The organism is Paenibacillus sp. NPDC101420, from assembly GCF_050277435.1.
Taxonomy (GTDB): Bacteria; Bacillota; Bacilli; order Paenibacillales; family Paenibacillaceae; genus Paenibacillus_AQ.
The window spans coordinates 180971-293905 of sequence record NZ_JBNNSE010000005.1 but is presented as its reverse complement, the minus strand read 5'-3'; the positions used below and the strand labels follow the sequence as shown (position 1 = coordinate 293905).

Genomic DNA, 112935 nt, shown 5'->3' with positions numbered 1-112935 from the left:
CGCTTCTGGCAAAGGCTACCCTTATTCTCCTTTAGATGATGCGGTTCTTTGCGCACTACAAAAATTAACAGCTCAAGTCACAATTACGGATGTGCGTCAAAATCTAGTAGAGCTGGCTGCAGCGCAAAGACCGGATCTGGTATTGGTGCTAGACGGTATGGATTTACCTCTTGAGCAGATCGATGCTCTACGCACTAGTGGCATTCGGACAGCTATTTGGCTTACTGATGATCCTTATTACACTGACTTTACGGTCAAGATTGTGGCTCACTACGATTTTGTATTCACACTTGAACGTAATTGTATTGATTTCTATCGGGGACTTGGTTGCCCTGAGGTCCATTATCTTCCTTTTGCTGCTCACCTGGAGCATTACCGTCCTACTACAACACGTTCGTCAGTGAATCGGGAAGTTAGCTTTATTGGCTCCGCCTATTGGAACCGGGTGAACTTCTTCCGTGAGATTCTTCCTGATTTAATGAACTATAACACAGTGATTAACGGAATCTGGTGGGATCGTCTGCCTGAGGCCCCGCTCTACGGTGACCGTATTGAAATTGGCAAATGGATGTCCCCACAAGAGACGTCAGTAGCTTACAGCGGCTCCAAAATCGTCATTAACCTCCACCGCTCGCACATTGATGAAGTGGTTAATAACAATACGCTTTCGATTCCTGCCGTTTCTCCTAATCCGCGTACCTTTGAAATTGCAGCAACGGGCACGTTGCAATTAGTAGATGCTAGAGATGATATGGGATCTTTCTACAAACCGGATGAAGAAATTGTGACCTTTGCGAGTCCTCAGGAAATGATGGATAAGATCCGTTATTACTTAACCCATGAGGAGGAACGCCGGGCAATCGCGCTGCGCGCTTTTGAACGGACGCTCAAGGATCACACTTACGCAAAACGTATTCACCAGATGCTAACAGTAATCTACGGCTAGACTTTGGCCCAAACTGGATATGGAAATGTGCGCTTAGCAGGGGACAGGTGTCGTGCCGGCATCTGTTTTTCCTCGATATACTGTAGAACCGGACCTCAGCGTATGCCTGTAACCTGATGAAAAGAAGCTGATGGAGCGGCTTGGATAGCTGAGCGGAGGCGAAGGTGGGTTATGGGCTGAGAGGGCGAGGCTCAGGCTAAGCGAATGCTTCCGAAGCGAGTTTTACTACGGAGTAAGAAACTTGAGCAACGCTTCGTAAAACTAAGCGGATGCTTTCGAAGCGAGTTTTACTGCGAAGTAAGAAACTTGAGCAACGCTTAGTAAAACTTTAAGGGAGGTGAATGGCTGCTCCAGGCCCTCGTTAGGGAGCGCCGAAACGCCATGGCTGATAAAGCTACAATCGTCCTCTTTTCACATGTATCTAATACACGCAGTATTACCGGAGCGGAGAAGCTGTTGTTGTTTTTCGCTCAGGAGCTTTCTCCGTACTTTAATTGTATTCTCGTTGCACCACAGGACGGCAAGCTGACTGCTCAGGCTCGAAGCTTCGGAATAAGTGTACAGTTGCTCTCGATTCCTCTTTTATATGGAATGTACACTCCTTATGCAGGGCTCGAGGCAGATGCTCGTAAATTCCAGGAAAGCAGGGAGTATCACGAGTTAACAGACTGGCTGACCTCACTGCGCCCGGCGTTTATTATTACAAGTACCTGTGTGCATGCTTTGCCAGCAATGGCTGCCAAGTCACTGGGCATTCCGGTGGTATGGAAAATATCAGAGACGATAACAGACAATGAATATACACCCATTAGTGTAGAACTGATTCATCGGAATAGTGATGAGATTCTGGCTATTTCACAAACGGCAGCAGCTTGCTTTCCAGAGGAAGTAAGAGCGGAGAAAGTGATTCAGCTTCCCCCTTCTTGGAATGACAAAGAGATGATGATTGAGGCTTGGAGCAAGCTTCGGGGCGAACGACGGCGAGAGCTAAAGATTAAACCGCAGGAGCAGCTGGTCGGTTATATTTCTTCCTTTATTAATAAGGAAAAAGGATTGGAACATTTTGTGAAAATGGCTGTGCTAGTGTACGCGGTCCATCCTAGTGCGAAATTTGTTGTCATAGGTTCAGCTGGTGACAAAAGCTACTATGATCGCTGTGTCCGCAAGGTAAAGCTCGAGGGTCTGTATACCCGATTTAAATTTGTTGGTTATGCTGAATGCCTTCCATCTGCTTATTGCGCTATGGATGTGCTGGTTGTTCCCAGCCTGATCCGCGAAGGCTTTGGAATGACCGCTTTGGAAGGAATGGCTTTTGGAAAGCCTGTGGTCGCTTACGACTCCGGGGGCTTGCGGGAAATCCTGCACTCAGCAGGCTGCGGCGAAAATCTCGTGCCCGCGTCGGACATTTCCGCGCTGGCCGAAAGAGTCAACGTTATGCTGGCGCAGCCGGGACTGGCGATAACCATAGGCGCCCAAGCGCGGGAGCGAGTCGACGCCGTTTATGGTCCGGCGGCTTATCGGAGCCGCCTGCAGGGTCTTGCGGAGATGTGGAGCCTCCGCTATTGCAGCGCACCGCCGGTGCGCGAGGCTGACAGCGTGGTGGAACCACCCGCTGTCCTGCCTGAATTGCCCGCTGCGTCGCCGGCTTTGCCGCGAAGCAAGGGCCTGCCGAGCCGCGTCGCCCGCAAGCGACGCGGCAAAGCCCGGGCGCGCCGGCGAAGCGGACGCCCGTTGGTTTTGCGCCGCGCAGCTCGCAAGCGGCGTAAGGGTTCTGCCCGGCGGCGGAGCACCGCCGGGGGCAAGCGCCGCCGAGCCCGCCGGGGTGGGCGGCGGCGCGCTGCGTAAGTGCCTCGCTTGCCGCGAAGGTGGCAAGCTGAGCGAAAAGAAGGGTATAAATGCCCCAGATTGCCGCGAATTCGGCTAAAAGAGCGAAAAGAAGGGTATAAATGCCCCAAATTGTCGCGAATCCGGTTAAACGTGCAAAAAGAGGGGTATAAATGCCCCAGATTATCGCGAATCCGGCTAAAAGAGCGAAAAGAAGGGTATAAATGCCCCAGATTGCCGCGAATTCGGCTAAAAGAGCGAAAAGAGCGGTATAAATCCCGCAGATTGCCGCGATTCGAGCCGGAACCGCCAAATAAGCGGTATAAATCCCGCAAATTGTCGCGATTCGAGCCGGAACCACCAAATGAACGGTATAAATCCCGTAAATTGCCGCGATTCGAGCCGGACCCGCCAAATGAGCGGTATAAATCCCGCAGATTGTCGCGATTCGTGCCGGAACCGCCAAATGAGCGGTATAAATCCCGCAAATTGCTGCGATTCCAGCTGAAACCGCCAAATGTGCGGTATAAATCCCGCAAAGTGCCGCGATTCAAGCCGGACCCGCCAAATGAGCGGTATAAATCCCGCAGATTGTCTCAATCTGCTATTCTACCAATCCTGCTAAAAGCCCAACCCGCGCTTTTAGCAGTCTCAGTCCACCCGACTGAGTCAAGTCAGACCATCATCAAACAGGCAGGGGAGTGAACTCATGAAGATCATGACGATTTTAGGCACGAGGCCTGAAATCATCCGCCTCAGTGTTATCATTCCGCTTCTCGACGAACATGCTGAGCGGCATATCCTAGTGCATACCGGCCAGAACTTCACCGCCAGTCTCAGCGGCATTTTCTTTGCAGAGCTGGGACTGCGGGCGCCGGATTATGTGCTGCAGGATAAGCAAGCAGGACTCGGCGGCCAGCTTGCCGCCATGTTCGGAGGGCTAGAGAGCATTTTACAAAAAGAACAACCAGACCGTGTCTTACTTCTGGGGGATACGAATAGCGCGTTATGCGCGATTTTGGCCGAACGAATGGGTATTCCGGTGGTGCATATGGAGGCAGGCAACCGTTGCTATGACCTAAAAGTGCCCGAAGAGAAAAACCGCCGTGTCATAGATGCCGTTTCGACCATTAATATGCCATATACACAGCAGAGTAAAAGACATCTAATCAGCGAAGGCTTCCCAAGCAGACGTATTGTGTTAACAGGAAATCCGATTCATGAGGTCATGACTCATTATGAATCGAAAATCCAGGCTAGCAGCATTCTGGAGCAGCTGAATCTTATCTCAGGGCAGTATTTCCTTGTAACAGCACATCGTGCAGAGAATGTAGATGATCCAGAGTCCCTTGTACAAATTATGTCAGGTCTTAACGCAGTGGCTGAGCATTTTAGAATTCGTTTAATATGCAGCATTCATCCTCGCACTCGCTCCAAACTAACTGAGCAATTTTCTCTTCCAATGAACCCTCTCGTTGAATTTCATGAGCCCTTCGGATTTTTTGATTTTGTTTTTTTGGAACAGCACGCCTTGTGTGCCATCACCGATAGTGGGACCGTACAGGAGGAATGCTGCTTGATGAAAGTACCAACCGTTACGATTCGCAGAACAACGGAGCGTCCCGAAACGGTAGATTGCGGAAGTAACGTGGTGTCAGGTGTTGACCAGAAAAGTATTCTACGTAGCGTCAAGCTGATGGCGGCGCTCCGTCGGGATTGGGAGGCTCCGGAAGGTTACTTGACTCCGGATGTTTCGGTAAAGGTAGTTAAATTTTTGCTTGGAGGGAACCTGCATGTTCAATAATAAACGGATTGTGGTCACAGGCGGCACCGGTTCCTGGGGGCATGAGCTGATTAGGCAACTTCTGCCGCAAAATCCTAAGGAAATCATCGTATTCTCCCGCAGTGAGTCCGCTCAGGTGGCGATGAGCCGGGAGTTCGAGGATCAACGTCTCAGCTTTATCATTGGTGATATCCGCGACAAGGATGCGCTGATCGCCGCGTGCCGTGGCGTTGATTATATCTTCCATTTGGCGGCGCTCAAACATGTTCCGGTCTGTGAGGATCAGCCGTATGAAGCGCTCAAAACCAATGTTGTAGGCACTCAGAATGTAATCGAAGCAGCCATTGTGAATGGCGTTGAGAAAGCCATTTACATTTCTACGGATAAGGCTGCAAACCCGTCGAACTTCTATGGAATGACCAAAGCGATTGGGGAAAAATTGTTCGTCTATGCCAATCTAATTGGCTCAAACACCCGTTTTGTAACCGTACGTGGAGGTAATGTGCTCGGAACGAACGGCAGCGTAGTACATTTGTTCATGAAGCAGATCAAGGACAAGGGACAGGTACGTATTACCGATATGAAAATGACCCGCTTCTTTTTCACACTACGCGATGCGATTACGTTGTTGTTTAAAGCTTCTGAGGTTAGCTTAGGTGGAGAAATCTTTGTCATGACGATGCCTACTTGCCGGATTATCGACCTGGCTGAGGTGTTAATCGAGGCCTCTGGAGAGCCGAATGTAAGTATTATCGAGACCGGAATTCGTCCGGGGGAGAAAATACACGAGATTCTAATGAGCGATTTCGAAAGCTTAACAACCGTTGTCTACGATGAACAGTATCTAGTGATTCTCCCTACGCTGAACATGCCAGAGTTAAAGGCACATTATAGCGCTTATCCTCATGTCTCTTTTAATAGTTTCAGCTCCGAGACGAATCTAATGGATCAGGAAGAGATCAAAAGCATCTTGATTCGAGGAGGTTTCCTGCAATGAAGCTGCTTATCCTTGGTGGAAACGGTATGGCGGGGCATATGCTGGCGGATTATTTTCGCCGCCAGGGCAAGCATCACGTCTTCCATACAACCCGGGATAAGAGCGATCTTGGCGGGCTGTATGTAGATGCGAACGATATAGCCGGAGTAGAAAAGCTGGTCGATATCGTCTCCCCTCATTGCATCATTAATGCGATGGGGGTACTCAATCAATTCGCAGAACGTGACAAAATAGGGGCTTACCATGTGAATGGCTTTCTTCCTCACCACTTGTGGCGGATGGCGGAAGCTGTTCATGCAAGACTTATTCATATCAGTACCGACTGCGTGTTTGAAGGAACACGCGGGGGGTACACAGAAGAGGATGTTCCTGATGGAACCTCTGTCTATGCGATTTCGAAAAGTCTTGGCGAGGTGCGGCAACCTGGGCATCTTACGATCCGGACTTCGATTATTGGTCCGGAAATCCGCCCAGACGGCATTGGTTTGATGGATTGGTTTCTGGCACAGCGTGGTCAAGTGTCAGGATACCGCCGGGTAATGTGGAACGGAGTCACTACACTCCAATTAGCTAAGGCAATGGATACGCTGCTGGATTCCACGGTATCGGGGCTGATCCATTTAGCGCATCCGAAGCCGGTAAGTAAGTATGAGCTGCTTCAGCATATTCAGGCTGCTTTTCATAAAGAGGATGTGGAAATCATCCCTGAGGATGAACATGTTCAAGATCGAACATTAGTGAATACAAGAACGGATGTTAATTTGCCGTTGCCTTCGTACCCATTGATGCTGCAAGAACTGGCTGACTGGATGAAACAGTCAGAGATGTCCCCATGAAAGGTCAAAAACTACTGATTACCGGGGCTGCCGGATTCACCGGTCGACATGCCGTTCATTTGTTCTTGGCAGGAGGCGCTGAGGTTACTGCTGTGGTGCGTCCGCCATCCACAGCGGGTGCCCTGGCTTCCGCTTTATTTCCAGAAGGAGTGAAGGTTTATTACTGTGATTTAAGCAATCGGAAGGCCGTAGCTGAGATGATCAAGGAAACTACACCGGAGGCTGTCCTTCATTTGGCAGGAAACAACTCGGTGCCCGAGTCTTGGCGTAACCCTTTGCTCTTTATGGAGACGAATGTGATGGCAACGTTATATTTGTTAGAAGCTATGCGAAGTCTACCTACCAGTCGAATTCTTGTAGCAGGCTCGCGACTTAAATTCAAACCGGGTGTGGTGGCAGGACCCCCACACCCATATAGCCTCAGCAAAACAATAGAAGAGCTGGTGTCTCTGGCTTGGGGGACGCTGTTTAAACAGCCCGTTCTGCTGGCTGAGCCCTGCAACCTAATCGGTCCCGGTCCTTCTACTGGTTTCTGCTCTTTATTGGCACAGCATATTGTTCGTAGTGAAGTACATGCAGGCGAAGAAATCCCTCCCTTTAAACTATCATCTCGCTATGCATTACGTGATTTTTTGGATGTACGCGATGCTGTAAGAGCTTATGACTTTATATTGCGCGAAGGTACTAATGGAACCATTTATCAAATCGACTCAGGGACACAACGGCAACTTGGGGATATTGCGGAGCAACTGATAAGCCGCTCCAGTGCTTCAATTCCGATGGACTGGGGACCAGCACAAGCTGCTCTCTCTATTCCGGTTAACGGAGTGGCGGGGGATAAACTAATAACTTCAGATGCCTCTGCAACACCTGAAGACAATGTATCTTCACTGGGCTGGAAGCCGGGAATTGAGTTTAGTCAGTCCTTAACAGATATTTTGGACTATTGCCGCGTGAACTGGGAAGGACGGATGTTATGAGACCGAAAGTATCGGTAGTGATTCCTTTTTATAACTGTCCTTATATAGAGCATGCCTTGCAAAGTGTGCTTTCACAGTCTTGGGAGCCATACGAGATCATCGTCGTCGATGACGGCTCGACTGTTCATACAGATTTGATTAGACCGTATTTTCCGCGAATTCATTATTTGGGAAAAAGTAACGGAGGGACTGCCTCCGCACTGAATCACGGCATCTTGCATGCAAGCGGAGACTATGTGGCCTGGCTCAGCTCAGATGACTTATTCTACCGAGACAAAATCAATAATCAGGTGCTGTTCATGGAGCAGAACAACCTTTTCATCTCTTATACCAACTTCAATTTTATTAACGCTCAATCTCAACTAGTTCAGATGAACGCATCGTTATTGTTTCCTAGTCACCTCGATTATTTACGTTGTTTTTTACAGGGGAACCCTATTAATGGCTGCACGGTGATGTTCAAACGAGAGGTATTTGGAGCGATTGGGCTTTTTGATGAATCACTTCCCTATACACATGACTATGATTTATGGTACCGCGCAATTCTGAACGGGTATGCACCTGTGATGCTGAATCAGTCACTCACCGCTTACCGTAATCATGAAGGGATGGGGACGCTTAAGTATTACGATGTCATTATGGCAGAGGCAGCTGCAACCAACGCTCGCTACAAGGGTCCGCTCCAACACTTGATCTCTTCGATGGGGGGGTAAGAAGGTTATGTACCGGGAAATTAAAGTGAATGACTTTCTACCAATCTTATTGGAGCAGTTGAAATTCTGTGAAAGTATACTGGATATCGGCAGTGGCACCGGTACCCTGCTTGAACGGTATGAAGCCGCAGTTGTCCTGGGACTAGAAATTCACAGACCTTACCTACTGCATCGTGAATATAAATCACCTCACATTATTCCAGTGCATGGTGATGCTAGTCATATGGATAAATTATTTCTTCCTAAGACGTTCTCGGCAGTCACTTTTATCGATTCCATAGAACACTTTGAAAGGAAGGAAGGACAGAGATTACTCGGGATGGCCGAGAGAATCGCCTATAATCGTGTAGTCGTGTTTACACCTCGGGGTTTTTTTCCGCAGGAGGGAACGGACCATTATCACTTGCAAGGAGAACATTATCAAAAGCATCGGAGCGGATGGGAGCCCGAGGACTTTATGGAGCTGGGATATGCTGTAACTGTACTTAAAGGCTTTCATCATGCTCAAAATCCATCGTTTCGTGAGGCGTATGGTGAAGGCCATGCTCCGGTAGATGCCTTATTGGCTTGCAAAACAGTATAAAGAGCGAGCTTCAGGTGAAGGAGGTGAGCGCATGAGTGAAGAACCTAAAGTGTCGGTGATCATTCCTTTTTATAACTGTCCATATGTGGATCTCGCCATCCAAAGCGTCTTGGAACAAAGTTATTCGAACATAGAGATCATTGTAATCGATGATGGATCTACTCTTTGGATGGAGAAGCTTGAGCCCTTCAAGGATAAGATTATTTATATACGAAAAAGCAATGGAGGAACCGCCTCCGCGCTAAACAAAGGTATAGGAGTGGCTACCGGAACTTATTTTGCCTGGCTAAGTGCTGACGATTTATTTCATCCGAATAAAATCAATCGCCAGATGCAAATGCTCAAGAGCACAGATACTTTGTTTAATTATACAGCCTATTATTATGTAAACGAGCAGGGTGGGCGGATTTCAGAGACGATAAGTATGATTTTTGACAGCAGGGCACAGTTTATTGAGATCATGATGTTAGGCTGCCCGGTGAATGGAAGTACGGTTCTTCTCCATATGGATATCTTCCGCACAGTAGGGAAATTTAATGAGAAATTGTTGTATACACAAGATTATGATCTATGGCTGCGTATTTTGCCGTATTATACATGGTCTTATATAGAGGAACCGCTGCTTGATTACCGAGTTCATAACGAAATGGGCTCAGTGATTCACAAAGAGGAGCAGAAAAAGGAGATTGAGCAGGTACAAGCAAGACATCGCCGGGTTCTATCACGCTTGTTGCAAAAGGAGAGAGGGAAATGAAATTAATATTTCCTGTTCTAACTCTAACTAGGGGCGGGGCGCAGCGTATGCTCACGGAGCTGGCTAATCGTCTGACAGAAATGGGTCATGAAGTGACGATCCTCTTACCCAGTGATGGTGTCGTAGAATACGAGATGAAATGTAAACTGATCTATGCACAAGAAGGAGAACTGGCAGCAAGCGATTTTCCTGCAGGAGATGTGATTATCTCCAACTTCTATACCACAGTCGAAGTATCACAGCGGGCAAGTGAAGAGGGGAAAGGCATTCATGTTCGATTGGCGCTTTGTTATGAGCCTACCTTTTTACCTGACAATAGCCGTTCTTTTTCATCGTATAATATTGCACCTAACCTACTGGTTCTATCACACTGGCAACAAGGAATTGTCCAGATGAACCATGGGATTAAAGGGAGAATCATACCGATCGGGGTAGGTCCTGTTTTTAAAAATACGAAAATCCGTGATCGTAATAAAAGGCTGGTAATTTCCGCGATTATGCGCAAACCAGAGGGCGGATTCTCAGCTCACCGTGAGCAGGATTATTTACTTCAGCAATTAAACAAGGTTAAAGCCCACCATCCAGAGGTTGAAATATATTTAATTTCTCCTCCCGGAGAACAAGCGGAATCTGCAACGCTACAAGCCCTAGTGAACGACGAACGTTACCAAGTAAGAACTCCAGCGAATGATACAGAACTTTGTTTCCACTATAGTGAGAGCGACATTTTTGTAAGTTCGAGTACGTATGATACAGGTTCGTTACCAGGGATTGAGGCTATGCGTTGTGGTGCAGCGCTCGTTACGGTTTACGCCGGTGGGAATAAGGAATATTGTACACATGGTCATAACTGTTTAATGTCCTACCGGTTTGAGAATCGGCTTGCAGATGACATTATAACCTTAATCAGAGACCCGTCTTTACGCCGTCGATTGGCTCGTAAGGGTGAAGAGGTTTCACAGGATTTCACTTGGGAAAAAAGTACTCGAATATTTCAAAATATGTTATTTGAGATTGTATCAAGAAATCCATCTTAGTATGTCCCAAAATTATAAAAGAACCTTCAAATCCACAAAAAAAGTGGTTTGAAGGTTCTTTTGCAGTTAGAAGATGGCAAAGGAGTTCATCATTTCACGAAAAGACTGCGCATATTTTTCCGTACCGTAACGTGAAACCATATAATTTCTTCCTTGCTGGCGGAGTGCATTTCGCATTGGCATATTGTTCATTAGCTCTAGCCCTTCATTGACGGCCGTTTGGATGTTGCCAAGAGGATAAAATTTACCTGAAATATTATGCACAATAAAAGATCTAACGCCGTCGGAATCCGTGCTAAGTACGGGACAAGTGCAGCAAATGGCTTCCGCAACGGCATATCCAAATCCCTCTGTAACCGAGGTGGATAACAGAAACCCACCAGAATTGGCTATCGAGGAATAATAAATCGGCATCACATGATTTGGAATATTGGTAAAGGTACTCAGACGGTCATTTAGACCTAAGGTTTGCAATTCTTCTTGGAAGAGCTGCTTTTGATCCTCTGTGGCTAGTTCAGGATCATGAAACATCCATAAATGAAGGTTTGGTTTGTGAAGGCGAATTTGATGGGCAATTCTCAAATATTCGCGCCAATTTTTGTTGCTTTCCAGACGCCCGACCCAAGCGATGACCGGATCAGCGGGAGGCTCAGCAGGGATGTGCTGGAAGGACTGAACATCAACAATGTTGGGAATGACATACCGATGTAGCCATGGACAGATTTCAATAAACAGCTCCAGCAAATGATCCGTTGGTGGGATTAAGACAGCATTACAGTAGGAGCGGAAATAAGGAATAGCGTCTTTAATTAGATCTTCCGCATGACTCCGTTTTCCAAGTCCTTGAGATTCGTATATCAAAATACCGCCATAACCGAGCTCACGCAGACGCTTAAGCAATAAATAATCGGATGTAACAATAATGGCATCATAGTTATGTGTCTCAAGTACTTCTTTAATCTCCTCATCTATAGAGGAAATGAAGACCGGAAAGTTAGCCTTATTCTGGCTTCCTGAACCAGGCATTAGATATAAAACATGACATTCGATCCCATTACGCTGGAGACTCTCGCACCGCAGTTTATTTAAAGTCTCCACCCCGCCACTCGGTATATAAAACGTGAATAAAACTTTCATGCACGTGCCTCCTGACTTTTGCGGAGCAATACCGACTCGTTGAAATACGGCTTACTGTTTATAAGATACGCCGATGTGCATTCGCAGGTGACGGTAAACAGACATAGTTCCAAATCCTTTCAGGATAGCTTGTTCTTCGGAAGGTCATGCTAACGACTGTTACGCTGCACACATACAACAATAGAGATGGAGGATGAATTCATGATGCGATCCAAGATCAGCATGTCAGTCTCAGCCGCATTACTTCTAGGCTTGGTGAGTATTACAGGGTGTGGGACGAACACGGCAGGAAAGACTAATGTGCAAACTAATAGTGTCCGGGGGGTAAATGACGGACGTATCGGTGTAAACTCCGTGCGCGGAGGAACAATGGGTACGCATAATATTACAAAAATGGAGGTCAGTCAGGAGCTTGCTGATCGTATTGCTGCTATGCCTGAAGTTCGCACTGCGAACGTAATGCTGGCAGGTAAAAATGCGTATGTCGCTGTAACGTTACATGATACAACTACTGGTCTTCGAGCCAAAGGTACTACATCTTATCGAGCCAAATCGTCTACAGTTCCTCACAATTATGGACCGACTGGAGTAATGTCGGGTACAGGAAGAGTGAAAATAGGACGCGATGGAATGAATGATACAGGGGCCGTAACGAATGGAACGAACGGAACCTTAAGAGGCACTGTGAATACAGTTCCTGGTACAACAAGCACTGGACCTGCAACACTTGGCATGGGTACTCACAGAAATGGAACAACCGGAATGGGAAGTTTGGGAACAGGTACTGGAACGACTGGGACAAGAACCCATACTTATAATAATGGACCTCTGCTGAATAGCAACGGTTCGAAACGTGATGTCAATATGGGGATGGGTATTGGTAACGGAATGGGCCTGGGAACCAGAAATGCAACCGGAACCGGGACAGGAATGACAGATGGTTTAGGGACTGGAATGGGTATTCGCAGTACCACTCCAAACTACACCAATAGTACGCATGGTACGAATTACAGAAGTAATTCGACTCACATGAACAGTACTCATTCGACTCACATGAACAATACAAATAACACTATGAATATGAAAGAAACAGATACAGTAACTAAAGAAATTAAAGCGAAAATCGCTGCTGAAGTTAAAAAACATGATGCAACGATTAAGGATGTATATGTATCAGCAAACCCAGACTTTGTTGAGCGTGTTAACGTTTATGCAGAAGAGGCCCGTGCGGGTCATCCAATCAAGGGTTTTGTGGATGAATTCCGAACGATGGTTGAACGAATTTTCCCAACACGTAATTATTAATCAATAGTTCGATTTTATAAACCAAAAAAAAGCAACAGTCCTCACCTTTGTGGCGAGAATTGTTGCTTTTTTATTATATAACCACCTTATTAAATGGTAATTGGGCGACCGCCAATCCATACGCCTTGCAAATTCAATTCAGCGTCAAGACGCAGGATATCACCACGTTTTCCGGCTTCCAAGGTACCGATGGAACGCTCCATTCCAATGGATATCGCCGGAGTAAGGCTTGCAGCACGTGAGGCTTCTTCTAAGGTGAGCCCTACTTCTTGTACGAGATAACGGAAGCCACGAATCATGGTAAGTGTACTACCCGCCAAAGCGGCAGGGTTATCTTTAAGTGTGGCGATGCCATCTTGAACCAGCACAGGTAAATCACCGATTGTATATTCGCCATCACTAAGACCAGTTGCAGACATGGCATCTGTAATTAATAACAAATTGTTATCTTTTTTTAGATTAGCCACTAGAGAAATCGCTGCAGGATGAACATGTATGCCATCGGCGATGATCTCCGCACGTATGCGTTTATCGAATAGTACAGCACCAGCAGTTCCAGGCTTGCGGTGATGTAGCGGTGTCATTGCATTAAACATATGCACGGCTTGATTTAACCCGGCATCTGCCGCGGCAATAACCTCTTCAAAGGAAGCATCGGTGTGACCGAGAGCAGCGGTAATACCATGCTTACGTAGCCAGAGGATAGCTTCTAGTGCACCTTCGCGTTCCGGAGCCAATGTGACTTGCCGGATCATGCCCGGATAAGCATTCTCCCATTGTTCCAGCCACTCAATATTGGCAAGAACAATATGCTCAGGATTCTGAGCGCCGGACCATTTCGGGCTGATGAACGGTCCTTCCAAATGCATGCCCGCGATTTGTGTGTATGGCATCTCAGTGGCGCGATATGCGTTTATTTCAGCAAATACTTGGTCAATGGCTGGCTTAGAGGCAGTCATAGTCGTAGCCAGCATGGTAGTTGTGCCTTGGGAGCTGTGAAATTTAGTGATGGTATTTAAAGATTCAGCATCACTATACATAAAGTCGTGGCCAGCTCCACCATGTACATGCACATCTACAAATCCAGGGATGAGCAGGTCTTCCGAAGCTTGACCATCAGCTGGCCAGTGCGCGTAAGCCTCTGGAAGCCATGCTGCCTCGCCGGCATAATGAATTTGCTCACCTGATACGGCAATCACGCCATGCTCAATTAATCCTTGGGGAGTCAGAACCTTACCAAACAGTAATTTTCCTGGTTCTTTATTTATTTCAGCCATTTTCCTGCTCCTTCATCTACAAGGACGATTACATTCGGATGGCTCTGCAGTAAAGATGCAGGGCATTGGGTAGTAATCGGACCTTCAACGGCATTCCGGATGGCTTCAGCTTTGCCAGCACCGCGTACTAACAATAGAATCTGGCGAGCTTTGAGAATGCCTCCGATGCCCATGGTTATTGCTTGCCGAGGTACATCGTCCAAAGAGTCGAAGAATCTGGCATTTGCTTCCCGTGTGTCTTCAAGCAAATCAACGACATGGGTTTTGCTGCTCAGATTGGTATCTGGTTCATTGAAACCGATATGACCGTTGCTTCCAATCCCGAGGATCTGCAAGTCAACCGGTCCGTTCTCTTCCAGCATTTTGTCGTATGCGAGGCACTCCGCTTCCATATCTGCTGCATTGCCGTTAGGGATATGTGTCTGTCCTGGATCAATATCAATATGATTGAATAATTGCTCGTTCATGAAACTGCGATAGCTCTGCGGGTGATCAACAGGCAATCCGATATACTCATCCAAATTGAAGGAAGTGGCTTTCGAGAAGCTTACAAGTCCTTTTTGGTGCATTTCAACCAATTTGGCATAAACACCAACTGGGGAACTTCCGGTCGCTAGACCGAGCACCGCTTTTGGATTGCTTTGAAGCAGGCTGGCGATAAGATTCGCACCCGTTTGTACAAAATCTTCATCACTATTGAACTTAAGAATATTCATTAAGATTGACCTCCTCGTTTGTTTCGGTAATGTTGGACATTCAAATAAGATTGCTCCAGTCTAGGAATAAAATCCCCAAAACGGGTGCTGACCATTCCAGTAAACAAAATATCAATGATGTGTAGCTGGGCAATACGTGAAGCCATATCTCCTCGGCGCATTCCTTTTTCCAGAGAAGAGGAGAAGAGTGGAATATCAGCCAGAGTTGCCAAGGTGCTGCTGCCGTAAGAGGTTAGAGCGATGGTGCTTGCTCCGCTGGCTTTGGCACAAGTTAAAGCATCAATGGTCTCTGGGGTTTCTCCGGAATACGATACTGCGAATACGACATCGCCTTCAGATAGCGAAGAGGCAGATGTAATCTGCATATGGGAATCAGCGAAAGCGGTGCAATTCACGCCAATGCGGATCAGCTTCTGATAGAAATCTTGTGCGACAATGGAGGAAGTCGCCATCCCGTAAAGATCCACTCGCCGTGCTTGGCACAATAAATTAACGGCTGCTTGTAATCGTTCCAGATCTAGGAGTGAAGTAGTATCCCGGATGGATGTCAGGTGGTTCGTTTGCATCGCTTCCACAATTACGGAAAGCGGGTTACCTGCAACGATATCCTGATAAGAAGAACCGCCATCCTGAGGCGCTGCATCGCTATGAGCAATTTCAGCCGCCAGCTTTACTTTGAAATCTGGGAAGCCTTTAAAATGTAGAACCTTACAAAAACGTGTGATAGTAGCAGGACTAATACCGCATTGCTCCGCGAGTTCTGTGATGCCCATATGAACGATTTCACCTGGTGATGACAGGATCCGTTCCGCCAGCTTGCGCTCCATTTGAGACAGCTTGGACTTTTCATGCTCAAGTGCATATAAAATTGGGGACATCAATCCACCTCGACTTCTAATGTAACTTTTTAAAATTATTTTTAAAATTACTTCTTCAAATAAGAAAATTATTTTCATACTCAGAATAAAACAAAATCTATTCGGATGCAAGGGGTAAAAATGAATACAAGAAGGATAATATGCGAGAATTATTAGTCTCTCTTCTATATTAAATAAAAACGGCCCACTCACAGAAGACTGCGAGGTGGACCGTTTTTGAACAATACCTGAAACGTGCTATACCGTAGAACGTTCAATAATGCGATACTCAAGCTTACGGTGTACAGGATGACTATCATTATTTTGGATCTGATCATAGATGATCCGAAAAGCTGTAACGCCCATTTCGGGTAACTGGTTATCTATGGTGGTTAGACCTAAAAGTCGTCCGATCGGCTGGTCGTCAAATCCGATGACGGCCAGATCCTCAGGAATACGGATACCGTTCTTCCACGCTTCGATGATTAGACCGGCTGCCACATGATCGCCTGAAATAATTAGGGCATTAGGCCGGTTCTTCATTTTCAGCAGTTGGTGCAGTACACGTCCACCGTCCTCTTCATTCATACAGTTATACATCATCCATTCTTCCTGAAAAGGCTGGCCTGTAGCGCCTAGAAAGTCACTAAAGGCAATTTGCCGGATAGAACTACTGCTGCCATGTTGTCTGCCTTCACAGTAACCTATCTGTTCATACCCCTTATCATGCAAGTACTGCAGGCCGGAGCGAAAAGCGGAATAATGTTCGATATACACAGAAGAGAAGCGGCGTTCACCTCTATCTTGGCAGATGACTATCGGGCCATATGCTGTATATTCATCAATGACTTCTGAGCTCATTCTCGTAGATACAATTACCACGCCGTCAATTTCTTTGTTGCGCAGCATCTCCAGTACCTTGAGTTCTTCTTCATGGCGGTAATCGGTCTGGCACAGAATCAAGCGGTATTGCGCTAGCAACGCTTCTTGGGCTAAGCCTTCAATAATTACAGAAAAATAAAAAATGTTGATATTAGGGATAATAACGGCAATGGCGTGGGTACGGCCGGTAATTAGATGCACGGCATTCATATTACGCGTGTAGTTTAACTTTTCAATCGTATTTAAAACAGCGGTTCGTTTGGTTTCACTTACATAAGGATGATTATTGAGTACTCGCGAGACCGTTGTCACGGAAACACCAGCCATACGGGCGATTTCTTTTATATTAGCCATTCGAGAACAACAGCCTCCCTTTGGTGTTTGTGTGTAGTGTCTAGTCTTTTTATTCTATCATATCGTCCGTAAATTACTTTGCAAATAAAAAGCTTGCTATGGAATCCATTTCATAAATTAGACTGTAGTTGCAAGGGATTACCGGACTAAACCGGCGTAACCTAACGGGCGTGACGGACCGGTACATCTAGTTTCATTTCTAATGTAAAGGTCCGAGGATCGGCTTCATTTAAAATCTACAAAAAACGGCTGTCATCGTTAAAAGATGACAACCGTTTTTTTCTTTGTAGCTATACAGTTTGTGACGCTTTTGGTGCTCTATTGCGTAGCATCTCCCACACAATAAACGCAAGGACAAGCATCTGAGGCACTAAAGTTTCCCAAGTTGGATACATCCCGAGCCAGCTAATAGAAGGTAATCCATCCTGTACATGTGCGGGTAGTTTCCCTGCGACTTGAAGGGAGTGAATGCTCTCTCCAAGAAAGCGAAATACTAAATAGTAAATAAGAAGTGTAGCTGTACGGAAGAAGGCAGCAATCGGCAATTTCGCACTTAAGGCAATAATTGCGTAACCTACAATTGCTAGAATGGCTAGAGCACTACCGATCCCTAGCAGCAATTGAGACACTTTAATGGAAGGGGCCATCCCTACATAAAAAATGGTGGTTTCTGCTCCTTCACGTAAAATCGCAAGCGCTGCTACGGAGGATAAAGACCAGAGATTGCCCTTGGCTAATGCTCCATCCACTTGCCGTCCAACATAGTTGTTCCAATTTGCGGTATTTGATTTACTATGCAGCCAGCGTCCAATGGTAAGCATCATAATGACGGCTACAAGACCTGTGATGCCTTCAATCATCTCGCGCGCTCCACCAGATGCCGCGCGGGAAATGGTATAGGTGAGTAGAACGGCTAATCCGATACTCGCTACAAGTCCTACAGCTGCGCCAGACCAAATCCATTTCTGTGCTTTTGTGTTCCCATCACGTTTCAGGTAGGCAAGAAGGGCAGACAATACGAGAATCGCCTCCAGTCCTTCACGCAGAAGAATTAGCGCAGCATCCCAAGCATTATAGGTTGTCTCTCCAGCCAAAGGAGTCAGCTCAGTGACCATATTATCCATGATCTTTAAGGCTTGATCTAGCTTAGGTGGATTAGAGAGCAGATAGCCAGTGACTGCTGCACTTTCGTTCTCAATATTGGTATATACCGCTGGAGATGCGATCTGTACTTGTCCTTCAGCAGAGGGCCAATCTACGATGAATTGCTCCATGATATTAGCTGCTTCTGCGCTGTTGCCTGCTTTGGCGGTGGAAGAAGCTTTGTTGAGATGGCTGATCAGTCCTTCAATAGATGCTGGTTTACCGGAAGTATCCCCAGCATCTATTGCTTTGCCTTCACTGTAATCAGCAAGCAGCTGATATAAGGCTTCTGCTTCTGATTTCGCCGACTCCTCGCGGAGCGGTTCTGCCTGCAGCGCGATGCGCAACAGGCTGATCTTCGTCTCCAGCAAGCTGTAGACGGCGGAATTGTCGGCCCGGATGTTGCGCTCTGCCGGCTTCCATCCGCTGACGATGTCGCGGTACGCTGCCGCTGCCGCGCTCCAGTCGGCGCTGCGCACCGCATCCCGCGTGCGCTCCGCCGCGGGCAACAGCTTCGCCGCCGTCTCCTGACCGGCGGCTCCTGTGTCACCGCCGTCCGTGCCGGAGGCGGCGGTGACATACGCGTCCACGCTTCTTGCGAGCGTGGACAGTGCCGTTTTGGCGGGCGCACCTTCGCCCGCCGCAAGGGCCGCCGCCGCGTCTGCAAGCGCGGCGTCAACGGCGGCAGCCGGACCGGCAAGTGCCGGGTCCGGCGTGTTCGCGTTCGCGGTGCGCCACAGCGCAGCGAACGCTTCTACATCGGCGGCGGCCGCGTCCCAGCGGCTCTGGCCGGCTTCGACGAGCGCGCTGCCGACAGGCGGCAGCAGCTCGTCGACCGAGCCATCACCCTTCGCCCCCGCCGGGTTAGATAGCATCAGTATACATATGATGCTAAACAGAATCATTACGGCTGCCTTCGATAGCAGCCGTTTATTAAGAGAGTACATCGGGATAATCCCCTTTCAATAATGGACAGGAACATTCGATTGGAAAATTAGAGCTGGCTTAGCCTAAAAGTGCTTCCCCGATGTAGCCGCCTTGGCGAATACCTGGGAAGCAGGCAAATACCGCACTGCCTGTATGCGTCATATATTCGTTTAGCCGATCACTTTTCGAGAGGCGCTGCTGGATCGCAACAAATTGCTTCATTAAATCCCGTTGAAAGCTGATGAATAATAATCCTGCATCGAGTTGACCTGTTGCGATATCTAATCCGCTGGAAATGGAGTAGGAGCGGCGCAGCATTTTGACGGTGCCGTCACCATGCGCTAAGGCAGAATGTGAATCCGGCGGAATGACGGGCTTCCCGGAAGCATCAGCCGCTTTCAGATTCAGATCATCGAATTCATCCTTTGCACCGATAGGTGCTCCGTTATGACGATAACGGCCGAAGGTGGCTTCTTGATCGCTCAGAGAGGAACGGTCCCAGACCTCAATTCGGAAACGTACACGGCGAACTGCCATATAAGTGCCGCCGCTCATCCATGAAGGACCGTCACTGCTGCTGTTCCAGACCACTTCGTTCATTTCTGCTTCGTTCGTAGTATTTGGATTTCCTGTGCCGTCTTTAAAACCTAGAAGATTACGCGGCGTCGCTCCCTTAGGATCTGCTGTTCCTGTGCGCTGGAAGCCCTCCTGTGTCCAGCGGAGTACGGCTGTACCACGGGCGATACGTGCCAGATTTCGGATGGCATGGAAGGCCACCTGCAGATCATCAGCACATGCTTGGACACAAATATCTCCACCACACCACTTAGGATCCAGTTTGTCTCCCGTAAATGCTGGAAGGTCGGCTAATAGGGTTGGACGCTTGGAAGATAAACCGAATCTGTTGTCAAAAAAAGAAGGGCCGACACCAAAGGTAAGCGTACAGCGTGAAGGGTTTAAACCATCCACTTCACCTGTATCGGAAGGTGGGAGATTAGGGTTGTCATTGACGTTGCCAATGAGGCTGCCAGTAGTAAGAGAAGCTGCGGCAGTTGTCCATGCTTGCATTAGCTTTTTTACATCGGATAGCTTCGTTGTGGTCAGATCAAAGGCTGCGAAGTAAATAAAATTTTGCGCAGGGGTTAGAATGCCGGCCTGATGACTCCCGTAAAAAGGAATGGAATCAGCATCGGAGGCTGCTGTTGGCTCAGCTACGGCATTACGCGCAGCCATAATTCCACCAACACCTCCACCACCTAATAATAGACCAAGGCTAGTGGCGCCAGTAAGCCGCAGCATATCGCGGCGGCTTAGTTTTTTATCTAATATAAGATTGCTCTTGGTTTCTCCATTGAGAGGGGCACCCTCTGCATTCACTGGTACACCGGTAGATCTATTTTGCTTATTCATGATGATCACACTCCTAGAATAGTTCCCATGTTGGACAATGGCTCAGCCAAGGCATCCAAATTCTGACTCAACTTACGCACATCTTCTTCCTTCAGCTCTTCATAGGAAACATATCCATCTCCCGATTTGAAAGGAGCAAGCTCAGCTTGCAAGGCTGCAAACCGTTCACCAATCGTTTTTTCCAGCTCAGCATCTTTTTTCGCCAGTTCTGGCTTTAACAGCTCGTATATCTTTTGGGCACCTTCAACATTAGCGACGAAATCGTACAGATCTGTGTGGGAGTAACGTTCTTCCTCACCTGTTACTTTAGAAGAAGAAACCTCATTAAGCAGTTCTACAGCACCAGTAACGAGCAGATTGGCATCGATCTCTACGGTCTCTACTTTCGCACGTAGAAGCTGGGCATCTTTCAATAATTGGTCAGCAACTTCGGTCATATCTTTGGTAGTGTTATCCTGCCAAAGTGCCTTTTCAAGCTTATGGAAGCCGCGCCATTCAGCAGCATCTACGTCATTCTCACGGGCATCAATATTCGGATCCAAATCACCAAGCGCTTCTGCAATCGGCTCAATTCGCTCGTAATACATGCGGGCTGGTGCATAAAGTGCCTTTGCATCCTCAATCTTTGCTTCTTTAACTGCATTCGTGAAATTTTCCGTTTGCTTTACAAATTCATCACATTGCTCGATGACATATGTACGATATTGTTCAACCGCTGATGTAAAGTCGGCAGTAGTTGCTGTAGTAGTATCAGATGTATTTGTTGCCTTGGTACTGTTAGCAGCATTTGCAGAGTTATTATTGCTAGTATTGCTATTACTGTTATTGTTATTGTTGTTACTGGCACACCCGGTAAATAGTATGGAGGCTGCAAGTAGACCTGCAGGCACGGCATATGTGAATTTCATTGAATGAAGCACCCCTTTTTTTATATGTGAATGATAATCGTTATCATTTATGCTGGACTTATCATAAGTCCGTATACATTTACTGTCAATATAAAATTGTGATGTATTTCATAGTTATATTTTGCAAGATAAAAAAACTCCCGGGACTGGGAGTTGAGTTTGTAGAAATATATCTAATTTTGGGGTCCGAAACTCTACTTAAAATGCGAAAAATTTACTGATAACGTCATCTGGGACCGTAACCCTCTTAAGGAGATGATGAATACACTGTTGAAGCGGGCAGTCAACGACCAACAACACAAAACAGCGATTCTCCAATAATGGATGAATCGCTGCTATGTGCTGCATACAGTTTTTATAATTAACCGAGCTGTCTCATTTATAGGAAAAAGCTACTTATTCGACAGCCTCATTCTGTGTCGTCTTTATTTTATTGTTCATTATGGGATTCATGTTCCGTAGTGGGATGATTTTTGAATACTTCTGCGGCTTCCTCAGCAGAAAATTCCGGTTCGAATTTACCAACTAGTGGCAATTTGTTTAATTTCGTAGTTTGTACCTCTGCCTTAGTAGGTTGATTATTTTTCGAGTTGCTCATACTTACACCTCCTTTTAATAAGAAACAACAAGTTGTAGTTTGCCCTGTAAGGAGATGATTCTATCCAAGAGATTTCAAGTTTTGCGGGTGAATGTCCTCACTAAAGCGGTGTAATAAGCTTCGGATGGTTAAGCCCATTTTGTAGTTATGACAGCACCATTAACTTCATCAATACATAATATGTTTTGACTGTATCCCTTTACCTTGTTATACCAAACAAACCCAGGGCAAGGAGGGGTGACACCATTGAAGGGTGTGCTACCAATCTTTAAAAACGTTGATATATAAGGGTTTTATTAGACTGTAATTTGCTTTTTTTACGAATTGGTGCTAATTTGGTGTTAATGAGTTTCTAAATGATCGGAGGCTACCTAATGGGAGCGTATAAAGACAAGAACGTTAAAAAGAATCCTTGGTACTACTCATTTTATACAGGAACAATCACTAATGGTGTGAGGGATCGCGAGAAAACACGGGGGTTTAGGACGAAGAAGGAAGCAGAATCCGCAGAAGCAGAACATAAAACTCAGCTGAAGAATGGCAATTATTTTGAACCCCAAAAAGCTACCTTTGGAGACTTCATTACTGAATGGTGCAAGACAAAAAGAAACATTTCACCTGAGACAAGGGAGATGTATCAGAACAATATACGACTCTACATTAAACCGGCTATAGGTGACATTCCTTTATCTAAGTTAAATTCACAACATATTGATAACTTTATAACATTCATGATTGAAAAAAAGGAGCTTGGTGAAGAAACCGTTAAACGGGCATTCTCCAATGTAAACACTTGTCTAAACGATGCTGTGAAGAAGAAAATCATTAAACATAATCCATGTAAAGTTGTCGACAAGCCAAAGGTAAGTAAAAAAATTAGACCAATTTGGACTCCTGAATTTGCATTTGAATTTATAGAGAAAACTAAAGGGCAAAGTCGTTATTGGATTGCCACATACATGGCTATGATGACGGGAATGCGACCAGGTGAAATTTTCGGATTACGTTGGTCTGATATAGATTTTAATAATAAAACACTAACTATAAAACAAACGGTAACCAAAAAGCGCCGTATTAAAGAAGGTGCAAAAACTACTTCAAGCGTTAGGAATGTTGCTCTTTCCTCAGGCACTATAGAAGTGTTGAAAGAGCAAAGGGCGTTTATTCTTCAAGAGAGGTTATTGTTAGGTTCGGAATATCAAAATAATGATCTGGTAGTGTGTACTTCTTTTGGTGGTCCAGTAACCAGTAGGAGCATTCAACGCATGTGGGATCGGCAATTAAAGAAATACCAAGCACCACATATTACCTTTTATGATCTAAGACACACGCACGTTGCCTTCCTGATTCAACGTAACACTCACACAAAGGTTATTTCAGAAAGATTAGGTCATACATCCGTTGCTTTCACACTGGACACATATGGGCATTTGATGCCAAACATGCAGTCAGATGCAGCTGAAAGTTTAGATCAACTCCAAAGAGATGTTTTAACCACCATAAAGTAACAGCAGAGAGTAAAGAATAATAGAAGGAAAAACAAAGGATTAGGAATGAGCATTAGGTTTTAGACGTGTTATATTAGTAGCATAGGAAATCAAGAAAGAGCAGCACCCGACACAAATCAGTACCTGTTTGACGGCGGTAGGTGGCCATAGCGTAAAGCCTACAGAGAGTCGCATGGGTATCATTTGCGGGACAGCTGTTCTTTTTGCTTCCTATATTATATGTAGTATCATTGATTTAAAAATGATATGGGAGGTTGGAGAGATGGACCTCGAAATAATAAATAAGGCACAGGAACTCTTTGGCGATAGTTACAGCATTGTTGAGGAACGAGCCAATGAGTATGCAAATGCTACCGAGAACAGAATGGTAGATGTGCTCAATGTATTGATAAACATCGCACAACGCAGAGGACCAGAGCTAGTGATAGGCGAAAGCAATGTGCGAGCTTTGATAAATGAAGAGGCGTTACATCAGCTTATTAAATGAATGAATCTAAGATGTCACCATCAGGTGGCTTTTTTATTGTTATAAAAGGAAATCAGGCCACTCACCGGGCTTCGGAAGTACGTAGACAACTGTGCAAATATATTGTCATTTGTCTTTGTTTCATGTAAGCTCTGTGCATTCGAAAGGGGTGACGTTAATGAGGAAATATCATGTGTCATTTATAGTAAAAGGTGAAGCTATAGAGAAAGAGAAAGACGTGTTCATTGATACCAGTTACGGAATCAGTAGCGATCGAATGATACAAATTGAGCTTATGGAACAATTAAATCTAGGTGCAGGAGAATTTGAAATAGTAAGAGCAATAAGAGCTTAGTACTCTAATCGGTGCTTTTTTAAGTTGAATTACAAATAAAGGAATCAGTCGCCTAATGTCGAAGTTTGATGCTAGGAGGTGATGATTATGAGCAAAGTACACACAAAGGTAGTGTTTACGAGTAATGCGCACGAAGTAGAGAGTAAAATTAATGCGGAACTATCCAGTATCCCTGGTGAACACCTGATCGATATAAAATATGCGATTAGTGAATCTGCAGGCAGTAGATTGTTCTCTGCGATAATTATCTACACTAAATAATTTTGTAGAGTCTTTGGAAGTTCATAGAATTACATAAGGCCATCCATAAGCTGGGCGGCTTTTTCTATGTCCAGATAGGAAAGGATACAAGTTTGCACATAATCTAAACCCAAAAAGCTGCAGAGTTGACGGTGAAGTAAGGTATATGGGTATGAGTCACATAAATAGGTCTCTTTTGCATATAGAAGGATTTATCTTCCAAACGTCGAATTATGGCGGTAGGAGGTGCTTTATGGCACAGTTAAACAATGACGAACTTTTAAAATGGAAAAAAGAAATTGAGGCTGAATTAGCGGACTCGACTGAGATTGATGCCCTGCAAGAAGAAATCAATAAACTGTTCACCCGTCTCCAGGTCGTTAGCAGAGTGGAAATGAGACTGATCGGAACACCTGAACATTCTGATTTCATGGAATCATTTGTACAACCGATACAACGAGCATTCAATGAAAAGAATGCAGAACTTTCAAGAATTCAAAAAGAGCAATGGCAGCGCCAAATAATGCTGGAAAATATTAATGAGGAAATCAGCATAATGCTACAAAGATAAGGCATCCTAACAGGTGCTTTTCTTTTAGTTGAGTTACAAATAAAGGAATCAGTCACCTAGTGTCGAAATTTGATGCTGGGAGGTGAGTGTTTTGGCAGCAGAGAAAACATATCGTGGTTGGAATATCCAATATAAACGCGTTCGAGGAACATGGGAAGCAACTGCAACAAATGGAGCTTTCTGTGAAAATGCTTATGGCGATGACGAGGAAGACGTGTACATTAAGGTGACCTCAAAAGTTGATGTTCAAGAAGACTTCTCTAAAGGAAATATATAAGCACCCTAGTCGGTGCTTTTTCTATGCCTGCACCTATAAATACATATACACAATATACATACATCATGAATGCTCTTGGGGGAGAGTTGTCCACCACTAAGCATATACATCCTTGGTGGAGAGTTCTCCACCACCGTGGGGTATGATTCTCCACCATTAGTGGGGGAGAGTTCTCCCCCTAAGATAACTAAAAGAAACATTAAAGAAAGTAATATATAAAGATATATAAGAGACACATATTCTTATGGATATACAACCTCATAAAAACATGTATAAAGGCTGCTCATAAAAGAGTGGCCTTTTTGTATTTCAAAGAAAGGGTGAGATCAATGAGTGCTGAGAGAAATAATAAGGCAATGCCAGCCATTTGTAACGAAGGTTGTAATAAACAGTTCGAGGTGAAAGGCTTCCAGACAGCAAGACTACCAGGAGCCATAGAGAAGACGTACTTCATCTGCCCACATTGCAAGCATGAGTACGTTGCTTACTATACTGACTTGGAAGTAAGAGAGCTACAGGCAAAGATCAGACGGGTACAGACTAAGCTTCAGAACCCAAGAGTTGATCAAGCTACAACACTAAAGCAGGTCAAAGATATTCAAGCCCAGATCAAGGCAGGAATGGACAAGGTGAGAGCAAAGGTTGAGGGAGGGTGATAATGTGCCCCGCAAACTTAAGCGACCCTGCTCCTATCCACGCTGCCCTGAACTGATAGAGTCTGGCACTTACTGCACCAAGCATACGAAGCTCAGAGAGCAGCAGAGAGGCACATCATACCAGCGTGGTTATGATCATAAGTGGAGACTCGCTCGCATTAGATATCTTCGACATAACCCAACGTGTGTTCACTGCGAAGAGCAGGGTGAGGATACAGCAGCTACAGTAGTCGATCACATCATTCCGCATAAGGGAGATATGAGGCTGTTCTGGGATATAAAGAACTGGCAGCCACTGTGTGCATCATGCCATGGTACCAAAACAGCGAAGGAGGATGGAGGGTTTGGTAACTGAAATTAATAGATGGATACAGGAACAAATGATAGTGATAGTGGAAACGCCGCCATAGACATACCTGAACGCCTCACAGACAACTTATATATGAAAGTTGATACTAGTAGAGGTTTGGTAGTTAATGCGCTATAAACGTCCTTTAAATCGATTAGGAGAGGCGTTATGGAAATAGAATGAATTGAATCATCTGAAAATAGGCGGTATTAATATGACGCTAACTAAAAGTAGGTAGGGGGGTCAAAATCCTTTGGACATTTTGAATTGGAGACCGTGCGCCAGTCTTGTGTTTGAAATTTAGGTTTTTTGAATCTGGGCCTTTGGCTTAGGCCCTTGGAGTAAATGGAAGGTGGTGATAGAGATGGCGGGGAGAAATAGTATGCCAGCTGCTGCGCACATTGCCAGCGGGAATAAGTCGATGCTCTCTAAGGCGGAACTCGAAGCACGCCAAGCGGCGGAAGATGCGATTAAACCCGCCAGTGATAACATCGTGCGTCCGACTTGGTTGGACCCGATTGGACGAAAAATGTGGGAAGACATAAATAAAGAGTTAACAGTGACTGGGCTAATTACAAACGTCGATGTTTATGCACTGGCTATCGCCTGTGATGCTTATAGTAAATATGTCAAAGCCTCAAAGAGTATCAAAAAAGATGGTCTTGTATTGGAGTATAAAAACTCTATCGGAGCAGTTAATAAGGTTGCTAATCCTAACGTGGCTATTGCCCAAAAGTATGCTAATCAGTTTAAATCTTTTTGTTCCGAGTTCGGCTTATCACCTGCAGCCCGCGCACGATTATCCAAACCGAAAGACGATATAGAGGATGACGAGGATGACGATCTCGATTAATACGATCCACCCGACAACCCTTTATGCGCTGGATGTGGTAAGCGAAAAAATCATTGCAGGTAAGTATGTAAAACTGGCTTCTAAACGACATATGAATGACCTTAATCGTGTTGGTTCAGCTGATTTTCCATACGTATTTGATGAGAACAAAGCGAACAAAGTATTCAATTTTGCGGAGAAATATTGTAAGCACATTGAGGATGGTCACACGGTTAAGAAAGGCGATCCTATAACATTAGATCCATTCCTGCAATTTATTATCGGCAGTGTGTTCGGTTGGGTGCATAAAGATACCGGCTATAGGCGATTCCGCAAAGCTTATGAACAAGTTGGTCGTAAAAAACTCAAAGTCCACTACATTATCGGTTGTGGGCTTATATATGTTGGCTGCTGACGGAGAAGGCGGCCCTCAGGTGTACACTGCGGGAACTATGCGAGACCAGGCGAAGATTGTTTATGATGCTTCTGTAGCTATGGTTGATCAAAGCAAGACGCTTAAGGGTAAACTCAAAGTTCGCAGGAACACTATGTTTCATAAAACAAATGGTGGAAAAATGCTTCCACTCTCCCGAGAAACCAAGAAAATGGATGGATTCAACCCGAGCTGTGGGATTGTCGATGAGTATCACGCTCATCCTACCAGCGACATGTATGATGTCCTGATGTCCGGTATGGCGATGCGGAATCAACCGCTGATGTTTATCATCTCTACAGCTGGGTTTAACTTAGCTGGTCCCTGCTATGCCGAGTATTTGTACTGTAAAAAGATACTGGATGGGGAGTTTGAGAACGATGAGTATTTCGTTTATATCGCTGAGATGGACAAGGGCGATGACATCAACGATGAATCAAACTGGATAAAGGTTAACCCCTTGCTCGCCCAAACAGAGGCGGGCATTAAATTTTTAAGGGGAGAGTTGAAGATTGCTCAGGAGGTGCCGGAGAAGCGTCGGGGAGTTTTTACGAAGAACTTTAATATCTGGTATGACCAAAAGGATAACGGATTTATTTCAATGGAGCGCTGGGGAGAATGTGGCGTTTCAGAAAAGAACCCTATGCCGGATACTCGCGGAATGGAGGTCTTTGTAGGCGTCGATTTATCCAAGAAGATCGACTTAACCAGCCTCGCATTTGAAATCAAGCTGCCTGATGGTCGTTATGTGCTTTATTCTCACTCGTTCTTACCGCAGGAAACACTGGATGCAAAACGTCAGACAGATAAAGTTCCATATGACTTATGGGTGGATCAAGGGTGGATTACTGTTACCACTGGCGGAGTGACAGATTACAAGTTCGTTCAGGCTTATATCCTTAAACGAGCTGCCGATATGGGGTGGATCATCAAAGAGGTATGTTTCGACCCATATAACTCTACTCAATTTGCAGTGGATCTAGGCGAAGAGGGCTATACCTGTATTGAGATCAGGCAAGGGGTTCAAACGTTGTCCGGGCCTACAAAGGACTTCCGGGATAACGTAGTCGCCCGTAAAATCATTCATGAAAATGATCCGGTATTGCGGTGGGCTTTATCAAATGCTGTAATCCGGCAGGATCATAATGAAAACATAATGCTCGATAAAGATAAATCTACTGAACGCATCGATCCGGCTGCTGCGGCCATTGACGCCCATGTTCGGGCAATGATAAATGAGGTTGATAAGAAATCAGTTTACGAGAAAAGGGGGCCACGCTCACTGTGAAAAAACCAAAAATTCGAGAGGATACTGTCCAGGAGGCTTGCTTGATCACGGGATTTTTGTCATGCTGTGCTGGCATATGGATGGTCTTTCCACCAGCTGCACTCATCATAGGCGGATCGCTTCTGATATGGGCTGGATACCCTTCGAAAAAGCAAGGGAGGGGTAGCTGATGGGGTTTCTTACAAATATACTCGCTGAAAAAGGGTACTCTATTGAGGACTTTACAAACGACATTCGCAAGAGGCTTTATGGCGGACAATCAACTTCAGGAGAGAGTGTTTCTGAAGCACAGGCGATGAAGTTTATTACGGTATTCAGCTGTGTGAGAGTTCTCGCTGAAGGTGTTGGGACACTGCCGTTATTCGTCTATAAGAAGCGTCTTGAAGGCGGAAAGGACAAAGCAGACGATCATCCGGTGTTTGGATTGCTCCATGATCGCCCAAATAGCGAAATGACCTCACAAAGCTGGCGAGAAGCGCAGGTAGGGCAGCTAGCTACAGCTGGGAATTGTTATTCAGCTCTGTCAGTAAATCGGCGCGGTCAGATAGCAGACATCTATCCGATTCCATGGAATGAGTGCTACCCACAGCGCAATCTTATCACCAAAGAAATTGAGTATCAGGTTGCAGGCGATGGTATTTATCCAACAGAGCGCATCTTTCACGTACCGGGATTCGGTTTCGATGGAATAGTGGGATATTCACCAATCCGCATGGCTGCAGAAGCAATCGGCATGGGTATGGCGGCATCAGAGTTCAATTCCCACTTTTATAAAAACGGAATGAATGTCGGTGGAGTTCTGGAGCATCCGCAGGCATTGAGTGAGTTGGCTTATGGCCGACTGCAGGAGTGGATTACTGAGAAAGGCGTTGGACTAGGTAACTCATGGAAGCCTCTAATTTTGGAGGAAGGAATGAAGTTCTCGCGTATACCGATGCCGTTTGTAGATGCTCAGTTCATAGAGACTCGTAAACTTAACCGTGATGAGATATGCGGTTTATTCCGAGTTCCGCCGCACATGATCGCCAACCTGGAGCGCTCCACGAACAACAACATAGAGCATCAGGGTATCGAATTCGTTATGCACACACTCATGCCGTACCTGACACGGATTGAGCAGACAGCCAACTGGAAACTATTCACACCTTCGGAACGGGCGGCAGGATATTACGTGAAATTCAACGTGGACGGGCTCCTGAGAGGCGATTACAAGAGCCGTCAAGAAGGTCTGGCAATCCAGCGGCAAAACGGAATCATTAATGGAGACGCTTGGAATGAAATTGAAGACCGTAACCCGGCACCGGACGGTAGTGGGCAACCTTATCTAGTTAACGGCAATATGATTACAGTTTCTAGGGCGGCAAATGCTCAATCATCACCGGAAGGGGGTGATACAACAAAATGACGATAACCAAATATATAAGAGCTGAGACCAAAACGACCGCCAAGGAGCGGAATAAGTTTTGGTCTTTTCGTGCTGCTGGACAGGGAAAAGGGGAGCTACAGCTTTACGGGATAATCGAGTCGGAAACCTGGTGGGGTGACGAGATTACGCCACAAACTTTTAAGAGCGAGATGGATTCCCTTGGCGATATTTCAGAGCTGAACGTTTATATCAACAGCGATGGAGGCGATGTATTCGCGGGCCAAGCCATTCATAGCATGCTGAAGCGACACAAGGCCCATGTGAATGTGTATATCGACGGCATTGCCGCCAGTATCGCCTCAGTGATCGCTATGGCCGGGGACACAGTGTATATGCCTCGAAACTCCATGATGATGATTCATAGCCCATGGACCATCGCAATGGGGAATGCAACAGATTTCCGGAAGATGGCCGATGATTTGGATGCTGCTAGAGAAAGTATGATAGCTGCTTATCAAGACAAATCGGGTGTAGAACGGGACGAGTTGGTCGCGCTTCTTGAAGCTGAGACGTGGCTTTCCGCCGAGCGTGCTATCGAACTTGGTTTTGCTGATGAGATTGAGCAGACAAAGCAAATTGCCGCAGCTGTCCGCAACGGGGCTTTAACTATCAACGGACAGATAATGGATCTGAAGCAGTACAAGAACGCCCCTAAGCTGGTCGCCGTTACCGCACCGGAGCCAAGCATCACACTAGAAGTTGTTGAGGAGACGGAAGAATCAGAAACAGTACCACCAGCAAATGGAAAAGGCGAGAAAACGCCTCGGACACCGCTGGCTTTATATGAACGAATGACTAAATCACATGAAAATAGGAGGCTTTAACTCTATGAAAAATAAGAACAATAAATTATCGATGAACTTGCAACTTTTTGCTGAAGCAGGAGCGCCAACATTACAGGAAATGCTGCAAGAACGTGCAGGATTAATCACGCAACAACGTGCATTGCTTGATAAAGCCAAAACAGAGAAACGCGACTTTACCGAGACAGAAGAAGCTGAATTTAATGGCTTTGAGGCAAAAATTGTTGCTCTGGATAATCAAGTTGTGCGTGAGGAAGCGGTGGCTGCCCGTGAGAGTCAACTCGATGAGGCAGTCGCGCCATATCGTCCATCAGCGGCTGCATTGGGTGGTAACCCAGTTCAGAAAGAAAAGAAGGATGATGGTGGATTCACCAATTTCGGAGAGTTCGTAAGCTCAATTCGTTTCGGCGACCAGAAAAACCGTCACCTAGCTCTTGCAACAAATGAGGGACAAGGCGGTGGTCGTGCAGTTCCTGAAGCTTTTGCATCACAACTCCTTGGATTTAGAAACGAATGGACTCTTGGTGGAGCGGGTGGTGCGAACCAGTTCCTCCCTACCCAATTTATGCCGGATAACATCCTACAACTGAATCCACAGGCCGCAATTGTTCGCCCTCGTGCCACGGTTATTCCTGCAGGCGATCCGCCTGATTCCAAGATCACTATTCCGGCGCTGGATCAAGGATCGAACGGTGTTTATGCCGGAGTTGAAGTTGACTGGATTGAGGAAGGTAGCGCAAAGCCCGAAACTGACGCGAAGATGAAAGAAATCTCCCTTGAACCGCATGAGGTTGCAGCTACTACCGTTGTGACTGATAAGTTGTTGCGTAACTGGAAAGCTGCTGACACCTTTATTCGGAATCTGCTTTCCCGGGCTATGTTGGCTGCTGAGGATGTGGCCTTCCTAACTGGTAACGGTACAGGTAAGCCATTGGGTGTACTGAACGCTACTGGAGCCTTGACAGTAAAACGCAAGACAGCTAATGAAATTACCTATTTTGATGTAGTTAGCATGCTCGCCAGTTTGTTACCTGAATCTGTAGGTAGTGCGGTGTTTGTGGCCCATCAATCCACTCTGGTCCAACTCATGACTATGACTGACCCTTCCGGTCGCTACATCTTCATTCAAGGAGATGCAACAAAAGGTATTCCATCAACATTGGCGGGCATTCCTATCCGATTCACTGGACGCACCAAGCCACTCGGTACTAAAGGCGATCTGCAATTGGTTGATTTCTACTACTACCTAATCAAAGATGGGTCTGGTCCATTTATCGACGCTTCTGAGCATGTCCTTTTCCGTTCAAACAAAACGGTAATCAAAGCATTCTGGAACGTTGACGGTAAGCCTTGGGTAATTTCTCCGTTGACTCTGGAAGATGGAGTTACTAAGGTCAGTCCTTATGTCTTACTGGATGTCCCTACAGCCTAATATGAGCCCTTCGGGGCTCATTCCATATTGAAGGGAGATGAAAACTAGTGGCAAATAAAACATTTCAGGTAATAGCGAACTTTATGGATATCGAGACTGGCGAGGAAGTTCAAATCGGGTCTCTCATAGAGGCTGCTGAGGATAGGGAAGCGGCACTCCGAACTGCAAAAGTAATCGGCAAGGAGGCAACAAAAGCGCAGATTGATGCCGCCAAGAAGGCGAGGGATGCAGATGCTAAGGCAGATAACGGAGCCGATGGAGGAACCGGTGACGCTGGCTGAGACAAAGAGGCATCTAAGGCTTGAAGTAGATGAGACCGACGAGGATAGCGACATTTTGGACCTGATTGCAGATGCTCGGGAATACGCAGAAGGAAGACAGAGGAAAAAGCTGGCCGTCAGAAGCTTTGCACTTACGGCTGCAGCAGAAAGATCGTTTATTCTTCCTCCGCCTTGCAAAAAGATTATTTCAGTTGTTGTAACCGATAAGGACGGTCAAGCAAAAGCGATTGATGAAGGTAATTATCACCTTTACTCTGATGATTTTAAAGCCGTTTTAGTGTTGGGCAATTCCTATAAGTATCCTTCTCTAAATTCTGATAACAGATATCCTGTGCAGATAGAATTTAGCTCTGGGATGCTGCCTCTTGAAGTGCCAAGGAAGACAAAACGTGCAATTAAATTATTAATCGGGCATTGGTACGAAACCCGGGAAGCAACGACTGAGAAGAAGCGGGAGAAGCCGCCTTTTGCAGTGGATGCTCTACTGGAAATGGATAGGACGTGGTGATATGGAAGCTGGTAAGTTGAATAAACGTGTCTCCATTCTACGTCCGCCAAATGAAGATGAAACAGACGATTATGGACAGCCTCTGGACGATTGGCCGGAGGTTTGTAAGGCGTGGGCTGGCATACAGCCATTAAGAGGTCAAGATCGCGCTACGGCAGCTCAGGTTACCTCAGAAGTAACCACGCGCATTCGCATCCGATACCGTCAAGGAGTTGACCGCACGATGATCGTTAAATACAAAGATTTAGAGTTTGAGATCCTGTATATTATCTATCCCGAGTTCAATCGGCGTGAGTTACAACTGATGTGTAAGGAGCGTCAATAATGGCACGCAGGAATTCAAGGTCCAATATTCGGGTGGATGGTGCGGATGAAATAATCCGGCAACTTAAGCGAGCTAATGCTGAAATCACAAAAGAAATTCGGGACCTTATATCAAAGGCTGCTGAAATTGTCTTTCGAGAGGCAGATGCGAGAGCGCCTATCGGGAAGACTGGAAAGACTCGTTTCTCGCTTGAAATGAATATCGGGATTTCGAAAAAAGGTAACTATTACGCAAATGTATCTGTAGGGGCACGCAATGGAGATATCTCAGCGTCAGCCCCTTTTTACGTTACCTTTTACGAATACGGATCGTCCCATCAGCCTCCACGTCCATTCATGCGTCCGGCAATGGACAAGAGTCGTGCTAGGGTCCGAAAGCTCCTAATAGAGGGCGTTAAGGCTGTGGTTGAGAGAGTAGGTGCCTAATGGCGATAGAAACAAAATTGAGAGATTACTTGCTGTCCATTAAAGAGATTCAGTCGGTTGTAGGCAATCGAATTCATCCTGGTTGGCTGCCTGAGAAACCGACTTATCCGGCCATAGCTTATCTGCAAATATCAGGGGTGGCTCATCATAACATTGCTGTTGCCTACCCTCGATTTCAGTTCTCTGTGTTCTCAACTAAATATGGTGAGGCAAAGGAACTGGCAGAGGAGATACGTGGAGCCCTACAGCGTTATAAGGGAGACATGGGCGGTATTCGAGTCTTGCAAGGCGTATGGGAAGGCAGCAGGGACATGTACGAGAGTGACACTAAGCTATATCATATCGCAACAGATTTCAAAATCATTTACAGGGAGGAATAACAAATATGGGACGTAATATGACGACAGTGCAAGCAGGGAATACTATCCGGTTTGGCTCTGCAAAATTCGAGGTTGGACCTGACATTAACAGTCTTATTGACCTCGGAGCGATGAACAGTATCGTTTTCGAGGAAACATGGGATGAAATGACTGTGACTAGTGATAATGCCGGGGTAATCAAAACAGGAATGAGCAATCACGTCGCTGGCATTGAGGGGGATTTGATGGAAATCAATCTTGCTACTCTGGCTACAATCCGTGGCGGTATCGATAAGATTGAGGACATTGCCGGTACACCGAAAACTATAACCAATGAAGCAGTGACCCTATTGGGACAAACACAGAAGCGCCTCTTGAATAAGAATGGAGCTGGGACAGTTGTTACGGCAGTCACTGTAAAGAAGGGTGCAACCACATTGGTAGCCGGAACAGACTATATCTTAGCCGTAGATAGCGCGGGCTTCACTGTCATTGCTAGGGTTGAGGGTGGCGGTATTGCCTCTGGAGATGCCGTGACAGTTAACTATACCTATACTCCTCTATCAGCAAAACGATTTCTTTCTGGAGGCATTGGTACCTTCAAGCCGCGTGTTGCTCGGATTACCAACTATGATGACGCAGGAAAAAGATTTCAAATTACCATTTACAAAGCGACACCAGAAAGTGGTTTGAATATCACATTCCCTGAAGCAGATGCTGAGGATCCTGCGATGACAACAATCCGCATGAACGGTACCTTAGATGCGAACCGCGCTGTTGGCGAACAACTTTTCGAAATCTACGATGAACAGGGAGTGTAATAGAAATGTCAAAACAACCAACGATTCTCGATCTGGATAAAGTCGTCCCTGCTGAACGCATCGTTATTCTGAGTGGGAAAAAGATTGACGTATCTCGTATTCCTTCCCGAGTAACTCTGGATATCGCAAAAGATCAAGACAAACTAAAGAATGGCGGGGACGATAGCTTTTCCGCCGTTCTCAAACAAATCATTTGTATCTGTAAGCCATCTTTCCCCGAAATTACAGAGGAATGGATTGCTGACAATACAGATTTTGAGCAATTAATGCAATTGATAGAGTTCGTCTTAGCTCCACTGAAAGAGAGAGCAGGCGCTGAACCGGGAAAAAACGAGGGGAGCCCCAGCCTATAGAGCTGGGGCGTATTTTTGCGCGAATGGGCGCAATGTACTCCTGGGCAACACCTGAATATATGCTGGATCACATGTCCTTTCCCCAGATCATGATGTACTACGATTATGGAATGGAACATGAAGAGAATAAATCGAACATCTTGGTCGGCCGCATTGCAATAGGATTAATGGGAGCGAAAGAGCCTAAGAAAAAGAAGGTCAGAGATGACGGTGTAACGCCTGATAAAGAGGCGTTTTACAAGCAATACGGCGATAAAATAAAAACTACTAGAGACACCTAGGTCAACTGATGTTTGTTGTATAATTATTGAGGGGGATAGGTTAGGACTGATCATCTTAACTGAAAAGAATGCTTGCCTTAGTGTTCTTCCCTTCACAAACAAACTCAAGGTAAACACTGGGAGGCGGGTGTTTATATGCAAGAAATGAAGAAGTGCAAGAAATGTGGAGTAGAGAAGCCGGACAACAAAGAACACTTCGTTATAAAAAAGGCGAAGCTCAAAGAGTATATAACTAGCCAATGCAAGGAATGTCAACGGTTATACAATAGGAAATACCGAACTGAAAATAAAAATGATATTTTTGAGCAGAGGAAGAATTATCGGAAAAATAATTCTGTGGTTATTTCGGAACGCAAAGGTAAGTACTACGTTGCGAACAAATCGAGAATTATAGAGAAAAGTAAACTATATTACAAAGAGAATTCAGCATCTATTTTAGTGAGATCAAGACTCTATTGTAAGGAATACAAGTCAAAAAATAAGGATGTAATCGTCAGACAAAGACAGCGCAGAAAATCCTTGAAAAGACAACTTCCGGCCACACTGAACATTAAACAATGGAGAAGTGCCCTAGAATATTTTGATTATAAATGCTGCTATTGCGGACAGAAAAGTCCATTAACCCAAGATCATTTTATTCCCCTCTCTAAAGGTGGGGAATACACAAGAAATAATATTATACCTGCATGCGGAATATGTAACAGTTCAAAGGGGAGTAAAGATTTTTTCGAATGGTACCAGGATCAAACATTCTATAGTAAGGAAAGAGAAATTTTGATCCTTAGTTGTTTGAATCAACCAAATAGATTTCAAGAACTAGCACTCCTCTAAAGGGTGCTTTTTTTCGTACTAACACAATAACGCACAAAAAACACCCTGAAACTGGTGTTTTTTGTTGCAGAAAGGAGACTATACATGAGTTTACTTGGCAATCTAGTCATTAACATCTTGGGGAATAACACTGGCTTGGATGATGCGATGAAGCAGGCACAGAAGTCTGTTGATAAGTTTGGAAAGGGCATGGCTGATGTAGGTAAGTCTTTGACGTCACTCGTGACGGTTCCCCTCGTCGCGGTCGGTGGTGCCTCACTTAAAGTGGCTTCTGATTTCGAATCCGCCTTTGCTGGTGTGAGAAAGACTGTTGATGCTACCGAGGCTCAGTTCACTCAATTGCGTGATGGAATCAGGAACATGGCGAAAGAGATGCCGCAGTCTGCATCTGACATAGCTAGAGTAGCCGAAGCAGCTGGACAGTTGGGTATCAAAACTAGCTCGATCCTAGGCTTTACTAAGACGATGGTTGACTTAGGCGTTGCCACTAATATGACGAGCGATGAGGCCGCTAGTGCTTTGGCACGACTGGCGAACATCACTAAGATGCCGCAAGACCAATTTGACCGACTGGGCAGCTCAATTGTTGCGCTAGGCAATAACTTTGCTACTACAGAATCTGAGATCACGGATATGGCTTTACGGCTTGCTGGGGCTGGCTCACAAGTCGGCATGTCTGAGGCTGATATTTTAGGTTTAGCGGCCGCTCTATCATCCGTAGGTATCGAAGCGGAGATGGGGGGTTCTGCAATCTCTCGTGTTATGGTCAATATGCAAGTTGCTGCATCTTCTGGTATGGGGAAGGTACAAAAGCTGTCTGAACAAACCGGAATGTCACTGCGTGAGTTGCAGTTATTGGCAGCAAACAACGGGAAGGACTTTAAGGCTCTAGCTGATGCTCTCGGTATGACGCAGGGAGAAATGAAGAACATCGTTGACGCTGGAGTTGATTTACAAAATTTTTCAAAGATTGCCGGAATGACATCAGAACAGTTTAAACAGGCATTCCAAGATGATGCGGTTGGGGCTTTGGGAGCTTTTATTGACGGTCTTGGCAACGCTGAAGCGTCTGGAACCTCAGCTATAAATATGCTGGAGGAAATGGGAATATCAGAAATCAGACTGCGGGACAGCTTACTACGTGCAGGTAATGCCAGTGAGTTGTTCGCAGGGGCTATTGATGTTTCGAACAAAGCTTGGGATGACAATACCGCACTAACAAATGAAGCCACTGAGCGCTATAAGACTTTTGCCAGCCAAATGACGATACTTAAAAACAAACTGAACGATATTGCTATAACGATTGGTGATGCCATTATGCCTGTCGTCTTAGATGCAGTTAACTCTATGCAACCATTGATTGATAAAATCACAAACGTTGCAGAGAAATTCGGGTCACTCAGTCCATCATCTCAGAAAATGATTATCACGATAGCAGGAATTGCTGCTGCAATCGGTCCTTTGCTTGTTATCTTAGGACATGTTGTTAGTTCGGTATCCGCACTAATGCCAGTATTCGCAGCACTAACAGGTCCTGTTGGGCTCATAATCGCAGGGGTCGCAGGTTTGGTAGCCGGGCTCACATATCTATACAATACAAACGAAACCGTGCGAAATGCTATAAATTCTGCATGGGAGTCTATAAAAAGTGTAGCCCTTTCTGTATGGGGAGTAATTAGTGAATTCATCATGGGTCAAGTAGATAAGATAAAAAAATTCTGGGAAGAGAACGGTACGCAGATTTTACAGGCAGTGACAAACGCATTTAATGGAATAAAGAAAGTTATAGAATTTATCATGCCAGCTATCAAGTTCATCATCGACATGGTATGGACAGCCATTAAGAACATTATCAGCGGCGCTTTAGACATGATCATGGGTCTTATTAAAATCTTTACAGGGCTCTTTACAGGAGACTGGAGCAAGATGTGGGAAGGCATTAAGCAACTGCTCGGTGGTGCGATTGATTTCGTTATGGGCTTGATGACGTTAAACTTCCTCGGTGGTCTGAAAACACTGTTTACTAACCTGTTAAAGTCCGGTGTCGGTTTAATGAAAAGCATGGGCGAAGGTATAGTGAATGCGTTCAAGGGATTACAGTCATCTGCAACTGGTCTAATATCTAAAATGGTCAGCGGTGTTATCAATTTCTTCAAGAATATGTTCACTGAAGGTATTGGGATTTTTACTAGACTCCGGACGCTGGGTGCATCTATTTGGGAGTCATTATCCCAATCGGTCGTTGGAGTAGCAAAGGGTATATGGAATAGCATAACTACCAACTTTCAAGGAATGCTCAGTAGTGTTAAAAATATCTTCGGCACGATTCAAGGATCCATTGAGAGTATATGGGGCAAGGTCATGTCTTTCTTCAAAGGTATAGACCTCTCGAAAATCGGTAAACAGATCATGCAGGGACTCGTAAATGGTATTGGAAGTATGGCGAGTGCTGCGGTTGATAAAACCAAAGAAGTAGCCTCTAAGATCAGTGATTCGATCAAGAATTTCTTTGGTATTCATTCGCCTTCCCGTCTGACAACCGGCTACGGGGAAAACATATCCGAGGGACTAGCCGTAGGTATAAATAACTCTAAAGGCAAGGCAAAATCTGCGATTGAACAGTTGACTGGAGAAGCTGGAGCAGCTGCTGCCAAAGGTGCGGAGAAAGCTTCTGAAAAAGCACAAAAGGCTGCTGCTGCAGCTGCAACGAAAGCTCAGAAAGCAGCAGCTGCGGCCGCGACTAAAGCAGCGACGGAAGCAAACAAAGCATTCAATGCCGCCTTAGATACGGCCCAGTATAAATTCAAGATGGGCGAGATTGATGAAGCGGCTTATATTGCGTCACTCGAAAAGGTTAAGGCTGCATACGCCAAAACTAGCGCCCAAATTCAGACGATCAATCTGGAAATCAAAAAAGCCAATGAACAGATTTCCAAGGATGCTGCTGCTGAGGCTAAAAAGCAGTTTGAAGCCTCAAAGACGTACATCGAGGCTAAGAAACAGGCTAATGAGATATCTCTTCAGCAGGAACTCGTGGCATGGGAGAAACTTCAAACTCGCTATAAGGTCGGTACCACTGAGCGTATTGCTATTGATAAGCAGGTCAATAAGATCCGGACTGATCTTGCCAAAGAAGCAGCGGCTGAAGCAAAGAAGCTGTATGACGAGCAAGTTAAATCAATTGAAACGCTCAATACTGCTGCTGTATCTGCACTAAAAGCTCGTTACGCGAAAGAGGAGAAGGTCGCTACAGACGCTTTGCAAAAGCGTGTTGACCAGCACAAGGCGGCATCAGATGCTATTATCGCTGGATATGACGCTGAGTACCAAGCAATGATCAAGACGCTTGATGCTCAGACTCAGGCACAGTTGCTAGGCTTGCAAGATCAAATCGACAGCATCGAGGGCTTGACTAAAGCCGAGGACAAAGCAGCTGAAGAGGCAGCATATCAGAAAAAACTAGCTGATAAACAAAAGGAATTGGCTGACGCCGACACTGCTGAATCAAGAGCGAAGATACAAGAAGAACTTAACGACATGCTTGCCGAGCGGGAGCGGAAACACCTGCTTGAGCAACGACAAGCACAAATCGATGATCTCAAAAGTGAAATGAGCCGTATCAAGACTCAAGCCGAACAGAAGGCTGAAATCTTAAAGCAAGAATACGAAACCAAGAAGAGCAACGAAGAGAAGAAGAATCAGGCGACTATCGACGGACTAACTAAGGAAATGGATGCTACTAAGACCCATTTTACTACACTGAACTCTGAGGAGGCTCTACAAGCTGAGGTAAGACGTCTTATGCTTGACAGTAATAACAAAGAGCTAATAGACCTACTTACCGAGTACAACCCTAGATGGCAGGACGCAGGGCAATCATTTGGGGAAGCGTTGCTTAGTGGTCTTAACAGTACCAAGAACAGCATCAAGGCAGCAGTGGATGATATCCTCGCTATGGTAGGTAAAACAGCCAAAGCGGCAACCACATCTCCGGATATGTCTAATGAGATTGGCTATCTGAATAGCCTGCTTGCTAATGGCACCGCCGCACAAAAGAAATGGGCGGAAGCTCAAGCCAAAGAGTACGGTCTACAAATCGTCAATGGCGTGATCAAAGGTATGCAGTCAGGCACTACTGCAATTAACAACGCTGCGTCTGCAACAGCTCAAGCGGCAACAGATGGCATAAAGGACACGTTAAAGATCAAATCTCCAAGCCGAGTGATGATTGCGATAGGGGAGTTTATTGGAAAGGGCTTGGCTCTAGGGATGGAACGCCAAATGTCTGCTGTTGAAGACGCAGCGCAGGACATGGCAGATGCCGCAGCTATGGATCTAAGCTCGCCAAGCTTGAGCACAATTGACAGTCGGATCCAGCCGTTAGCTAATGACGCTAGGGCTTCCAGTGAAACGCAGGGCGGGTTGCTAGGTGACCGGGATATGGTCTTACACAATAACATCTATCTTGATGGCAAGCAGATAGAGACAAATGTATCCCGCCGTCAAATGAACTCACTCACTCGGGCAACAAGGGGGCTTGGATTAACATGACTAGCAGTATCACTCTCGGAGGTATTCGGGACGTAGATTTAGGGTTTCGTGTGCTTGAAGAGACCAAAGATCCTTTACTCCCTAGCACTCGAGATATGAATGTAACAATAGCTGGTAAACACGGACAATATGACTTTGGCGCGGACCTCACGGAACGCGTCTTTTCTTTTTCTTGTGCATTTGTAGCGGATGGGACTAATTACGATACTCCTAGCGCAGCGGGTCTGCAACAGCGTGTACGTACTTTAGCCAGACATTTAACAGACGCGACTGGGCGCCCTCGGACTCTGGAGTTAATACGTGCCTTTGAACCGGATAAGTTCTACAAAGTCCGATATGCCGGATCGGCTTCTCTGGAAAGGTTGATCTATAACAGCATAGGGATGTTTGAGCTGGAGTTAGTGGCCTTCGACCCGTTTGCTTATTCGGTTCAAGAGCATATCACCGAGCAAGTGATCACCAGTTCCCCTACAACGCTAAACATTCAATCAGGCGGTAATATCCGTTCAGAAGCAGTTATTATCTTGACCAATAATGGGCTCAATACTTTATCTAATTTCAGAATCACAAATGAATACAAACTCGAATAGGAGGCGACATCATTGAGCGTATCAAATTATTTGGCTACATCACTGCTTAATCAAGTATTCCGCAATACAGCCTACACCCGTCCGACAATATTACACGTAGCTCTTTATACTAGCAATCCAACCGGGGCTGACACTGGACAAGAGGTCAGTGGTGGAGGTTATGTTAGACAGGTTGTTACGTTCGGCCCGCCAACACCAGTCAACGGTAAGCAGACAATTAAAAATTTGGCTGACCTAGTATGGCCTGTAGCTACTGCAGACTGGGGACTACTCACTCACGTAGGGGTTCGTGATGCGACCACAGGCGGAAATTTGTTATACTTCGGTCCTTTGGATGATCCACGAACCATCTTAAGGGGTGACATTTTTAAGTATGTCATCGGTCAACTTGTTATGGACCTGAGCTAAAGGAGGGCGAATCTATTGGCACAACAAACTATGTATCCAGCGATAGCCAATTCGCCGGGAACTGAGCTATCAGCGTCACTCACGACAGCGGCAACAACTATAGATGTGGTAGATGCAACAAAGTTGCCAGCGGCTCCAAATCTCCTAACAATCGGATCTGACGAGAGTGCGGAGACGGTCTTTTATACAGGTAAAACCGGAAATAATCTGACTGGATGTACGAGGGGATTTGATGGCACAACCGCAAAGGCGTGGGTGATCGGCTCTAAGGTGGCTCGATATTTTACTGCGTATGACCATAATGCTGTACGAGCTAACATTCTTGATCTGATTGATTTTTTGGGATACATGCCGATTAACGGCGGCACATTTGATGGCAACGATCCAACTGGGCCCGTTATAGATGGTGGAATATATTAAAGGGGGAATTCTAAATGCCAATAATTAAAATTAAACGCGGATTATCAGCAAATATACCAAGCTTAACCTTGGAAGCCGGGGAACTCGCGCTTGCAACGGATACAGGGAAAGTGTATATCGGTAACGGATCAGACAAAGTTATGGTAAACCCAGATCAAGCAAATGCAACAACAGCGACTAAACTGCAGACACCTCGTACGATTAGCATCACAGGAGACGGTACCGGCACGAGCGGTGGTTTTGATGGATCGGCGAATGCCTCTATTACACTAGTACTTGCCAATACTGGAGTTGCTGCAGGAACTTACACTAAATTAACTGTTGATGCCAAGGGACGTATCACATCTGCGGTACAACTCACGGCAGCGGACATCCCAAACTTGACGCTTACAAAAATTACAGATGCAGGCACGGCTGCTAGTAAAAATACCGGAACAGCTGCGGGGAATGTCCCAGTATTGGACGGTGGTGGCAAGCTTGATACGAGCGTACTACCTGCACTATCCATTACAGAACCATTTGCGGTGGCTTCACAAGCGGCAATGTTGGCTTTGGACGCTCAAACTGGGGATATTGCCATACGTTCTGACCTCAATAAAACTTTTGTACTAAAGGCTTCCCCTGCCTCCACACTAGCAAATTGGCTGGAAATTTTAACTCCGACAGCAGCGGTGTCCAGTGTGGCAGGTAAGACAGGAGCTGTAGTGCTAGCTGCTGCGGACGTAGGGCTAGGCAACGTAACCAATGAGAGTAAGGCTACAATGTTCACAAGTCCTAACTTTACTGGCAATCCAACAGTGACTACACAAGCTACTGCGGATAATAGTACAAAGGCAGCATCCACGGCATTTGTGAAGTCACAAGGTTATCTAACTTCATCTGACACCATTGACGGCGGTACATTTTAAAGGAGGATCACTATGGCTAATAAGATACAACTCATGCGCGGCACCAAGGCGCAACTGACTACAAAAGGTGGTTTGAATCTCGCGGAGCCTGGTTACTGCACGGACACTAAAGACCTGTATATTGGCAATGATTCTGGCGGAGATACGCTTTTTCTGGCGGCGGACAACATCCCTTATAACCTATACCGACAGGCAATTATAAATGGTAACTTTGATGTGTGGCAACGGGGAACATCAGTACCACATGAGGGGTATGTTGCGGACCGCTGGAGAGCTTATTGGACAACTGGCTCATGGATGCCTGCCGTCACTAGATCACGATTAGCCCTAAGTGCCACAGAGTTGCCGAGTTCTATGAGCGCTTTGCGCTGGACGGTAGCTGCTGGGGGTGCCGCAAACGCAAGTGTCGAGGCTTACGAGTTTCAAGCGATTGAAAACGGGACGCGATATTTATGCGGTGCTGGCCGTAAAGTGACGGTGGGATTTTGGGCGAAGAGTTCGATTTCAGGAAAAAAAATCGGTTTGTCTCTGCATCGATATTTCGGAAATGGCGGCTCTCCTAGTACTGCGGAAGTGATTGCAGGCAAGTCATTCACGCTCACCTCAACATGGGCCCATTACACACATACGTTTGATATGCCGACTAATGTAGGTAAAACTTTCGGGACCAACGGTGATGATTATCTTAGTTTAGTGTTTGGGTTGTATTGGGCCAATGGCACCCAATACGGAGGAGCCACCGCAGAATACCCCACGGTTGCAGGGACGATTGATTTTACACGGGTTGTGGTCAGCGCGGGTGGGGTTGCTCTTCCCTTTAATCCTCGGAGTGCTGCGGAGGAGTTGGCACTTTGCCAGCGATACTATGAGGTTGGGTCTATTTATGCCTCGGGTGGTCACTTTGACGGAGGCTTTACACGCGCCCAGGCATCGACATCCTTTAAGGTGTCCAAACGCACTTTGCCTACGATGTCGTTTTTAAACAAGTCAATCAATGAGGGTTCAAGTTCAACAAACGAAGGAGCCAATTACGGCGGTGACTCAGAAGCGTCAAGAGAAATAATAGCTGTTACCTTTCCGCGTGTGGGGCAAAGGTCGCTTCCGCTCAGACTCAGCGTTGACTGGATAGCAGATGCCGAAATCTAAAGGAGGGCGACATGATTAATTATAAACACTATATCCGCGTGGATACTGACGGAAACGTTATCCACGCTTTTTCTGATGCTTTCGAGCAGGCAGAATTAGACGACATTCTGGTCACAGGTGAAGGCGGAAGGCACTTTAACCTGAGCCTCTGGTATAACGGAGTGATACCTCGATGGTATGTAACTGGGGACGAGATACTTGAGCGAGATGATACAGAGCTGGCAGCGCTGTGGGCACAATATCAAGCAGTGCACCTAGCGAAGCCGACCGAACTCGAACAACTTCGCGCAGAAAATACAGAACTCAAGCTAGCTCTAACAGAACTCGCAGAAGCTCAAGAAGCTGATAAGACTGAAGTACAACTAGCACTCGCTGAAATCGCAGGATTGATTGGAGGTGAGTAATGTGGCGAGAGTTTATTTTGATTTGATACAGAAAGACTTGAAGACAATTGATGATGTACCGTTGCGCTGGAAAAGCACAGTACAAGAATTATTAGATAGCGCCATATAGTAGGCGTTTTTATTTTGCGATTAGGACCACTGTGGATACAAGTTCCTTCATTTTTGTGTATATCTAGGTGTCGAATAACAGCATCAGACGGTTTTCGCTTTTGATTTACATTAAAGGACAATATCTGCGTCTATTTTACAAAATAATGGAAACTTTTGAACTATGTGTATGTATAGTGTCGGATGATATTATTAATATGTAATCGGCCGATTAACTTTCTAATTGAAGGATGGAAGCATAATGAAAATAAAAAAAATCCTATCAGTACTTCTTGTTGCAGCCGTAATTTTGATTCCATCGGCTTCCGCATTTGCCGAAGAAACTGAAACTGCTGCTACTGAAATTAGTTCGCGAGCTGTAGGTTTAGGGGATAGCCAAGCTACTGCAATAAGCTTAGTTCTTAATGGTGCAGGTGGGGTAGTTGGCACAGTAATTTATGATCTCTTTATACAGAGTGCTACCGATCAAGATTGGTTTAAGTGGACTAATACTACGAGCACTTATAAGAGTTTTAGTTTAACTGTTGGAGGATATAAAGATAATGGCCCTACAAGAGCAGGTGTATTAATTAGTCCAAATAACGGGCTGGAAAGTGGAATTCTATATACAGGTAAAGCCAATACTTCGGAGACACAGAGTTTTTATAGCCTTATAGTAAAACCAGGTACAACTGTTTATGTGGTTGTAGATGCACCGAACTTTACGACAATTCCTTCATATCATCTTAATTTTGGTGCTTACGAAATATAATTATATAAAAGCGCCCCTTATTAGGAGGCGCTTTTCTTTTTTTTATGGATTGCTTCAGTAAATTTGTATAAAATCTTTTTTTACCCATAGAGTCGTTTTTATTTTGCCCTCGGAACATATCCGGGGGCTATTTATATTGATCAATAGAAAGAGAGAGGGGAGTTGTTTTATGTCCAATGGGGGAGCTAACCAAGGAGGAGGGGCTGATGATGTAATGCCGCTCCATCGGTTGGAGGATGTCGAGAACAGGCTTACAGGCATGCAGGATGAGCTTATGCGCTTTGGTGCAGAACATCTTAACTTTTCCACGGAGTTGCGTTTGCTGAAAGAAAAACAGTCCCGGCACGAAGAAGATGTAAAGCAGATAAAGGAATCTACTATTGAAATGAAAATCCAATTTAACGAGATTATGCGGCGGTGGGATACTTTGGATGCACGTATGTTTCAACTATTACAGCAGTCGCAGACAGATAGTAAATCTGAACGAAAAGTATTTATTGATCTACTTAAATATGTACTGGCAGGTACGGTGTTTGCAATCATCGCATTTTTGTTCAAGGGGGGCTTGTAATTGGGACATAAAGAAACCAGTCTTCAACGGATCGGAGAATTAAGCCCCATTGTCGCCGCAAAAGCTCGGGAATGGTATGACCTATGCTGGGCGGAAGGACTTCGAGTATATGTAGTATGTGGGTATCGGTCATGGGATCAACAGGCTGTGGAATATGGAAAAGGGCGCTCACAGGCCACACTGAATGCTTTGGGATACTCACATATCAAGGCGCAGCCGAACGTTGCTATAGTCACTAACGCCAAGCCAGGAACTAGTATGCATCAATACAGATTAGCTCTTGATTACTGCTTGCTGGATGAAAAGGGCAAGGACAACTGGACGGTTAATCCCGATTGGAAGAGAGCAGCAGCCATTGCAAAGTGCTTGGGTTTCTTTTGGGGTGCGGAGTTTCAATCTATTTATGATCCACCTCATTTAGAAATGACTTTCGGATTAACTGTAAAGGATCTACTGGCGGGGAAGACACCGCCTATTAAACTTGAGGAGGCGGACGAATTGTCAGCAGAAGATAAGAAGGAACTGACTGCACTGAGGTCGGAGGTTAAGGCTTTGTCTGATATTGTGTCAGGGCTTATCAATAGCAAAGATGTGCTTAAAGAACAGTCTCTCAAGCAGGCTGTGGAGATTAAGGAAATGAGCGCTATACTGCTGGAGCTGACGAATACCACCCCTCCGGTATGGTCGCAGGAGGCTTTACAGGCGTTTGCGTGCACACCGTCAGTCCTTAATGGCAAGCCAGTGATTGATACACCAGAATCAGCGTCATATTCGGAAGCGCGGTTAATAACAATTCTGTATCGGCTCGGGCTGGCAGCACAACAGAAGGGGGATAAGTAAAGAATGGACAATCAAAACCTAACTAATGTATTGGCGTTCGCCTCGGTGATCGCCGTTTTTGTGTTGGCAGGAGTACAGTTCGTGAAGACAACAGTTAACGTACCTAAAAACATATTGCCGCTGATTGGTTTGGTTATCGGCTTACTGGTTGGCGCTGCTGCTTATCCGTTTACGGAGCTAGAACTTGTGCTTCGGTTGTGGGCTGGAGGTCTGGCTGGGTTGTCAGCTACGGGATTGTTTGAGCTGGCATTCAGTAAACGAGACGGCACCACGAAGGAATAAAAATTGGAATAATTCCTGTTCATTTAGCGCTCGCCCCTGTATACGCAGGGGCTTATTTTACTTTCAGGGAAAGGAGGCGTGTCTATGTTTAATCGAGGATCATTTAATCGCATCGCCTTTAACCGTGAGTTTTCGGTGTTTGTGTTCGGCAGTGCTGTCTTGCGTGGTGATGGTAATTTGAAAGCTGGAGCTAACGTTGTTGCAACGGGCTCAGCGCTCCTTAAAGGCGAAGGAAACATGAAAGCGACATTTGTACGGGAGATCAGTTTTGCCGCGAAGATGACCGGAGAGGGCGGCATGAAGGCTACATTTATACGCGAACGACTACACCAAGCAATTATGCATGGTATCGGAACTCTTACTGCAAACGGGAGCCGGTACCACATGGATGAAATAGTATTCACCGGATCATTTGCTCCTGGTGATCGCATAGTTATCGATTCCAAAAACCTTACTTTCACCAAGAACGGCCAGAACGCTTTGCACATGATGGATGGAGATTTCTTCGACCTTAACCTTGGTAATAACAACATCGTCTACACCGATCCGGCTACTGGCCGTGAGATATTAATCCGGATTACACACCGGGATAAATTTATATAGGGGGAATATAGATGCCTAAAGCACCAGTAACAATTTACGATGCTCAAATGCGGCGTGTGGCTTGGCTAGAGAACGCATTTAACATCGAATACAGCATGCCACTTAACTCGTTATGGACAGCAGCCTTCAGCTTGCCGGGAGATGATCCCAAGAACGTCGAGTGTAAGCCATTTTATTTCGTAGAGCTATATGACAATAATGAGCGGGTTGAGTTATTCCGCATCGTTCCAAATACCATGAATCGGAACCAGAGTGGTCCAGTCATTAAATATGAGTGTGAGCATGTGCTTGCTACCTTACTGAATGATGTATTATTTCAATCTCATACAATTGGTAATCTTGGCGTATATACGGACCAAGTTATTCAATACATTCTTTCGAAGCAAGTTGTGTCACGCTGGAAACTTGGAACTGTTGCATTCAGAAGACAGTTCGAATATAACTGGGAAAATGACACGCTGCTAGGAGCAGTGTTCAGTATACCGAAACCATTTGATTCAGAGTACCAGTGGACTTGGGATACTACATCATTTCCGTGGACACTGAACCTTGTGGAGCCAAACGAAGAGGTTACGGCTTACATCCGGTACGGTGTAAACATGACTGAGATTGAAAAGGTAGTTGATCCAACTAACCTATGTACTCGGCTATATGGGCTCGGTTTCGGCGAGGGCGTTAATCAATTGACATTTGCAGATATCAACGGCGGATTGCCATACATCGAAGATGCAGCAGCGCAGGCTGAACACGGTATACTTTCATCCATCTTTGTAGATCGACGCTTTGAATATGCGGAGACACTGCTTGCACGCTGTCAGACGCTGCTTAATGAGCTCAAGGTTCCGCGTATCTCCTATAGTGTTGGTGCTTCTGAAATCCACCGACTGACAGGACAGCAAATATATAAGTTTAAGACTGGTGCGAGAATCAGGGTGAAGGATGACGAGCTCGGTGAGGACTTTATTGCTCGGGTTGTTAATGTTGATAAAGGGGATATGATCGGAGCTCCCGGTGATGTTCAGATCGAGATCGCCAATCGAACAGAGGATATAGCAGGGAGTATAGCAGATTTACAGAACAGGCAGCACATTAACGATTCTTATGCTCAAGGTGCTACAAACTTGGATACACGGGACTTTGCAGATAATGCAGATCCCACACACCCAGCTATTCTAAAGTTCTATGTACCTGAGGAGACGGCACGGATCAATAAGGTTATGTTGTCGTTTCAGGTAGAAGCGTTTAGAGCTTACAGCAAGGCGATAGAATCAGCGCCTGCAGTTACTTCTGGTTCAAGTTCAAAGAATACTTCTGGACCGAGTAGTCGTGAGACAGCTGGACCAAGCACGAGAGAAACTTCAGGCCCGAGCACAAGAGACACTGCAGGCCCAAGTACAAGGGAGACGACAGCCGCTGGAGGACAGAGAATTAATACTGATACAGGGCAACAACTATGGGACCTAGATTATAATTACGGTATTCCAGATGTTTCTCAAGCAACTGGAGCACACAATCACGGAATCACACCAGGAACTAAATTATCAATACAAGGAGGGGGGTTTGTTACTTTTGTGGGTATGGAAAATCATGCACATGGTCTTGTATCGCATAGACATGTTTTTGATATACCTAGTCATACGCATAGCATGGAGCATACACACGATATGGACCATACGCATGATATGAGCCATACTCACAATATGGAGCACACCCATAATATGGAGCATACTCACCAGATCCCAGCTCATACTCATGGTATCGAATATGGGATATACTCGGGGCCAACACCTACCGCTCTCAAAATAGAGGTCGACGGAAACCTTGTTCCCTTCACTGAGGTAAGTGGTACCGATCTAGACATCATCCCTTATTTGAGCAAGGATAGTAGTGGAAGGGTCAACCGAGGGCAATTCCATGAAATAAAAATAACGCCCAATAGTCTTGGGCGCATTGTAGCAAATGTAGTGACACAATTGTTTGTTCAAAGCCGAGGGGGAGGGAATTATTGAATTAGGCCTGCAGAAATCAAACTATCTAAATTTATTTGTGTCCCATTATCACCAAAGTTTAGTTCAACTTCACCAGATCCAGTTGTAGCCTTATATAGCCCTTTCTTTTCTACTGGCAAGGGTATTTCTAACGACTTCAAATCAGTCTTTAAAACCATTGTATCGGTCAAGTTACCCGTAATTGTAATATTGTGATTTTTGAGCTCAGCTAGAGTAATCCAGTTTTCAGTGTCTTTCACTGTACTACCTCCTTTCGATTTAAGATCAATGGACTTCTTCGTGTTGTCATACTCCAGTCCGTAGCCTGTCATTTCAGCTACTTCACGTACTGGTAGATATGTAGTGCCTTTATATACAAGTGGATCATTCTTAAGTGTTTGCTTTTGACCATCGACTGAAAACGTAAATTTTGCAAGGGCAGCCTGAACAGTCTGAGTGGTCGCAGCTGCGGCCATTCCTGCCGAACCGATTAACATACCGGCCACTAATCCGATGATTGCTTTCTTCAAGATACTCAGCTCCTTTAATTTCATATTACCATATTATACGGCATAATCTGCCAATAGTTTTAGGGAGGGATTAGAAATGGATGAGGAAATAATCCGACGAATTGTACTTGAAGAGATAGCAGCACATAATCTCAAAAACTGATATTAACTGAAGAGGTTCCTTATTATCCCTGGGGGCTTTTTTACGAGAAGAATGTTAGAGATATACCATGATCATCCATCATTTTTAGCCAAGAATATCTTCGTTTACAAAATACCCCGAAATCCCTTGCTAATAATGGTGGCTATTTTGTTTTGAGAGAGATTAATTGATAGATTTTTGATGAGTTTGAACTTTGAACATAAATAAAATGAGACCCTGCTAATTACAACAGGGTCTCATTTTGAAGATGTTAATTTCTATCTACGAGAATTGTATATGCCACTATGTTTCCATATTGATCATAAGAAAATATCGTTGAGGCACCATATTGAACGGCACGAACCCATCCGTCTTCATACAATTCAATAGCCCCATCATTAAATATTAATTCCAGAAAACCTGGGATATATCTCCAAGTACCGGAGTCCATGTGAACTATAATTTGATCAAAAGTACCTTTAGTAGAAATTTCCTGGGAAGTTGCTACATTTGCTACTGGTGTAGAGTCAGGAGTGGTAGTTGGAGCACTGGCTGCGAATGATGTAGATCCTAAAGTGAAGCATGCAGAGACAGTTAAAAGGCCAGCTAAGATTTTCTTTTTCATAATTCAACCTTCCTTCCTATATTTGGAATACAATCCAATTATGTAGTATATAAATACAAATGTAAACATATTTAGTAGATTAATAGATTATTGAATACTTTTTTGGAAGATATAACAATTAATTAGATTATTTTTCGTGGAATTATCATATGGTTTGACATGAAGCTTGTTTAAATAAAGTTCCAAATGAAATATATTTAATTTATTGAGTTCAGAAGCGCCGAAACCCTGCCCAGACGGCGGGCTATTTTGTTGTTTAAGGAGTTTATTACTTGAGCGCTACATACAAAGTCTTAGAGAGCGATGCTGAATTCCTGACAGCGGCACTAACTCAAGTGAGAGTTTATGTTGTACAGATCGGGGAGGATGGTCCAGATATTATTGTGGATTATGGTGGAGCAATCCAAAAGTATACGCTGGAAATTGTGAAGATTGCTGATACATACTACAAACGCGCAGCACATGAATTTAGGATACATCTGACTAAGTCCGAGCAGTAGAAATACCCCGTCAACCATAATTGGTCGGCGGGATTCTTTTGTTATTTAAATTTATTCTAAATTATCTATCGCGCTGTATTTGGATGCTTACTTAATCCCAAAAATCATCAACTTTAACGTCATATCCTACTCTTCTAAGTTTACTAATGATTTTCAATTGTGTGGTTTCTATAGGTTCGTGTTCGATATCATTACATAGGTTATATACGGTTTTCCTGTTTAACGGGATATTTTTTATCATCCATTCTTGACTAACCTATTCCGATCCATCCACTTACCTAATTTAGTTCTTTTCTTGAAATCAAATACTCCCATATACTCCACCCTTTAAAGTTAGGATGGACAAATCTATGAAAATTTATACAAACAGCGGGTTATATTGACAAAGCAATACGAGATACATATACACGCAGATACGAAACCACAGGCTTCGGGGCTAAGTGTGTGTCTGCAGATTAATGTTAAATAGAATTTAATGTAGACATAAGAAAGAGCAGTGGACGTTAATGTCACTGCTCTTTTTCACATCATTGTAATGTTGCTATGAACTAATAAGCCTGAATATTAAAAGTATTATCCCATACCCAAGTATCACCAACAAAAGTACCAATAGTGACACTTACAAGTCCAATGTTAATTGAGGGGGTTACTAGAGTCCATGGATGGGTATATTTCGATGTCCATCTCCCAGTAGTATTTTTATTAGTGACTGGTATTCTTACTATGTCTGTTAAGTATCCCTTAGATTCGCTGAAAATACCTGATGGTTGTGTAAAAGAGCCGATTCTCCCAAAAGTACTACCACCACTATCAAATTGTAAGTTTTTAGATCCCCAAGAATTTAACACATACCAACTGTAATCTCCTCGAACATCTATACTGGTTGTGTGTGACTGCCATGCATGTGCTATTTTATCAGTGAATTTTTGGGTAACATTTGAATTGAAGGAGAAATTATCTTCATATGCGTAGCTGAATTCTGTTGCATTTGGTGATTTTCCTAAATACATTAAAGAACCGTATGCTTTGAAAGAACCACTTGCATCTGACCCCATGCCAAATGGTGTAATATTGATATTTTTATCTGATTCCAAATTGAGTTTTTTCATTTCTGATTGTCTTAATTTCTCAATTTCTTCCTTATTCTCATCAGTAACTAAATATTGTTTTCCATCCGAAGAATTAAAGTATCTCTTAATGTTTGATGTTTCTACTTCAGCGGCAATCCCACCCTGAGAGGCGAGAAATTCCTTTTGACTTTGAGGCATATCTTTGATGCGCTCTTCTTTAACGTTCATCTGTAGTAAAATACTATCTAACTGTGCATCATTTAAGTTTTTTGAATTTTCGACAGGAACTACAGTTCCATCTATTCTCTTATGAATTGTAAGATTAGAATCTATTTTTATTGCTTTCTCAACTTGATTTTCATCCAATTCAATATTACTAGCATTAGCAACAGGTGCAATTAATATTAAAGAAAAAAGGGTAATAGTTAATGTTTTTATAAGTTTAATAATGATTCACTCCTATAAACAGATTTTTTGGAAATCTATGATATAATATTTTCTTTAACACCTTCTTTACCAAAATATTGTATCGATACCCAGATAGTGTAACTAACAAATCATGGTATGTAAAGAAAGTAAATGTAAATAAACCCTTTTAATAACAGTTGAAGGAGGATGGTTATGAAGAAAAAACACTTAATAATTTCAGTAACTCTTATTCTTGTGGCCCTCTTAATCTATTATTATTTTTTAAGTGCTAGTACTGCATCATTCGGGAAAATAGAAAGAAAAGTGTCGATTGATAACCATTTTTATATTGAGGTGAAGTTCGAAGATGGTACGCTTAGAAATATCAGTGTACCTTCGATTGTGTGGCCTTTTTTAGAAGAGGAAAAAACATATTTTATGGATTACCGATTTAATCTATTACGAAAACCCTACTTAGTGAAAATTAAAATGGAGGACAATTCATAGATATTCGATGAATCCCAAGTTTGAGAAGATAGTATTTGAGTTCCTATCTTAGGATATCTGGCGTGGGGAAGTACGCAACGCAATTGGTATGATATCATTTAGGGAGTTTCAGACTGACCTGCATGGGATGTTGGGACTACAGCAAAAGAGAAACTAAAGTGAATGGCTTTAGGTATTTTTTACTAAATTTCAATAATTCTATTGCATTTCTTTAGAACAGTATATATTATGAGCTCATAAGAATAATAATTTAAATTCCACTTCCTTGACATGCGTCTATAGGAACTTAAAATGCTTATGCATAATTTGATTATGATTTATTTTAAATTTTCGTCACCGTTATAATTTCGGCAGACGAGCGAAGCTCATAAAAAAGCGGTAGTAGTTCGTATTATAAGTCCTGGCCGCTGTAATCAGTAGAAGAATGTTCAATCACTTTTTAAAAAAAAGATTTTTTGCGTATCGTATCCTTAGGATACGTTCTTATAAAATCTTTTGTGATTGACTAATCTATCAAACTGATTGCAGCGGCCTTTTTGCGTTCTCATTTTTTATTCTTTTAAGGTGGTGATGTAATTTTTTATAAATAGTATGTTCGACAATTGATGACAACAAAATCGAAAGGAAGGATCTACAATGTTACGTGTTGTTAAGTATTACTTAACAATCTGTTCGAGGGAGAGTAGAAATCTACTCTGACCTGCTACCAGACCAATTCAGTACATACAAATCAGTCACCCGACAATTGAGAAAATGAGCTGCATTGATCGCAAATTCAAGGGACATGCGCGAGTCACCGCTAATAACTTGGCTTACAAATGAACGTGAACATTTCATATGTCGTGCGAAATCAGCAGGTGATATCCCTTTCTCTTGCAGACGGTCTGGTAGCAGGCATTCCCCGAGCAGGAACGCCATGTGGTTCTCCTTTCATATGGTATATTTATGGAAAGTGTTCGTATAATTGTTCGTATTTTTGTGGTATACTCGTTTTACTATAGTAGCGGTAATATATTACAACTGGGAGTGTTGCTTTATCGACGATTCAGAGATTGATTTAGTGATTAATTTAGAAGATCATTTAGAATTTCTTAAATCCCTAAACAAGGACGTAACTGATATTCGACTTTTCTTAGAAAGCCTGCTTACTCAAACATAATCTTAACAAGCTGTCTGTATTTTTCTATCTCAGTTTCAGTTAATAAACGACCATTATACATAACTGGTTTTCCACTGTTTAAGTCGGCAAAGATGTCAATTTTTTTTGGTTCCTCTGAATCTACAGGGGGACCTTTTTTTATTGCGATACTTAGTTTGAGATCAATTAATTCATTGAGTAAAGCTTGGAACATCAAAAATTCATTTGATTGTACATCCATTGATTGAACGGATCTATAAATATCGTTTAAAGAGCGGTTGGTAATAGCTAAATCACTTCCAACAAAGAGAGCGGAGTACCTCTTATTAAGATTATCTATGTATTGAGTTAAGTGTCCATTTTCATCTTCTGTGAAATCGAAAATCTCTTGAGCTTTAAGTAGGCTATCATGTAAGACATTACGCATTTCGTTTTTCTTTTCATGTGTGAGTTCGAATTCGGGAACGGTAGATCCATTCTCCAACAAAGTCGAAAGCTCTGTGTTTAAAGCTGTGGCTATTGATTTTAAAGTATCAAGACTCGGATTGTATCTCCCGCCTTCAACATCAGCTAAGTAAGATCTAGAAATATTCGCTTTGATAGCTAGATCATTTTGAGTTAGCTTTCTTTGCTTTCTTACAGCTTTGATCTTCTCTCCAACCAACATTTCTAAAAACTCCTTTAATTTTGTTTATCTTGCAAGTTCATTTTACAGTTAATATGTCGGTAATACAAGTAATAAAACTACGGAAATACAAGTATTTTTAAGATAAAAGACGGAAATACAAGTATTTTAGGCGTTAATCCGCTTGAATGCTTTAATTTGCTCCATTTTAGTCCTTTACCAAAATGACGGAAATACCATACAATTTGAGTGCGGAAGGAGGGACGTTGTGATGGATAAAAAAATTATTGGAGCAGCTATTAAATTAAAGCGCCGCGACAAGAAGATGCGCCAGAACGAACTAGCAGAAAAAACATCGCTTTCTCGGAACTACATCTCTGATATTGAAACTGGAAGATACATGCCGAGTGTTGAAACATTAGCAAAGATAGCTACGTGCCTGGGAATGGATTTAAACACGCTCCTTGTGTCGGAAATACAAGACATTATAAGTGTAGCCGATTAGAACACACATTATACATTCGAAAGGATGAGAAAGATGAATAACTGGCGGTGTGAGTATGAGTGATGATCTTTTAAACAAACTTGGAGATTACTTTGTTGATCATCGTATCGGGCGTACCTTCAAAATAACATTTGAACAATTTGTTCAACAATTCCAAATGGGAAGATGGGAGAATGTTGGTCGCTGATTTCATGTGATGTACAGAAAGGAAGGTGAACACACTTGCTCACACCAATACACACAATCAATATTGGTATTCGCATCCGTGAAGATATGGGAGACATTGCAGGACTGGCAGAAAGTATCAAAGCTCGCGGTTTGCTGCATCCGATTATCGTTGATGAAGAAGGTAATCTGATAGCTGGACATCGACGGTTGCAAGCTCACATGTTGCTTGGTCGGGAAGTGATTGAAACACGCACTATTGCAGATTTGACCGAGAAGGCAAAACGGTTGATCGAACTGGAAGAGAACACAAAGCGTAAGGCGCTGACAGAACTGGAGGCTTCTAAGAATCTCGCGGAGTTGGCTGAAGCTGCTGCTGATGTTCTGAAAGAAGAGGTATTACCGTCACCGAGTGACGGAAACGCGAAACCATCTAGCGGACGGCCTGAAAAGCCGGATAGTCGTGAGAAGGTCGCTGAAAGGTTAGGGGTTTCTACTGGGGCAATTTCAGAAGCTCGACAGTATGTTGCAGCTGTTGAACAGTTTCCGGCACTTGAGACTTTACCGAAGAAGGAAGCCATTCGAACAGCTAAAGAACCAGAAAAAGCTGAACGGTATCAGAAGGCAGTTGAGGAGTTCCCGCAGTTGGCACAGGCGAAGGTTCCGGTGGAGTTGGCAATTAGTGGAGCTGAGAAACTACGAGATGCACCGCCGAATGTAGTCAAGGACACGCTGGATAAGTTGGTTGACAATGACCGGAAATACGAAGAAAAGCAGCAGTTGATAGATGCAAAGTACCGTGATGTAAATATCATTCATGGGTTAATCACATCAGCAGTCGAGATGACCGGAGTAGCGACTGAAGAGCGAATTCAGAATTGGCTTGACACCCGCAAGGATCGAATGGAAATAGAACTTAGTATCGGACAACTTCAGGGTGGTATCAAGGAGCTGGAAAAATTAAAGTCCAAAATTCAAGAGGCGTTAAAGGGGCCTCGGAAAGTGGGGAAGGGTCGTGAGTGAGCACAAACTCGATAGAGATGAGCGTTTTGATTTCATCCAGCAGTTTTTGAGTGGTCCCTTTACGTTGGATGAAGTGGTGGCTTATCTGCAAGAGCATATTGAACTCGATATACCTAAAGTGATCGATCAAGCATGGCGTGAGAAGGCACGGCAGGTGGTAGGAAGTTTCAGGGATGGTGAAGGATTGCGGCAGGTTGCAGCATATGATGATTCTGCTGACAATGAACCGCGTCGGATGGTTTATCAAGTCATTAACAGTTGTATGGACCCAGCAGTTCTAAACAAGCAGATGCGCAGCATAGTTAAGCGGCGTGATGGATCGGACAAGCTCATTCAGAAAGTTCAGGAACGGATCAATCAAGTAGCAGATCAATCAGACCTCTTCAATTACTTTGATTTAGAAGAGCTAGAGAAAGGAGTAAGTTTATGAGCGCATCAACAGATTTATCAAATGTTTTACAGGATTGCAAGCGGCGAGGCTGCACTAAGGAGCAAATGCAGGGTTTTATCAATAGGGCTCGCCGATACTGGTTCGGCAATGCCGGGATGCTGGTAGTCGTTGAATCCTTGCAACTAGAACTGGAGGGAATGGCATGAATGAGAAGAAAGATGCTCTCAGATTTCACCTCCATGAAATGGCTTACTGGCTAAGCGTTCAGAAAGATGCTCAATGGCATGGGGATGTTAAAACTGAACAGTTTGCAATCAAGGAACGCCGCAAACATCGTGATGCTGTACTAGCTATCTGGGCTTCTCCTACGGAACAACTGGCGGTGTGCATATGACAGTAATCATTTGCAGTACAGTCAGATGCCCTTATCCCAATTGTGGTCATACAGGTGATGTAATCACAGTCAATCATTGCCGAACGGCTCACGCTATGGAACGCAAGGAACTGTTTGGTAAATACGGAAAGCCGCAAAGTATAGGATACGATCCGCAAGCTGCAAACAAAAACCTAGAGGGACATGTACCTGCTCAGAAGGTGAACATAGGCTACCCTAGTGATTCTAGGTTTGCGAAAGATAGGAGATCAAGTAGGAGTAAAGGGAGGTGAACAAGGTTTAATTGGCAGGTCTGAAATTAGGTGAAATCTCGAAGGTCTATTATTTTTTTGCCAAAATCGGGGTTTTGACCAAAAAAATAGATGAAAGAGAGGTAAAAAGTACATGACACTTATCAAAATCATATCGGCAACAGCTCACAATTTCAAAGCTCACCGTGACCTCATCGTTACCTTTGGCGAGAGAACAGAGATCACGGGAGACAACGCTCAAGGGAAATCATCAATCCTCGAACTCATTTCATGGACATTATACGGCACGGATGTACTAGGCAGCAAGCTTGATCCTACGCCAACCAACTACAAATACGACATTGTTAAGGCAGAACTGCTGCTAGAAGTGGACGGTAATCAGTCCCTTTTGGGTCGCGGCATTGAGAAAAATAAGGCTACTTACTACATTAACGAAGTCCCTGCAAAGGCTGGAGATTTCGAAGAAATTGTTAAATCTCTGTTTGATCGTGAGTTATTTCTATCCCTTTTCAATCCGACTTACTTTTTCACTCTGCATTGGAGCAAACAACGCGAATTGATGATGAGATTTACAACACCACCAGCAACCAAAGAAGTATTTGCGGAAATGAGCCGGCTCACCCAAGGGCAAAAGCTGAAAGACATTGCACTTACTCCTCAAGCTGAGAAGTTACAAGAACTGACCAAGAAGCACCAACGCCCTGCTTTGAAAGACATCCATACAAAGAATAAGTCTGACAAGGACGCAGCCTATAAACGAGCTCAAGGCAAGGTCGAAGCGCTAGAAGGACAACTATTAAAACTACCTGAAGCGCCAGCGGATATTGAAGCAGTGAAGGCAGAGGATGCAGAACTGCTTTCACAAATTGAATCCTTGCAGCAAAAGATCGAACTGGCTGACGAGCCAAAGCGTAAACGCATGGTCCTTGAGAGTTCCCTTGCTTCAGCTCAACAAAAGGTAGCAGCAGCTAAGGAACGATATCTGAAAGTTCATGGTGAAGTTATCTCGGAAGAATGCCCGACATGCAAACGACCGCTTGATCCTGAATCTATCGAAGCTGTCAAAGCCAATAAAGAGGAGCGTAAAGCGCCACTTCGTAACGAGCACGATCAGGCTGTAGCAGAGAGAAAGGAAATAGAGGCAAAGCTTGTAGCAGTAGAACTGCTTGATGTATCTGAGCTGATTCAAGAGAGAAATGCACTGGAGCAAAAGAGAGACGTAACCGCTGATACCATAGCTTGGTTTAATCGTCGCGGACCATTACAGGAAGACCTGGACAAAGCGCGATCAGAAGAAGAAGAAACTCTAACAAGCCGCAACGACAGTATCTTTATCCTTGACGCTCTTAAAGCTTACGACGCAAAAGAAGCGGAGCTCCAAGCGGCAAATATTCAAGGGATGTTCACCACGCTCACTATCAGCCTATTCAAGACTCTTAAGGGTGGCGGTGATCCTCAACCTAATTTTGAGATCGAGCGTGACAACAAGCCATACAGTAAACTCTCCCGTTCTGAACGTGCCCATGCTGGCATTGAATTAGCGGCAGTCCTCAGTGATATGGGTGAGATCATAGCACCGTTAGCCGTGGATGACAGTGAGAGTGTGTTTCGCATCAAACAGCCAAAAGGTCAGCTGATTCTTGTTAAAGCAGTAGAAGATCAAAAATTAGAAATCAAATAGGAGGATTATATAAATGGCTAAAAATCAACTTGCAACTTATACACCAGAAATCGCCGCAGCATTTCAACCGGAGGTACTGGAGGTAATACGAACATCTATCTGTCCGACAGCAAATGATGCTGAATTCCTGCTCTTTGCTCATAAGGCCGCATCATATGGGCTGGACCCATTTAAAAATGAAATCTTCTTTATCAAATATGGTAATCAAGCTCGAATTCAATTCGCAGCTGAAGCCTATCTTGCAAAGGCACGGGAGAAAGATGGCTTCCAACCGCCAGACACACAAATGGTTTGTGACAATGATGTATTTAAAGCTCGTAAGAATCCTGAAACCAAAGAAATTGAGATTGTTGAGCATGAGATTGGATTCCCACGGGGAGAGATCATTGGTGCTTACTCCATTACTTACCGTGATGGATATCGCCCTGTGACTGTGCTGATGGACCGTTCAGAGATCCAGCACATGTTTAGCGGTCAGAACAAAGACAACTGGAACAAATGGACCTCTGACATGTTTGGGAAACATGTGGAGCTTCGCGGCTTGAAAAAGCAGTATGGTCTTGAATTTGGTGACGAAGATACTGAGCGTCAACCGCAGGCTAATAGTTTTGACCCTAAGCAACGTACAGATGTAACGCCGACTTCTGCTGATCCGGAAGTGATTTATCCAGGGGGTATGAAAGAGGATTCAAAGCAACAAGGTGATGTGTCCAACGATGATGATCGACTAAAGCAAGCTCGAGCTGATATGAAGAAAAAGTTTACGCAACTAGGTGTAACCGATAAGGCAGAGATGGCAGAGCACATGAATAAATATTGCAAGATGAAAGGTGATGTACCAACACTTCAGGAGCTTACTGGTTACCTGAAGGTGATGGACCTACAAATTGCCGAAAAGCAAGCGGCTCAAGCCCAAGACGATGATCTTCCGGAATGATGTTCCACAAGTAGAAATATACGTTTGCTGCCCAGACTGCGAGGTCTGTGGCGGCGAACTAGCTAAAGGACAGGAATACTACTATCGAGCTAAACGCGTTTGTTGGAACTGCTTCCGAGGATTAAAGGAAGGCGGGGGCGGTGTCAGAAAACTCAGAAAGTTAAAGGGAGCAGGTGAACGAAATGAAAATTGATATCCTAGCATCCGGTTCTGATGGTAACTGCATCGCACTAACATCTTCAGGTAAGACCATCCTAATTGATGTAGGTGTAGCCAAAACTAAGATAGAAAAGCGCCTGCTAGAAGTTGGTATACGCCCTGACAGCATCGCAGCAATCTTCATTACCCACGCTCACGGAGACCATATCAAAGGGTTACCACTCGCTAATAAGTATGACATTCCCGTATGGGCTACTGATGGAGAGTGGAAAGGCATATCCGGAGTAGACAAAAGACTTCAGCGGGTCGCAGAAACACGTTTCGGGCGATATGAAATGATTGAGTTGGATGGCATGCACCTCTACCCATTTAAAACCCATCATGATGCATTTGAACCTGTTGGATATGCTATTGAACCAGATGATGGCCCACGTACTTGTGTGGTCTTTGACACCGGAAAGGTAGATTCCGAAATGCTAGAAATGATGGAAGGTAGTGTTTATATCATTGAGGCCAATCACGATCAGGACATGGTGCGAGAGTCTAATTATCCACTAAGTGTACAGGATCGTGTGCTGAGTGATTTGGGACACCTGAGCAACGAGCAGACAGCAACGGCGCTCCAGAAGCTGATTAAAGGGCAAGGTGAACGCATTTATCTTACTCACTTATCAAGCAGTAACAACATGCCAGCGTTGGCAGAAGCGACTGTAAAAGCAGCACTTCGGAAGCGTGGATATATAGAAGGAACTCATTATCATTTGGAGGTTGTTTGAAATGACTGTCATATTTTCACACAACAAAAAATTGCTGGACCAGTTAACAATCGCAACGCTTCAACTCGATGACTATAAACGACGTGAACAGCAAATGCTCGCTGATCTAGGGCGTGCTGGGCAGGAGATAGCCACACTCGCTAGGAAGGTTGGTCAGTTACAGGAAGACAATCAGAAGTTGATTAGTCAGCGCATTGCACTTTTGCAGATCATTAACCAAGATGTCGGATTACCATCTTAAAGCAGGTGAGGTAAATGGCAAGTCCGCAAACTGAAAATGGCTATACAAGTATTGCTCATGAGATTTTAGAGCAGGTAGCTAGGCAGCGGTTTAATGGCATTCAACGTTCAATAATCGATATTGTATGGCGGTACACTTACGGATTCAAAAGAAAGTCACATCAATTGGCTGCCTCTTTTATTGCAGAAGCAATTGAAGCTGATATAAAAGGTGTGAAGGTAGAACTAGCAAAGCTGATCCAGTGGAAAGTTGTGTTAGTAGTAAAAGAAGGACATGGAGCACGTCCACGGACTTTATCCTTTAACAAAAATTATGATCAATGGATTGTGGGGGACTATTCTCCACCAATAGTAAAGAAACCTTGTGGTGGAGAATCATACCCCATGGTGGTGGAGAGTAGTACCCCATTAGTGGGGGAGAGTTCTCCACCCAAGATAACTAAAAAGAAAACTTTAAAGAAAGAAGAGATAAAAGATATGGACATCCCTTCTGAAAAGATCAAATTTCATGACACTGTATTTCTTACTCAAGAGCAGTATAAAAAGCTCTGTGAAGAATTCGGGAAAACAACAGTAGATGACACGATAGAAGCTTTGGATGAATGGCAAAGCAATAAGAAACCCAGCCAGCACAAGAAGGACCATAATAAGACTCTTCGTGTCTGGATCAAAAAGGATCAGAAAAAGCCCACCTTTAAAACCAAAGAGCAAAAGAAGCTAGAGGAAATGGAGTTACTGAAACAGTTCAGTCAAGGAGGAGGGATGCCACATGAACAATCAGGAGACCTCCAGCTTACTGGCGGTAATCAAAACGGCGTTTCCTGAGTTCGCTATTAGTAATGAAGTTATTCAGGTCTGGCACTTATTCCTTCAAGAGATTCCTTATGAAAGAGCACAGCGCAATTTGAGAGATCATATAGCCACATCACGCTTTGCTCCACGAATAGCAGATGTGATCCGAGAGGATCTGCATCAGCCGTTGACCATTTACGAGATTCAGCGTCAGGAGCAAGAGCTGGCCACTTTAGAGTTGATGGAGTATCACGCAACAGAAAATGTGAAACCAATGCCTGAACGTGTTGCAAAGCACCTTGAACAACTATTTTCCAAAACAAAGGTGAATGCCAATGAACCTTGAAGCCCAGCGTGCTGTGCTAGGGGCTCTGCTGAAAGATCCAGAGTTAATGGACGACTGTTATTTAAGCAAAGATGACTTCAGCGAAGAAGAGCATAACCGAAAGATATTCACTGTCCTGCAGTATGCGAAGGAGCATTTTAAAGAAGCTTCGAACCCTTTCGACATGGTGCTGATTGCAAATAAGTGGGGCAAGAACTTGCAGCAGATCGGTGGTATTTCTCATTTCGTCAAACTAAGAGAATCTGCTCCCCACGCTTCGAACTTTGCCTATTATCAAAAAGCAGTACGTGTCGATAGGGTACAGGCTGATTTGGTGGAGCTTGGTAAGCAGATCGCTACAAGTGGTGGGGATGTAGCAGACATACAAGCCAAGATGGTTGAGCTTGCAGAGCTGCAACATGGAGGAGACGAAGATGGTCCTGTCCATGTGTCTTCTTTATTGGAAGGACACCCTCATACAGTCGCTTCTCGTGCTAGCATCAATGGGATTACTGGAGCAAGGATGGCCTGTGAAGATATCAACCAGCTTAGCGGAGGTCACCAAAAAGGTGATTTAGAGGTGTGGGGGGCAAGACCCAGCATTGGTAAAACTCAATACGTCATGAACGATATTGATGCTGTGACGGCTGACGGATGGACCGCTGTAATGTTTTCCCTTGAAATGAGCTCCTTGAAAGTTGTAGAGCGACTTGTATCAGCTGTCGGAGGGATCAAGAGTAAACGGATTAAGTCCGGAATGATGTCAGACAATGACTGGGATTCCTATAGCAAAGCGATCACTATCATCACGGGGCGTAGCTTATACATCGATGACAAACATGGGGCTACAGTCGAATATATCCGTCGGAAGGTCAAGGAGCTGCGGAAAAAACATCCTAATATCATCGTGTATATCGATTACCTTCAGTTCATTGAGACAGAACAAAACTTTTCTAAGAACACTGAAAAAGTTGGGTACATCACCAAAGAACTAAAGGGAATCGCCAAGGAACTTGATGTCTGTGTGGTTGCTATTTCAGCAGTCGGCCGAAAATGTGAAGAGCGACCGGATAAGCGACCTATGATGTCGGATTTGAGAGAGTCAGGAAACATTGAGTCTGATGCTGATGTGGTGGTCTTCCTTTACCGGGATGACTATTACAACGCAGATACCCCGAAGAAAGGCATTGTGGAATTCATCGTTGCCAAGGGTCGTGATATCGGAACGGGAACCTTTGAAATAGCCTTCTTAATGGATATTGGTAGATTCGTAAATTTAACGCCTGACGATAAATACAAGCTGGCGGAGAAGGTGAAAGCACATGAGCAGCAACGGAAGAATAACCGATGAGGCAGGGTATCAAAAATCACTTGGCTGGCTAGTAGAGAAAGCGGTGATCTTGGAGGATCCTCTTATAGATCCGGAGGAGAAGGCGAAGCTTCAGCGGACCTATGATTTTGTTGAACATAGATTACTGGAATATCGACGCGGTGAGTTGGTTCAACTGTTTCCTGGTCTACGGGACATTTATAAGACACTCGGTTGGGCAGTTCAAGAGCACGAACCGATCACTAGCGAATCTGAGCCTGATACGAAGGCAATAGAAACACCAGTCATAAATACACCGCCTGAGATAGAATCGCTGCCAGTGAAGCCAACAGCATCCCAAAATGAGAAGCCAAAGGCGACAGTTAATTTATCGGCTTGGCTGGATGATTGAAAGGAGAATCAGTAAATGGAATCTTGCAAAATGCCAGACTGTAAAGAAGCAGGAACGCTCACATGGGCTCTTGTACCAATATGTGCGGCTCACTCGCTTGAGATCAGGCAGGAAACAGCTAAATACTACGCAAGACGTATAGGCTACCAAGAACGCGAGAAATACATGGGAATTATACCTTTGATCCCTTGGAGTCGGAGGGAGTGAGTGCATGAGATTTATTGGAGTTGATCCAGCCACGACAACCGGATTTGTGGCGCTGGATGAAGATGGCAATGTCTTGGTTGAAGAAGACCTACGAGGAACAGGAAAGACAGTTCCTGGGGGCATATCTGAGGAGCAACTAGCAAACCTCGCACACAGCCTATACAACCGCCTGCAGCCGGATGATATTGCCGTAATGGAGAATGCAGCACCGGGAACCCAAAGAGGAATTACAACAGGAATGATACACGGGTTGCTGAGATACATGCTCCACCGTAGGAAGATAAATCCGGTATTCCTAATGCCAAATACGGTTAAAAAATACGTTGGGGTTACTGGGTGGATAATCGAGGCTGGTAATAAGAGGCGGCTAGAGGGCTCCGAGAAGAAAGCTCATGTGGCTGCCGCTGTTCTAAGTCACTTTGGATACTCTCACAAGAGCGACAACGTCACAGATGCCTATATCATGGCGAAGATCGCAGAAGCTGTGTACAGGGTCAGAAACGGTCAGGAATTGAACTCATACAAACCTTATCAACAGGAAGTCATACAGGCTATTATCAGCCCATCAGCAAAGCCATCAAAGAAGAAGAAACCTAAATCACAAACGAACAAACGCCCAGGTAAGCCTGCGGCGGCGGGCAGTCACACCCATTTGAAAGAACAACAGTTCTTATTTTAGGGAGGTGCAGGGGTGAACTGGAACAAAGCAACGCTTGGACAGCTTTACGAGATTGCCTATAACGATGACGGAGCTGCACCAATTTATAAACGCAATGCTCTTGCTGAGATCCAGCGGCGGCGGGAAAGACCTATGAGCAAGGTCAATCACAAAATCAAGGCGGTGTATTCAAGATGAGAGAAATCATCGTTGATAACTTCGCAGGTGGCGGAGGTGCTTCCACAGGGATTGAGCTTGCAACTGGACGATCAGTGGACATAGCGATTAACCACGATCCAGCAGCTATAGCCATGCACCGTGCGAATCATCCAGAAACTGAACATTACTGTGAATCTGTGTGGGATGTTGATCCCCGAGAGATTGCAGCAGGACGTCCAGTGGGATTGGTTTGGTTATCACCTGACTGCAAGCACTTCAGTAAAGCTAAGGGTGGAAAACCTGTGGAAAAGACCATCAGAGGGCTTGCTTGGATCGCAGTAAGATGGGCAGCTACGGTCCGTCCTCGGGTGATCATGTTGGAGAATGTTGAGGAGTTCAAAACATGGGGTCCGCTGATGAAAGACGGTTATCCCGATCCTGATCAAAAGGGACGGACGTTCAACTGCTTCGTCAACGCTCTACGCCGTCAAGGATATAACGTTGAGTGGCGTGAACTGCGAGCATGTGATTATGGAGCCCCAACAATTCGTAAACGGCTGTTTCTAATAGCTCGCCGCGATGGTCGCCCGATAGTCTGGCCGGAGCCCACGCACGGAGCACCGGACAGTCCGGAAGTGTTAAATGGCAAGCGTACTCCATGGAGGACGGCAGCTGAGATCATAGATTGGTCTCTTCCTTGCCCATCCATATTTGAACGTAAAAAGCCATTGGCAGATAACACTTTACGTCGAATCGCTCGGGGTATTCAGAAGTTCGTAATCAATAATGCTAATCCGTTTATAGTGCGGGTGAACCATAGTGGATCTAATCATCATTATTGCGATTCTATCGAAGAACCATTTAAAACCATTACATCAAAGAATGGCTGGGGTGTAGTAACTCCTTATATTGCTCGGATTGGTCAGACTGGATTTGGTGGTGACCGCCTGCAATACGAAGTGGAAGACCCACTAACTACGATAACGACAAAAGCTGAACATTTACTTGTTAGCCCTACGCTGATTCAAATGGGCTACGGAGATCCAGAAGGGCGCCGAGTCCTAGACCTTGATAAGCCAGTCGGAACTGTTACAGCTGGAGGTAATAAGTTTGCTCTTGCCGCAGCTTGCTTGATTAAGCACTATGGTGGCGGATATAAAGGACCAGGTAACGCAGTAGACGAACCACTTTCCACTGTCACAACGGTGGATCATAATGCCATCGTTACAGCTCACGTTGCACGTCATTTCGGAGAGTCAGTTGGTAGTGCTATAGATGATCCGATCGGAACAGTGACAGCTGGCGGAGGCGGAAAGAGTGCATTAGTTACAAGTCACATGATCAAGTTACGGGGAACAAATATAGGACATGCAACAGATAAGCCGGTTCATACGGTGACAGCTGGAGGGTTGCATATCGGAGAGGTTAGAGCTTTTCTGATAGCTTATTACGGATCTAGTGTAGGACAGGATTTATCAGATCCCCTGCAAACGGTAGTTACCAAAGATAGATTTGGGCTAGTAACGATCCACGGTGTGGAATACCAGATAGTAGATATCGGCATGAGAATGCTTGAGCCACATGAACTGTTCGCAGCTCAAGGATTCCCATCCAACTACATCATTAATGTGGATGCCGATGGAAAACGTTATTCCAAGAGTGCTCAGGTTGCTCGATGTGGAAATGCTGTTCCACCACCATTTGCTAAAGCTTTGGTAAAAGCTAATCTCCCTGAAATGTGTGTAGGCGCTGGAAAGTCACTTGCATTGGAAAGATACAAGGAGGCGGTGGGACAACTAAAATTTTCATTATGATCCGTAGCTCCAGAGTTCTTAAAAAGGGAACTATCTTTTTCAGGAGCCTAATGTAAGGACACGACACGTCACGTCAATACAGCGAAAGGTTCTCTGATTAAGTTGATAATGCAGTGTTTGCATAGTTTTGATAAAGAATGATCCAATTTGGGCTCCAAAAATAACTTTCGTCTTTTTGGTAGAATCCAATTTTTGTAACCTTAATAATATATTCTTTCCTATCAGAATTAAGTGAATCATTTTGGTTTATGCACTCTTTAAAAGATGTATTTAGAACTGTGTTTGCAGTTGCAATTGCTGCAGCAATTCCTGCAGGGCCTAAGGCAATAGACGCCATTATTTCACCATAGAGCGCTGCTGAGGCTGTAGCTGCACAAGTATTTATTATTAACTGTTCATTTGCAGGTAAATTATCGGGGTAGTTATATCCAAAATAGATTCCTTTCTCTACTGTAACCTGTCTAGTACATGGTAAATCGACACACCCTCCCCATCTACAGTGACGACACATTCTGATTTCTGGATAACTATATGAATATTTAGTAATTAAATTTTCGAATCCCTTCATTTTAACACTCCCAATCATAAAGAAGTTTTTTATAATGTATGGTTTTCTAGGCTGAATGGGAATAGGCAAACGCCTATTTGATACCCTTTATGAATGAGCTCGTACCAATGTGGATTAAGATCATCTTTGCATTTATCGCTATCCTATCTTTTATATCAGCAGTTGACAAAGAATCATTCTTAACAAGCAACGTGGCATGCACATGGCGGCTATATGTGTCGCTTCAATTATCGCAATAGCTGCAGTCGTTATTTTTTCATAAAACCCAATTTGAGAGGAGCAATTATAAATGAAAACCAATGTAACTACAAAGATCAAAGATATTAAGTTCGGAGCTAAAGAGGACGTAATCACCTTAACGATTGACGGAAACATTACTGACGAGCAGGTGTCCATCCTACGAAACATTAAAAATACCGGTGTTGCATTCGTAAGCTTCAGCAGCTCACAGGCTGATCTGGATGATTTTGTTCCAACCCATACGCATCAAGGCGTTAGCGGAACGATTGATAAAGATGGATCGGTTAATGTGGACTCCGGTCAGATGACGATAGAAGAGGCTGCTGCGATGGCTGAAGAGAAAGATGAGAATAAAGAAAGAGAAGACGATCAGCGCAAGGACCACGGCCACGAAGATGACGATCGGGAAGAACAGCATGAAGACAAAAATCCGGACGAAGAACAAGAGGAACAACAAGATCCAGATGATACCGATGGTCCGGTAATTCCTGATAGTGACGATGATCTGCCGTTCTAAGATGGTACACGCCCCGGCTTCGGTCGGGGAACTCTCTTTACAGATAGAGGTGATTGAGTGACACAGATTACGTTCGAACTACCGGAATTGGATAGAAAGAGGACGCAGACTGCAGTAGAGGCGGCATTGGAGAAGTACCGAATATTCAAATCTACGTTGATTGAAGAACGAGAAGCACAAACAACAGCATCCTGGTCAGATTCCCCAAAAGGGTTTACAGGAACGACTAGCGACCAGACATCAAACATCGCCATTTACAATGTTGATGAACCGGCAGCTCGCAAGGCTTATTGTGAAAGAATTGAAAGGGCGGTCAGTAAGCTTCCTAGAAGAGAGCGTTTATTGATTACCGAGAGGTACCTTAATACAGATTGTGATTTTGATTATGTGGTATTCAATCACGTCTTTGATCCTCCAATTGGAGAAACGACCTATTACAGACTAAAGTGGAAGGCGTTCTACAAGATCGCATTGAACCTTAATATACAAGTGGTTAAGGAAGTGAAGGGATCAAGAAATATTGAAGGGAATAAGAAGTAATAAGACAACCATTTATTACAGTATGATAAATTGAGGTGATGATATGAGCACACTGAATATAGATGATCTACCTCCAGTTCTCAAGGTAGAAGATATACAGAAGTTTTTAACTATTGGCAGAAATCAAGCTTATGATTTATGTAATTCAGGACAGTTTCATGTGGTCAAAGTCGGTAGATCAATAAAGATTCCAAAGGAACCGTTCCTTAATTGGTTCTTAGGAGATAATGCAGAAAAGCAGGGTAATTAACCTGCTTTTTTTTGTTATATTGATGTGAAAAGGAATATAGAAAATTATGTTATTATTAGGTTAATCATTAAAAGATAGGTGGGTATATTATATGGGGGAAATATGTTTGTTAGATATTGAGTTTGGATTTTACTGGAATGGGGTTAAAGAATATTCCTATGAAAGCGGGCTCTCATTATTAGGAAACGAAATAGTCATCTGGAACCCAAATATTCTTTTTTCAAATTATACAGATGAATATGCGTCAACAAATAATGGATATCCTGTTCTTGATCATAGTTACTCCGCAAAACTTTATCGAGACATTGAGAGAAGAAAAAAGGAAATGCTATTATTGCTTGAGAAAGGAAAAAATATTTTTATAATTGTACCAAAACCAGACATGCGCTTTGTTCCATCCTCTTCCTCTTCTAAGATTCTAGATCCATTAAATATAGTAGATGCTATGCCTGTATGGGCAGAATTCGAACACGCTGAAGGATACAATCTGGAATTTAGAGGGGATGAATTATTTAAATCATTCTTCGAATCTAATAAGGAACATATGAAATATTACGCCAGTGTTTATATACCGGAAGGCAGACCGTTCCTATACATAAAAGACACCGATTTAGTTGTTGGCACTTATATTGATTACTTACAGGGAAAGGTTGTATTTATACCTAATATTATCGATTCATATGGATCTCAGCGTAATAAGGACAGTGCTCTTAACGAGGAGGAATTTATTAATTCTATTAAGAAGTTAAATGATGATTTGAAAAAGAATTCTAAAGCTGACGATCTTCCAGAATGGAGTCAGTATTATACTTTACCAAATGAGCTTGAAGAAAAACAAAAGATTTCTGAATTTCAAGCGCAAATAGATTTATTGGTTTTTCGATGCGAAGAGCAAACGAAATTGATCAAAAAACTTGAAGAGTACAAAGTATTATTTACTGGAACAGGAAAACCTCTTGAACAAATCGTCAAAAAGGTATTTATTGAATTAGGCTTTGAAGTTACTGAAGGTTTACCTGGGAGAGATGATCTAATACTAAAATATAACGATAAGGTTGCAGTTGTAGAAGTAAAAGGGGTAAGCAAAAGTGCTGCTGAGAAACATGCGGCACAGTTAGAAAAGTGGGTAAGTGGATACATAGAAAAATTTGGGGTTAACCCAAAAGGAATGCTTATTGTAAATTCATATTGCAATCTACCTTTACATGAAAGAGTAGAGGATACTTTCCCTAATCAAATGTTAAGCTATTCAGAACGAAGAGATCACGCTTTGATAAATACTCTTCAGTTATTAGGGGCATATCTCGATGTTCAGAAGAATCCAGATAGAAAAGAAAGGATAATTGAAGATTTATTCTCTACAAATGGAAAGTACGAATCGTATACAAAATGGCTAGAATTTTTAGAGCATACAGAATCAGAAAATTTGAAAATTAACACCGTAGAAATTGGTGCTAATTCTGGTGCTAAACTTTAGAATATTTAAAGGGATACCAAAAAACTACAAAAGATAAAAACAAGGACGAACCCTTTGCTGACGCTAATTTAAGGGAATTATAGGGGATGGTGAAGGAGTATAAAATACGCGCAAATACATGGTGTTCACACCATTGAAGGGGAACGAACACCACAGCAAATTTCTGTTGACTCATCGTGAGCGCGAAGTTTTCGAGCTTCTCGTGCAGGACAAAACGACTCGTGATATCGCTGGTTTATTATTTATCAGCGAAAAAACAGTTCGGAACCACATCTCCAATGTAATGCAAAAACTAAACGTTAAAGGCCGTTCACAAGCGGTTGTCGAGCTGATCAAGCTTGGGGAGCTGAAAATATAGCTGGCCATGTCTTCGGAAGTGACGCGTTTAAGCCTTCTCCACCTCTAGGGGTGAGGGAAGGTTTTTTGTAGTGTCCGGAATATTAAATTTGACTACATTTTATGGATTGACGGATATTGGGAATGGTTGTAAAATCATCTTAAAGTTAAAACCTTTAAACTTTTGAAATCATTTTGATACTTTCGATAAAGGTGAAGCTGACATTGAATGTTCGATTCTCAGTCAGGACGTAGTTGTGGCGTGAAGAGTTAGTCCTTTTTTATTTCCCTAAAAGTTATAACGTTTAAACTATTGAACTTGGAGGCATAGAAGCTTAGATGAACATTCATGATGTAGCCAAAAAGTCGGGGCTCTCTGTAGTGACCGTATCCAGAGTTATTAACAATTCACCTTCTGTACGTGAAGGCAATAGGCGGAAAGTGCTGAGTGCTATGGAGGAATTAAATTATCAGCCCAATTCAGCGGCGCGGAGTCTCGTGCGTGGCAAGACGGGAGTCATCGGTATGTCGATTACCAACTTTAACGACTCTTTCTATGACCGCGTGATTCGCGTGGTGAACCGGAAGCTGGCAGAACAAGGTTACTTCTTGGCCCTGTCGATAGCCGAGAATGAGGATGAAGGCGTTAACTTCCTGTTTCAGAAGGACCGCGTTGACGGGATTATCCTGTTATCTCCGCTTGAGGAAAAAGAATATGTGGAGGAGCTGAAAAGAAAAAATATTCCGTTTGTCTTGCTGGATAACCAGCTCCAGCATGAGGATGTTCCCAGTGTCGTCGTCGATAACTATCAAGGGGGGTATGAAGCTACCAAGCACTTGATTGGTCTTGGACACACCCAGATCGCCTATATCGGTGGCCCTTCGGTGTTCCTGAGTGTAGCAGAGCGCAAGCGGGGTTATGTACAGGCGCTGGATGAAGCGGGACTATCGCCTTTCGGCACAGAATATTGCGGATTTACGGTAAGTAGCGGTTATGAGGTGGCCAAGAGATGGATCCGTGAAGATAAGCTGCCGACAGCCATTTTTTCAGGAGACGATTTTATTGCTTTAGGTGTTGTTCAAGCCCTGCGTGAGGAGGGGATTCTGGTACCTCAGGATATCTCAGTGGTTGGCTTTGATGATCAGCAGTTCGTAGGTGAATTTTATCCCCGATTGACGACAGTCAGACAGCCTGAGGCGCAAATGGGCAGCATTGGTGTTGATTTGCTGATGAAATTAATCAATGGGGAGGTGATGCCAGCTGTTGTAACGAAGCTCGCTCCTCAGCTTCTCGTGCGTGAATCCACCGCATCTGTAAGGTTAACCTAAATATTAGGAGTGAAACGAACTGTGAAGTACTTTTTGGGAGTCGATGCAGGGGGCAGCAAAACTTATGCAATGATTGCAAATGAACAGGGAACGGTCATTGGTGTAGGCAAGGGAGGGAACGGGAATCATCAAAACAATCGTGAACAGGCAGAGAACAGTTTGCACCAGGCTGTATCGGGAGCGATTATAGCGTCGGGGCTGACAAAGGATCAGATGGAGTATTCCTGGTTCGGTCTGGCTGGAGCGGACAGAGAATCCGATTTTCGAATTTTACGACCAATCATCAGCAGACTTGGCCTTCCCCGAACTGAGATTTCCTGCGATACCTGGATTGCCTTGCGATCAGGTACAGAGAGTAATTATGGGATCGTGCTGATCTGCGGCTCGGGAGTGAACTGCGCCGGTAAAAATCCGCGAGGCGTTACATACCAATGTGGTGGATTTGGCTATCGGTTCGGTGATTACGGCGGCGGCTATGATCTAAGTATTGAGGTATTTCGTAGCGTTCTTCGGGCGGATGATGGAAGAGAGAAAGAGACTGTCTTAAGCGAACGCTTAATTCATTTGCTGGGCTATTCCAGTGTTTCGGAGTTAAGGGAGGATTACCTGGATCATTCCAGAGACTTGCCTCCCCAGATTGCTGAGCTGCTGTTTCAAGCGGCAGATGAAGGAGACCAGGTTGCCACCCTACTGCTAACCAAGCAAGGGGATGAGCTGGGTTTGGCAGCGGTGTCGACAATCCGCCATTTGGCTATGGAGGAGGATTCCTTTGACATCGTACTTGCAGGCAGCCTATTGACCAAGGGGGATCGCTCAGGCATCATCCGGCGGGCCATTGAACAGAGAGTGAAGCATTCGGCTCCAAATGGCACTTTAAGGATTCTAACCCGGGAACCGGTTGTAGGCGCGGTCGTTTTGGCAATGGAAAGCAGCGGTGTGCGTGTGAATCAGGAGGTTCTTGATCGTCTATCACTGGGTAAGGAGGGGCTATTATTATGAAGGAGACTTTGAAGCTCGTTGTCATCGGAGCGGGTTCATCGTATACGCCTGAGCTTATTGAAGGCATCATCATGCATCATAAAGAGCTTCCCGTCCGCGAAGTATGGCTGGTGGATATTGAGGCGGGAAGGGAGAAGCTGCATACGATTGCGGAATTAAGCAAGCGTATGATTGCTGAGTCCGGACTGCCGATTACCGTGACCCAGACGCTTGAGCGCAGGGAGGCCATCGCCGGAGCAGACTTTATCTGCACTCAAATCCGGGTAGGTATGCTGGAAGCGCGAAAATGGGACGAATTAATTCCGCTTCAATACGATGTCATCGGTCAGGAGACGACGGGTCCCGGAGGGATGATGAAAGGCCTACGGACCATTCCAGTAACTCTGGATATTTGCAAGGACATCGAGGAGCTAGCTCCGGATGCCTGGTTGCTGAATTTTACGAATCCGGCCGGTATGGTAACTGAAGCTGTTCACAAATATTCATCGGTAAAAAGCGTAGGCCTATGCAACTCGCCGATCGGTTTTCAAAAGTGGCTCTCTGAGTTCTTCGGACTTCCTATGGAGAAGATCTATGCGGAGTTTGTCGGCATCAACCATCTGCACTGGGTATCCGATATCGTAATTGACGGTAAAAGCAAGCTACAGGAGCTCATTGATTACCCCCAGAACTACAAGGCGAGTAATGTGCCGTTTGATTCCTGGGACCACCGGTTTCTGAATGCTTTGAAAGCCATCCCTTCTTATTACCTGAGCTATTACTACATGACGGACGCGATGCTTGCGGAACAGAAGGAAGCAGCAGCAACGACCGGATCGCGCGCTGAGGTAGTGAAGAAGGTGGAGGAAGAGCTGTTTGAGCTGTACCGGAACGTAGAGCTAAAGGAGAAGCCAAAGCAGCTGGAGCAGCGTGGTGGAGCCTATTACTCGGAGGCGGCAGTGCTGCTGATGCGCTCCATTTATAATGATTCCCGCGATATCCAGACATTGAATGTAAGGAATAACGGAATGATTGACTTCTTACCGGACGATGCCTCCATTGAGGTGAACTGTTTGGTAACTAAACAAGGTCCGCTGCCGATTCCGCTGCGCAAAATTCCGCAGTCCGTCAAAGGCCTGCTGGCTGCGGTCAAGCAATACGAGAGCCTCACCATCGAGGCGGCTGTACATGGAGACCGGGATATAGCCCTGCAGGCTATGGTTCATCATCCGCTCGTGCCTTCGGTCACCGTAGCTGAACAGCTGCTGGATGAAATGCTGGAGAAGAACAAAGCGTTTTTGCCGTTGTTTCACTAGAATCGTCCAGAGGAGGAAAAACGGATGAACACGGCCGAGAAACCAAGTAGATGGAAGAAATTCACCAGTCAATTGGATTTACAGTCCATGGTTTGGCCGGGAATTATCTTTGTATTCATTTTTAGCTACATTCCGATGTATGGCGTGGTTATGGCGTTCCAGCAATACGATATTTTTGGCGGCATTATGAAGAGCCCCTGGGTTGGATTTATGCATTTCAGAATGTTCTTCGAGGCACCGGAGTTCTGGAATGTGATGCGAAATACCATTGTGATTAGTTTGCTTAAATTGATTATCTCTTTTCCAGCACCGATTCTTCTTGCACTAATGCTGAATGAGATCGGTAATATGGGCTTTAAACGCGTTATCCAGACCGTCAGCTATTTACCGTATTTCCTGTCCTGGGTTATTGTATCCGGTTTTGTATTTTCGCTGTTATCTGTTGACAACGGAACGGTAAACTATGTGCTGGAGCGATTCAATCTGGTAGGGGAGCCAGTTAACTTCCTGGCATTACCCAAATACTTCTGGTCTATTCTAGTAAGTGTAAATGTGTGGAAGGAGGTCGGATTTGGGAGCATTGTCTATCTGGCCGCGATTGCAGGCATTGATCCGACTTTATATGAAGCCGCTTCCATAGACGGAGCAAGCCGATTTAAGCAAATTCACTTGATTACACTCCCCAGCATTACCCCCATTATCATCATCTTTATGATTCTTGCCATCGGCAGTCTGCTTAGTGCGGGCTTCGAGGACATTTTGCTGCTGGCAACCAATCCAATCCTGCGACCCTACTCCGATGTTATCGACACCTATGTGTACCGTGTGGGGATATTAAATGCCAGATTTTCTTATGCGACAGCGGTAGGACTTTTCAAAGCGGTGATCAGTGTCATTCTGCTGGTGATGGCCAACAAAATCGCGCGCCGGGCAGATGTTAGTCTCTGGTAGGTACTACTACTCATAGCGAATGCTTCCGATGCAAGTTTTATTGGGATGTATCGACTGTAAGTAATGCTCCATAAACCTTTTAGGAGAGGTGAACAATGAGACTAAGCCTAGGCGACAAAATCATGCAGCGGACTATTTATATCCTTTTGACGCTGCTGGCGCTACTTATGCTGTACCCATTTTGGAACGCGCTGGTCATTTCCTTTAATCTAGGGAGCGATACGGCGCTCGGCGGTGTAACCTTGTTGCCGAGAGCATTTACCCTGGAAAATTATTATATTGTGTTTCAGGATCATCGCCTGCTGAATTCTTTTCTGATCACCATTCTTAGAACGCTCGGCGGCACGGCATTGTCCGTCTTCTTCACGGCCCTGTTAGCTTACGGAATGTCCAAGAAAACATTGCTTTTTCGAAAACAATATATGGTGTTCTTCATGATTACGATGTTCTTCAGTGGAGGGCTCATCCCTAGTTATTTACTAGTTCGCTCTTTGGGTATGCTGGACACCTTTTGGGTTCTGATTATCCCCGGCATCATCAGCGTCTGGAACATGATTGTCATCCGCACCTTCTTCAACGCTTTGCCGGAGGGGTTGGAGGAATCGGCCAAAATCGACGGTTGCAGTAACTACGGTATTTTCTTCCGAATCGTTATTCCCGTCTCCGGCCCGGTGCTGGCCACGATTGCTTTATTTACTGCGGTCGGTTACTGGAACGACTGGTTTACGGGAGCGATCTATATTACGAAAGACGAACTGCTTCCTATACAGACCCTGCTGCGGCAGGTTATGAACTCCAACATTATGACCCAAATTGGTTCATCGAATGCCATCGCGCTGGATCATATGAACCGAAATCGGACGATTACTACGAAGTCACTGACCATGGCTACGATGATGATCGCTACTATTCCGATTATCCTGACGTACCCTTTTCTCCAAAAGTACTTTGTTAAGGGCGTAATGATCGGTTCATTGAAAGAATAGCAGTCTCCATATTATGTGGAAAGAAGGGAAAAGAATGGGCAATCGTATGAAATGGGTATCGCTTCTGCTGACTTCGCTGGTGCTTCTTCTCGCTGCCTGTAGCGGAGGGGGGAATTCTAACACTTCACCAAACACAAGCGAGAAAAATCTGAATACCGAGGTCGCCACTGATGACGGCAGCGGGATTAAGCCCGTCACCTTCAGCTTCTATGGAAATTACGACTGGCTTACGACATCACCCTGGGGGGATAATGAGGCGACAAAATGGATTCAGGAGAACCGTAAGGTTAATGTTGAACCGATTCAATCGGGAGGTGCGGCCGGAGAAAAACTCAACACGATGATCGTCGGTGGTGATTTACCGGATGTCATTTTTACTGACCGGGGATCCTCAGTGGAACGGCTGGTGCAGGCAGGGCAACTTGTTGCGCTGGATGATTACTATGACAAGTATCCGAACTTCAAGAAATATGTGAAGGAATCCACCCTGAATTTGCTCCGTTCAGATGACGGAAAAATCTATCAAATCCCCAACTGGTATACATCCGGGCAATTCGGCAACGGCGGATGGATGGTGAATAAAGATATTTATAATGAGCTCGGCAGACCGGCGCTGGAGACCTTTGATGATTTGTATCAATATTTACGCTTGGTGCAAGAGAAGTATCCGGATGTTGTACCTCTGGAGGTTGGCGAGAAGGGGGCAGGTCTGGAAATTATGTATGGCGGTTTTAAGGAGAACTCCACCAGTAAGTTCATTTCACTCATGGGACATCCGGAAGGCGACAAGCTGTCATCTATCTTGGACGATCCCGCTTACGAGGAGATGGTGCTGTATATCAATAAGCTCTATCGTGAACGGCTGATTACGCAGGATGCACTGCAGCAAACCCAGGATGCGGTCAAAGAAAAGGTCAATACCAGCCGGGTAGCGGTCATGGTCGAATCCAATATCACTACGTATGGAGCCGAGGGACACCGTGCACTGACTGCGAACAATCCGGACAGCGGTTATGAAATTATTTGGCCGATTCATAAAGCCGGACTAGACAAAACACAAGTGTTTGTAAGCGGTTTCGAGACGCTGGGTTGGAACGTCAGTGTCATTACGAAAAAGGCCAAGGATCCGGAGGCCATCTTCGCTTACTTTGACTGGATTACGGGTCCGGAGGGACAGAAGGTGCTTTTCTTCGGTCCTAAAGGCTTGTACTGGGATGAGGAGGACGCAGACGGAGCACCAATTCCGAATGAGAAATACAAGACGACTCCTGCTAACGAGCGTACCGAAACGATGAGAAAATTCGAGGACTTTAACTGGGCGGGAAATACGACCTTTATTGATACGGCGAAAATGAGCTTAGAGGCGTTGCTTTCCGCGAACCAGAAATCATGGGAGACAGTGGCGCAGTCCACGGTGACCTGGAAAACCGCGCTGGACATTACGGAATTTGTGAATACCGATCCGCTTCCGGATACGGAGATTGGCATCATCGCACAGAATGTCGGGGATATTTATACCCTTGCTTACGCACAAATGGTTCAGGCGAAGTCGGATGAAGAGGTATTGTCGGCACTGGAGACAGCCAAAAAGAACACCCAAAAAGCGGGGCTGGATAAGCTGCTTGAGTTCAGAACCGAAAAATGGCAGGAGAATGTCAAGAAAATCAACGCGACGAAATAAGACTTTTATAAATCCTATACTTGTGGAGGCGATATTATGGCATTTGCTCTGAGATCGAGATGCATAGCAATGTTAAGCTTCGTATTGGTTTCTTCAATAGTAGGTGGTTCCGTGCCGGCTAAGGCCGATGAGGAGAGTAATCCCCCTTTTGAAACGGAAGTTATTGTACGGACCGTAAACCAGTTTAAGAACACGGCGGATGTCCATAATTTCATCCAGCTGTCCACAAGCTACGGTGTCGATGTCATCAGCATGAACGTGAAGCAGGATGAAGATGATGAGGTTCCGTCTGGAAGTGTATTTTATCAGAGTGATATCGCTCCGATCGCGCAAGGCTACGAGAATTTCGATGCCCTGCAGGCTGTCATTACAGCAGCCCATGCTGCAGGAATCAAGGTTCATGCCTGGATTCCCCAGTTCCATGATCAGCAAGCCTTCCTTGCTCACGATGAATGGCAGATGCAAGCGCTGGTTAACGGGGTTCAGACTCCGTTCACAGGTTCTAACGGCAACGAATACTTCGTCAATCCGATTCACCACGAAGTGCAGCAGTATGAGCGTTCCATCATTCAGGAAGTGATCGAGAATTATGCTGTTGACGGTGTTGTGCTAGACTGGATCCGCTTTGACAATTACAACATGGACGTCAGTGATTACACGGCCCTGAAGTATCAGGCGCAGTTCGGGTATTCCCCGCTCAGCATTGACTTCGATACGGATTCGCCTCAGCGTGAGCAGTGGAATGAATGGAGAACTGAACAAATTGGACAGTATATGGGCGATATCCGTGAGGATATTTCCGAATCCTCAAATCCGGATGTGCAGCTAGGTGTGTATATTTTGCCGCCGGAATTTACAGAGGTTGGACAGAATGTAGCCAAATTCAAAGATGATATCGACTTTGTCGCACCGATGGCGTACTTTGATGACTGGGAGTTCAATAGTGATTGGGTATACAGCACTTCCTACGGCATCCTGAAGGATACGAGCGACCGGATCAGTGGCAGTGACGTGGAGATTGTAGCCACACTGGATAATGACTGGACTGATGATCAATATCAGGAGATTTACAAGGGAATCCGCGAGAATTATCCGGACGTGAAGCGCCTGTCGTTCTTTGCCTACGGGGCCTGGCCAGAAGATGAATTGGCCAATATCAAGGAACGTGAAACCTGGCCGACGCCAGGCTGGACGCCTCCGGTAGAACAAGACTATCCGGCTCAATTACCAGCAGGATGGAAGGCTCGAAATATCGGTTCCATGCCGGGGAACGTTACCTACAATTCATCCAATAAGCAATTTACACTCAGCAGTAGCTCTACGGATATTTGGGGAAATGGAGATCAACTGAATTATATATATCAATCCGTGAGCGACAATGCGGAGATTATTGTTAAAGTGCAGTCCACTAGCCGATTGGACGGCTGGGCCAAGGCCGGCATTATGATTCGGGAGTCGCTGGGTCATAATTCGAAGCACGCAGATATGATGCTTACCCCCGAGAATGGGGCAACCTTCCAGTATCGTGCAGAGACCGCGGGAAATATGGTCGACCATACTGCGGCTGCCTCGGCTCCAAGATGGCTAAAGCTGACCAGAAGCGGAAATACCTTCAAAGGGGCTATTTCGACGAACGGGAATAACTGGCAGACGGTTGGAACTGTTCAGATCCCGATGAATCGCAAGGTGTATATTGGCATAGCGCTCAGCAATCCGGGGGATGATTCGAGGAATAAGGCCGTGTTTGGAAATGTGAAGGTTACGGATTAAGCCCAATGCAATAGGTTGGGGAGCTGAAAATATAGTTGGCCATGTCTTCGGAAGTGACGCGTTTAAGCCTTCTCCACCTCTAGAGGTGGGGAAGGCTTTTTGTTGTTGATGTGTATTTACGGACTTTGCCAAATCCCTTTCTTGCATGGTTATAAGCTGTTCTGCGGTTTTCTGTCTCGTAAAGGAAAGCTTGGCCAGTCAACATGAAAAGGGATTAACGGGTTATTCTCCGGTTGGGTGCGGAACTCCTGTATTGAATTGAATTAGAGGTGTAAATTCCTCATAGTGTTCTGAAAATGTCATTTATCGTGTAATACAAAGCATTAAGTTCTTCCATATAAACTGTTTTTATTTTAGTTTTATCAGGATTGTCACTTACCATTTCCATAAAAACATCCAGATCATTAATGATACCGTTAAGGCTTGCGCGCTTTAACAATTCTGAATCGGAAATATCATCTTTAAACGATAGTCTTAAGATTTCCATAGTGTCGTTTACAATATCCTTGAAATTTTCTTCTTCCCCATAGAAAGTTGCAATCTTTTTTAAAAAGTCTGCATATTTATCTGGTATTTTTGAATTTTCTGAAAAAATAATCATATATATCTTCTCCCTATATTCATTGAATTTTTAAACAGTTTAAGTCTTGGCCAGCTGTGAAATCACCTAATTGTAGTCAGGGATATTATACTTAGATTTGGAACAATTGGCGGTTAAAAATGATACAGTAGTTAAGTTATAGTTGACCACTTCGAAAGCGGGTGCTGGTAATGCTAAAGACAGTATCAGTTATTTTTAATGAGCGGCCAAAAAGTTGGGGATTAAGAGGGGATCCATATCTTTGGGATGAGCTAGAGAATTACTTTCAAGAAGTGACTTATCCATGTACAGGTGAGGCGTTTGCACAGAGATTCAAATACGCGTTTGAGGAATTAACAGGAGGTAACTTAGATGATTTAGAGAAACAAATCTATTGTGAGAAATACAGTCATGGTGGTATGTCCAGTGGGTATGTTTCTCTGGAGTTTTGGGTTGAAGTAGCGATTCCAATGCTAATTGAACGATTGGAGGAATTAGCAAATTAAATTGGTGAACAATAAAACGTTAAAGACCGTTCACAAGCGGTTGTCGAGCTAATCAAGCTTGGGGAGCTGAAAATATAGCTGGCCATGTCTTCGGAAGTGACGCATATAAGCCTTCTTCACCCTTAGAGGTGTGGGAAGGTTTTTTGTTGTTTATGCATATTTGCTAAAAGAACATTCAATTGATAATCATTCTCAATACATATATAATGAATCCAAAGTAAGGGGAAGTAGGGATGAGCATGAAGCGTAGCGATGGTCTGAATGAAGCGGAAACGATTGATGCCCACAAGACGCTTAGATGCGAAGGGTTTAATATTACTTACCAGTTGGACGGAAGCCACTTTGAGATAAAACCACCGGTCGAGCTAGGGAAGGGCAGCTGCCGGAGCCTGCTTACTCAGCGTTATCTTCAAATGACGGATTTTGATCTCCAATTTAATCGGGATATTGAAGCGAAGGGCGAGTTTAGAACACCTCGTACGGAGCTGATATTTTGCATGGGACATGGAATTGAATGGGGGACCTCGCTGAAGCAGGACTATTTTGCCATAGATACAGGAGAAAGTGTGCTGCTTCACGGCGGAGTAAGAAGTGAAAATTGTATATACCTTAGCGGAGCGGGCTACAGATTCCTCAGCATAGATATGAGTCCGGCACAATTTGAGCGAATGACCAGCGGACTGACCGAGGATACACGGCTCCAAGCCGGAGGAGGAGCTGGGTTATTTTTTGGCAAAAACGCTATCACACCATCTATCCGACTCATTCTGTCTCAAATTGTAGATTGTTCCTATAGTCAGGGTATGCGGGAACTCTATCTGGAGGGGAAAATGCTGGAGCTAATGGCTGTCTATCTCAATGAATCTTTATTTGAAGCTGATCGGATTTCCCACACAGTCAAGCTATCTAGAGATGATATGAAGAGCCTGCGACTAGCCAAGGAAATTCTGCAACGTGATTATTTACATCCACCGACGCTAGCAGGGCTCTCTCGCATTATTTGCCTTAATGAGTTCAAATTGAAGAAGGGCTTTAAGGAAATGTTCGGTTATACTGTCCATGCCTATGTGATCGAACAACGGATGCAAAGGGCACAGCAGCTGCTAGAACATGGAAATATGACGGTAAGTGAAGCAGCATCCAGAGTCGGATACGTGAATGTCAGCCATTTCTCAGCAGCCTTTCGTAAAAAATTCGGTGTGCGTCCTGGAGAGTATCTGATCAGTGGTAGACAGCGTTCTTTAGGAACAAGGATGTAAGCTCGCATCGAAAACAGATGCTCCTGATTTGGTTGATTATAATCCCGGAAACGGTAGCAACTATGAAGAGCGTTCCTATACACTAGTGCACAGAGAATCATTCTCAGTGCACTTTTTTTGTGCGTAATTATAAAGAGTGGGGGAACAGCTGTGAGTAAAACCAAAACTGGCATGTCGAGACTGCTGGAGATTGCCGGAGAGAAGCGGGGCCTGCTGATCCTGTCTGGCGTATTGTCATCTGTCAGCGCCGTGCTAATGCTGGTACCATTTTTGTCAGTTTATTTCATCTTGGCCGAGCTACTGCGGCATGCAGCATCTCCTGGACAGGTTGACGGTGATGCAATGATCCGCTGGGGATGGATTGCACTCGGCGGCTTGGTTGGAGGGTTGGTGACCTCATATTGCGGTATTATGTGTTCGCATATTGCGGCTTTTCGTATTCAGTATAATCTGCGTGTGCGAATGACCGAACATCTAGGCAGATTGCCGCTCGGCTTCCTGAATGGAACTTCGACCGGCGCAGTGAAGAAGACGCTGGAACAGAATGTTGACAAGGTGGAAAATTTCGTAGCGCATCAGCTCCCTGATCTGGTCAGCGCGCTGGCGTCTACGGTGCTGATGATTGTGGCGATGTTCTGGCTGAGTCCGCCGTTAGCTGTTGCCTGTCTTCTACCGATCCTCATAGGAATGGTTGTGCAGTCAGCACTTATGATGAGCGGTAAGGGAAAAACCAGTGTGAAGCAGTATCATGATTCTTTGGAGCAGATCAATGCTTCGGCGGTGCAGTATGTGCGGGGGATGCCAGCGGTGAAGGTGTTCGGGCAGACGGTGCATTCCTTCCGAAAGTTCTACAGTGATATGACCAGATACCGTGATTATTGTCTGGAGTTTACGGACCGTTATCAGTCAGGTTATGTTCTGTTCAAAACATTGCTGGCCTCCTCGTTTACCTTTATTTTACCGGTGGGTGTTTTTATGCTAAGCGGCAAGCCGGACTCCATGTCCTTTGCGCTTGTGCTGCTGTTCTTTCTAATTATGGCGCCAGGCGTATCATCTCCGCTTTATAAACTGCTTATGCTGGCTTCGAGTACTCGGGATATCGGCGAAGGCGTAGAGCGGATGGATCGTCTTTTGGCACAGCAGCCTGTACCAGAAATAGCAAAGCCGCTATCACCGCAAGCTTTCGACGTTGAATTTATGGACGTAACCTTCTCCTACAGTGAAGAAGAGGGGGCTGCGGCTGCGCTTAGCGAGGTCTCTTTCCGGGCAGTACAAGGGAAGGTTACAGCGCTGGTTGGACCGTCAGGATCAGGTAAATCGACGGTGGCCAGCTTGGTGCCGCGGTTCTGGGACCCGCAAGAGGGTGCGATCCGTATCGGTGGAGTGGATATCCGTCATATGGCGATTCATGAACTGATGAATACAGTTGCTTTTGTATTTCAGGAGACCTTCCTGTTCTATGACACTTTGTATGAGAATATTGCCGTCGGCAAACCGGGAGCCACGCTGGATGAAGTCCAGGCTGCAGCAAGAGCTGCGCAATGCGACGAGTTCATCTCTCGGCTTCCGCAGGGATACGATACGTTAATTGGTGAAGGTGGCGTCTATCTCTCCGGTGGTGAAGAGCAGCGTATTGCGGTAGCCCGGGCAATCCTCAAAAATGCACCGGTACTTGTACTCGACGAAGCGACTGCTTTTGCCGACCCGGAAAATGAGCATCACATGCAGCTGGCACTAACGGAGCTTATGCGCGGGAAGACGGTTATTGTTATTGCTCACAGACTCTCCTCTATTCGTGAAGCCGCACAAATTCTGGTACTGCGAGATGGGCAAATCGTGGAGCGCGGAGATCACGATAGTTTGATTGATCTCGATGGACTTTACACTCAAATGTGGCATGCATACAGTGACGCTGGGGATTGGCATTTGGAAAAAGGAGGGGAACAGCTATGAAGGTATTGCACAATATTACTGCTGGCAAACCGCAGCAGCTGCTGAAGCCTGTGTTTTTTTCCTTACTGGCTAACATAGTCAGTGTGCTTCCGTTTGCGCTTGTGATTGAGGCGGTACGGTTGATTTTTGCTCCTTATATTACGGTGGGTGCAGAGCTTCAGATAGAACGGCTTTGGTGGATTTGCGCGGGACTAGCTGCTGTTATGGTACTGATGTTCCTGAGCGAGATCCCCGCTTACCGCACTGCATACCGCGGGGCTTACAATGTTGCGGCACAGGGACGGGCGGAATTAGCAGAACATCTGCGTAAGCTTCCGCTAGGCTACCTGACGCGCCGGGATCCTGGTGATCTGGCCAATATGATGATGGGCGATTTCACACTGGTTGAGACAGGGATTTCACATCTGCTGCCACAGCTTGCAGGGGCTTTTGTACTGCCGATATTTGCACTTGCGGGTTTACTGTTCCTCGACTGGCGGATGGCGCTTTCCATGTTCGTGGCGCTGCCGATTGCCCTCCTGATTATGTATCTGTCAGGCAGACTGCGGCGGAGATTAGGGACGAATCATATGAAAGCGAAATTGAACGCCGCGAATCGGCTACAGGAGTATTTGAATGGTATTCGGGTGATGAAGGCCTATAGCCTAACGGGAGAACGATTTGTCCGTCTGGATAGCTCTTTTAGAACTTTGATGAAGGAAAGTGTGAAGCTTGAAGGGATATTCGGACCGGTCATTCTAACGGCTATGGCTCTTCTTCGTGCGGGTCTGACCTTAATGGTATACGTAGGTGTGCATCTATTGTTAGGCGGGGAGCTCGGTATTTTGCAGCTGGCGGTATTCCTTATTGTCGGCACACGCATCTATGATCCACTGACGACGGCGCTCGCCAACTATGCCGAATTCCGGTACAACGAACAAGCGGGTGAACGCATCGTAGACCTGCTTCGCCAGCCGGTAATGACGGGGACTACAGCTCCACTTCCCGAGAGCAGTACGATCCGCTTTGACAATGTTACTTTCAGCTATGGAGGTGAGCCTGTTCTGAAACAATTAAGCATAGAAATGCCGCAAGGCTCATTAACTGCAATCGTGGGTCCCTCCGGCAGCGGAAAGAGTACAGTGCTGCGTTTGATCTCGCGTTTCTATGATCCTGACGAGGGAAGTGTTCTGCTAGGCGGACGCAATATTAAAGATATTGATCCAGAACATTTGCTAGGGTCTGTGTCGGTTGTGTTTCAGGATGTGTACCTGTTCCAAGATACCATTGGAAACAACATTGCCTTTGGGCGGCCGGGCGCGTCGCAGCAGGATATTCAACAAGCAGCAGAAATGGCCCGTTGCCATGATTTCATTATGAAATTACCGCTAGGTTATGACACGCCGGTAGGCGAGGGTGGCAGTACGCTTTCCGGAGGGGAGAAGCAGCGGATCTCCATTGCTCGTGCGATTCTTAAGAACGCTCCTATTGTATTGCTGGATGAGGCTACTGCATCGCTTGACCCGCAGAATGAAGCCGAAATCCAGAAGGGAATTGATGCGCTGATTACGGGCAGAACCGTTATTGTTATCGCGCATCGGCTGAAAACCATACGAGGTGCAGACAACATTATTGTGCTGGAAGATGGCCGACTTGTGGAGCAGGGACGACATGAAGCTTTACTACTACGAGGTGGATTGTACGACCGTCTCTGGAAGCTGCAGCAGCAATCCGTCGGATTCCGCATCACATCATAGGAAACGTCATTCACGCTTTTAGGAGGGCAAACGTATGGCTATCACAAAGGATGAATCTACCTGAAGCCATCTAAATATAAAGACGAAGCCTATTATGGCTTCGTCTTTTGTAATTTTGCATACCCTTTTCATCCTAGAAAATAAGGACCTTTTACAAATGAACTATTGGACCGAAAGTACAGTCTCCAACTCAGGGATATATTCCTTGACCATATTGTTGTCTTCCCACAGTCCTTTAGTCCCAGCTGGGGCTTGACCTTCGGAAACGACTAAGTACGGTTTGATGGTTACGGTACTTGGTATAGTCTTGAAGGGTTCAAAACGAACATTATAAGATTCGCTTAAGGGGTGAGCACCGATGGGCTTCAGTTGAACGCCGCGTTCATCTACAATGTCAAATTGAAGAGCGATGACGCCCCCGTTAGCCCCCTTATATTTCGAAGGGATAGAAGCGAGCATTTCTTCTACGCTCTGGCCCGGTTTGGTTTTGTACTCAATGGATAACTGCGTTGTGATTGGGGTGATTTCCACCTTACTGATCTGCAAGTTAATGTTATCGTGATGCATGGTCTCCTCTGAAGTTAGTACGGTAACGGGCGTTGATTTTGTAACAGGCAGAACGAATTCGAACGGGATATCGTAACCCTTTAACGTTACATTTACAGTCAAGTCAAACTGATCAGGGAACTGGACAGTCTGTGTTGTTGTGCTCGGCTCATAATAAGTGTTCAAAACCTGAACCATTATGCTGGAAGCAGTCTCAGCATCCATGTGTTCGTAACTCCAGAGCAGAGGTTGGCCTTTATAGAGAACCTCAAACTTATCCACTGCCCCTTTATTGGCATCTGAAGGCGGCGAATTGGGCTCCGAAGCCAGACGGTTTCCAGGAGTGGTTATGTTCATAAGAATTCGGGTTCCGTCAAATAACAACGTTGGGATATTCATGGTCACATCGCCATGCGTCACGCTTTGGTTTACGTTTGTGATGAAATCCTCGGCTTGTTGAACACCGGGATCTAAGTTTTTTTCGCCCCATAATGAATAGATTTGTCCCAAAACCGGAATTTGCTTGAGTGCATCAGCCATTGCGGGCGATACAAAGCCGGAAGCAAGGACTGTAACTCCAAGAATTGCAGCGGCTGCAGTGGAAATCAACCATTTATTAAAAGTTTTAGATACATTTTTCTTTTTCTGAACGGGGGAAATGGAATTATCGGTTTCCCTGATGATTTGGTAAGTCTCATTCAACTTGGAGCGGGCAATATCCGATAACTGATCGGGAAGTAGGCTTTGGCAGTTCTTTAATTGTTCTTCTAACTTAGTGTTTACCATGTCGCAACTCCATTTCTTGATTGAATTGAGATGAATGCTTTAGCTTTTTGCGGGCGCGATGCAGCCGGGTCTTCACGGCTACCGTAGAAATTTCGAGAATGTCGGAAATTTGACTGATCGGCATGTCCTGTAGGTAATGAAGGTGAATGACAATCCGTAGATTCTCCTCAAGATGTTGAACGGCATCCCATATTTCGATTTTCTCATAATCCTTGGAAATGGAAGGGACTTCGGGAAGCTCTCCATAAGGGAGGGCTCTTGCGTTGTTTTTGATCATTTTGTTGCATTCATTAATCAGAATCCGGAAGATCCACGTTTTGAAAAAAGCGGGCTCTCTGAGTGTATGGATGGACCTAAAGGCTTTAAGCATCGTCTCTTGCAGGGCATCTGCACAATCCTCGTCTTTGTTGACGATGGACCTTGCAGTTCTATACAGAGGTAACTCTATCTCTTGCATCAGCTGCACGAATGCTTCAGAGTCCCCAGCTTTGGCTTTGACGACAATAGGATTAATATGCAAAGATTTACCTGCTTTCTTGACTAAAAGTCTTAGGATATTCGTAACGTTACTTAAATATTAGATCGGGTAGGTAGCTAGAAGGTTACAACGAAAGTAAACCTAAGATATCTGGGGACTGCACCGCTTGGGCAAATCAGCACACATGGGATTCTCCAAGCATTCTGGATTCACAAAATAATGTAGTATCTGGTGGGGCAGTTTTGCTTACTAAAAGCAAAAGCCCCCTCCGCCGTTTTGGCGGAAAGGGCCGTAGCTCAATTATTTCGTGATGCTTTTCAATAGACTTATCATATTCCCCTTTTATTATATATATATGAGAAATGGCTTCAAATGCATCTGTATACTTTGGACTTGGCTGTAGTTCGTAACCTTTGGAATAGTATTCTATGGCTTCGTCGTACCTGCAAAGTTTAGCCATACAGTCTCCTCTGGAGGACCATGCAAGCCAATCCTCAGGATACAAATCAGTCATTTGCTCCCAGAGAGCCAGCGCCTGAGAAAGGTCGCCCTCTTCCTTGCATATCAGCCCTCCATATTTTTGATATAAATGACCAGGATGGATTTGGTTCAATTGTTCCAGAATTTCTTTTGCTTCAATACATCTGCCGTCTGCGATTAAGTAGTTCATAAGCCAAACATAAGCCTGCCAGTAATTCGGGTGATTCGGCACGAAATTCTTATAATACGTAATGAGTTTATGGTGATTTGAAAAGTTCCAATCAAAAATGATTCCATTCTCCGCATCTCGCAAGGCATTATGATTACTTTTGCTGTCCGGAGCTAATTGCAGCGCATCCTTGGCATAATGGGAAGCCATTTCACGGTGCTCATCTGAACGATGAATGTGTAACTGAGCTAGCAAGGTGAGGGATGGGGATTTTTGCGCATCATTTATTTTTCCTTTTAAAAATTGTTCAGCATAGTTAAAATCGTCTTCGGATATAAAATGTTCAGTACTAATCATATTTCCAATTCGTTCTAAATGGGTATCATCGGTTAATGCAAATAATTCATCAATTGTAACACCAAAAATCACGGATAAATCAGGAAGAATTTGAATATCAGGCATGGTTACATTATTTTCCCACTTAGATACTGCTTGGGACGACAGATTCAGTTTTGCTGCTAGTTCTTCCTGAGTCATTTCTTTTTGTAAACGAAGAGTCTTTATTTTTTTTCCTATCTCAACATTCATTTGTATAACCTCCAATTTGTATCAATTCGACTAGTCAATTGCAGTATAACTTTTTGTATAAAATATCCACAATGACCGCTTGGTTAAGCGAATTAACCTATCAGGTTAACTTGGTAGGACGTTGGTTCAATTTATAAGAAGGGCGATTTGAGATTTATCGACAATTCTCCTCTGAGGGTTGGAGGCGAGGGGATGTAAAAAATTTACTTGTGATCTCGATTTTCTTTCTCAAGGTTGCGGAGCATATCTTGTTATGACATACTCGTCAGCAAATGGTTCACTAAGTTAAACGATTGAACGAAACGAAAGCGGTGAGAATCATTAATAAACAGCAACAGGTTGAAGTCATCAAAGATGATTTCAAGATGTGCCAGAAGGTCTTTTTAGCTATTGGTAATGAGACAAGACAATCTATTATTACTGTACTTATGGAGACTACCTGTACGAACGGGTTACGCGTAGGTGAGATTACTGAAAAAACACATCTATCACGACCTGCTGTTTCCCATCATCTAAGAATCTTAAGAGAAGCCGGAATTATAATGGTGAGGGAAGAAGGCTCTAAAAATTATTATTTTATGGACGTTAGAACAAAATTAGGAGTGTTAAAAAATCTTATAAACCATCTCGATGAATTTATGGAACAATATTATTAGAATTGGAGGTTTCTTAATGAAAGCGATGATCATTGAAAAATACGGGAAAAGTCCTCTTCTAATGGCAGACATTTCAACACCTTCAGTAGGTGATTATGATGTGTTGGCAGAAATCCATGTGGCGAGTATTAATCCTATCGATTTCAAGGTGCGGGATGGCAAAACTCGTATGTTGTTGAAATACGATATGCCGCTTGTGTTAGGAAATGATTTTTCAGGTATAGTCACCAAAGTAGGAAATAAAGTAACAAAATTTAAAATAGGCGATGCAATATACGGACGGCCAAGAAAAAATAGAATTGGAACCTTCGCAGAATATATATCCATACATGAGGACGATATAGCCTTAAAGCCACAAAACCTTTCTTTTGAGGAAGCAGCGTCAATCCCATTAGTCGGGCTTACAGCCTATCAAGCATTACATGATATATTACAGCTATCGGCAGGGCAAAAGGTATTGATTCAAGCTGGCTCGGGCGGCGTTGGGACCTTTGCTATCCAGCTTGCTAAAGCGATGGGAGTTTATGTAGCTACAACTACTAGCGATGCTGGAGCTAATCTGGTCAAATCTCTTGGGGCCGATCAAATAATCAATTATAAAACAGAACAATTTGATACGGTCTTACAAAATTATGATGGAGTATTCGATACGATTGGTGGAGAGACATTAGAGAAGGCTTTTAAAATAGTCAAACCAGGCGGACAAATTGTATCGGTTTCTGGGCTGCCTAATGCACGCTTCGGAGTTGAATATGGGTCTGGTTTTATAAAAACGAGTCTTTTTCGATTGGTTACCCGTAAGCTAACGAAATTAGAAAAGCAATATAATGTCAAATACAGCTTCTTGTTCATGAAACCTAGCGGCAGACAACTGGAGATCATTTCGGAGCTTATAGAAGCAGGGAAAATAAAGCCTGTAATTGATCAAATATTCTCTTTCGAAGAAGCTCAGAAGGCGATGGAGTATTCTGAATTGGGCAGGGCAAAAGGAAAGATCGTATTAAAGATAAAGTGACAGGGAATTTAACCCCACTCATAGAATATAACTACTTGTGTCAAGAAAGGAGAATTTCTATGTGTTTTCACTGTTATAGGAAGATAAGAATCCGTCACCTCCCTGAAACCAACGTGTTAAAGTAAGATATTACACAAATCATATGGGGTGTACCGGATGAAGATTAATAATAATTATTTGAAGGAACAATTAAAACATGTTTACTGGCTTAATGGGGGGCCTTGTGCTGGGAAGACTACCATGACCAAGGAATTTGTAGAGGAGCTAGGCTTTCAAACATTGGGGGATGATGTCTTAAAATACAGACCATTCACTAGTCCTGTTGAATACCCTGCCCTTCAATTTCCTAATTCTGATTTGGATTGGAATAAGTGGTTCAATAAACCTGTAGATGAGCACTGCCAATGGCTATTTCAAATCGTCGAAGAGATGATGGACTTCTTTATCATTGATTTGTTAACAATGCCTAATGATAAACCAATTATAATAGATTTAGGAATAATGCCTGAACGTATACTACCGTTTATTCCAGAAGAGAGAATGATTTGTTTTTATACGTCCGATGAAGAGATAGAGAGATTATATTACTTTAGAGAAGATCATAAGATGATTTTAGATTGTATTAACGCCTACACGATAAATCCAGAAGAAACGATTAAACACGGTAACAAATCTATGGTTAAGTTCTCTAATGAGATTAAGACTGCTTGTAATAAAATGGGGATCAAAACCGTTGAAAGAATACCAAGTATGAGCGTGGAAGAACAATTTAGGTTAGTTAGAGAACATTTTGGATTGTAGAGATGACCAAAAGGCAGATCTATTACAAAGACCCCTTCCTTGTTTAGGAGGGGGTTGTCTTTATATATGGGTGTAAATTTTAATATAAGTGCAACCCATCCTAAGAATTCTCTACTATATAGATAAGAGTGTTTAAAAGGAGAAAACGAATGGAAGACCAAGGAATAATCCACCTATACTTACAGCGTTCACAGCAAGCCATTTTAGAGACTAAAAATAAATACGGGGCTTACTGCAGAGTCATTGCAAGAAACATTATTTCAAATTTCTCGGATGTTGAAGAGTGTGAGAACGATACATACTTAGCGGCATGGAATGCGATACCGCCCAATCTGCCTAGGAATTTTTCGGTATTTTTAGGGAGGATCACCCGTAATATTGCGCTTGATAAGTATGGTTATAATACAGCGAAAAAGCGTAATCGTGAGTTTGAAGTCATTCTAACGGAACTAGAAGAATGTCTAGCTTCGCCTGATACTGTAGAAACAGAGTATGAAGAAGGTGAGATCGCAAACTTAATAAATCAATTTTTATATGGCATAGATGAGCAAGCGAGAAACATATTTATTGGAAGGTACTGGTATTCCTATTCAATAGATGAGCTTTCTATGAGATTTAATATGAGTAGTAGTAAAGTGAAATCCATATTATTTAGGACAAGAAATAAACTTCGAGTTCATCTAGACAAAGAGGGGGTTAACCTATGAAAAAAGAAGATTTATTTAAGGAGATCGGACTCATTGATGAAAACTTAATTGAAGCGGCTGGGCACAATGGAACAGAGAAAAGGAAAAAAGGAATTTCTAAAAAGTGGGTTATTTTGGTTGCCTGTCTTGTCCTATATAGTTCAACTGCTTCAGCTTTATTAGCAACAGAATATTATAAAAATCAAAATTCAGAGCCTTACATACGTTATTTAAATGCTGAAGACATGGAGTTAGAGCCTGCTACTCAATATGATGCGGAAAAATTTCTACATGCTTTAAAAAGTGATAATAATGAATATGTATATATTGCTATTAATAGGCTGGTAGAAAGCTTTAATGATCCCACGTTGAGAGTAAAAGCGTTAAAAGAACTTCAGCCATTTATAAAAAATGAGAATCAAAAAATCGCTGATGCGGCTGCTTTTGCCGTAGATATTTTGTCGAAAAGTTATCGGAGCCCTTATATTGTTAAGCTAGCAGATGGAAGTATGATATTTACGTTGTTTAATAATTATTCGGATTATGGAAGTCAAAATGTCATTTGGAGAATAAAAGACAATGTGCTTAAAGAATATTTAAGTTTTTCTGCACCATCTATGTATATTACAAAAATTACCCCTTCTCCAAATCATAAGTTAATTGCGATCGTAACATGCTCTAATAAAAGTAATTTCGTTCAAATTAGCAATATTGAAGAGGGAATGACAAGTCCAGAGTTAATAGAATCTGCAAGAGTCAAATATGGTGCACAAAAAGAATTAGATACATGGATTCGCACCGATCATGAGAATTATAGCTATGCTGATAACCTGGTGTGGAAAGACAATGATACATTAGTATTTGAAGGTTCTCTTGCCTACCAGAATACTGAGATTATTGAGAATGTTACTGTGAAATATCAGTTTAGTAAAAAGATAATAGAAGTAAAAGAGAAGGGGTTGTGACCATCGGATAAACGTACTTTTATTTCTTGTCCACATTTATACCTTACCAAAACGATGGAATTGCATTTAATGAATAATATCGATAATAAGGGAGGTTTTGAGGATGGGAAATAGAAAAGCTGGCGGTTATGACCCCGTACAGATCTTTAACTCCACATCGTTTAATGCATTTGGAAAAGTTGAATATGCATCCATCTTATGTAGTGATGACAATTATAATGTTCAGCGTGACGAGACTTGGAAAGCTTCTAGCCGTGGAGTCTGTTTGGTGACTAGAATCACTGCAACGGTTAGAACGCCGAGTGGAAATATTCAAGTGGAACCTTATACGTCTTCCGGCACTTCTTACAGCCAGTTTGCCATTATACAGGTAGGGGTAAATAAGTTCCAAGTGACGCGTGTTGTAAGTAACAAAAGACGCAAGTAAAATTGCAAGCGGGGGATTATCAAGGATAGGCACCAAGCATGAAAAGACGACAGGCCAAAGATAAGAGGCTGGTCGTCTTTTTTTAGTTCTAATGTTTCTTATACCATAATATTCTGCGATGCATTGAGGAATCTTTCAAGAGTCGGAATGGGCGTAAGTCCGGTTGATAATTGCCTTCAATGATCCAAATCCGGCAGTTCCTGTCGATGCCTATATCGAACCCGACTTGTCTAAGCTTGGGGTAACGCTCTCCCAGTCGTGTGGCTGCCAATAATGCGATCTGTTCCGCTTTGATAAGCAAGCTCCGATCTCCGATTCGGGCTAATTTGAGTGCCTCAAGGACTGGAATGGTGCGGCTAGCCACATTCGTGACTAGATATCCTTGCGCCGCAACTTTCGCGTATGAACCTGTCACATTCCAAGTGGATGAAGTGCTCTTTTGTCGCTGAACCATTATCCGAATGTCGAATGGCTTGTGTTGAATTTGGGCAAGCTGCAGACGCCTTTGGACAATATATCCACGACCTCTATTTTTTTTACGGAACAATTTAAGTAACTTATCGCTGTCTGTCATGGTGAAGGCTTTCTTTTCGTTATGAATACGATAGCCGTTTGCACCGTTTCGTTTAATGAACAGGATATCCCTTCCGTAACTCCCGTTGCGAGGTTTCAATACGACGCTTTGATAGTGAAGCAGCATATTCGTTAATGCGTTCTTCTTAAGCAACTGTGTCTCTGGCAGCCGTCCGGCGAGAGAGGAACCTTTGCGAAGGATGCGATATTGCAACCATTTGTCTCTTTTGATTAACATTAGAATCACAGCCTTTTTCAATCTTCTACGGTAATTCTAAGTCAAATTAGGAATCAGTATAAGTGGATATTCGTCCATATTTATGAGCCGGAGCAGGTGAAAAAGGCTTTTAGGCGGCTAAATTTCATTACTGTTCAGCTTCGGCTGGGCGCGGATTATTTATTGGCATTCGCCCAAACACTCTTTCCGCGAATGCATATGATGATTGTGCCTACTCATTGAAAGGAGTGATCACATATGGGATTTTTTCCAACGCCGGGAAGCGGCCAATTCCCAGGGTTTCCGGGTGGACCAGGAGGACCGGGTGGACCGGGTGGACCAGGTGGATTTCCTGGGACTCCGGGACCTCCAGGAGCTGCACCGGGAGGCGTTCAAGCGCCGACGGCACCTCCACCGCAATTCGTACCGCAAATGTCGGCCACCGCATTTGCCATCGACCCCGGTGCGATCAGAGGCTGTTTGTTCCGCAACACATACATTTGGCTGAACAACGGCGAGCAATTCTGGTTCTTCCCGGTATTCGTCGGGCGTAATTCTGTTGCAGGGTTCAGATGGTTCGGTCTCTTCTGGGGGTACTTCGGTATTGATTTGAATCGGATTCGCTCGTTCACCTGCTTCTAAGGCAGACAGCGAAAGAGAACAGTCTGGGGGCTGTTCTCTTTGGGGTCTTTTATGGATTCGTATCCTGGTATTTGTCGATATACAGACTCCCGTCCAATTGGAGCTCTGCGTAAAATACTTGATCTAAAGAATGAATGTTGGCTTTCTTTAATTGTTGGTTGAGCCAGACAACGGAGACCTCTATTTTATTAAGATTCTTTTCTACGATTTTACCATCAACGATAAGCTCAGTTGGGATATTGTGAATAGGTGCAACATTTACTTTTATATCTTTTTTTGTTGCAGGCAGCAGTTCTTCTTTTATCAACACGCTAAGTTTACCGTCAGGTTCCAGAATTGCAAATTCGACTTCTTCGGGTGAGAAGACATCCTTATTCCGAAGCAACATGCTTAAATCGTCGATGTTGAGGTGCTGCTTAGCTAATGCTTCTTCCAGAATCTTGCCTTGTTTGATGAGAATCGTAGGTTGGCCGTCGAGAATCTCACGTGCTTTGACAGAGCGCAGTCCGATCAATGCAACGCTGAACGCCAAGAGCGACCATAAGACCAAGCTAGATATTCCTTGCAGCAGCGTGATTTGTCTGTTGACGATAATTTCCGCAGTGGTGGAGCCGAAGGTGATCCCTGTTACATAATTGAAAAACGTTAGATGTCCGACTTGTTTTTTACCGAGAAGACGCGTCAAAACGAGTAGAGCAACGAAAGACGTTGCCGTACGAAATAGAATTTCTCCATATGTCATATGCTGAGCCCCTTCTTGCATAACAGATAGTCTTAAAGTGACCCCCATTTTCCTCGCTTATACTTGTTAAGTGAAAGGAATCGAATGAACATGAACGGCTGGACGAACGTTTAGATAGGACATGCCGTTATGTTTTTAGTTAGAAACTGACAAAAAAGTATCCTGACTTTATAATTGTTTTATATATCCAAGTAGTGTCGCTGATCAGGAGGACGGAATGCAATTTCAACCAATGTATTATGACGGGGAATTATTTCTACCGAAGATTGAATTAAATATGACATTGAACCAATCGGTTGCTATTATAACGGACTTGAAGCGAAAGCAGCTTTTAATGAATCAATTAGTGGACCATTCTCAATATTATTTATTTCGGGCTGGGCAAAGCGAGTATATGCGTTTAACGGTGGAAGAGCTAATTACTTTTCTTATCCAAGTAACGGAGAGGAATGAGCGTGCCGCTTTGTTAATGGATTATTTTGTTCTAAAAGAAGAACGGAAGGTGAGGATCAAGGATCTAAGCTCATCGAAAAGGATGTATGTGACCTTGCTACGTGTTTTTTTTGCGCATCAGCCTACGCTTATACTGGAGGAACCTTATTTTTACTTGGAAGAGCAGGATCGTCGTCAATTCAAACGGATTCTGGACGAACTTTCGCAAGAAAAGCAGATATTGATTTTAACTTCGAATTTAGAGGATGCCCTTATTTCCTGTGATACCATTTATCGGTTGAACGAGTCCGGATTTCATCCATTGGATATTCGGGACATCGAAGAGGATAAGCAGGAATTACAGAAACAAGACGAGACCAATATAACCTTGCAGAAGATCTCAACCAAAAGAAATGACAAAGTAATTTTATTTAATCCGCCTGAAATCGATTTTATAGAAAGTGTAGAGGGTTCGATCCTTGTTCATGTGGATGGGGAAAATTATGACTGTGCTTTGACGTTGACCGAACTCGAGCAAAGATTGTTAAACTTCGGTTTTTTTAGGTGTCATCGGTCCTACATCGTTAATCTGCAAAAAGTAAGAGAGATTATTACATGGACGAAGAATAGCTACAGCTTGCGGTTAAATACAGGTAAAGATGCTGTGGTTCCGTTATCCCGTTCAAAATTGTCTGAATTAAAGGGACTTCTGAACATTTAATTTCCTGGGTAATGTCGAACCAATCAAGTACTTTGTGGTACTATTCAGGCGATAATAGCTACATTTCGGCGGGTTTTGATGGCTGGAAGCATGCAATCTTTATATGCTTAAGGCATCAACGCTAAGGAAGTGGTGTTAATGGATGTTATCCAAGTAGAACGTGTCCGTAAGAGATTTGGAAATAAAGATGCGTTGGCAGATGTGTCTTTTTCAATTCCGAAAGGGGAAAATTTTGGCTTCCTCGGTCCGAGCGGTTCAGGAAAAACGACATTAATCAAGATTTTAACTGCGCAGTTAAATCCGACAAGTGGACAGGCAAGTGTATTTAACGAGCCAGCGGGCATGATGCAGCAGTCTGCACAGAAGATGCGCTTCGGCATTTTGACGGATAACAGTGGTCTATATGAAAGATTTTCGATTGAGGAAAATTTGGAGCTGTATCGTAAGTTATATGATCTTCCCAGATCTGCGGTCGATAAGGTGCTGCAGTTTGTAAACTTAAGCGGAGAGCGCAAAAAGAAAGTCAATCTCTTATCGAAAGGGATGCGTCAGCGTGTCATGTTGGCCTGCGCGATTATCCATGAGCCCGAATTATTATTTCTAGATGAACCTACTTCGGCTTTAGATCCGGTAAACTCAGCACATATTTATAAAGGCTTACGCTACTTAAATGACAAAGGGACAACGATTTTTTTAACTACGCATGACATGGCTGAGGCAGAATTGATATGCAACCGCGTAGCGATTCTGTATCAGGGGCAAATCCAAACCATCGGTTCACCGAAGGATCTTAAACGACAGCACCGGGAGAACGTAGTTTGTGTTGAATTAATCAATGGGGAAGCTTACGAGCTCCCGATCGATGAGGGAACGGCTGATCAAATTGCGGATTGGATGAGACGAGGGTTAATTGACCGGTTAGAAACGAAAGAGCCAAGTCTAGGTGATATTTTTATTAAAATGACAGGAAGTGAGTTACTATGAGTATCTCATTAAAACGTGTCCAGGCGATATTTGTGAAGGATTACAAAGAGTTTTCTCGCAATTATGCGATCTCCATTATGTTGATTTTTCCAATTATTATCGCTCTGATTTTCAAGAGGGCAGGTGCGTCTTTACCTGGAGCCAGCGGTTTTCTTTTTAATAGTTCGTTTGTATTGCTAACATGTTTCGCACAAGCCTGCTTGATTGCGGAAGAGAAGGAGCGTAACACTTTACGGTCATTAATGATGACACCGGCTACGACCATGGATGTACTAATCGGTAAAAGCAGTTTGGTCTTTGTCATGTCTGCTGTTGTTCTCGCTATTTCTACATTATTATTTAGCTATGAGCCAGCTAATATATGGGCGTTTGTGGCAGTAATCATTCTTTCGATTATTCTGTACACTGCAGCCGGGACGATCTGCGGTTTATTCTCCAAGACGTTGCTTGAAGCCTCATTATCTATACTCCCTGTGGCGTTCATATTTATGGGGGCACCGTGGGGAGAAGTTCTAGCGAAGGATTATCCGGTCTTCAAAGTGCTGGATTACATGCCAAGCAGTCAGCTTGTGCATCTGCTGGGTCTAAGCAATACAGGTTATACGACGGGCGATGTATTGAAACCTCTCCTCATTAATTTGGCATGGACGGTTGTGCTAACAGTAGTGTCTGTCATGTTGTATCAGCGGCGGTTGAAGGACGAGTAAGGGAGCTCTGAAGAAACTTTAGCCAGCCTTCGATGGGTCTTTGGTAGGGTCGAAACAAGCGGCCGACTGAGACTATACGACGATTATTCTCATATTGAGGCTGTGATGTTGTCATGACGGGGCCTGCCGGGTAATAAAGATGATTAGAACTTTCAAATTTGGCTGAATTTGGATTGTAGCCATGGAAACGGAGGGAAAGATCATGGCGGCACAGACAGTATCAGGCATAAGCTCCGTACAGACCATTGCGGCCTACGGCGGTACACAGAGTGATGTCAGTTCCCTGGAGAAACAGCGGAACCGGCTGATGATGGAACTGGATAAAGTGAATGCGGCACAAGGAAGTGAGATGCAGACTCCTTATCGCCGGGAGCAGCTGCAGCGGCAAATCCGGCTGCTGGAGTCCCAACTCGTACAGAAAAGCGGGAGTAGCGCCGCCGTAAATTTTGTACCGGCTTCTCCGCTTCAAGATCACCTCCCCCTCTCGCGGATTGAGTGGAAGGGAGGCCTCAAGGGCATCGGTCTGACCGATCCCCGGACGGCGACGGTGAACTCGGAGGGCCACTTCGACGTGTTAATTTAGGCAAGAGAGCGAAGGTGCGAAAAGCATCCGGTGATGAACCGGCTTTTCGCACCTCTTTTTTGAATAGGCGGTGAACCGTATCATAAGGAGCGGCAAGTTTCTCGTAGGTACCCAGCAAAACTGTGCATGAGATGTCGGATGGATGCCGACGACACTTGCTATATTGTTAGTGAAGGGAGGTCATTCGAATGGATTTGCTTGCAAATCTGAACGGGGCTCTACAATACATTGAAGAGAATCTTGCTGATGATATAGACCTGAAGGAAGCGGCGAGGTTGGCTTGTTGTTCCGAATATCATTTTTCTAGAATGTTCTCATTTCTTGCAGGCATCACGCTATCAGAATACATCCGTCGGAGACGCCTGACATCTGCGGCATTTGAGCTTCAAGCTGGAGAATTAAGAGTTATGGATGTGGCGGTGAAATATGGATATAGCTCAGCAGACGCATTTTCTAGAGCTTTCCAAGGCTTGCACGGTATTCCGCCCTCTTCGGTAAAGTTGCATGGCCCTTCATTAAAAGCCTATCCGCGCTTGACCTTTCAATTAACCATTCAAGGGGGAAGTGCAATGAACTATCGTATCATTGAAAAAGAGTCATTCTGTATCGTAGGCATTACGAGAAGGGTACCTATCCAATTTAATGGCGTAAATCCGGAAATCGCATCTATGTGGAAAAGCTTAACTAGCGATGACATCGACCAGCTCAAAAAGCTCTCGAATGTCGAACCTCAGGGACTGATTCAAGCATCGATGAATTTTTCTGAAGAGAGAATGGAAGAAAAGGGAGAACTTGACCATTATGTTGGCGTTGCTACAACCAAGGAATGCCCCGAAAATTTAACGAAACTAGATGTTCCTGCAGCAACATGGGCTGTATTCGAAGCCGTTGGACCATTTCCCGATACATTGCAAAATGTCTGGGGACGCATCTATTCTGAATGGTTCCCTACCGCTAATTATGAGTTGGCAAGAGGCCCGGAGATTTTATGGAATGAGAGTAAGGATATATCTTCACCGACCTTCAGAAGTGAGATTTGGATACCGGTTTTGAAAAAATAATAAACGGTGATTACTATTGTACTTCTGATTTGTCAGGCCATCCCATAGAAGGATGGCCTTTTTTTGTTGTGGGGGATGGTTTGTAAAGTTGAGATTGACCCTTATTTTTACATATGAGAGAATAATGGAAATTTAAAAATGAAAGGAAAATAATGTATGAGCAATCTTTTCCGATTCATTCCTATTAGTCAACTAGCAGATAAATTTCCGGAAGGATCTTGGTGGGCGAAGTTTTACCAGGATTTCAGTGACGAGCAGCTAGCCGCTTATTATGAAGGGGATTTGACGCTGCCTTCTCTTAATCTGGATTGGGAGCAGGCTTTCCCGCAACAAAAAGAGGTTATCATCATTTTTATCGATGGAAATTTTACTGTAGACAATCTCTATAATAAAGAAACAGATGGTGCCATAGGGCTTATGGTAACCGGTAATTTGAATGCGAAAAATATAGCTGTAGGCGGTCAGGAAATCTATGTTTCGGGCAATCTGATGGTTGAGGAAATATTGTGCGGCACCTACAATCACGGGGAAACAATTGTTATAGGTGATCTTAGCGCTGCGGTTTTAGTTCAGGATGACGAGTACAGCATTAAAGTAGACGGGCAGAAATCTATTGCATGCTTAGTAAATGTATGGGAGGGAGACGGCGTATTTCAGGAGCTTCCGGTGGACATTCATGAGGTGTTGATTGATGAGGTTTTTCTGGATATGGATGAGGAGGACATGGAATTTTCCTTTTGCACGCTGGTGAATGTTATTGTAGAAGGGCGTTCCGTATTGAAAAAAGTAAATGAACCCCTCACGAGAAAGAAACCTGTTCATTTATATTTTACCCATAACACGATCAATGAGGAAAATATATTGAAATTGACTCAGTGTATTTTAATGACGGATGACAAACCTTCTTTTAATTTTCAGGAGCAAGGCGTATTTTTCAAAGTTCAGCTGGAGCATATTGATGCAGACGGGGATGAGCGGGATCTCAGCGTTTATATGAAAGATAACCGGCATCACTATTATATTTGGCTGGAGCATGATCATTCCATCGGTTTGTTGAGGAGAACTATAGATGAGGGGTCTGAGTGGAAGCACATTACAGAAGAGTCTCAGGAACAGCTAGCGGAGATTAGCGATTGCTGGACTATGTTGCTGACCTGTATTAATATGGCTGAGCTTTATTTACGAAACATTGAGGTCCAATATGTGCAAGACATTTTGCAACACGCTGTAATTCAGGAATTATATTCGGAAGAAGAGGAGGATGACGGGTTCTGGGACGGCTCAAAATATTACAGCTTCCGTAAAGCGCATACGGACGAGGACGGAGACTACCTGCATGCTCGGATTGAAATCAAGACTCCAGATGAGGCGTATTATTTTTATACAGTGGATCATGGAACTTATGTTTCCCGGCATTATCAGCCGCCCAATCAATATGGCAAGCAGGACATGTCTTTTTTGGACCTTAGGCGCTGGGAGGCATCAGAGCAGTATTTTACAAGATTCAAGCAATTTATTGATCAGAAGATAGAGGCTGGTGTAAATAGTAAGGTTTGATGACGTTCTAAGAGGTGAGCTTTGTCGTCAAGGAGGTCACGCATCACGCATGGCAACCGATCTTCCACCGAGGAGACCAGCATGGCTGAAACAACAAAACAGGCGAGAGGGAAGCACCAGCACTTCCTCCTCGCCTGTTTGTGTTCATGTATTTTGCCTAGGGTGTATCCATTTTACTCCGGTATTCCTTGGGTTCCCCCATGGATATACGTTAAGGTCAGGGAATCGACGGCCCCTAGCCCCGGATTATAGGTAAAGGAGTACTCGATGGTATCCCCGTGTTGCAGGTTATTTACAGGGTAGGTATAGTTACCGTTTCCTGCCGGGGTCATGGCTACATTTAGCTGACCTATTTCGATTTTTAATATCTACATCCCATCTGGTAGAATAGGGAAAACCATATTTCTCTATATTCTAGTAACTTGATTATACGTTTGGGAGGTAGACCATGGACAAAGAACTAACCGCGCAGCTGACACAGTGGCATGAAGATGATGAACACCAGAAGATTGTAGACACTCTGATGGAGATTCCTCCAGCGGACAGAGATTACGAGGTAGTCAGCAGTCTGGCAAGAGCGTATAACAATTTGGGACGTTATGAAGAAGCCCTTGAACACTTCGCGATGATTGCGGAACAAGGGCAGAATGACTATCTGTGGCATTTTCGTGTGGGATATTCCTACTACTATTTGAATCGATATGAGGAAGCAGTGAGAGTGCTGAGTATTGCCCATGACCTCGATCCGAATGATGAGAATACGGCCATGTTTCTGAAATTCAGCCAGCGCAAGCTACGCAAAGAACAACACGCCGCAGCCAGACAGGCAATCAGAGAGCAACATAATGATTCGGGGACGACTGCAACTCCTTTTGAAGGGATGGACCTCTCCGAATTTTGGAAAGATAGCGATTATGCGCTAAAAGAATATGTTTCTGCCCCGCCTACGGATGAGCTGATTGATTCTGTAGAAGAAGAACTGGGTTACAAGCTTCCTGCCTCTTATATCAGTCTGATGAAGCAGCACAATGGGGGAGTTCCTTATAATACTTGTTTTCCGACGGAGGACGCGACCTCATGGGCTGAGGATCATATTGCGATTACGGGCATTATGGGCATCGGACGCGAGAAAAGCTATTCACTCTGTGGCGATCTCGGCAGCCCGTTCATGATTGAGGAGTGGGGGTATCCTGACATCGGCGTAGTAATTTGTGACTGCCCTTCGGCAGGCCATGATGTCGTGATGCTGGATTACCGGAACTGCGGGAGGGACGGCGAACCTGAGGTAATTCATGTGGATCAGGAAGATAATTATGAGATTACGTTCTTGGCCCAAGACTTCGAGACGTTTATACGCGGTCTGGTGAGTGATGAGGACTACGACACCTCTGAAGAAGATAAAGAGGAGGATTTGCGCAAAGTAGCCGTAGGCCAATTCTCGCCTTTGCTTGCGAAGCTGTGCAGCCATGTGTCTGAGGTAGATCAGCTTGAGCAGAAGATCCGTAGAGTCTGTACCCGAATCGTAGAAGAGAAGGGACACTTTTCCTTTCATGCGGATGAGCTTTCTACTCTGATGTACGATGTGCAGTTCTGGCTGTACACAAGCTCTTATCCAAATACGAGCCGTCAACAATATCTGGATGTATATGAGGAAATGATCGCTTTTGGCGGCGAGTTCGGTCAAGGCGGGTATGCTCCGGGCTGGATCAGCGACTGGCTGGATGGGCGAATACGGGAAGGGCTGATTGTTCAGAAAAACGGGGTGCTTTGCTTCACGGATCAAGCCCGCTCTGAGGTCATTGCACGGCTGGAAGCAGAATCCGCAGAAGAGGACGTTGCCCCTTTTATACTCGTGGATCAGCAAGGTGGAGGTATGTCTGTCATTCTAAATGTGGGTAGCTACCGTTCGGAAGTGTTCGAGGCCCGGGCAGACGAAGGATTTGAAGGCAACGGGTACGATTGGGCTTCTTTGGCGGCTGTGTTTGTGAACGAATATATGCCTGAATGGGTAGATACGATTCATTTTGACCCGGAAGCGGATATGTTCTGTGCTTATTCGGAGAATAGCGAAGCTATTAAGCAGTTCGCGGTGCGGTTGAAGCAGGCCTGTGAAAATGAGACGTTGATCCGGGATCTTTTTTCCCGCGCGGAGCTCGATTGATCACAATAGTATTCAAGGGCTGGATCACGGCAGAAGGTTGAGAGAATGCATCAGGTAGGAATCCGTTTCAAGGTTAGTTTTCGTTGGTACCAATATATGGATGATACGGTTTTTAGCTGACCGTCAGCATCTGCTGCAAGGATGAAGGCTATAAGTCTTGGCCGCCTTGCAGCAGATGCTCTTTTTTAGAAAGTTACGGGCATAGATTTGAACATGTGAAGTGGATTATTTTTGATATAATATAGTTAAAATTTTAGTTATTGTATTCTATTGATAGGGAATAATGAGAGAAAAGGAGAGATGGAAATGACGTATATCGTTGATTTTAAAAATGTGTCTACGGTCGGAGTAGAGTCTTCACCCGTAGCAGAAGCGCTTGCTGGTTTACGTGCCAATGAAGCTCGTTATTTTATGAACAAGTACAAGCATGAATTTACAGTTGTCCCAGCTAGCGAAAGCCAGGAAAACCTTGATTATGTGAGCCGAATTTTAAAAGAAGAACGTAATATTGAGTTTGCGGCAAAACCTTTAGAAACATCGCGTTTTCAAGTGGAAAATATTAAATTCACTTATGTCTTTTATGAAGATGGACTTGAGGTTAATGTCATGTATACGGTTGATGATCCTAAGAAGCGAGCCGTTGGTTTTAAGCTTTCTGAGGGGATGGAGATACCAAAGGAGTTAGAAGAGAAGTTTAAATTTGCTAGGCAAAAGTCTAAACTAGCCGGTACAATCCGTGGCTCGTATTTTGTAATCAAAGGAGAGTATTAAAGGAGTAAGAATAATACAAGCCTCTATTCCGAGTGGCGGGATTGAGGCTTGTATTATTTGCTATCTGCATAAGCCAAGTATCTTAAAATGAGGGCGTAACCAAGGGATTCACGGTAACTGTAACCATCGGACCAAGTAATTTAAAGTCCATACTTTCTTTTAATTTATCTAATCCTGCGGAAATGATTTTACAGAATTATCTCCGCAAGGCGATGTATCCCCTGCTCAATTGATGCTTCATCTACTTTTGCAAACCCCAATACCCATCCCTTTCTTTTGCTATCCAGACAATAGGGTCCAAGAGGGTAAACACGTATTCCATGTTGTAGGGCTAAATTTGTCACAGTTTCTTCGTCGTATGATTCCTCAGCCTCAAGTAACATATGCAATCCTGTTTCTACTCCACTGAGTGTAAAACGCTCCCCTAAACCACTAGCCATAATAGCTTTTGTCATGACTTCGTGCCTTCTTCGATATACATTTCTGACTCTTCTCATATGCCGCATAAAATGACCATTTTTAATAAAATGGGTTAGTGTTAGCTGATCCATAATCGGAAGATGACGGTAAGTCAGTTCCTGTACCTTCGCTAGTTGAGCAATTGCCTCGGATGAACCTATAATAGCCGAAATACGAATGCCAGGAGCAATCATTTTAGAGAAACTCATGAGATACAAAGTATTATTGGATGCCTGACTAAATAACGTTGGCAGCGGCTCCCCACGATACCGGAATTCACTATCATAATCGTCTTCAATGATCCAAAACCGTTCTTGAACCGCTTTATGTAGCAATTGTTGCCGACGAGGCTCCGACATAACGACCCCTACTGCGCACTGGTGAGAAGGGGTGGCAAAGATCAGTTTGGATTGAGGGTGAATATGCTCTACCACTAGACCATACTCATCAACGGGAACAGGTACCACATTCATTCGTCGATATTTCATCGCCATCCAAGCAGCTGGGAAACCTGGATCTTCTACTGAAACTGTGTCCCCATCAGCTAAAAGCGACTGTGCGATTAAGTCGATACTATGTTGAGCTCCTGAGGTCAACAGAATCTGATTGGTTTGGATATGTATGCCCCGTTCAAGGGATAAATAACGCTGTATTTGCTCACGTAATGGTGTGTAACCGTAGCAATTACCGTAAGCCCAGCTTGATAAATCCATTTCAGCAGATGCGTGGAGCAGCGATTGCCGCCAGCTTTTTTGAAATTGTTCATCCAAATAGGGTTCATGAGGACTGAAATCAATATCCACTTCTAGCTGTTCTTTACCTCTGAACCAGTCATGTAAATGATCAACAGCTGAGTCTAACAAGGAGAGTGAAGGAGGTGTGGGACCCTCTGTTTCTATTTCCTTCGTTGACACATTGAATTGCTTCCATCTACTAACTCGCGTTCCTCCTCGGCGAGAGGTAACTGTATAACCTCGACTTAACAATTCCTCATAGACGATCTGTATAGTTGAGCGTGAGACACCTACGATGTGAGCAAGTTCGCGGGTAGGTATTAGTAATTCTCCTGGCGCCCAGACTCCGCTAGTAATATTATGAATTGCTTGATCAAGCAATTGCTGCCAGATCGGTCTCTTATCATTACGAATTACTTTCATCATCGTACACACCTCCAAATAGAAGCCCAATCATAATAATATTAATTATGGATTGCTCTAAACGGTGATTTTTGGATATTTTAATGCAATCCATACATTGATATACTACCGTAACAACGCTGGTATTCGCAATTTGGTCGTTGCTGCACGTTAGAGATAAAGGAGAGATATCGATATGAATTCGGTTCGTTACAAGAGCAGGGAATGCCTGGATCAAGAGAAGATTGAAGGGTTCCTTCAGCAAGCGAGATTGGGTTATCTTGGGTTGGCTGATGGCAATCTCCCCTATGTTGTGCCACTTAATTATGTATGGACAGAAGGGAAACTCTATTTTCACGGGGCTGGAGACGGAAGACGTAATCAGGTGATGAGTGATAATTCAGAGGTGTGTTTTACGGTATGTGAGGAATACGGAACCATTACGGATCCGGTACCTGCGAAAACGGATACAGCTTATATGAGCGTAATGATATTCGGACAAGCAGAACCGATCACAGATTTGGATGAAGCCACTCATGTACTTCAGGAAATGATGAATAAGTATGTACCAGGTTACTATAATCGCCCCTTGTCCAAGCAGCATGTGGAGAAGTATAGATCAGCTGTATTCGGCGGTCCGGTTCAAGTTTATCGGGTCATTCCAAACCATATGACGGCAAAAGAGAGTCCTATTGAAGCGGAAAAAATGTATAAAAAGGACATGGATACTAAACGTCAAGTTTAACCACAAGATATGCTGGGTTCGTTAGAAATTTCATCAAAAAAAAGCCTTTTGGAATAAAATCCAAAGGCTTTTTGTATGCTTATTTTTTTCAAGACCTTATTCAACATCATAATTGATCAGAAAGAAAAAGTCTATACTTTGGGCTGGATTTTATTTACTATTGTGAAGCCGGCAAAACTTAATAAATGGAGTGTTGTTAATGGACGTAACCTATCATATCGATCAGGCAGACTTACAGGATTATATTGGACGGATTTTTGGCACCAGTTATTTAGTTGCTCGTGTTTCACGAATGCATGGTGGCGCACAAAAGGTGGTCTACAAGATTGAGTGCAGTAATGGATTTTCCTGCGTTTTGTATGTGTGGGATCTTTCCATGAATTATTTTGAAGAAGAAAAAGCGAATGAAGATATAAATGAACAGTCCTATGGAAGTGATTTGTTTGAATTAAACAACAAGTATTTAACACAGCATGGAATTCAGACCCCAGCACTTTATGATCTGAATAAGGAAAGAGACCGTTACCCATTTGATTATGCGCTTGTTGAATATATAGATGGACGTAAGGCAGAAACCTTTTTCCAACATTCCGAATTAGCTGTTCAAGATAAAGTGTTTCAGCAGTTGGGGGATATGCTTACTACTATGCATACCACCGAAAGGCAGATTTTTGGGAAAGCCAATGCTAACGAGATCAGTACAGAACAATGTCATTCATTACAAATGGAAAATGCGAAAGTACAGCTAGCTTACGCCTCTCAGCATATGGAGAAGATTGGGTCTAATCAAAGTAAACTGCTCGATAAGTTGTATGAGCTTGAATCAAGAATTAAGCCTAGAAAGCAGTATGGATTTATTCATGGGGAACTGGGTCCTGACCATGTATTGGTTAATGATAAGCTGGAGCCCTTTCTGATCGATATCGAAGGAGCAGCGTTCTTTGATATTGAGCATGAGCATAGTTTTTTGGAGATGCGATTTGGAGATTTCTATCGGTATCTTAAGAACGATAAGCTTGATCCGGATAGGCTGTTATTTTATCAATTGCATCACCATATATCATTAACTTCAGCGGGTTTAAAGCTACAGCACAGAGGATTTCCCGATCAAAAATTCGCAAAAGGTCTAGCTGAATATCAATCTGAACGTGCGCTTAGGTTTATCGAAAAATGAAGAAATGGAAATGAAGCAAGAAGCGGCGCGTTATCTCTTGTCAAATATCGTGGGGAGCTGAATATTCGAGTTAATACACGGTAACGTTTCAACGAAGGGGGAGTCAACCTAACCTAGGGAGACTCCCTCTCTCTTGTGCGTTCTAGGGACAAGCCTGACGGTAGTCAAGAGGTGTATACGAAAGTAAAGACTAGTATATAGATGGGGGGCCTTTCCTTTCCTATACTAGAACTAGGAAGAGAAGCAGCATGAAGTAGATGCACGACCTATTTTGAGACAATGTGGAGGGGTAATATGAAGAAAAAAAGTAGAATACTTCTGATCGTCGCATTGATCCTAAGTTTAACTATCACGGCATGCGGCAAAACCACAAATGAAGGGGAGAAGCAACCTGAGAAGCAGCCTGAGACACCTGTGGAACAAAAAAATGAAGTGATTGAAGTTTCAACAGTTTCGGCAAGCGATCAGTATCTCAAATTCGATGAGGGCGAAAGCTTTGAGAAGAACTCGGTCTATGATGCGTATGAGAAAGATATCGGCGTGAAGCTCACGAATAAATGGGTGTCCGCCGATGACGTTCAATTCAAGGAAAAAGTGAAGATGTCCATCGCCTCCAATGATCTTCCGGACTTCATGAAGGTTAATGCTACACAGCTGAAAGAGCTGACCGAAGCGGATATGATTATGGATATCACGGACGTATATGACAAGAATGCGACGGATGAGACTAAGAAATTCTTGTCGATGGATGGCGGAATGCAACTGAAGACCGCCACTTTCGACGGTAAACTCATGGGGATTCCAAGTTCTTATAATCCGTACCAGTATCAGTTCCTCTATGTACGCACGGACTGGCTGAAGAAATTGAACCTGCCGGAACCGAAGACGATGGCGGATCTCTTGACGATCGCCGAAGCGTTCAAAACAAAAGATCCAGGCGGCACTGGGAAACCGTATGGAATTGTAATTAGCAAAGATCCATTTAACAACCAGTCCACAGCTGTTACAGGACTAATAGCATTCTTGAATAGTTACCATGCTTATGAAAATCTTTGGATGGAAGACGGAAATGGCAATTTGGTCAACAGTGACATTCAGCCTCAAGTGAAAGACGCACTTAAGGCGCTGCAGGAAATGTTCAAGAAAGGATTAATTGATCCTGAGTTCGTCGTTAAAGATGTGGAGAAAGCAGCAGAGCTCCTCTATAACAACAACGCAGGTATCGTATACGGCCAGTCTTGGGTACCGGCTCAGCTCGCTAAAGGCGCAGTAAAGGATGGTAAAGTCGTACAAGAGTGGGGCGTATTCCCGATTCCATCGGTGGATAGCGAACCTGCACTATCGCAGATAGGTTTGGGTGTTGACGAATATTATGTTATCTCCAAGCAAGCGAAGCATCCGGAAGGCGTTATTAAATTGCTGAACCATTGGATTGTCGTGGATAATCATCCGACGCCAGAACAGAAAGTGTATGAGTATGGTAAAGACCTGAAGGAGAAAGGCAACAACTACTGGCTTCTAAGCCCGCTTCGTGTTGGTAAACAAAAGGATAATAACGGTGAAATATTGCCAAAAGCGATCGAGAACAAAGACGAGAGCATTTTGGAGACGAAAGATCAAAAAACTCGTTACGAGCGTGCCATGAAGTATGTTGACGGTACCGATATCAACATGTGGTGGGAATATCTGATCTCAGGTCCAAAAGGTGCATATTCACTTGTTCCTGAAATTCAGAACAATAAACAGTACCTACAAAACAAATTCTACGGCGCACCGACTCCAACCATGGCAGATCGACAAGAAATCCTGAAGAAGAAGCGGGATGAAGTATACTTCAAGATTATGATGAATCAAGTATCCGTGGATGAATTCGATAAATTCGTGGAAGAGTGGAAAAAGCTTGGCGGCGACGAAATGACCAAAGAAGTCAATGAATGGTACGCGACTCACAAACAATGATAGCAGGAGAATCGAGGGGTTGGACACAAACGACCTCTCTTTTCTTTAACCTAGTTCTTCATTTTTAGTCCTATAGCGAGGTGGATGGCATGAATGTATTAACGCGTATGTGGAAGAGGGAGTGGCCGCTTCACTTGATGTTGGTTCCTGGGATCGTATTGGTCCTCATCTTCAGTTATATCCCGATGGCCGGCATTATGATGGCCTTTCAGAAATACGTACCGAATAAAGGGTTGTTCGGCTCACCATTTATTGGTCTTAAAAACCTTCAGTTACTGATGGATTACCCCGATATCGGCCGGATATTCTTCAATACAGTATACATTGCGGTGATGAAAATTGTAGCAGGTATGATCGTTCCGGTCACCATAGCGATACTTCTGAATGAGCTGCGGAAAGAATGGGTCAAACGGACCTTCCAGACGCTCGTGTACTTGCCGCATTTTCTATCATGGGTCTTGTTAAGCGGTATTCTAATCGATGTATTGTCTCCATCTTCCGGTATTCTCAATCAAGTGCTTGGCTTGTTTGGTATAGACCCTGTTTTTTTCCTGGGTGACAACAAATGGTTCCCTTATGTCATGGTCATATCGGATGTATGGAAAGAGTTCGGATTTGGTACGATTGTCTATCTGGCTGCGCTTACCAGTATTAATCCGTCACTGTACGAGGCAGCGGAGATCGACGGCGCAGGACGCTTTAAGCAGACGTTACATGTGACGCTGCCGGGGATGCTTCCTATTATCGTTCTCATGTTTACGCTTAGTATCGGGAATGTACTGAATGCCGGATTTGATCAAATCTTCAACCTATATAGTCCTCCGGTCTATGAAAGCGCGGATATTATCGATACCTTCGTATATCGTATGGGGATTGAGCAAGCACAGTTCGGTTTCGCTACGGCCGTAGGACTGCTGAAATCCGTCATCTCTTTCATATTCGTATCTATGTCCTATATCTTAGCCTATCGTGTAGCGAATTACCGCATTTTCTAATGCAATCGGCGGTAATTCAGAAGGGAGACACATCGTGCGTACTAACAGATCATTCGGAAGAAAATTGTTTTTGATATGTAATTTTATTTTTCTGGCATCCGTATCTTTGTTATGCCTCATGCCTATTATTCATATTTTGGCGCTCTCGTTCAGCTCCGGGCAGGCAGCATCCGCCGGAAAAGTCATCCTGTGGCCTGTTGAATTCACAACGGCTGCTTATGCTAACGTATTTGGAAAACCTGAATATTTACGCGCATTCTGGGTATCGATTCAGCGGGTCCTTATGGGAACGACAATCAGCATGTTCCTGACGATTATCACGGCCTATCCATTATCCAAAGATTCTCGCCAATTTCGGCTGCGGACCTTCTATTCATGGTTTTTCGTATTCACGATTTTATTCAGTGGCGGGCTTATTCCAAACTATTTAACCGTGAAGAACCTTGGGATGCTCGATACAATCTGGGCTTTGGTGCTGCCGGGAGCGGTCACGGTGTTCAACGTTATTCTGCTGCTGAATTTCTACCGCAGTCTGCCCAAAGAACTTGAGGAATCTTCGCTGCTCGATGGGGCGGGTCAATTTACTACCTTATGGAAAATATATGTGCCGCTATCGTTGCCGGCATTGGCAACGACAGGTCTTTTCACTATGGTGGGGCATTGGAAT

Annotated in this window: 128 protein-coding genes and 1 pseudogene (2 of these 129 only partly in view); 106 read left to right on the top strand and 23 right to left on the bottom strand. The window is 44.3% G+C overall.

The features are described 5' to 3' along the window. From ACQKMP_RS21790 to ACQKMP_RS21740, 11 genes are all read left to right on the top strand, one after another. Positions 1–946, top strand: partial view of a CgeB family protein gene (locus ACQKMP_RS21790; RefSeq protein ID WP_042194464.1) — the 3' portion only. The gene continues 170 nt to the left of window position 1, outside the view; 946 of the gene's 1116 nt are visible here — the last part of the coding sequence; the start codon falls outside the window, past its left edge; the stop codon is at positions 944–946. A gap of 381 nt (positions 947–1327) precedes the next feature. Further along, the gene (locus tag ACQKMP_RS21785; RefSeq protein WP_339243388.1) at positions 1328–2791 is read left to right on the top strand and encodes a glycosyltransferase family 4 protein; all 1464 of its coding nucleotides are present in this window, start codon (positions 1328–1330) and stop codon (positions 2789–2791) included. Between the two features lie 213 nt (positions 2792–3004). Further along, a complete protein-coding gene (locus ACQKMP_RS21780; RefSeq protein ID WP_427471015.1) occupies positions 3005–3475 on the top strand; it encodes a hypothetical protein in 471 nt (156 codons plus the stop codon). A 4-nt stretch (positions 3476–3479) separates the two neighbouring features. Next, positions 3480–4574 (top strand): non-hydrolyzing UDP-N-acetylglucosamine 2-epimerase, encoded by a 1095-nt coding sequence (wecB, locus tag ACQKMP_RS21775; RefSeq protein ID WP_042191481.1) that lies wholly within the window; start codon positions 3480–3482, stop codon positions 4572–4574. Beyond that, positions 4564–5550, top strand: a complete 987-nt coding sequence (locus ACQKMP_RS21770; protein ID WP_042191479.1) for a polysaccharide biosynthesis protein — start codon at positions 4564–4566, stop codon at positions 5548–5550. The genes wecB and ACQKMP_RS21770 overlap by 11 nt, the downstream gene beginning before the upstream one ends. Then, positions 5547–6386 (top strand): dTDP-4-dehydrorhamnose reductase family protein, encoded by an 840-nt coding sequence (locus tag ACQKMP_RS21765; RefSeq protein WP_042191477.1) that lies wholly within the window; start codon positions 5547–5549, stop codon positions 6384–6386. Before ACQKMP_RS21770 ends, ACQKMP_RS21765 begins: the two co-directional genes overlap by 4 nt. Then, a complete protein-coding gene (locus ACQKMP_RS21760; protein WP_042191474.1) occupies positions 6383–7366 on the top strand; it encodes an NAD-dependent epimerase/dehydratase family protein in 984 nt (327 codons plus the stop codon). The genes ACQKMP_RS21765 and ACQKMP_RS21760 overlap by 4 nt, the downstream gene beginning before the upstream one ends. Continuing rightward, positions 7363–8079 (top strand): glycosyltransferase, encoded by a 717-nt coding sequence (locus ACQKMP_RS21755; RefSeq protein ID WP_042191472.1) that lies wholly within the window; start codon positions 7363–7365, stop codon positions 8077–8079. The genes ACQKMP_RS21760 and ACQKMP_RS21755 overlap by 4 nt, the downstream gene beginning before the upstream one ends. 7 nt (positions 8080–8086) lie before the next feature. Continuing rightward, a complete protein-coding gene (locus ACQKMP_RS21750; RefSeq protein ID WP_042191470.1) occupies positions 8087–8662 on the top strand; it encodes a class I SAM-dependent methyltransferase in 576 nt (191 codons plus the stop codon). A 31-nt stretch (positions 8663–8693) separates the two neighbouring features. Next, positions 8694–9416 carry a glycosyltransferase gene (locus tag ACQKMP_RS21745; RefSeq protein ID WP_427471011.1) on the top strand — a complete coding sequence of 241 codons (723 nt, stop codon included), beginning with the start codon at positions 8694–8696 and terminating at the stop codon, positions 9414–9416. Continuing rightward, positions 9413–10453, top strand: a complete 1041-nt coding sequence (locus ACQKMP_RS21740) for a glycosyltransferase family 4 protein (protein WP_427471009.1) — start codon at positions 9413–9415, stop codon at positions 10451–10453. Before ACQKMP_RS21745 ends, ACQKMP_RS21740 begins: the two co-directional genes overlap by 4 nt. Before the next feature lie 66 nt (positions 10454–10519). Here ACQKMP_RS21740 and ACQKMP_RS21735 read toward each other — a convergent pair whose 3' ends face one another. After that, entirely contained in the window at positions 10520–11590 is a 1071-nt protein-coding gene (locus tag ACQKMP_RS21735) for a glycosyltransferase family 4 protein (RefSeq protein WP_042191464.1), read from the bottom strand. A gap of 201 nt (positions 11591–11791) precedes the next feature. Here ACQKMP_RS21735 and ACQKMP_RS21730 point away from each other — a divergent pair, with 201 nt between their 5' ends. Next, positions 11792–12895, top strand: coding sequence for a YhcN/YlaJ family sporulation lipoprotein (locus ACQKMP_RS21730; RefSeq protein ID WP_052404405.1), 1104 nt, complete (start codon positions 11792–11794; stop codon positions 12893–12895). A gap of 89 nt (positions 12896–12984) precedes the next feature. Here the strand turns inward: ACQKMP_RS21730 and nagA are convergent, their stop codons facing one another. The 8 genes from nagA to ACQKMP_RS21690 all read right to left on the bottom strand — a co-directional run bounded on the left by nagA (position 12985) and on the right by ACQKMP_RS21690 (position 21967). After that, positions 12985–14172: an N-acetylglucosamine-6-phosphate deacetylase gene (gene nagA / locus ACQKMP_RS21725; protein WP_042191463.1), complete on the bottom strand. Its 1188-nt coding sequence runs from the start codon at positions 14170–14172 to the stop codon at positions 12985–12987. Next, positions 14160–14888, bottom strand: a complete 729-nt coding sequence (nagB, locus tag ACQKMP_RS21720) for a glucosamine-6-phosphate deaminase (RefSeq protein WP_042191461.1) — start codon at positions 14886–14888, stop codon at positions 14160–14162. The genes nagA and nagB overlap by 13 nt, the downstream gene beginning before the upstream one ends. Continuing rightward, positions 14888–15766 (bottom strand): MurR/RpiR family transcriptional regulator, encoded by an 879-nt coding sequence (locus tag ACQKMP_RS21715; protein WP_042191459.1) that lies wholly within the window; start codon positions 15764–15766, stop codon positions 14888–14890. The genes nagB and ACQKMP_RS21715 overlap by 1 nt, the downstream gene beginning before the upstream one ends. A gap of 237 nt (positions 15767–16003) precedes the next feature. Continuing rightward, positions 16004–16981 (bottom strand): LacI family DNA-binding transcriptional regulator, encoded by a 978-nt coding sequence (locus ACQKMP_RS21710; protein ID WP_427471005.1) that lies wholly within the window; start codon positions 16979–16981, stop codon positions 16004–16006. 290 nt (positions 16982–17271) lie between these two features. Next, positions 17272–19071 (bottom strand): FTR1 family iron permease, encoded by a 1800-nt coding sequence (locus ACQKMP_RS21705; protein WP_427471003.1) that lies wholly within the window; start codon positions 19069–19071, stop codon positions 17272–17274. Between the two features lie 58 nt (positions 19072–19129). Beyond that, entirely contained in the window at positions 19130–20461 is a 1332-nt protein-coding gene (efeB, locus tag ACQKMP_RS21700) for an iron uptake transporter deferrochelatase/peroxidase subunit (RefSeq protein ID WP_081951199.1), read from the bottom strand. Positions 20462–20466: 5 nt separating this feature from the next. Then, the gene (efeO, locus tag ACQKMP_RS21695; RefSeq protein ID WP_042191452.1) at positions 20467–21369 is read right to left on the bottom strand and encodes an iron uptake system protein EfeO; all 903 of its coding nucleotides are present in this window, start codon (positions 21367–21369) and stop codon (positions 20467–20469) included. A gap of 430 nt (positions 21370–21799) precedes the next feature. Then, positions 21800–21967, bottom strand: a complete 168-nt coding sequence (locus ACQKMP_RS21690; RefSeq protein WP_179085837.1) for a hypothetical protein — start codon at positions 21965–21967, stop codon at positions 21800–21802. A gap of 374 nt (positions 21968–22341) precedes the next feature. Between ACQKMP_RS21690 and ACQKMP_RS21685 the strand changes: the two genes are divergently transcribed. The 37 genes from ACQKMP_RS21685 to ACQKMP_RS21505 all read left to right on the top strand — a co-directional run bounded on the left by ACQKMP_RS21685 (position 22342) and on the right by ACQKMP_RS21505 (position 50378). Further along, positions 22342–23475, top strand: coding sequence for a tyrosine-type recombinase/integrase (locus ACQKMP_RS21685; protein ID WP_427471000.1), 1134 nt, complete (start codon positions 22342–22344; stop codon positions 23473–23475). Between the two features lie 262 nt (positions 23476–23737). After that, entirely contained in the window at positions 23738–23962 is a 225-nt protein-coding gene (locus tag ACQKMP_RS21680; RefSeq protein WP_427470998.1) for a hypothetical protein, read from the top strand. A 157-nt stretch (positions 23963–24119) separates the two neighbouring features. After that, the gene (locus ACQKMP_RS21675) at positions 24120–24296 is read left to right on the top strand and encodes a hypothetical protein (protein ID WP_427470997.1); all 177 of its coding nucleotides are present in this window, start codon (positions 24120–24122) and stop codon (positions 24294–24296) included. 87 nt (positions 24297–24383) lie between these two features. Next, positions 24384–24557 carry a sporulation protein Cse60 gene (locus ACQKMP_RS21670; RefSeq protein WP_341127839.1) on the top strand — a complete coding sequence of 58 codons (174 nt, stop codon included), beginning with the start codon at positions 24384–24386 and terminating at the stop codon, positions 24555–24557. Between the two features lie 232 nt (positions 24558–24789). After that, positions 24790–25107 (top strand): hypothetical protein, encoded by a 318-nt coding sequence (locus ACQKMP_RS21665; protein WP_427470995.1) that lies wholly within the window; start codon positions 24790–24792, stop codon positions 25105–25107. 91 nt (positions 25108–25198) lie between these two features. Beyond that, complete coding sequence (locus ACQKMP_RS21660) at positions 25199–25384, top strand: hypothetical protein (protein WP_427470993.1); 186 nt, start codon at positions 25199–25201, stop codon at positions 25382–25384. 329 nt (positions 25385–25713) lie between these two features. Further along, on the top strand, positions 25714–26040 hold the full coding sequence (locus ACQKMP_RS21655) for a hypothetical protein (protein WP_427470991.1): 327 nt from the start codon (positions 25714–25716) through the stop codon (positions 26038–26040). Positions 26041–26044: 4 nt separating this feature from the next. Next, entirely contained in the window at positions 26045–26395 is a 351-nt protein-coding gene (locus ACQKMP_RS21650) for an HNH endonuclease (RefSeq protein WP_427470989.1), read from the top strand. Positions 26396–26753: 358 nt separating this feature from the next. Beyond that, the gene (locus ACQKMP_RS21645) at positions 26754–27242 is read left to right on the top strand and encodes a phage terminase small subunit P27 family (RefSeq protein WP_427470987.1); all 489 of its coding nucleotides are present in this window, start codon (positions 26754–26756) and stop codon (positions 27240–27242) included. Beyond that, on the top strand, positions 27226–27636 hold the full coding sequence (locus ACQKMP_RS21640; protein WP_427470985.1) for a terminase large subunit domain-containing protein: 411 nt from the start codon (positions 27226–27228) through the stop codon (positions 27634–27636). The genes ACQKMP_RS21645 and ACQKMP_RS21640 overlap by 17 nt, the downstream gene beginning before the upstream one ends. Further along, positions 27563–28942, top strand: a complete 1380-nt coding sequence (locus ACQKMP_RS21635) for a terminase large subunit (RefSeq protein WP_427470983.1) — start codon at positions 27563–27565, stop codon at positions 28940–28942. Before ACQKMP_RS21640 ends, ACQKMP_RS21635 begins: the two co-directional genes overlap by 74 nt. Before the next feature lie 169 nt (positions 28943–29111). Then, entirely contained in the window at positions 29112–30347 is a 1236-nt protein-coding gene (locus ACQKMP_RS21630) for a phage portal protein (RefSeq protein ID WP_427470981.1), read from the top strand. Then, entirely contained in the window at positions 30344–31192 is an 849-nt protein-coding gene (locus ACQKMP_RS21625) for a head maturation protease, ClpP-related (protein WP_427470979.1), read from the top strand. Before ACQKMP_RS21630 ends, ACQKMP_RS21625 begins: the two co-directional genes overlap by 4 nt. Before the next feature lie 4 nt (positions 31193–31196). Then, positions 31197–32603 carry a phage major capsid protein gene (locus ACQKMP_RS21620; RefSeq protein ID WP_427470977.1) on the top strand — a complete coding sequence of 469 codons (1407 nt, stop codon included), beginning with the start codon at positions 31197–31199 and terminating at the stop codon, positions 32601–32603. Positions 32604–32650: 47 nt separating this feature from the next. Continuing rightward, positions 32651–32884 (top strand): hypothetical protein, encoded by a 234-nt coding sequence (locus ACQKMP_RS21615; protein WP_427470976.1) that lies wholly within the window; start codon positions 32651–32653, stop codon positions 32882–32884. Continuing rightward, positions 32871–33392, top strand: a complete 522-nt coding sequence (locus ACQKMP_RS21610; protein WP_427470975.1) for a head-tail connector protein — start codon at positions 32871–32873, stop codon at positions 33390–33392. Before ACQKMP_RS21615 ends, ACQKMP_RS21610 begins: the two co-directional genes overlap by 14 nt. A gap of 1 nt (position 33393) precedes the next feature. Continuing rightward, positions 33394–33717 (top strand): phage head closure protein, encoded by a 324-nt coding sequence (locus tag ACQKMP_RS21605; RefSeq protein ID WP_076316087.1) that lies wholly within the window; start codon positions 33394–33396, stop codon positions 33715–33717. Further along, positions 33717–34142, top strand: coding sequence for an HK97-gp10 family putative phage morphogenesis protein (locus ACQKMP_RS21600; RefSeq protein WP_427470974.1), 426 nt, complete (start codon positions 33717–33719; stop codon positions 34140–34142). Before ACQKMP_RS21605 ends, ACQKMP_RS21600 begins: the two co-directional genes overlap by 1 nt. Beyond that, positions 34142–34522 (top strand): tail completion protein gp17, encoded by a 381-nt coding sequence (gene gp17, locus ACQKMP_RS21595; protein ID WP_427470973.1) that lies wholly within the window; start codon positions 34142–34144, stop codon positions 34520–34522. The genes ACQKMP_RS21600 and gp17 overlap by 1 nt, the downstream gene beginning before the upstream one ends. Before the next feature lie 5 nt (positions 34523–34527). After that, a complete protein-coding gene (locus ACQKMP_RS21590) occupies positions 34528–35322 on the top strand; it encodes a hypothetical protein (protein ID WP_427470972.1) in 795 nt (264 codons plus the stop codon). A gap of 5 nt (positions 35323–35327) precedes the next feature. Next, positions 35328–35675 (top strand): hypothetical protein, encoded by a 348-nt coding sequence (locus ACQKMP_RS21585; RefSeq protein ID WP_427470971.1) that lies wholly within the window; start codon positions 35328–35330, stop codon positions 35673–35675. A 23-nt stretch (positions 35676–35698) separates the two neighbouring features. After that, positions 35699–35956 carry a hypothetical protein gene (locus tag ACQKMP_RS21580; RefSeq protein WP_427470970.1) on the top strand — a complete coding sequence of 86 codons (258 nt, stop codon included), beginning with the start codon at positions 35699–35701 and terminating at the stop codon, positions 35954–35956. A gap of 135 nt (positions 35957–36091) precedes the next feature. Further along, the gene (locus ACQKMP_RS21575) at positions 36092–36787 is read left to right on the top strand and encodes an HNH endonuclease (RefSeq protein WP_427470968.1); all 696 of its coding nucleotides are present in this window, start codon (positions 36092–36094) and stop codon (positions 36785–36787) included. 84 nt (positions 36788–36871) lie between these two features. Then, a complete protein-coding gene (locus ACQKMP_RS21570; protein WP_427470967.1) occupies positions 36872–41338 on the top strand; it encodes a phage tail tape measure protein in 4467 nt (1488 codons plus the stop codon). Further along, complete coding sequence (locus ACQKMP_RS21565) at positions 41335–41928, top strand: phage tail domain-containing protein (protein ID WP_427470965.1); 594 nt, start codon at positions 41335–41337, stop codon at positions 41926–41928. Before ACQKMP_RS21570 ends, ACQKMP_RS21565 begins: the two co-directional genes overlap by 4 nt. A 12-nt stretch (positions 41929–41940) precedes the next feature. Beyond that, positions 41941–42336, top strand: coding sequence for a phage tail fiber protein (locus tag ACQKMP_RS21560; RefSeq protein ID WP_427470963.1), 396 nt, complete (start codon positions 41941–41943; stop codon positions 42334–42336). Between the two features lie 15 nt (positions 42337–42351). Beyond that, the gene (locus ACQKMP_RS21555; RefSeq protein WP_427470961.1) at positions 42352–42756 is read left to right on the top strand and encodes a hypothetical protein; all 405 of its coding nucleotides are present in this window, start codon (positions 42352–42354) and stop codon (positions 42754–42756) included. 14 nt (positions 42757–42770) lie between these two features. Beyond that, a complete protein-coding gene (locus ACQKMP_RS21550; protein ID WP_427470959.1) occupies positions 42771–43664 on the top strand; it encodes a hypothetical protein in 894 nt (297 codons plus the stop codon). Positions 43665–43676: 12 nt separating this feature from the next. Continuing rightward, entirely contained in the window at positions 43677–44810 is a 1134-nt protein-coding gene (locus ACQKMP_RS21545; protein ID WP_427470957.1) for a carbohydrate binding domain-containing protein, read from the top strand. A gap of 11 nt (positions 44811–44821) precedes the next feature. Beyond that, positions 44822–45214, top strand: coding sequence for a hypothetical protein (locus ACQKMP_RS21540; protein WP_427470955.1), 393 nt, complete (start codon positions 44822–44824; stop codon positions 45212–45214). Beyond that, complete coding sequence (locus tag ACQKMP_RS21535) at positions 45207–45323, top strand: CD1375 family protein (RefSeq protein WP_427470954.1); 117 nt, start codon at positions 45207–45209, stop codon at positions 45321–45323. The genes ACQKMP_RS21540 and ACQKMP_RS21535 overlap by 8 nt, the downstream gene beginning before the upstream one ends. Positions 45324–45563: 240 nt before the next feature. Beyond that, the gene (locus tag ACQKMP_RS21530; protein ID WP_427470952.1) at positions 45564–46073 is read left to right on the top strand and encodes a hypothetical protein; all 510 of its coding nucleotides are present in this window, start codon (positions 45564–45566) and stop codon (positions 46071–46073) included. A gap of 169 nt (positions 46074–46242) precedes the next feature. Next, entirely contained in the window at positions 46243–46644 is a 402-nt protein-coding gene (locus ACQKMP_RS21525; RefSeq protein ID WP_427470950.1) for a hypothetical protein, read from the top strand. Then, positions 46645–47484 carry a M15 family metallopeptidase gene (locus ACQKMP_RS21520; RefSeq protein ID WP_427470949.1) on the top strand — a complete coding sequence of 280 codons (840 nt, stop codon included), beginning with the start codon at positions 46645–46647 and terminating at the stop codon, positions 47482–47484. It abuts the gene before it with no gap. Between the two features lie 3 nt (positions 47485–47487). Continuing rightward, complete coding sequence (locus ACQKMP_RS21515; protein ID WP_427470947.1) at positions 47488–47766, top strand: holin; 279 nt, start codon at positions 47488–47490, stop codon at positions 47764–47766. A gap of 84 nt (positions 47767–47850) precedes the next feature. Continuing rightward, a complete protein-coding gene (locus ACQKMP_RS21510) occupies positions 47851–48369 on the top strand; it encodes a phage distal tail protein (protein ID WP_427470945.1) in 519 nt (172 codons plus the stop codon). A gap of 11 nt (positions 48370–48380) precedes the next feature. Further along, the gene (locus ACQKMP_RS21505) at positions 48381–50378 is read left to right on the top strand and encodes a phage tail spike protein (RefSeq protein WP_427470944.1); all 1998 of its coding nucleotides are present in this window, start codon (positions 48381–48383) and stop codon (positions 50376–50378) included. Here ACQKMP_RS21505 and ACQKMP_RS21500 read toward each other — a convergent pair. Both ACQKMP_RS21500 and ACQKMP_RS21495 read right to left on the bottom strand, forming a co-directional pair. After that, on the bottom strand, positions 50372–50887 hold the full coding sequence (locus ACQKMP_RS21500; protein ID WP_427470942.1) for a stalk domain-containing protein: 516 nt from the start codon (positions 50885–50887) through the stop codon (positions 50372–50374). The two genes, ACQKMP_RS21505 and ACQKMP_RS21500, sit on opposite strands and share 7 nt — an antisense overlap. A gap of 392 nt (positions 50888–51279) precedes the next feature. Beyond that, complete coding sequence (locus ACQKMP_RS21495; protein ID WP_427470940.1) at positions 51280–51633, bottom strand: hypothetical protein; 354 nt, start codon at positions 51631–51633, stop codon at positions 51280–51282. A 272-nt stretch (positions 51634–51905) separates the two neighbouring features. Here ACQKMP_RS21495 and ACQKMP_RS21490 point away from each other — a divergent pair, with 272 nt between their 5' ends. Next, the gene (locus ACQKMP_RS21490; RefSeq protein WP_427470939.1) at positions 51906–52133 is read left to right on the top strand and encodes a hypothetical protein; all 228 of its coding nucleotides are present in this window, start codon (positions 51906–51908) and stop codon (positions 52131–52133) included. Positions 52134–52681: 548 nt separating this feature from the next. On the opposite strand, the gene ACQKMP_RS21485 is transcribed toward ACQKMP_RS21490, so the two are convergent. After that, positions 52682–53569 carry a hypothetical protein gene (locus ACQKMP_RS21485; protein ID WP_427470937.1) on the bottom strand — a complete coding sequence of 296 codons (888 nt, stop codon included), beginning with the start codon at positions 53567–53569 and terminating at the stop codon, positions 52682–52684. A 255-nt stretch (positions 53570–53824) separates the two neighbouring features. On the opposite strand from ACQKMP_RS21485, the gene ACQKMP_RS21480 reads away from it, so the two are divergent. Then, positions 53825–54118 (top strand): hypothetical protein, encoded by a 294-nt coding sequence (locus ACQKMP_RS21480; RefSeq protein WP_427470935.1) that lies wholly within the window; start codon positions 53825–53827, stop codon positions 54116–54118. A gap of 690 nt (positions 54119–54808) precedes the next feature. On the opposite strand, the gene ACQKMP_RS21475 is transcribed toward ACQKMP_RS21480, so the two are convergent. Next, positions 54809–55036: a helix-turn-helix transcriptional regulator gene (locus tag ACQKMP_RS21475; protein ID WP_427470934.1), complete on the bottom strand. Its 228-nt coding sequence runs from the start codon at positions 55034–55036 to the stop codon at positions 54809–54811. 227 nt (positions 55037–55263) lie between these two features. Beyond that, on the bottom strand, positions 55264–55923 hold the full coding sequence (locus ACQKMP_RS21470) for a helix-turn-helix domain-containing protein (RefSeq protein ID WP_427470932.1): 660 nt from the start codon (positions 55921–55923) through the stop codon (positions 55264–55266). A 229-nt stretch (positions 55924–56152) separates the two neighbouring features. Between ACQKMP_RS21470 and ACQKMP_RS21465 the strand changes: the two genes are divergently transcribed. From ACQKMP_RS21465 to ACQKMP_RS21380, 18 genes are all read left to right on the top strand, one after another. Next, positions 56153–56386 (top strand): helix-turn-helix domain-containing protein, encoded by a 234-nt coding sequence (locus ACQKMP_RS21465; RefSeq protein ID WP_427470931.1) that lies wholly within the window; start codon positions 56153–56155, stop codon positions 56384–56386. 55 nt (positions 56387–56441) lie between these two features. Next, complete coding sequence (locus ACQKMP_RS21460) at positions 56442–56573, top strand: hypothetical protein (protein ID WP_427470929.1); 132 nt, start codon at positions 56442–56444, stop codon at positions 56571–56573. A 35-nt stretch (positions 56574–56608) separates the two neighbouring features. Next, on the top strand, positions 56609–57574 hold the full coding sequence (locus tag ACQKMP_RS21455; RefSeq protein WP_427470927.1) for a ParB N-terminal domain-containing protein: 966 nt from the start codon (positions 56609–56611) through the stop codon (positions 57572–57574). Continuing rightward, on the top strand, positions 57567–58004 hold the full coding sequence (locus ACQKMP_RS21450; RefSeq protein WP_427470926.1) for a hypothetical protein: 438 nt from the start codon (positions 57567–57569) through the stop codon (positions 58002–58004). The genes ACQKMP_RS21455 and ACQKMP_RS21450 overlap by 8 nt, the downstream gene beginning before the upstream one ends. Further along, a complete protein-coding gene (locus ACQKMP_RS21445; RefSeq protein WP_427470924.1) occupies positions 58001–58171 on the top strand; it encodes a hypothetical protein in 171 nt (56 codons plus the stop codon). Before ACQKMP_RS21450 ends, ACQKMP_RS21445 begins: the two co-directional genes overlap by 4 nt. After that, positions 58168–58359, top strand: a complete 192-nt coding sequence (locus ACQKMP_RS21440) for a hypothetical protein (protein ID WP_427470922.1) — start codon at positions 58168–58170, stop codon at positions 58357–58359. Before ACQKMP_RS21445 ends, ACQKMP_RS21440 begins: the two co-directional genes overlap by 4 nt. A gap of 384 nt (positions 58360–58743) precedes the next feature. Further along, on the top strand, positions 58744–60291 hold the full coding sequence (locus ACQKMP_RS21435; protein WP_427470920.1) for an AAA family ATPase: 1548 nt from the start codon (positions 58744–58746) through the stop codon (positions 60289–60291). A gap of 13 nt (positions 60292–60304) precedes the next feature. Beyond that, positions 60305–61228: a RecT family recombinase gene (locus ACQKMP_RS21430; RefSeq protein ID WP_427470919.1), complete on the top strand. Its 924-nt coding sequence runs from the start codon at positions 60305–60307 to the stop codon at positions 61226–61228. 182 nt (positions 61229–61410) lie between these two features. After that, a complete protein-coding gene (locus ACQKMP_RS21425) occupies positions 61411–62163 on the top strand; it encodes an MBL fold metallo-hydrolase (protein WP_427470917.1) in 753 nt (250 codons plus the stop codon). A 1-nt stretch (position 62164) separates the two neighbouring features. Further along, positions 62165–62404, top strand: a complete 240-nt coding sequence (locus ACQKMP_RS21420) for a hypothetical protein (RefSeq protein WP_427470915.1) — start codon at positions 62165–62167, stop codon at positions 62402–62404. A gap of 14 nt (positions 62405–62418) precedes the next feature. After that, positions 62419–63228 (top strand): replication protein, encoded by an 810-nt coding sequence (locus tag ACQKMP_RS21415; protein ID WP_427470913.1) that lies wholly within the window; start codon positions 62419–62421, stop codon positions 63226–63228. After that, a complete protein-coding gene (locus tag ACQKMP_RS21410; RefSeq protein WP_313639588.1) occupies positions 63173–63541 on the top strand; it encodes a replicative helicase loader/inhibitor in 369 nt (122 codons plus the stop codon). Before ACQKMP_RS21415 ends, ACQKMP_RS21410 begins: the two co-directional genes overlap by 56 nt. Beyond that, on the top strand, positions 63531–64871 hold the full coding sequence (locus ACQKMP_RS21405; RefSeq protein ID WP_427470911.1) for a replicative DNA helicase: 1341 nt from the start codon (positions 63531–63533) through the stop codon (positions 64869–64871). Before ACQKMP_RS21410 ends, ACQKMP_RS21405 begins: the two co-directional genes overlap by 11 nt. Then, positions 64843–65241, top strand: a complete 399-nt coding sequence (locus ACQKMP_RS21400) for a hypothetical protein (RefSeq protein WP_427470909.1) — start codon at positions 64843–64845, stop codon at positions 65239–65241. The genes ACQKMP_RS21405 and ACQKMP_RS21400 overlap by 29 nt, the downstream gene beginning before the upstream one ends. Before the next feature lie 15 nt (positions 65242–65256). Then, positions 65257–65448, top strand: a complete 192-nt coding sequence (locus ACQKMP_RS21395) for a hypothetical protein (RefSeq protein ID WP_427470907.1) — start codon at positions 65257–65259, stop codon at positions 65446–65448. Positions 65449–65452: 4 nt separating this feature from the next. Then, positions 65453–66127, top strand: a complete 675-nt coding sequence (locus tag ACQKMP_RS21390; RefSeq protein ID WP_427470905.1) for a hypothetical protein — start codon at positions 65453–65455, stop codon at positions 66125–66127. A gap of 12 nt (positions 66128–66139) precedes the next feature. Further along, positions 66140–66304, top strand: coding sequence for a hypothetical protein (locus ACQKMP_RS21385; protein WP_427470903.1), 165 nt, complete (start codon positions 66140–66142; stop codon positions 66302–66304). Then, on the top strand, positions 66301–68079 hold the full coding sequence (locus tag ACQKMP_RS21380; RefSeq protein WP_427470901.1) for a DNA cytosine methyltransferase: 1779 nt from the start codon (positions 66301–66303) through the stop codon (positions 68077–68079). Before ACQKMP_RS21385 ends, ACQKMP_RS21380 begins: the two co-directional genes overlap by 4 nt. Before the next feature lie 97 nt (positions 68080–68176). Here ACQKMP_RS21380 and ACQKMP_RS21375 read toward each other — a convergent pair whose 3' ends face one another. Continuing rightward, complete coding sequence (locus ACQKMP_RS21375) at positions 68177–68647, bottom strand: hypothetical protein (RefSeq protein WP_427470899.1); 471 nt, start codon at positions 68645–68647, stop codon at positions 68177–68179. Positions 68648–68936: 289 nt separating this feature from the next. Between ACQKMP_RS21375 and ACQKMP_RS21370 the strand changes: the two genes are divergently transcribed. The 12 genes from ACQKMP_RS21370 (at position 68937) to ACQKMP_RS21315 (ending at position 81018) form a co-directional block, all read left to right on the top strand. Continuing rightward, positions 68937–69404, top strand: a complete 468-nt coding sequence (locus ACQKMP_RS21370; protein ID WP_427470897.1) for a hypothetical protein — start codon at positions 68937–68939, stop codon at positions 69402–69404. Between the two features lie 57 nt (positions 69405–69461). After that, positions 69462–69944 (top strand): ArpU family phage packaging/lysis transcriptional regulator, encoded by a 483-nt coding sequence (locus ACQKMP_RS21365; protein WP_427470895.1) that lies wholly within the window; start codon positions 69462–69464, stop codon positions 69942–69944. 43 nt (positions 69945–69987) lie between these two features. Continuing rightward, positions 69988–70194, top strand: coding sequence for a helix-turn-helix domain-containing protein (locus ACQKMP_RS21360; protein WP_427470893.1), 207 nt, complete (start codon positions 69988–69990; stop codon positions 70192–70194). Between the two features lie 106 nt (positions 70195–70300). Continuing rightward, positions 70301–71671, top strand: a complete 1371-nt coding sequence (locus ACQKMP_RS21355; protein WP_427470891.1) for a hypothetical protein — start codon at positions 70301–70303, stop codon at positions 71669–71671. A 133-nt stretch (positions 71672–71804) separates the two neighbouring features. Next, complete coding sequence (locus ACQKMP_RS21350) at positions 71805–72029, top strand: helix-turn-helix domain-containing protein (protein ID WP_019908812.1); 225 nt, start codon at positions 71805–71807, stop codon at positions 72027–72029. A gap of 317 nt (positions 72030–72346) precedes the next feature. Beyond that, positions 72347–73336 (top strand): LacI family DNA-binding transcriptional regulator, encoded by a 990-nt coding sequence (locus tag ACQKMP_RS21345; RefSeq protein ID WP_042191450.1) that lies wholly within the window; start codon positions 72347–72349, stop codon positions 73334–73336. A gap of 21 nt (positions 73337–73357) precedes the next feature. Next, positions 73358–74335 (top strand): N-acetylglucosamine kinase, encoded by a 978-nt coding sequence (locus ACQKMP_RS21340; RefSeq protein ID WP_427470887.1) that lies wholly within the window; start codon positions 73358–73360, stop codon positions 74333–74335. Beyond that, complete coding sequence (locus ACQKMP_RS21335) at positions 74332–75630, top strand: 6-phospho-beta-glucosidase (protein ID WP_427470885.1); 1299 nt, start codon at positions 74332–74334, stop codon at positions 75628–75630. Before ACQKMP_RS21340 ends, ACQKMP_RS21335 begins: the two co-directional genes overlap by 4 nt. Positions 75631–75654: 24 nt before the next feature. Continuing rightward, positions 75655–76581: an ABC transporter permease gene (locus tag ACQKMP_RS21330; protein WP_042191444.1), complete on the top strand. Its 927-nt coding sequence runs from the start codon at positions 75655–75657 to the stop codon at positions 76579–76581. A gap of 95 nt (positions 76582–76676) precedes the next feature. Next, positions 76677–77567: a carbohydrate ABC transporter permease gene (locus ACQKMP_RS21325; RefSeq protein ID WP_042191442.1), complete on the top strand. Its 891-nt coding sequence runs from the start codon at positions 76677–76679 to the stop codon at positions 77565–77567. Between the two features lie 34 nt (positions 77568–77601). Continuing rightward, positions 77602–79248: an extracellular solute-binding protein gene (locus tag ACQKMP_RS21320; RefSeq protein WP_042191440.1), complete on the top strand. Its 1647-nt coding sequence runs from the start codon at positions 77602–77604 to the stop codon at positions 79246–79248. Positions 79249–79284: 36 nt separating this feature from the next. After that, complete coding sequence (locus tag ACQKMP_RS21315) at positions 79285–81018, top strand: family 10 glycosylhydrolase (protein WP_427470883.1); 1734 nt, start codon at positions 79285–79287, stop codon at positions 81016–81018. A gap of 280 nt (positions 81019–81298) precedes the next feature. On the opposite strand, the gene ACQKMP_RS21310 is transcribed toward ACQKMP_RS21315, so the two are convergent. Next, positions 81299–81619 (bottom strand): hypothetical protein, encoded by a 321-nt coding sequence (locus ACQKMP_RS21310; RefSeq protein WP_042130807.1) that lies wholly within the window; start codon positions 81617–81619, stop codon positions 81299–81301. Positions 81620–81789: 170 nt separating this feature from the next. Between ACQKMP_RS21310 and ACQKMP_RS21305 the strand changes: the two genes are divergently transcribed. The 4 genes from ACQKMP_RS21305 to ACQKMP_RS21290 all read left to right on the top strand — a co-directional run bounded on the left by ACQKMP_RS21305 (position 81790) and on the right by ACQKMP_RS21290 (position 87052). After that, positions 81790–82104, top strand: coding sequence for a hypothetical protein (locus tag ACQKMP_RS21305; protein ID WP_427470881.1), 315 nt, complete (start codon positions 81790–81792; stop codon positions 82102–82104). 233 nt (positions 82105–82337) lie between these two features. Continuing rightward, on the top strand, positions 82338–83363 hold the full coding sequence (locus ACQKMP_RS21300; protein ID WP_427470879.1) for a helix-turn-helix transcriptional regulator: 1026 nt from the start codon (positions 82338–82340) through the stop codon (positions 83361–83363). A 171-nt stretch (positions 83364–83534) separates the two neighbouring features. Continuing rightward, the gene (locus ACQKMP_RS21295) at positions 83535–85316 is read left to right on the top strand and encodes an ABC transporter ATP-binding protein (RefSeq protein ID WP_427471198.1); all 1782 of its coding nucleotides are present in this window, start codon (positions 83535–83537) and stop codon (positions 85314–85316) included. Further along, positions 85313–87052 carry an ABC transporter ATP-binding protein gene (locus ACQKMP_RS21290; RefSeq protein ID WP_427470877.1) on the top strand — a complete coding sequence of 580 codons (1740 nt, stop codon included), beginning with the start codon at positions 85313–85315 and terminating at the stop codon, positions 87050–87052. The genes ACQKMP_RS21295 and ACQKMP_RS21290 overlap by 4 nt, the downstream gene beginning before the upstream one ends. A 162-nt stretch (positions 87053–87214) precedes the next feature. Here ACQKMP_RS21290 and ACQKMP_RS21285 read toward each other — a convergent pair whose 3' ends face one another. From ACQKMP_RS21285 to ACQKMP_RS21275, 3 genes are all read right to left on the bottom strand, one after another. Continuing rightward, positions 87215–88384: a DUF4179 domain-containing protein gene (locus tag ACQKMP_RS21285; protein ID WP_427470875.1), complete on the bottom strand. Its 1170-nt coding sequence runs from the start codon at positions 88382–88384 to the stop codon at positions 87215–87217. Beyond that, positions 88371–88904 carry an RNA polymerase sigma factor gene (locus tag ACQKMP_RS21280; RefSeq protein ID WP_379425716.1) on the bottom strand — a complete coding sequence of 178 codons (534 nt, stop codon included), beginning with the start codon at positions 88902–88904 and terminating at the stop codon, positions 88371–88373. The genes ACQKMP_RS21285 and ACQKMP_RS21280 overlap by 14 nt, the downstream gene beginning before the upstream one ends. Before the next feature lie 133 nt (positions 88905–89037). After that, positions 89038–90099: a helix-turn-helix domain-containing protein gene (locus tag ACQKMP_RS21275; RefSeq protein ID WP_427470873.1), complete on the bottom strand. Its 1062-nt coding sequence runs from the start codon at positions 90097–90099 to the stop codon at positions 89038–89040. A 365-nt stretch (positions 90100–90464) separates the two neighbouring features. On the opposite strand from ACQKMP_RS21275, the gene ACQKMP_RS21270 reads away from it, so the two are divergent. The 6 genes from ACQKMP_RS21270 to ACQKMP_RS21245 all read left to right on the top strand — a co-directional run bounded on the left by ACQKMP_RS21270 (position 90465) and on the right by ACQKMP_RS21245 (position 94649). Further along, entirely contained in the window at positions 90465–90755 is a 291-nt protein-coding gene (locus ACQKMP_RS21270) for an ArsR/SmtB family transcription factor (protein ID WP_042194449.1), read from the top strand. A 16-nt stretch (positions 90756–90771) separates the two neighbouring features. Next, entirely contained in the window at positions 90772–91770 is a 999-nt protein-coding gene (locus ACQKMP_RS21265; protein ID WP_427470871.1) for an NADP-dependent oxidoreductase, read from the top strand. 156 nt (positions 91771–91926) lie between these two features. Then, entirely contained in the window at positions 91927–92571 is a 645-nt protein-coding gene (locus tag ACQKMP_RS21260) for a hypothetical protein (RefSeq protein WP_379425710.1), read from the top strand. Between the two features lie 149 nt (positions 92572–92720). Beyond that, entirely contained in the window at positions 92721–93278 is a 558-nt protein-coding gene (locus ACQKMP_RS21255; RefSeq protein ID WP_076300428.1) for an RNA polymerase sigma factor, read from the top strand. Next, the gene (locus ACQKMP_RS21250) at positions 93275–94222 is read left to right on the top strand and encodes a hypothetical protein (RefSeq protein ID WP_427470869.1); all 948 of its coding nucleotides are present in this window, start codon (positions 93275–93277) and stop codon (positions 94220–94222) included. Before ACQKMP_RS21255 ends, ACQKMP_RS21250 begins: the two co-directional genes overlap by 4 nt. A 103-nt stretch (positions 94223–94325) precedes the next feature. Continuing rightward, positions 94326–94649 carry a hypothetical protein gene (locus ACQKMP_RS21245; RefSeq protein WP_427470867.1) on the top strand — a complete coding sequence of 108 codons (324 nt, stop codon included), beginning with the start codon at positions 94326–94328 and terminating at the stop codon, positions 94647–94649. 88 nt (positions 94650–94737) lie between these two features. Here the strand turns inward: ACQKMP_RS21245 and ACQKMP_RS21240 are convergent, their stop codons facing one another. After that, positions 94738–95460: a YheC/YheD family protein gene (locus ACQKMP_RS21240; RefSeq protein ID WP_427470865.1), complete on the bottom strand. Its 723-nt coding sequence runs from the start codon at positions 95458–95460 to the stop codon at positions 94738–94740. A gap of 237 nt (positions 95461–95697) precedes the next feature. Between ACQKMP_RS21240 and ACQKMP_RS21235 the strand changes: the two genes are divergently transcribed. Beyond that, complete coding sequence (locus ACQKMP_RS21235) at positions 95698–96081, top strand: collagen-like protein (protein WP_339266909.1); 384 nt, start codon at positions 95698–95700, stop codon at positions 96079–96081. A 49-nt stretch (positions 96082–96130) separates the two neighbouring features. Here ACQKMP_RS21235 and ACQKMP_RS21230 read toward each other — a convergent pair whose 3' ends face one another. Beyond that, positions 96131–96823, bottom strand: a complete 693-nt coding sequence (locus ACQKMP_RS21230; protein ID WP_427470863.1) for a YetF domain-containing protein — start codon at positions 96821–96823, stop codon at positions 96131–96133. Between the two features lie 217 nt (positions 96824–97040). Between ACQKMP_RS21230 and ACQKMP_RS21225 the strand changes: the two genes are divergently transcribed. From ACQKMP_RS21225 to ACQKMP_RS21200, 6 genes are all read left to right on the top strand, one after another. After that, positions 97041–97976, top strand: a complete 936-nt coding sequence (locus ACQKMP_RS21225) for a LytTR family transcriptional regulator DNA-binding domain-containing protein (RefSeq protein WP_427470861.1) — start codon at positions 97041–97043, stop codon at positions 97974–97976. 138 nt (positions 97977–98114) lie between these two features. Beyond that, on the top strand, positions 98115–98960 hold the full coding sequence (locus tag ACQKMP_RS21220) for an ATP-binding cassette domain-containing protein (RefSeq protein ID WP_427470859.1): 846 nt from the start codon (positions 98115–98117) through the stop codon (positions 98958–98960). Then, positions 98957–99667, top strand: a complete 711-nt coding sequence (locus ACQKMP_RS21215; RefSeq protein ID WP_427470857.1) for an ABC transporter permease — start codon at positions 98957–98959, stop codon at positions 99665–99667. The genes ACQKMP_RS21220 and ACQKMP_RS21215 overlap by 4 nt, the downstream gene beginning before the upstream one ends. 202 nt (positions 99668–99869) lie before the next feature. Next, positions 99870–100250, top strand: coding sequence for a FlxA-like family protein (locus tag ACQKMP_RS21210; protein ID WP_042191407.1), 381 nt, complete (start codon positions 99870–99872; stop codon positions 100248–100250). A gap of 188 nt (positions 100251–100438) precedes the next feature. Next, on the top strand, positions 100439–101311 hold the full coding sequence (locus tag ACQKMP_RS21205; RefSeq protein ID WP_076286013.1) for an AraC family transcriptional regulator: 873 nt from the start codon (positions 100439–100441) through the stop codon (positions 101309–101311). Positions 101312–101467: 156 nt separating this feature from the next. Beyond that, on the top strand, positions 101468–102868 hold the full coding sequence (locus ACQKMP_RS21200) for a hypothetical protein (protein WP_427470854.1): 1401 nt from the start codon (positions 101468–101470) through the stop codon (positions 102866–102868). A gap of 173 nt (positions 102869–103041) precedes the next feature. Here the strand turns inward: ACQKMP_RS21200 and ACQKMP_RS21195 are convergent, their stop codons facing one another. Continuing rightward, positions 103042–103221: a hypothetical protein gene (locus tag ACQKMP_RS21195; RefSeq protein WP_427471196.1), complete on the bottom strand. Its 180-nt coding sequence runs from the start codon at positions 103219–103221 to the stop codon at positions 103042–103044. Between the two features lie 95 nt (positions 103222–103316). On the opposite strand from ACQKMP_RS21195, the pseudogene ACQKMP_RS21190 reads away from it, so the two are divergent. From ACQKMP_RS21190 to ACQKMP_RS21180, 3 genes and pseudogenes are all read left to right on the top strand, one after another. Continuing rightward, positions 103317–104678: pseudogene (locus ACQKMP_RS21190) on the top strand (SMI1/KNR4 family protein); the annotation flags it as partial. A gap of 42 nt (positions 104679–104720) precedes the next feature. After that, complete coding sequence (locus ACQKMP_RS21185) at positions 104721–105029, top strand: immunity 51 family protein (protein ID WP_256721739.1); 309 nt, start codon at positions 104721–104723, stop codon at positions 105027–105029. Positions 105030–105335: 306 nt separating this feature from the next. Further along, positions 105336–105800, top strand: a complete 465-nt coding sequence (locus ACQKMP_RS21180; RefSeq protein WP_042191399.1) for a hypothetical protein — start codon at positions 105336–105338, stop codon at positions 105798–105800. A 188-nt stretch (positions 105801–105988) separates the two neighbouring features. On the opposite strand, the gene ACQKMP_RS21175 is transcribed toward ACQKMP_RS21180, so the two are convergent. Then, complete coding sequence (locus ACQKMP_RS21175) at positions 105989–107419, bottom strand: PLP-dependent aminotransferase family protein (protein ID WP_427470852.1); 1431 nt, start codon at positions 107417–107419, stop codon at positions 105989–105991. A 172-nt stretch (positions 107420–107591) separates the two neighbouring features. Here ACQKMP_RS21175 and ACQKMP_RS21170 point away from each other — a divergent pair, with 172 nt between their 5' ends. The 5 genes from ACQKMP_RS21170 to ACQKMP_RS21150 form a co-directional block, all read left to right on the top strand. Beyond that, positions 107592–108140: a pyridoxamine 5'-phosphate oxidase family protein gene (locus ACQKMP_RS21170; RefSeq protein ID WP_427470850.1), complete on the top strand. Its 549-nt coding sequence runs from the start codon at positions 107592–107594 to the stop codon at positions 108138–108140. 244 nt (positions 108141–108384) lie between these two features. Further along, positions 108385–109314 (top strand): phosphotransferase, encoded by a 930-nt coding sequence (locus tag ACQKMP_RS21165; protein WP_379425726.1) that lies wholly within the window; start codon positions 108385–108387, stop codon positions 109312–109314. Positions 109315–109608: 294 nt separating this feature from the next. After that, positions 109609–111273, top strand: coding sequence for an extracellular solute-binding protein (locus tag ACQKMP_RS21160; protein ID WP_042191393.1), 1665 nt, complete (start codon positions 109609–109611; stop codon positions 111271–111273). An 89-nt stretch (positions 111274–111362) separates the two neighbouring features. Further along, on the top strand, positions 111363–112268 hold the full coding sequence (locus tag ACQKMP_RS21155) for an ABC transporter permease (protein ID WP_042191391.1): 906 nt from the start codon (positions 111363–111365) through the stop codon (positions 112266–112268). A gap of 34 nt (positions 112269–112302) precedes the next feature. After that, positions 112303–112935 carry the 5' portion of a carbohydrate ABC transporter permease gene (locus ACQKMP_RS21150; RefSeq protein WP_042191389.1) on the top strand. 252 nt of this gene lie beyond the right edge of the window, so the window shows 633 of its 885 coding nt (coding positions 1–633); the start codon lies at positions 112303–112305; its stop codon lies beyond the right edge, outside the window.

What these genes read in the sequence shown, in the direction of transcription:
- ACQKMP_RS21475 (WP_427470934.1), bottom strand. Translation starts at nt 55,036, where the DNA reads ATGGCGTTCCTGCTCGGGGAATGCCTGCTACCAGACCGTCTGCAAGAG.
- ACQKMP_RS21645 (WP_427470987.1), top strand. Translation starts at nt 26,754, where the DNA reads ATGGCGGGGAGAAATAGTATGCCAGCTGCTGCGCACATTGCCAGCGGG.
- ACQKMP_RS21640 (WP_427470985.1), top strand. Translation starts at nt 27,226, where the DNA reads ATGACGATCTCGATTAATACGATCCACCCGACAACCCTTTATGCGCTG.
- ACQKMP_RS21245 (WP_427470867.1), top strand. Translation starts at nt 94,326, where the DNA reads ATGGGAAATAGAAAAGCTGGCGGTTATGACCCCGTACAGATCTTTAAC.
- ACQKMP_RS21530 (WP_427470952.1), top strand. Translation starts at nt 45,564, where the DNA reads ATGAAAATAAAAAAAATCCTATCAGTACTTCTTGTTGCAGCCGTAATT.
- ACQKMP_RS21330 (WP_042191444.1), top strand. Translation starts at nt 75,655, where the DNA reads ATGAACACGGCCGAGAAACCAAGTAGATGGAAGAAATTCACCAGTCAA.
- ACQKMP_RS21670 (WP_341127839.1), top strand. Translation starts at nt 24,384, where the DNA reads ATGAGCAAAGTACACACAAAGGTAGTGTTTACGAGTAATGCGCACGAA.
- ACQKMP_RS21215 (WP_427470857.1), top strand. Translation starts at nt 98,957, where the DNA reads ATGAGTATCTCATTAAAACGTGTCCAGGCGATATTTGTGAAGGATTAC.
- ACQKMP_RS21635 (WP_427470983.1), top strand. Translation starts at nt 27,563, where the DNA reads ATGAACAAGTTGGTCGTAAAAAACTCAAAGTCCACTACATTATCGGTT.
- ACQKMP_RS21740 (WP_427471009.1), top strand. Translation starts at nt 9,413, where the DNA reads ATGAAATTAATATTTCCTGTTCTAACTCTAACTAGGGGCGGGGCGCAG.
- ACQKMP_RS21390 (WP_427470905.1), top strand. Translation starts at nt 65,453, where the DNA reads ATGAGATTTATTGGAGTTGATCCAGCCACGACAACCGGATTTGTGGCG.
- ACQKMP_RS21325 (WP_042191442.1), top strand. Translation starts at nt 76,677, where the DNA reads ATGAGACTAAGCCTAGGCGACAAAATCATGCAGCGGACTATTTATATC.
- ACQKMP_RS21525 (WP_427470950.1), top strand. Translation starts at nt 46,243, where the DNA reads ATGTCCAATGGGGGAGCTAACCAAGGAGGAGGGGCTGATGATGTAATG.
- ACQKMP_RS21515 (WP_427470947.1), top strand. Translation starts at nt 47,488, where the DNA reads ATGGACAATCAAAACCTAACTAATGTATTGGCGTTCGCCTCGGTGATC.
- ACQKMP_RS21305 (WP_427470881.1), top strand. Translation starts at nt 81,790, where the DNA reads ATGCTAAAGACAGTATCAGTTATTTTTAATGAGCGGCCAAAAAGTTGG.
- ACQKMP_RS21360 (WP_427470893.1), top strand. Translation starts at nt 69,988, where the DNA reads ATGAGCACACTGAATATAGATGATCTACCTCCAGTTCTCAAGGTAGAA.
- ACQKMP_RS21260 (WP_379425710.1), top strand. Translation starts at nt 91,927, where the DNA reads ATGAAGATTAATAATAATTATTTGAAGGAACAATTAAAACATGTTTAC.
- ACQKMP_RS21675 (WP_427470997.1), top strand. Translation starts at nt 24,120, where the DNA reads ATGAGGAAATATCATGTGTCATTTATAGTAAAAGGTGAAGCTATAGAG.
- ACQKMP_RS21705 (WP_427471003.1), bottom strand. Translation starts at nt 19,071, where the DNA reads ATGTACTCTCTTAATAAACGGCTGCTATCGAAGGCAGCCGTAATGATT.
- ACQKMP_RS21625 (WP_427470979.1), top strand. Translation starts at nt 30,344, where the DNA reads ATGACGATAACCAAATATATAAGAGCTGAGACCAAAACGACCGCCAAG.
- ACQKMP_RS21380 (WP_427470901.1), top strand. Translation starts at nt 66,301, where the DNA reads ATGAGAGAAATCATCGTTGATAACTTCGCAGGTGGCGGAGGTGCTTCC.
- ACQKMP_RS21545 (WP_427470957.1), top strand. Translation starts at nt 43,677, where the DNA reads ATGGCTAATAAGATACAACTCATGCGCGGCACCAAGGCGCAACTGACT.
- ACQKMP_RS21430 (WP_427470919.1), top strand. Translation starts at nt 60,305, where the DNA reads ATGGCTAAAAATCAACTTGCAACTTATACACCAGAAATCGCCGCAGCA.
- ACQKMP_RS21460 (WP_427470929.1), top strand. Translation starts at nt 56,442, where the DNA reads ATGAGTGATGATCTTTTAAACAAACTTGGAGATTACTTTGTTGATCAT.
- ACQKMP_RS21510 (WP_427470945.1), top strand. Translation starts at nt 47,851, where the DNA reads ATGTTTAATCGAGGATCATTTAATCGCATCGCCTTTAACCGTGAGTTT.
- ACQKMP_RS21315 (WP_427470883.1), top strand. Translation starts at nt 79,285, where the DNA reads ATGGCATTTGCTCTGAGATCGAGATGCATAGCAATGTTAAGCTTCGTA.
- ACQKMP_RS21375 (WP_427470899.1), bottom strand. Translation starts at nt 68,647, where the DNA reads ATGAAGGGATTCGAAAATTTAATTACTAAATATTCATATAGTTATCCA.
- ACQKMP_RS21600 (WP_427470974.1), top strand. Translation starts at nt 33,717, where the DNA reads ATGGCACGCAGGAATTCAAGGTCCAATATTCGGGTGGATGGTGCGGAT.
- ACQKMP_RS21265 (WP_427470871.1), top strand. Translation starts at nt 90,772, where the DNA reads ATGAAAGCGATGATCATTGAAAAATACGGGAAAAGTCCTCTTCTAATG.
- ACQKMP_RS21480 (WP_427470935.1), top strand. Translation starts at nt 53,825, where the DNA reads ATGAAGAAAAAACACTTAATAATTTCAGTAACTCTTATTCTTGTGGCC.
- ACQKMP_RS21210 (WP_042191407.1), top strand. Translation starts at nt 99,870, where the DNA reads ATGGCGGCACAGACAGTATCAGGCATAAGCTCCGTACAGACCATTGCG.
- efeO (WP_042191452.1), bottom strand. Translation starts at nt 21,369, where the DNA reads ATGAAATTCACATATGCCGTGCCTGCAGGTCTACTTGCAGCCTCCATA.
- ACQKMP_RS21180 (WP_042191399.1), top strand. Translation starts at nt 105,336, where the DNA reads ATGACGTATATCGTTGATTTTAAAAATGTGTCTACGGTCGGAGTAGAG.
- ACQKMP_RS21605 (WP_076316087.1), top strand. Translation starts at nt 33,394, where the DNA reads ATGGAAGCTGGTAAGTTGAATAAACGTGTCTCCATTCTACGTCCGCCA.
- ACQKMP_RS21735 (WP_042191464.1), bottom strand. Translation starts at nt 11,590, where the DNA reads ATGAAAGTTTTATTCACGTTTTATATACCGAGTGGCGGGGTGGAGACT.
- ACQKMP_RS21435 (WP_427470920.1), top strand. Translation starts at nt 58,744, where the DNA reads ATGACACTTATCAAAATCATATCGGCAACAGCTCACAATTTCAAAGCT.
- ACQKMP_RS21750 (WP_042191470.1), top strand. Translation starts at nt 8,087, where the DNA reads ATGTACCGGGAAATTAAAGTGAATGACTTTCTACCAATCTTATTGGAG.
- ACQKMP_RS21410 (WP_313639588.1), top strand. Translation starts at nt 63,173, where the DNA reads ATGAACAATCAGGAGACCTCCAGCTTACTGGCGGTAATCAAAACGGCG.
- ACQKMP_RS21565 (WP_427470965.1), top strand. Translation starts at nt 41,335, where the DNA reads ATGACTAGCAGTATCACTCTCGGAGGTATTCGGGACGTAGATTTAGGG.
- ACQKMP_RS21395 (WP_427470907.1), top strand. Translation starts at nt 65,257, where the DNA reads ATGGAATCTTGCAAAATGCCAGACTGTAAAGAAGCAGGAACGCTCACA.
- ACQKMP_RS21465 (WP_427470931.1), top strand. Translation starts at nt 56,153, where the DNA reads ATGGATAAAAAAATTATTGGAGCAGCTATTAAATTAAAGCGCCGCGAC.
- ACQKMP_RS21715 (WP_042191459.1), bottom strand. Translation starts at nt 15,766, where the DNA reads ATGTCCCCAATTTTATATGCACTTGAGCATGAAAAGTCCAAGCTGTCT.
- ACQKMP_RS21250 (WP_427470869.1), top strand. Translation starts at nt 93,275, where the DNA reads ATGAAAAAAGAAGATTTATTTAAGGAGATCGGACTCATTGATGAAAAC.
- ACQKMP_RS21370 (WP_427470897.1), top strand. Translation starts at nt 68,937, where the DNA reads ATGAAAACCAATGTAACTACAAAGATCAAAGATATTAAGTTCGGAGCT.
- ACQKMP_RS21420 (WP_427470915.1), top strand. Translation starts at nt 62,165, where the DNA reads ATGACTGTCATATTTTCACACAACAAAAAATTGCTGGACCAGTTAACA.
- gp17 (WP_427470973.1), top strand. Translation starts at nt 34,142, where the DNA reads ATGGCGATAGAAACAAAATTGAGAGATTACTTGCTGTCCATTAAAGAG.
- ACQKMP_RS21225 (WP_427470861.1), top strand. Translation starts at nt 97,041, where the DNA reads ATGCAATTTCAACCAATGTATTATGACGGGGAATTATTTCTACCGAAG.
- ACQKMP_RS21770 (WP_042191479.1), top strand. Translation starts at nt 4,564, where the DNA reads ATGTTCAATAATAAACGGATTGTGGTCACAGGCGGCACCGGTTCCTGG.
- ACQKMP_RS21240 (WP_427470865.1), bottom strand. Translation starts at nt 95,460, where the DNA reads ATGTTAATCAAAAGAGACAAATGGTTGCAATATCGCATCCTTCGCAAA.
- ACQKMP_RS21445 (WP_427470924.1), top strand. Translation starts at nt 58,001, where the DNA reads ATGAGCGCATCAACAGATTTATCAAATGTTTTACAGGATTGCAAGCGG.
- ACQKMP_RS21155 (WP_042191391.1), top strand. Translation starts at nt 111,363, where the DNA reads ATGAATGTATTAACGCGTATGTGGAAGAGGGAGTGGCCGCTTCACTTG.
- ACQKMP_RS21405 (WP_427470911.1), top strand. Translation starts at nt 63,531, where the DNA reads ATGAACCTTGAAGCCCAGCGTGCTGTGCTAGGGGCTCTGCTGAAAGAT.
- ACQKMP_RS21590 (WP_427470972.1), top strand. Translation starts at nt 34,528, where the DNA reads ATGGGACGTAATATGACGACAGTGCAAGCAGGGAATACTATCCGGTTT.
- ACQKMP_RS21765 (WP_042191477.1), top strand. Translation starts at nt 5,547, where the DNA reads ATGAAGCTGCTTATCCTTGGTGGAAACGGTATGGCGGGGCATATGCTG.
- ACQKMP_RS21760 (WP_042191474.1), top strand. Translation starts at nt 6,383, where the DNA reads ATGAAAGGTCAAAAACTACTGATTACCGGGGCTGCCGGATTCACCGGT.
- ACQKMP_RS21680 (WP_427470998.1), top strand. Translation starts at nt 23,738, where the DNA reads ATGGACCTCGAAATAATAAATAAGGCACAGGAACTCTTTGGCGATAGT.
- ACQKMP_RS21205 (WP_076286013.1), top strand. Translation starts at nt 100,439, where the DNA reads ATGGATTTGCTTGCAAATCTGAACGGGGCTCTACAATACATTGAAGAG.
- ACQKMP_RS21175 (WP_427470852.1), bottom strand. Translation starts at nt 107,419, where the DNA reads ATGATGAAAGTAATTCGTAATGATAAGAGACCGATCTGGCAGCAATTG.
- ACQKMP_RS21550 (WP_427470959.1), top strand. Translation starts at nt 42,771, where the DNA reads ATGCCAATAATTAAAATTAAACGCGGATTATCAGCAAATATACCAAGC.
- ACQKMP_RS21345 (WP_042191450.1), top strand. Translation starts at nt 72,347, where the DNA reads ATGAACATTCATGATGTAGCCAAAAAGTCGGGGCTCTCTGTAGTGACC.
- ACQKMP_RS21710 (WP_427471005.1), bottom strand. Translation starts at nt 16,981, where the DNA reads ATGGCTAATATAAAAGAAATCGCCCGTATGGCTGGTGTTTCCGTGACA.
- wecB (WP_042191481.1), top strand. Translation starts at nt 3,480, where the DNA reads ATGAAGATCATGACGATTTTAGGCACGAGGCCTGAAATCATCCGCCTC.
- ACQKMP_RS21630 (WP_427470981.1), top strand. Translation starts at nt 29,112, where the DNA reads ATGGGGTTTCTTACAAATATACTCGCTGAAAAAGGGTACTCTATTGAG.
- ACQKMP_RS21300 (WP_427470879.1), top strand. Translation starts at nt 82,338, where the DNA reads ATGAGCATGAAGCGTAGCGATGGTCTGAATGAAGCGGAAACGATTGAT.
- ACQKMP_RS21400 (WP_427470909.1), top strand. Translation starts at nt 64,843, where the DNA reads ATGAGCAGCAACGGAAGAATAACCGATGAGGCAGGGTATCAAAAATCA.
- ACQKMP_RS21570 (WP_427470967.1), top strand. Translation starts at nt 36,872, where the DNA reads ATGAGTTTACTTGGCAATCTAGTCATTAACATCTTGGGGAATAACACT.
- ACQKMP_RS21755 (WP_042191472.1), top strand. Translation starts at nt 7,363, where the DNA reads ATGAGACCGAAAGTATCGGTAGTGATTCCTTTTTATAACTGTCCTTAT.
- ACQKMP_RS21580 (WP_427470970.1), top strand. Translation starts at nt 35,699, where the DNA reads ATGGGCGCAATGTACTCCTGGGCAACACCTGAATATATGCTGGATCAC.
- ACQKMP_RS21585 (WP_427470971.1), top strand. Translation starts at nt 35,328, where the DNA reads ATGTCAAAACAACCAACGATTCTCGATCTGGATAAAGTCGTCCCTGCT.
- ACQKMP_RS21285 (WP_427470875.1), bottom strand. Translation starts at nt 88,384, where the DNA reads ATGGTAAACACTAAGTTAGAAGAACAATTAAAGAACTGCCAAAGCCTA.
- ACQKMP_RS21220 (WP_427470859.1), top strand. Translation starts at nt 98,115, where the DNA reads ATGGATGTTATCCAAGTAGAACGTGTCCGTAAGAGATTTGGAAATAAA.
- ACQKMP_RS21505 (WP_427470944.1), top strand. Translation starts at nt 48,381, where the DNA reads ATGCCTAAAGCACCAGTAACAATTTACGATGCTCAAATGCGGCGTGTG.
- ACQKMP_RS21575 (WP_427470968.1), top strand. Translation starts at nt 36,092, where the DNA reads ATGCAAGAAATGAAGAAGTGCAAGAAATGTGGAGTAGAGAAGCCGGAC.
- ACQKMP_RS21685 (WP_427471000.1), top strand. Translation starts at nt 22,342, where the DNA reads ATGGGAGCGTATAAAGACAAGAACGTTAAAAAGAATCCTTGGTACTAC.
- efeB (WP_081951199.1), bottom strand. Translation starts at nt 20,461, where the DNA reads ATGAATAAGCAAAATAGATCTACCGGTGTACCAGTGAATGCAGAGGGT.
- ACQKMP_RS21620 (WP_427470977.1), top strand. Translation starts at nt 31,197, where the DNA reads ATGAAAAATAAGAACAATAAATTATCGATGAACTTGCAACTTTTTGCT.
- ACQKMP_RS21495 (WP_427470940.1), bottom strand. Translation starts at nt 51,633, where the DNA reads ATGAAAAAGAAAATCTTAGCTGGCCTTTTAACTGTCTCTGCATGCTTC.
- nagB (WP_042191461.1), bottom strand. Translation starts at nt 14,888, where the DNA reads ATGAATATTCTTAAGTTCAATAGTGATGAAGATTTTGTACAAACGGGT.
- ACQKMP_RS21785 (WP_339243388.1), top strand. Translation starts at nt 1,328, where the DNA reads ATGGCTGATAAAGCTACAATCGTCCTCTTTTCACATGTATCTAATACA.
- ACQKMP_RS21540 (WP_427470955.1), top strand. Translation starts at nt 44,822, where the DNA reads ATGATTAATTATAAACACTATATCCGCGTGGATACTGACGGAAACGTT.
- ACQKMP_RS21170 (WP_427470850.1), top strand. Translation starts at nt 107,592, where the DNA reads ATGAATTCGGTTCGTTACAAGAGCAGGGAATGCCTGGATCAAGAGAAG.
- ACQKMP_RS21255 (WP_076300428.1), top strand. Translation starts at nt 92,721, where the DNA reads ATGGAAGACCAAGGAATAATCCACCTATACTTACAGCGTTCACAGCAA.
- ACQKMP_RS21425 (WP_427470917.1), top strand. Translation starts at nt 61,411, where the DNA reads ATGAAAATTGATATCCTAGCATCCGGTTCTGATGGTAACTGCATCGCA.
- ACQKMP_RS21270 (WP_042194449.1), top strand. Translation starts at nt 90,465, where the DNA reads ATGTGCCAGAAGGTCTTTTTAGCTATTGGTAATGAGACAAGACAATCT.
- ACQKMP_RS21655 (WP_427470991.1), top strand. Translation starts at nt 25,714, where the DNA reads ATGAGTGCTGAGAGAAATAATAAGGCAATGCCAGCCATTTGTAACGAA.
- ACQKMP_RS21470 (WP_427470932.1), bottom strand. Translation starts at nt 55,923, where the DNA reads ATGTTGGTTGGAGAGAAGATCAAAGCTGTAAGAAAGCAAAGAAAGCTA.
- ACQKMP_RS21295 (WP_427471198.1), top strand. Translation starts at nt 83,535, where the DNA reads ATGTCGAGACTGCTGGAGATTGCCGGAGAGAAGCGGGGCCTGCTGATC.
- ACQKMP_RS21275 (WP_427470873.1), bottom strand. Translation starts at nt 90,099, where the DNA reads ATGAATGTTGAGATAGGAAAAAAAATAAAGACTCTTCGTTTACAAAAA.
- ACQKMP_RS21415 (WP_427470913.1), top strand. Translation starts at nt 62,419, where the DNA reads ATGGCAAGTCCGCAAACTGAAAATGGCTATACAAGTATTGCTCATGAG.
- ACQKMP_RS21440 (WP_427470922.1), top strand. Translation starts at nt 58,168, where the DNA reads ATGAATGAGAAGAAAGATGCTCTCAGATTTCACCTCCATGAAATGGCT.
- ACQKMP_RS21235 (WP_339266909.1), top strand. Translation starts at nt 95,698, where the DNA reads ATGGGATTTTTTCCAACGCCGGGAAGCGGCCAATTCCCAGGGTTTCCG.
- ACQKMP_RS21730 (WP_052404405.1), top strand. Translation starts at nt 11,792, where the DNA reads ATGATGCGATCCAAGATCAGCATGTCAGTCTCAGCCGCATTACTTCTA.
- ACQKMP_RS21665 (WP_427470995.1), top strand. Translation starts at nt 24,790, where the DNA reads ATGGCACAGTTAAACAATGACGAACTTTTAAAATGGAAAAAAGAAATT.
- ACQKMP_RS21230 (WP_427470863.1), bottom strand. Translation starts at nt 96,823, where the DNA reads ATGACATATGGAGAAATTCTATTTCGTACGGCAACGTCTTTCGTTGCT.
- ACQKMP_RS21320 (WP_042191440.1), top strand. Translation starts at nt 77,602, where the DNA reads ATGGGCAATCGTATGAAATGGGTATCGCTTCTGCTGACTTCGCTGGTG.
- ACQKMP_RS21745 (WP_427471011.1), top strand. Translation starts at nt 8,694, where the DNA reads ATGAGTGAAGAACCTAAAGTGTCGGTGATCATTCCTTTTTATAACTGT.
- ACQKMP_RS21690 (WP_179085837.1), bottom strand. Translation starts at nt 21,967, where the DNA reads ATGAGCAACTCGAAAAATAATCAACCTACTAAGGCAGAGGTACAAACT.
- nagA (WP_042191463.1), bottom strand. Translation starts at nt 14,172, where the DNA reads ATGGCTGAAATAAATAAAGAACCAGGAAAATTACTGTTTGGTAAGGTT.
- ACQKMP_RS21335 (WP_427470885.1), top strand. Translation starts at nt 74,332, where the DNA reads ATGAAGGAGACTTTGAAGCTCGTTGTCATCGGAGCGGGTTCATCGTAT.
- ACQKMP_RS21310 (WP_042130807.1), bottom strand. Translation starts at nt 81,619, where the DNA reads ATGATTATTTTTTCAGAAAATTCAAAAATACCAGATAAATATGCAGAC.
- ACQKMP_RS21160 (WP_042191393.1), top strand. Translation starts at nt 109,609, where the DNA reads ATGAAGAAAAAAAGTAGAATACTTCTGATCGTCGCATTGATCCTAAGT.
- ACQKMP_RS21200 (WP_427470854.1), top strand. Translation starts at nt 101,468, where the DNA reads ATGAGCAATCTTTTCCGATTCATTCCTATTAGTCAACTAGCAGATAAA.
- ACQKMP_RS21290 (WP_427470877.1), top strand. Translation starts at nt 85,313, where the DNA reads ATGAAGGTATTGCACAATATTACTGCTGGCAAACCGCAGCAGCTGCTG.